103 protein-coding genes, 4 tRNA genes and 6 pseudogenes are annotated in these 108,451 nt (G+C 58.8%); 51 read left to right on the forward strand and 62 right to left on the reverse strand.

Annotated elements, in window-relative coordinates; genetic code table 11:
* Positions 1 to 821, reverse strand: an 821-nt coding sequence (mnmC2, locus tag L9059_RS18625) for a tRNA (5-methylaminomethyl-2-thiouridine)(34)-methyltransferase MnmC2 (protein ID WP_247292417.1), incomplete at its 3' end; no start/stop codon positions are given.
* A gap of 191 nt (positions 822 to 1,012) precedes the next feature.
* On the opposite strand from mnmC2, the gene pap reads away from it, so the two are divergent.
* Both pap and L9059_RS18635 read left to right on the forward strand, forming a co-directional pair.
* Positions 1,013 to 2,518: a polyphosphate:AMP phosphotransferase gene (pap, locus tag L9059_RS18630; protein WP_247292418.1), complete on the forward strand. Its 1,506-nt coding sequence runs from the start codon at positions 1,013 to 1,015 to the stop codon at positions 2,516 to 2,518.
* A 102-nt stretch (positions 2,519 to 2,620) separates the two neighbouring features.
* Positions 2,621 to 3,805, forward strand: coding sequence for a thiolase family protein (locus L9059_RS18635; RefSeq protein ID WP_247292419.1), 1,185 nt, complete (start codon positions 2,621 to 2,623; stop codon positions 3,803 to 3,805).
* 123 nt (positions 3,806 to 3,928) lie between these two features.
* On the opposite strand, the gene L9059_RS18640 is transcribed toward L9059_RS18635, so the two are convergent.
* The gene (locus L9059_RS18640) at positions 3,929 to 4,135 is read right to left on the reverse strand and encodes a DUF6316 family protein (protein WP_247292420.1); all 207 of its coding nucleotides are present in this window, start codon (positions 4,133 to 4,135) and stop codon (positions 3,929 to 3,931) included.
* A 196-nt stretch (positions 4,136 to 4,331) separates the two neighbouring features.
* On the opposite strand from L9059_RS18640, the gene L9059_RS18645 reads away from it, so the two are divergent.
* The gene (locus L9059_RS18645; protein WP_247292421.1) at positions 4,332 to 5,291 is read left to right on the forward strand and encodes a DMT family transporter; all 960 of its coding nucleotides are present in this window, start codon (positions 4,332 to 4,334) and stop codon (positions 5,289 to 5,291) included.
* Between the two features lie 61 nt (positions 5,292 to 5,352).
* Here the strand turns inward: L9059_RS18645 and L9059_RS18650 are convergent, their stop codons facing one another.
* A complete protein-coding gene (locus L9059_RS18650) occupies positions 5,353 to 6,747 on the reverse strand; it encodes a class II fumarate hydratase (RefSeq protein WP_247292422.1) in 1,395 nt (464 codons plus the stop codon).
* A gap of 192 nt (positions 6,748 to 6,939) precedes the next feature.
* Here L9059_RS18650 and L9059_RS18655 point away from each other — a divergent pair, with 192 nt between their 5' ends.
* The 5 genes from L9059_RS18655 to L9059_RS18675 all read left to right on the forward strand — a co-directional run bounded on the left by L9059_RS18655 (position 6,940) and on the right by L9059_RS18675 (position 11,351).
* Positions 6,940 to 7,461, forward strand: coding sequence for a DUF2059 domain-containing protein (locus L9059_RS18655; protein WP_247292423.1), 522 nt, complete (start codon positions 6,940 to 6,942; stop codon positions 7,459 to 7,461).
* Positions 7,462 to 7,473: 12 nt separating this feature from the next.
* Positions 7,474 to 7,773, forward strand: a complete 300-nt coding sequence (locus L9059_RS18660; protein ID WP_247292424.1) for a BolA family protein — start codon at positions 7,474 to 7,476, stop codon at positions 7,771 to 7,773.
* A 183-nt stretch (positions 7,774 to 7,956) separates the two neighbouring features.
* The gene (trhO, locus tag L9059_RS18665; protein ID WP_247292425.1) at positions 7,957 to 8,898 is read left to right on the forward strand and encodes an oxygen-dependent tRNA uridine(34) hydroxylase TrhO; all 942 of its coding nucleotides are present in this window, start codon (positions 7,957 to 7,959) and stop codon (positions 8,896 to 8,898) included.
* A gap of 40 nt (positions 8,899 to 8,938) precedes the next feature.
* Complete coding sequence (locus L9059_RS18670; protein WP_247292510.1) at positions 8,939 to 9,541, forward strand: DsbA family protein; 603 nt, start codon at positions 8,939 to 8,941, stop codon at positions 9,539 to 9,541.
* Positions 9,534 to 11,351 (forward strand): ABC transporter ATP-binding protein, encoded by a 1,818-nt coding sequence (locus tag L9059_RS18675; RefSeq protein ID WP_247292426.1) that lies wholly within the window; start codon positions 9,534 to 9,536, stop codon positions 11,349 to 11,351. The genes L9059_RS18670 and L9059_RS18675 overlap by 8 nt, the downstream gene beginning before the upstream one ends.
* A gap of 1 nt (position 11,352) precedes the next feature.
* Here the strand turns inward: L9059_RS18675 and L9059_RS18680 are convergent, their stop codons facing one another.
* A complete protein-coding gene (locus L9059_RS18680) occupies positions 11,353 to 15,516 on the reverse strand; it encodes a deaminase domain-containing protein (RefSeq protein ID WP_247292427.1) in 4,164 nt (1,387 codons plus the stop codon).
* 219 nt (positions 15,517 to 15,735) lie between these two features.
* Here L9059_RS18680 and L9059_RS18685 point away from each other — a divergent pair, with 219 nt between their 5' ends.
* A complete protein-coding gene (locus tag L9059_RS18685) occupies positions 15,736 to 18,195 on the forward strand; it encodes an EAL domain-containing protein (RefSeq protein ID WP_247292428.1) in 2,460 nt (819 codons plus the stop codon).
* A gap of 78 nt (positions 18,196 to 18,273) precedes the next feature.
* The gene (locus L9059_RS18690; RefSeq protein WP_282615539.1) at positions 18,274 to 19,035 is read left to right on the forward strand and encodes an iron-containing redox enzyme family protein; all 762 of its coding nucleotides are present in this window, start codon (positions 18,274 to 18,276) and stop codon (positions 19,033 to 19,035) included.
* 83 nt (positions 19,036 to 19,118) lie between these two features.
* On the opposite strand, the gene sugE is transcribed toward L9059_RS18690, so the two are convergent.
* Positions 19,119 to 19,433, reverse strand: coding sequence for a quaternary ammonium compound efflux SMR transporter SugE (sugE, locus tag L9059_RS18695; protein ID WP_045061667.1), 315 nt, complete (start codon positions 19,431 to 19,433; stop codon positions 19,119 to 19,121).
* A 119-nt stretch (positions 19,434 to 19,552) separates the two neighbouring features.
* Positions 19,553 to 19,756, reverse strand: a pseudogene (locus tag L9059_RS18700) (bile acid:sodium symporter family protein); the annotation flags it as partial.
* A gap of 21 nt (positions 19,757 to 19,777) precedes the next feature.
* On the opposite strand from L9059_RS18700, the pseudogene L9059_RS18705 reads away from it, so the two are divergent.
* Positions 19,778 to 19,944 (forward strand): annotated as a pseudogene (locus L9059_RS18705) (IS110 family transposase); the annotation flags it as partial.
* Positions 19,945 to 19,973: 29 nt separating this feature from the next.
* On the opposite strand, the gene rdgC reads toward L9059_RS18705, so the two are convergent.
* On the reverse strand, positions 19,974 to 20,894 hold the full coding sequence (rdgC, locus tag L9059_RS18710) for a recombination-associated protein RdgC (protein ID WP_247292430.1): 921 nt from the start codon (positions 20,892 to 20,894) through the stop codon (positions 19,974 to 19,976).
* A gap of 161 nt (positions 20,895 to 21,055) precedes the next feature.
* Between rdgC and L9059_RS18715 the strand changes: the two genes are divergently transcribed.
* The 9 genes from L9059_RS18715 (at position 21,056) to L9059_RS18755 (ending at position 24,608) form a co-directional block, all read left to right on the forward strand.
* A tRNA-Val gene (locus L9059_RS18715) sits at positions 21,056 to 21,131 on the forward strand.
* A gap of 19 nt (positions 21,132 to 21,150) precedes the next feature.
* Positions 21,151 to 21,227 (forward strand) — tRNA-Asp (locus L9059_RS18720).
* Positions 21,228 to 21,426: 199 nt separating this feature from the next.
* Positions 21,427 to 21,502 (forward strand) — tRNA-Val (locus L9059_RS18725).
* Between the two features lie 19 nt (positions 21,503 to 21,521).
* Positions 21,522 to 21,598 (forward strand) — tRNA-Asp (locus L9059_RS18730).
* Positions 21,599 to 21,895: 297 nt separating this feature from the next.
* Positions 21,896 to 22,612: a BamJ family beta-barrel-assembly machinery protein gene (gene bamJ / locus L9059_RS18735; protein ID WP_247292431.1), complete on the forward strand. Its 717-nt coding sequence runs from the start codon at positions 21,896 to 21,898 to the stop codon at positions 22,610 to 22,612.
* A 292-nt stretch (positions 22,613 to 22,904) separates the two neighbouring features.
* Positions 22,905 to 23,360, forward strand: coding sequence for a YkvA family protein (locus L9059_RS18740; RefSeq protein WP_247292432.1), 456 nt, complete (start codon positions 22,905 to 22,907; stop codon positions 23,358 to 23,360).
* A 127-nt stretch (positions 23,361 to 23,487) separates the two neighbouring features.
* Positions 23,488 to 23,829, forward strand: coding sequence for a helix-turn-helix domain-containing protein (locus L9059_RS18745; protein ID WP_247292433.1), 342 nt, complete (start codon positions 23,488 to 23,490; stop codon positions 23,827 to 23,829).
* Positions 23,826 to 24,197, forward strand: coding sequence for a hypothetical protein (locus L9059_RS18750; protein ID WP_007898892.1), 372 nt, complete (start codon positions 23,826 to 23,828; stop codon positions 24,195 to 24,197). The genes L9059_RS18745 and L9059_RS18750 overlap by 4 nt, the downstream gene beginning before the upstream one ends.
* Entirely contained in the window at positions 24,198 to 24,608 is a 411-nt protein-coding gene (locus L9059_RS18755; protein WP_247292434.1) for an SEL1-like repeat protein, read from the forward strand.
* A 43-nt stretch (positions 24,609 to 24,651) separates the two neighbouring features.
* Here L9059_RS18755 and L9059_RS18760 read toward each other — a convergent pair whose 3' ends face one another.
* Both L9059_RS18760 and L9059_RS18765 read right to left on the reverse strand, forming a co-directional pair.
* Complete coding sequence (locus L9059_RS18760) at positions 24,652 to 26,481, reverse strand: bifunctional diguanylate cyclase/phosphodiesterase (RefSeq protein ID WP_247292435.1); 1,830 nt, start codon at positions 26,479 to 26,481, stop codon at positions 24,652 to 24,654.
* 130 nt (positions 26,482 to 26,611) lie between these two features.
* On the reverse strand, positions 26,612 to 28,693 hold the full coding sequence (locus L9059_RS18765) for a carboxy terminal-processing peptidase (protein ID WP_247292511.1): 2,082 nt from the start codon (positions 28,691 to 28,693) through the stop codon (positions 26,612 to 26,614).
* 139 nt (positions 28,694 to 28,832) lie between these two features.
* Here L9059_RS18765 and L9059_RS18770 point away from each other — a divergent pair, with 139 nt between their 5' ends.
* The gene (locus tag L9059_RS18770; protein ID WP_247292436.1) at positions 28,833 to 29,795 is read left to right on the forward strand and encodes a zinc-binding dehydrogenase; all 963 of its coding nucleotides are present in this window, start codon (positions 28,833 to 28,835) and stop codon (positions 29,793 to 29,795) included.
* Positions 29,796 to 29,923: 128 nt separating this feature from the next.
* Here L9059_RS18770 and L9059_RS18775 read toward each other — a convergent pair whose 3' ends face one another.
* The 6 genes from L9059_RS18775 to L9059_RS18800 form a co-directional block, all read right to left on the reverse strand.
* Complete coding sequence (locus tag L9059_RS18775; protein WP_247292437.1) at positions 29,924 to 30,577, reverse strand: HAD family hydrolase; 654 nt, start codon at positions 30,575 to 30,577, stop codon at positions 29,924 to 29,926.
* A gap of 88 nt (positions 30,578 to 30,665) precedes the next feature.
* A complete protein-coding gene (locus L9059_RS18780; RefSeq protein WP_247292438.1) occupies positions 30,666 to 31,655 on the reverse strand; it encodes an ABC transporter ATP-binding protein in 990 nt (329 codons plus the stop codon).
* Positions 31,652 to 32,452, reverse strand: coding sequence for an ABC transporter permease (locus L9059_RS18785; protein WP_247292439.1), 801 nt, complete (start codon positions 32,450 to 32,452; stop codon positions 31,652 to 31,654). Before L9059_RS18785 ends, L9059_RS18780 begins: the two co-directional genes overlap by 4 nt.
* Complete coding sequence (locus L9059_RS18790) at positions 32,439 to 33,275, reverse strand: ABC transporter permease (protein WP_247292512.1); 837 nt, start codon at positions 33,273 to 33,275, stop codon at positions 32,439 to 32,441. The genes L9059_RS18785 and L9059_RS18790 overlap by 14 nt, the downstream gene beginning before the upstream one ends.
* A 5-nt stretch (positions 33,276 to 33,280) precedes the next feature.
* The gene (locus L9059_RS18795) at positions 33,281 to 34,087 is read right to left on the reverse strand and encodes an alkaline phosphatase family protein (RefSeq protein WP_247292440.1); all 807 of its coding nucleotides are present in this window, start codon (positions 34,085 to 34,087) and stop codon (positions 33,281 to 33,283) included.
* A 121-nt stretch (positions 34,088 to 34,208) separates the two neighbouring features.
* Complete coding sequence (locus L9059_RS18800; RefSeq protein ID WP_247292441.1) at positions 34,209 to 35,273, reverse strand: ABC transporter substrate-binding protein; 1,065 nt, start codon at positions 35,271 to 35,273, stop codon at positions 34,209 to 34,211.
* Positions 35,274 to 35,613: 340 nt separating this feature from the next.
* On the opposite strand from L9059_RS18800, the gene L9059_RS18805 reads away from it, so the two are divergent.
* Entirely contained in the window at positions 35,614 to 36,327 is a 714-nt protein-coding gene (locus tag L9059_RS18805; RefSeq protein ID WP_247292442.1) for a UTRA domain-containing protein, read from the forward strand.
* Between the two features lie 30 nt (positions 36,328 to 36,357).
* Here the strand turns inward: L9059_RS18805 and L9059_RS18810 are convergent, their stop codons facing one another.
* On the reverse strand, positions 36,358 to 37,125 hold the full coding sequence (locus L9059_RS18810; RefSeq protein ID WP_247292443.1) for a DODA-type extradiol aromatic ring-opening family dioxygenase: 768 nt from the start codon (positions 37,123 to 37,125) through the stop codon (positions 36,358 to 36,360).
* A gap of 103 nt (positions 37,126 to 37,228) precedes the next feature.
* Between L9059_RS18810 and L9059_RS18815 the strand changes: the two genes are divergently transcribed.
* A complete protein-coding gene (locus L9059_RS18815) occupies positions 37,229 to 37,885 on the forward strand; it encodes a thiopurine S-methyltransferase (protein WP_247292444.1) in 657 nt (218 codons plus the stop codon).
* A gap of 122 nt (positions 37,886 to 38,007) precedes the next feature.
* On the opposite strand, the gene htpX is transcribed toward L9059_RS18815, so the two are convergent.
* Entirely contained in the window at positions 38,008 to 38,895 is an 888-nt protein-coding gene (gene htpX / locus L9059_RS18820) for a protease HtpX (protein WP_247292445.1), read from the reverse strand.
* 317 nt (positions 38,896 to 39,212) lie between these two features.
* Positions 39,213 to 40,424: a pyridoxal phosphate-dependent aminotransferase gene (locus L9059_RS18825; protein WP_247292446.1), complete on the reverse strand. Its 1,212-nt coding sequence runs from the start codon at positions 40,422 to 40,424 to the stop codon at positions 39,213 to 39,215.
* A gap of 226 nt (positions 40,425 to 40,650) precedes the next feature.
* Between L9059_RS18825 and msrB the strand changes: the two genes are divergently transcribed.
* The 3 genes from msrB to L9059_RS18840 all read left to right on the forward strand — a co-directional run bounded on the left by msrB (position 40,651) and on the right by L9059_RS18840 (position 43,088).
* Positions 40,651 to 41,046: a peptide-methionine (R)-S-oxide reductase MsrB gene (gene msrB / locus L9059_RS18830; protein ID WP_247292447.1), complete on the forward strand. Its 396-nt coding sequence runs from the start codon at positions 40,651 to 40,653 to the stop codon at positions 41,044 to 41,046.
* Between the two features lie 1,101 nt (positions 41,047 to 42,147).
* Positions 42,148 to 42,633, forward strand: coding sequence for a glutathione peroxidase (locus L9059_RS18835; RefSeq protein ID WP_247292448.1), 486 nt, complete (start codon positions 42,148 to 42,150; stop codon positions 42,631 to 42,633).
* Entirely contained in the window at positions 42,630 to 43,088 is a 459-nt protein-coding gene (locus L9059_RS18840) for a MarR family winged helix-turn-helix transcriptional regulator (RefSeq protein ID WP_247292449.1), read from the forward strand. Before L9059_RS18835 ends, L9059_RS18840 begins: the two co-directional genes overlap by 4 nt.
* Here the strand turns inward: L9059_RS18840 and L9059_RS18845 are convergent.
* Complete coding sequence (locus L9059_RS18845) at positions 43,072 to 45,393, reverse strand: hybrid sensor histidine kinase/response regulator (protein WP_247292450.1); 2,322 nt, start codon at positions 45,391 to 45,393, stop codon at positions 43,072 to 43,074. The genes L9059_RS18840 and L9059_RS18845 overlap by 17 nt on opposite strands.
* A 166-nt stretch (positions 45,394 to 45,559) precedes the next feature.
* Here L9059_RS18845 and L9059_RS18850 point away from each other — a divergent pair, with 166 nt between their 5' ends.
* Together L9059_RS18850 and L9059_RS18855 are read left to right on the forward strand one after the other, a co-directional pair.
* Positions 45,560 to 46,450 carry an ATP-binding protein gene (locus L9059_RS18850; RefSeq protein WP_247292451.1) on the forward strand — a complete coding sequence of 297 codons (891 nt, stop codon included), beginning with the start codon at positions 45,560 to 45,562 and terminating at the stop codon, positions 46,448 to 46,450.
* Positions 46,447 to 46,929, forward strand: a complete 483-nt coding sequence (locus L9059_RS18855) for a GAF domain-containing protein (RefSeq protein ID WP_247292452.1) — start codon at positions 46,447 to 46,449, stop codon at positions 46,927 to 46,929. The genes L9059_RS18850 and L9059_RS18855 overlap by 4 nt, the downstream gene beginning before the upstream one ends.
* Here the strand turns inward: L9059_RS18855 and L9059_RS18860 are convergent, their stop codons facing one another.
* The 9 genes from L9059_RS18860 to L9059_RS18900 form a co-directional block, all read right to left on the reverse strand.
* Complete coding sequence (locus L9059_RS18860; RefSeq protein ID WP_247292453.1) at positions 46,930 to 49,878, reverse strand: HD domain-containing phosphohydrolase; 2,949 nt, start codon at positions 49,876 to 49,878, stop codon at positions 46,930 to 46,932. It lies immediately after the preceding gene.
* A 49-nt stretch (positions 49,879 to 49,927) separates the two neighbouring features.
* Positions 49,928 to 53,578 (reverse strand): transporter substrate-binding domain-containing protein, encoded by a 3,651-nt coding sequence (locus tag L9059_RS18865; RefSeq protein ID WP_247292454.1) that lies wholly within the window; start codon positions 53,576 to 53,578, stop codon positions 49,928 to 49,930.
* A gap of 8 nt (positions 53,579 to 53,586) precedes the next feature.
* Positions 53,587 to 54,213: a response regulator transcription factor gene (locus tag L9059_RS18870; RefSeq protein ID WP_247292455.1), complete on the reverse strand. Its 627-nt coding sequence runs from the start codon at positions 54,211 to 54,213 to the stop codon at positions 53,587 to 53,589.
* A gap of 253 nt (positions 54,214 to 54,466) precedes the next feature.
* A complete protein-coding gene (locus L9059_RS18875) occupies positions 54,467 to 54,856 on the reverse strand; it encodes a response regulator (protein ID WP_247292456.1) in 390 nt (129 codons plus the stop codon).
* Positions 54,857 to 55,037: 181 nt separating this feature from the next.
* Positions 55,038 to 56,366, reverse strand: coding sequence for a deoxyguanosinetriphosphate triphosphohydrolase (locus L9059_RS18880; RefSeq protein ID WP_247292457.1), 1,329 nt, complete (start codon positions 56,364 to 56,366; stop codon positions 55,038 to 55,040).
* Positions 56,367 to 56,435: 69 nt separating this feature from the next.
* Complete coding sequence (locus L9059_RS18885; protein WP_247292458.1) at positions 56,436 to 57,599, reverse strand: EAL domain-containing protein; 1,164 nt, start codon at positions 57,597 to 57,599, stop codon at positions 56,436 to 56,438.
* Positions 57,600 to 57,734: 135 nt separating this feature from the next.
* Positions 57,735 to 58,076, reverse strand: a complete 342-nt coding sequence (locus tag L9059_RS18890; RefSeq protein WP_247292459.1) for a hypothetical protein — start codon at positions 58,074 to 58,076, stop codon at positions 57,735 to 57,737.
* Complete coding sequence (locus L9059_RS18895; protein WP_247292460.1) at positions 58,073 to 58,462, reverse strand: phage holin family protein; 390 nt, start codon at positions 58,460 to 58,462, stop codon at positions 58,073 to 58,075. Before L9059_RS18895 ends, L9059_RS18890 begins: the two co-directional genes overlap by 4 nt.
* Before the next feature lies 1 nt (position 58,463).
* On the reverse strand, positions 58,464 to 58,778 hold the full coding sequence (locus L9059_RS18900; protein ID WP_247292461.1) for an ElaB/YgaM/YqjD family protein: 315 nt from the start codon (positions 58,776 to 58,778) through the stop codon (positions 58,464 to 58,466).
* A gap of 305 nt (positions 58,779 to 59,083) precedes the next feature.
* Between L9059_RS18900 and L9059_RS18905 the strand changes: the two genes are divergently transcribed.
* A complete protein-coding gene (locus tag L9059_RS18905; protein ID WP_247292462.1) occupies positions 59,084 to 60,292 on the forward strand; it encodes an ammonium transporter in 1,209 nt (402 codons plus the stop codon).
* A gap of 1 nt (position 60,293) precedes the next feature.
* On the opposite strand, the gene L9059_RS18910 is transcribed toward L9059_RS18905, so the two are convergent.
* Positions 60,294 to 62,006 carry a cation:proton antiporter gene (locus tag L9059_RS18910; RefSeq protein ID WP_247292463.1) on the reverse strand — a complete coding sequence of 571 codons (1,713 nt, stop codon included), beginning with the start codon at positions 62,004 to 62,006 and terminating at the stop codon, positions 60,294 to 60,296.
* 206 nt (positions 62,007 to 62,212) lie between these two features.
* Here L9059_RS18910 and L9059_RS18915 point away from each other — a divergent pair, with 206 nt between their 5' ends.
* The 3 genes from L9059_RS18915 to L9059_RS18925 all read left to right on the forward strand — a co-directional run bounded on the left by L9059_RS18915 (position 62,213) and on the right by L9059_RS18925 (position 63,857).
* The gene (locus L9059_RS18915) at positions 62,213 to 62,449 is read left to right on the forward strand and encodes a glutaredoxin family protein (RefSeq protein WP_247292464.1); all 237 of its coding nucleotides are present in this window, start codon (positions 62,213 to 62,215) and stop codon (positions 62,447 to 62,449) included.
* 128 nt (positions 62,450 to 62,577) lie between these two features.
* Positions 62,578 to 62,895: a transcriptional regulator gene (locus L9059_RS18920; RefSeq protein WP_247292465.1), complete on the forward strand. Its 318-nt coding sequence runs from the start codon at positions 62,578 to 62,580 to the stop codon at positions 62,893 to 62,895.
* Positions 62,896 to 62,966: 71 nt separating this feature from the next.
* Positions 62,967 to 63,857, forward strand: a complete 891-nt coding sequence (locus L9059_RS18925; protein ID WP_247292466.1) for a pseudouridine synthase — start codon at positions 62,967 to 62,969, stop codon at positions 63,855 to 63,857.
* A 68-nt stretch (positions 63,858 to 63,925) separates the two neighbouring features.
* Here the strand turns inward: L9059_RS18925 and L9059_RS18930 are convergent, their stop codons facing one another.
* Both L9059_RS18930 and mobA read right to left on the reverse strand, forming a co-directional pair.
* Positions 63,926 to 64,147: a YgdI/YgdR family lipoprotein gene (locus tag L9059_RS18930; RefSeq protein ID WP_247292467.1), complete on the reverse strand. Its 222-nt coding sequence runs from the start codon at positions 64,145 to 64,147 to the stop codon at positions 63,926 to 63,928.
* 71 nt (positions 64,148 to 64,218) lie between these two features.
* Positions 64,219 to 64,827: a molybdenum cofactor guanylyltransferase MobA gene (gene mobA / locus L9059_RS18935; RefSeq protein ID WP_247292468.1), complete on the reverse strand. Its 609-nt coding sequence runs from the start codon at positions 64,825 to 64,827 to the stop codon at positions 64,219 to 64,221.
* 80 nt (positions 64,828 to 64,907) lie between these two features.
* Here mobA and moaB point away from each other — a divergent pair, with 80 nt between their 5' ends.
* Both moaB and L9059_RS18945 read left to right on the forward strand, forming a co-directional pair.
* Positions 64,908 to 65,447 carry a molybdenum cofactor biosynthesis protein B gene (gene moaB, locus L9059_RS18940; protein ID WP_247292469.1) on the forward strand — a complete coding sequence of 180 codons (540 nt, stop codon included), beginning with the start codon at positions 64,908 to 64,910 and terminating at the stop codon, positions 65,445 to 65,447.
* Between the two features lie 22 nt (positions 65,448 to 65,469).
* Positions 65,470 to 66,657 carry a molybdopterin molybdotransferase MoeA gene (locus tag L9059_RS18945; protein ID WP_247292513.1) on the forward strand — a complete coding sequence of 396 codons (1,188 nt, stop codon included), beginning with the start codon at positions 65,470 to 65,472 and terminating at the stop codon, positions 66,655 to 66,657.
* Between the two features lie 80 nt (positions 66,658 to 66,737).
* On the opposite strand, the pseudogene L9059_RS18950 reads toward L9059_RS18945, so the two are convergent.
* Positions 66,738 to 66,950, reverse strand: a pseudogene (locus L9059_RS18950) (hypothetical protein); the annotation flags it as partial.
* A gap of 201 nt (positions 66,951 to 67,151) precedes the next feature.
* On the opposite strand from L9059_RS18950, the gene yegS reads away from it, so the two are divergent.
* On the forward strand, positions 67,152 to 68,069 hold the full coding sequence (yegS, locus tag L9059_RS18955; protein WP_247292470.1) for a lipid kinase YegS: 918 nt from the start codon (positions 67,152 to 67,154) through the stop codon (positions 68,067 to 68,069).
* Here yegS and L9059_RS18960 read toward each other — a convergent pair.
* The 3 genes from L9059_RS18960 to L9059_RS18970 form a co-directional block, all read right to left on the reverse strand.
* Complete coding sequence (locus tag L9059_RS18960) at positions 68,053 to 68,712, reverse strand: response regulator (RefSeq protein WP_247292471.1); 660 nt, start codon at positions 68,710 to 68,712, stop codon at positions 68,053 to 68,055. The two genes, yegS and L9059_RS18960, sit on opposite strands and share 17 nt — an antisense overlap.
* Positions 68,709 to 69,602 (reverse strand): sensor histidine kinase, encoded by an 894-nt coding sequence (locus tag L9059_RS18965; protein WP_247292514.1) that lies wholly within the window; start codon positions 69,600 to 69,602, stop codon positions 68,709 to 68,711. The genes L9059_RS18960 and L9059_RS18965 overlap by 4 nt, the downstream gene beginning before the upstream one ends.
* A 205-nt stretch (positions 69,603 to 69,807) precedes the next feature.
* Complete coding sequence (locus L9059_RS18970; RefSeq protein ID WP_247292472.1) at positions 69,808 to 70,275, reverse strand: hypothetical protein; 468 nt, start codon at positions 70,273 to 70,275, stop codon at positions 69,808 to 69,810.
* A 423-nt stretch (positions 70,276 to 70,698) separates the two neighbouring features.
* Here L9059_RS18970 and L9059_RS18975 point away from each other — a divergent pair, with 423 nt between their 5' ends.
* Both L9059_RS18975 and L9059_RS18980 read left to right on the forward strand, forming a co-directional pair.
* The gene (locus L9059_RS18975) at positions 70,699 to 71,634 is read left to right on the forward strand and encodes a chemotaxis protein CheV (RefSeq protein WP_247292473.1); all 936 of its coding nucleotides are present in this window, start codon (positions 70,699 to 70,701) and stop codon (positions 71,632 to 71,634) included.
* A 76-nt stretch (positions 71,635 to 71,710) separates the two neighbouring features.
* Positions 71,711 to 72,517: an MOSC domain-containing protein gene (locus tag L9059_RS18980; protein ID WP_247292474.1), complete on the forward strand. Its 807-nt coding sequence runs from the start codon at positions 71,711 to 71,713 to the stop codon at positions 72,515 to 72,517.
* A 69-nt stretch (positions 72,518 to 72,586) separates the two neighbouring features.
* Here L9059_RS18980 and ppnP read toward each other — a convergent pair whose 3' ends face one another.
* The 8 genes from ppnP to L9059_RS19020 all read right to left on the reverse strand — a co-directional run bounded on the left by ppnP (position 72,587) and on the right by L9059_RS19020 (position 81,914).
* Positions 72,587 to 72,871, reverse strand: coding sequence for a pyrimidine/purine nucleoside phosphorylase (gene ppnP / locus L9059_RS18985; RefSeq protein WP_045058110.1), 285 nt, complete (start codon positions 72,869 to 72,871; stop codon positions 72,587 to 72,589).
* A 69-nt stretch (positions 72,872 to 72,940) separates the two neighbouring features.
* Positions 72,941 to 73,483 (reverse strand): 3'-5' exonuclease, encoded by a 543-nt coding sequence (locus tag L9059_RS18990; protein WP_247292475.1) that lies wholly within the window; start codon positions 73,481 to 73,483, stop codon positions 72,941 to 72,943.
* A 71-nt stretch (positions 73,484 to 73,554) separates the two neighbouring features.
* Complete coding sequence (locus tag L9059_RS18995; protein WP_247292476.1) at positions 73,555 to 75,516, reverse strand: acetyl/propionyl/methylcrotonyl-CoA carboxylase subunit alpha; 1,962 nt, start codon at positions 75,514 to 75,516, stop codon at positions 73,555 to 73,557.
* 117 nt (positions 75,517 to 75,633) lie between these two features.
* Positions 75,634 to 76,431, reverse strand: a complete 798-nt coding sequence (locus tag L9059_RS19000; RefSeq protein WP_247292477.1) for an enoyl-CoA hydratase/isomerase family protein — start codon at positions 76,429 to 76,431, stop codon at positions 75,634 to 75,636.
* Complete coding sequence (gene atuD, locus L9059_RS19005; protein WP_247292478.1) at positions 76,428 to 77,585, reverse strand: citronellyl-CoA dehydrogenase; 1,158 nt, start codon at positions 77,583 to 77,585, stop codon at positions 76,428 to 76,430. The genes L9059_RS19000 and atuD overlap by 4 nt, the downstream gene beginning before the upstream one ends.
* Positions 77,586 to 77,609: 24 nt before the next feature.
* Complete coding sequence (locus L9059_RS19010) at positions 77,610 to 79,226, reverse strand: acyl-CoA carboxylase subunit beta (protein ID WP_247292479.1); 1,617 nt, start codon at positions 79,224 to 79,226, stop codon at positions 77,610 to 77,612.
* A gap of 3 nt (positions 79,227 to 79,229) precedes the next feature.
* Positions 79,230 to 80,099, reverse strand: a complete 870-nt coding sequence (locus L9059_RS19015; RefSeq protein ID WP_247292480.1) for an SDR family oxidoreductase — start codon at positions 80,097 to 80,099, stop codon at positions 79,230 to 79,232.
* Positions 80,100 to 80,111: 12 nt separating this feature from the next.
* Positions 80,112 to 81,914: an acyclic terpene utilization AtuA family protein gene (locus L9059_RS19020; protein ID WP_282615540.1), complete on the reverse strand. Its 1,803-nt coding sequence runs from the start codon at positions 81,912 to 81,914 to the stop codon at positions 80,112 to 80,114.
* A 215-nt stretch (positions 81,915 to 82,129) separates the two neighbouring features.
* On the opposite strand from L9059_RS19020, the gene L9059_RS19025 reads away from it, so the two are divergent.
* Positions 82,130 to 82,756 carry a TetR/AcrR family transcriptional regulator gene (locus tag L9059_RS19025; RefSeq protein ID WP_247292481.1) on the forward strand — a complete coding sequence of 209 codons (627 nt, stop codon included), beginning with the start codon at positions 82,130 to 82,132 and terminating at the stop codon, positions 82,754 to 82,756.
* A gap of 89 nt (positions 82,757 to 82,845) precedes the next feature.
* Positions 82,846 to 83,640 (forward strand): substrate-binding periplasmic protein, encoded by a 795-nt coding sequence (locus tag L9059_RS19030; protein WP_247292482.1) that lies wholly within the window; start codon positions 82,846 to 82,848, stop codon positions 83,638 to 83,640.
* A gap of 329 nt (positions 83,641 to 83,969) precedes the next feature.
* On the opposite strand, the gene L9059_RS19035 is transcribed toward L9059_RS19030, so the two are convergent.
* A complete protein-coding gene (locus L9059_RS19035; protein ID WP_247292483.1) occupies positions 83,970 to 84,518 on the reverse strand; it encodes an RNA polymerase factor sigma-70 in 549 nt (182 codons plus the stop codon).
* A gap of 260 nt (positions 84,519 to 84,778) precedes the next feature.
* Between L9059_RS19035 and L9059_RS31040 the strand changes: the two are divergent.
* Positions 84,779 to 84,897: pseudogene (locus L9059_RS31040) on the forward strand (alpha/beta fold hydrolase); the annotation flags it as partial.
* Between the two features lie 108 nt (positions 84,898 to 85,005).
* Here L9059_RS31040 and dsbG read toward each other — a convergent pair.
* The 3 genes from dsbG to dsbD are packed head-to-tail and all read right to left on the reverse strand — an operon-like array spanning position 85,006 to position 88,345.
* A complete protein-coding gene (gene dsbG, locus L9059_RS19045; protein ID WP_247292485.1) occupies positions 85,006 to 85,776 on the reverse strand; it encodes a thiol:disulfide interchange protein DsbG in 771 nt (256 codons plus the stop codon).
* Positions 85,752 to 86,609, reverse strand: coding sequence for a TlpA disulfide reductase family protein (locus L9059_RS19050; protein ID WP_247292486.1), 858 nt, complete (start codon positions 86,607 to 86,609; stop codon positions 85,752 to 85,754). Before L9059_RS19050 ends, dsbG begins: the two co-directional genes overlap by 25 nt.
* A complete protein-coding gene (gene dsbD / locus L9059_RS19055) occupies positions 86,609 to 88,345 on the reverse strand; it encodes a protein-disulfide reductase DsbD (protein WP_247292487.1) in 1,737 nt (578 codons plus the stop codon). Before dsbD ends, L9059_RS19050 begins: the two co-directional genes overlap by 1 nt.
* 151 nt (positions 88,346 to 88,496) lie before the next feature.
* On the opposite strand from dsbD, the gene L9059_RS19060 reads away from it, so the two are divergent.
* The 4 genes and pseudogenes from L9059_RS19060 to L9059_RS19075 form a co-directional block, all read left to right on the forward strand.
* Positions 88,497 to 89,177 (forward strand): response regulator, encoded by a 681-nt coding sequence (locus tag L9059_RS19060; RefSeq protein ID WP_247292488.1) that lies wholly within the window; start codon positions 88,497 to 88,499, stop codon positions 89,175 to 89,177.
* Positions 89,174 to 90,499, forward strand: a complete 1,326-nt coding sequence (locus tag L9059_RS19065; RefSeq protein ID WP_247292489.1) for an ATP-binding protein — start codon at positions 89,174 to 89,176, stop codon at positions 90,497 to 90,499. Before L9059_RS19060 ends, L9059_RS19065 begins: the two co-directional genes overlap by 4 nt.
* A gap of 106 nt (positions 90,500 to 90,605) precedes the next feature.
* Positions 90,606 to 91,157 carry a GNAT family N-acetyltransferase gene (locus L9059_RS19070; RefSeq protein ID WP_247292490.1) on the forward strand — a complete coding sequence of 184 codons (552 nt, stop codon included), beginning with the start codon at positions 90,606 to 90,608 and terminating at the stop codon, positions 91,155 to 91,157.
* A gap of 10 nt (positions 91,158 to 91,167) precedes the next feature.
* Positions 91,168 to 91,604: pseudogene (locus L9059_RS19075) on the forward strand (aminotransferase class III-fold pyridoxal phosphate-dependent enzyme); the annotation flags it as partial.
* Positions 91,605 to 91,744: 140 nt separating this feature from the next.
* Here the strand turns inward: L9059_RS19075 and L9059_RS19080 are convergent.
* The 9 genes from L9059_RS19080 to L9059_RS19120 form a co-directional block, all read right to left on the reverse strand.
* Positions 91,745 to 92,665, reverse strand: coding sequence for a metal ABC transporter substrate-binding protein (locus L9059_RS19080; protein WP_247292491.1), 921 nt, complete (start codon positions 92,663 to 92,665; stop codon positions 91,745 to 91,747).
* Positions 92,666 to 93,565: a metal ABC transporter permease gene (locus L9059_RS19085; RefSeq protein WP_247292492.1), complete on the reverse strand. Its 900-nt coding sequence runs from the start codon at positions 93,563 to 93,565 to the stop codon at positions 92,666 to 92,668.
* Positions 93,565 to 94,308, reverse strand: coding sequence for a metal ABC transporter ATP-binding protein (locus L9059_RS19090; RefSeq protein WP_247292493.1), 744 nt, complete (start codon positions 94,306 to 94,308; stop codon positions 93,565 to 93,567). Before L9059_RS19090 ends, L9059_RS19085 begins: the two co-directional genes overlap by 1 nt.
* The gene (locus L9059_RS19095; RefSeq protein ID WP_247292494.1) at positions 94,305 to 95,228 is read right to left on the reverse strand and encodes a metal ABC transporter substrate-binding protein; all 924 of its coding nucleotides are present in this window, start codon (positions 95,226 to 95,228) and stop codon (positions 94,305 to 94,307) included. The genes L9059_RS19090 and L9059_RS19095 overlap by 4 nt, the downstream gene beginning before the upstream one ends.
* Before the next feature lie 35 nt (positions 95,229 to 95,263).
* Positions 95,264 to 95,836 (reverse strand): DUF6162 family protein, encoded by a 573-nt coding sequence (locus L9059_RS19100; RefSeq protein ID WP_247292495.1) that lies wholly within the window; start codon positions 95,834 to 95,836, stop codon positions 95,264 to 95,266.
* Positions 95,833 to 96,156 (reverse strand): hypothetical protein, encoded by a 324-nt coding sequence (locus tag L9059_RS19105; RefSeq protein WP_247292496.1) that lies wholly within the window; start codon positions 96,154 to 96,156, stop codon positions 95,833 to 95,835. The genes L9059_RS19100 and L9059_RS19105 overlap by 4 nt, the downstream gene beginning before the upstream one ends.
* Positions 96,153 to 96,695 carry a thiamine pyrophosphate-binding protein gene (locus tag L9059_RS19110; protein WP_247292497.1) on the reverse strand — a complete coding sequence of 181 codons (543 nt, stop codon included), beginning with the start codon at positions 96,693 to 96,695 and terminating at the stop codon, positions 96,153 to 96,155. Before L9059_RS19110 ends, L9059_RS19105 begins: the two co-directional genes overlap by 4 nt.
* Positions 96,692 to 97,885, reverse strand: a complete 1,194-nt coding sequence (locus tag L9059_RS19115) for a PepSY-associated TM helix domain-containing protein (protein ID WP_247292498.1) — start codon at positions 97,883 to 97,885, stop codon at positions 96,692 to 96,694. The genes L9059_RS19110 and L9059_RS19115 overlap by 4 nt, the downstream gene beginning before the upstream one ends.
* Positions 97,886 to 98,102: 217 nt before the next feature.
* Complete coding sequence (locus L9059_RS19120; RefSeq protein ID WP_247292516.1) at positions 98,103 to 98,561, reverse strand: VOC family protein; 459 nt, start codon at positions 98,559 to 98,561, stop codon at positions 98,103 to 98,105.
* Between the two features lie 137 nt (positions 98,562 to 98,698).
* Between L9059_RS19120 and L9059_RS31045 the strand changes: the two genes are divergently transcribed.
* Positions 98,699 to 99,019: a DUF2515 family protein gene (locus L9059_RS31045; RefSeq protein WP_428480285.1), complete on the forward strand. Its 321-nt coding sequence runs from the start codon at positions 98,699 to 98,701 to the stop codon at positions 99,017 to 99,019.
* A 305-nt stretch (positions 99,020 to 99,324) separates the two neighbouring features.
* Here L9059_RS31045 and soxR read toward each other — a convergent pair whose 3' ends face one another.
* Positions 99,325 to 99,780 carry a redox-sensitive transcriptional activator SoxR gene (soxR, locus tag L9059_RS19125; protein ID WP_247292499.1) on the reverse strand — a complete coding sequence of 152 codons (456 nt, stop codon included), beginning with the start codon at positions 99,778 to 99,780 and terminating at the stop codon, positions 99,325 to 99,327.
* 94 nt (positions 99,781 to 99,874) lie between these two features.
* On the opposite strand from soxR, the gene L9059_RS19130 reads away from it, so the two are divergent.
* Positions 99,875 to 100,240 carry an antibiotic biosynthesis monooxygenase gene (locus L9059_RS19130; RefSeq protein ID WP_247292500.1) on the forward strand — a complete coding sequence of 122 codons (366 nt, stop codon included), beginning with the start codon at positions 99,875 to 99,877 and terminating at the stop codon, positions 100,238 to 100,240.
* A 75-nt stretch (positions 100,241 to 100,315) separates the two neighbouring features.
* On the opposite strand, the pseudogene L9059_RS19135 reads toward L9059_RS19130, so the two are convergent.
* Positions 100,316 to 100,466: pseudogene (locus L9059_RS19135) on the reverse strand (sigma 54-interacting transcriptional regulator); the annotation flags it as partial.
* 135 nt (positions 100,467 to 100,601) lie between these two features.
* On the opposite strand from L9059_RS19135, the gene L9059_RS19140 reads away from it, so the two are divergent.
* The 4 genes from L9059_RS19140 (at position 100,602) to L9059_RS19155 (ending at position 104,821) form a co-directional block, all read left to right on the forward strand.
* Positions 100,602 to 100,871, forward strand: coding sequence for a hypothetical protein (locus L9059_RS19140; protein WP_247292501.1), 270 nt, complete (start codon positions 100,602 to 100,604; stop codon positions 100,869 to 100,871).
* Between the two features lie 98 nt (positions 100,872 to 100,969).
* Positions 100,970 to 101,584, forward strand: a complete 615-nt coding sequence (locus tag L9059_RS19145) for a LysE family translocator (protein WP_247292502.1) — start codon at positions 100,970 to 100,972, stop codon at positions 101,582 to 101,584.
* 204 nt (positions 101,585 to 101,788) lie between these two features.
* Positions 101,789 to 102,946, forward strand: coding sequence for a cysteine desulfurase family protein (locus L9059_RS19150; protein WP_247292503.1), 1,158 nt, complete (start codon positions 101,789 to 101,791; stop codon positions 102,944 to 102,946).
* Between the two features lie 66 nt (positions 102,947 to 103,012).
* The gene (locus L9059_RS19155; protein ID WP_247292504.1) at positions 103,013 to 104,821 is read left to right on the forward strand and encodes an aminopeptidase P family protein; all 1,809 of its coding nucleotides are present in this window, start codon (positions 103,013 to 103,015) and stop codon (positions 104,819 to 104,821) included.
* Positions 104,822 to 104,858: 37 nt separating this feature from the next.
* Here L9059_RS19155 and L9059_RS19160 read toward each other — a convergent pair whose 3' ends face one another.
* Both L9059_RS19160 and L9059_RS19165 read right to left on the reverse strand, forming a co-directional pair.
* Complete coding sequence (locus tag L9059_RS19160) at positions 104,859 to 105,449, reverse strand: 2-hydroxychromene-2-carboxylate isomerase (RefSeq protein WP_247292505.1); 591 nt, start codon at positions 105,447 to 105,449, stop codon at positions 104,859 to 104,861.
* Between the two features lie 36 nt (positions 105,450 to 105,485).
* Positions 105,486 to 106,214 carry an SDR family oxidoreductase gene (locus tag L9059_RS19165; protein ID WP_247292506.1) on the reverse strand — a complete coding sequence of 243 codons (729 nt, stop codon included), beginning with the start codon at positions 106,212 to 106,214 and terminating at the stop codon, positions 105,486 to 105,488.
* A gap of 90 nt (positions 106,215 to 106,304) precedes the next feature.
* Here L9059_RS19165 and L9059_RS19170 point away from each other — a divergent pair, with 90 nt between their 5' ends.
* Positions 106,305 to 106,856, forward strand: a complete 552-nt coding sequence (locus L9059_RS19170; RefSeq protein WP_247292507.1) for a TetR/AcrR family transcriptional regulator — start codon at positions 106,305 to 106,307, stop codon at positions 106,854 to 106,856.
* Positions 106,857 to 106,863: 7 nt separating this feature from the next.
* On the opposite strand, the gene L9059_RS19175 is transcribed toward L9059_RS19170, so the two are convergent.
* Together L9059_RS19175 and rhtA are read right to left on the reverse strand one after the other, a co-directional pair.
* A complete protein-coding gene (locus L9059_RS19175; protein WP_247292508.1) occupies positions 106,864 to 107,145 on the reverse strand; it encodes a hypothetical protein in 282 nt (93 codons plus the stop codon).
* A 180-nt stretch (positions 107,146 to 107,325) separates the two neighbouring features.
* Positions 107,326 to 108,213: a threonine/homoserine exporter RhtA gene (rhtA, locus tag L9059_RS19180; protein WP_247292509.1), complete on the reverse strand. Its 888-nt coding sequence runs from the start codon at positions 108,211 to 108,213 to the stop codon at positions 107,326 to 107,328.
* Positions 108,214 to 108,451: the final 238 nt, after the last annotated feature.

Raw genomic sequence — 108,451 nt, forward strand, 5'->3', positions numbered from 1 at the left:
CAACCGGCCAACCCGGCGCCGATCACCACGGCATGCCGGTCCCCCGGCAGGGGCAGCGGACGCGCGAACCACGGTTTGATCACGGCCGGCGGGGCCGCCTCTTGCGGCCATCCGAGAAACACTCCCCGCAAGATTTCCCATTTGTGCCCGATGCCGGGTGTACGCTTCATCTTGAAGCCCGCCGCATTCAGCAGACGGCGTACCCAACCGGTACTGGTAAAGGTACTGATAGTCGAGCCGGGCGCTGCCAGGCGGGCCAGTTCGGCAAACAGCTCGGCGGTCCACATGTCGGGATTTTTTGCCGGGGCGAAGCCGTCGAGAAACCAGGCATCAATTTGCGCGTCCAGTTGCGGCAACTGTTCGAGCGCGTCGCCGATCAGCAACGTCAGCGTGACGCGGCCGTTATCCAGGACAAGTCGCTGGAAACCTTGATGGATTGCCACGTATTGCGCCAACAGTTGATCGGCGAACGGCTTGAGCTCCGGCCACAACGCCAATGCTCGCTGCAGGTCCGGCAGGCTCAGCGGGTATTTTTCGACGCTGACGAAATGTAACCGCACGCCCTGCGCTGCGTGTTGCTCGAACAACTGCCAGGCGCAGAGAAAGTTCAGGCCGGTGCCAAATCCAGTCTCGCCAATCACCAGCCGCTCACCGGCCTGCAGCGTGGCAAAACGCTCACGCAAAGCGTTTTGCTCAAGGAATACGTAGCGGGTTTCATCAAGGCCCGACAGATCGGAAAAATACACGTCGTCGAACACCCGCGAACGCGGGAGTCCCTGGTCGTCCCAGTCGAGCTGGGCGTGGGGTAATTCGGCTTTCATGGCAGGCTCGGCATCGGCAAGGCGGCCATTCTAGCTGATCGGAGTGGTAATGCCCGATCGCTGGTTTCATAGGTGCGCGGATTAACCTGTAGCAGTTGCTACCAAGAACGTTGTTGCTCCGCACAAGGGATTTCTTCCACGGTAAACGGGTCAATCCGCTAGTCTTGCTCAATCCGGGAAGGGAGCCATCCATGTTCGAATCTGCTGAAATCGGTCATTTCATCGATAAAGAAACCTACGATGCCGAAGTGCCGGCGCTGCGCGAAGCATTGCTTGAAGCGCAGTTTGAACTCCAGCAGCAGCAACGTTTTCCGGTCATCGTCCTGATCAACGGCATCGAAGGTGCCGGTAAGGGTGAGACGGTCAAGCTGCTCAATGAGTGGATGGACCCGCGACTGATCGAAGTGCGCACCTTTGATCAGCAAACCGACGAGGAGCTGGCCCGTCCACCAGCCTGGCGCTACTGGCGGATGCTGCCGGCCAAGGGCCGCATGGGGATTTTCTTTGGCAACTGGTACAGCCAGATGCTCCAGGGGCGAGTCCATGGGGAGTTCAAGAATCCGCGGCTCGACCAGGCCATCAATGCCGCCGAGCGTCTGGAAAAGATGCTGTGCGACGAAGGCGCGCTGATCTTCAAGTTCTGGTTTCACCTGTCCAAGAAACAGATGAAGGCTCGCCTCAAGGCGCTGGCGGACGACCCCTTGCACAGCTGGCGCATCAGCCCGCTGGACTGGCAGCAATCGCAGACCTACGACAAGTTCGTCAAATACGGGGAGCGGATCATGCGCCGGACCAGCCGTGACTATGCGCCCTGGCATGTGATCGAAGGCGTCGACCCGAACTATCGCAGCCTGGCGGTAGGGCGGATTCTGCTCGCTGGCCTGCAAGTTGCCCTCGAACGATCAACGCTTCACCCGGAAAAAGTCAACGCCGCGCCACTGCCCACCAGCGTCGATCAATTGAATCTGCTCGACAGCCTGGACTTGACTCTGCGCCTGGACAAGGATGACTACGAAGAACAATTGATCACCGAGCAGGCACGATTCTCTGGCCTGATGCGCGATAAACGCATGCGCCGCCACGCGCTTGTCGCAGTCTTTGAAGGTAATGATGCTGCGGGCAAGGGTGGGGCGATTCGCCGGGTGGCGGCGGCCCTGGATCCGCGTCAGTACAATATTGTGCCGATTGGCGCACCGACCGAAGAAGAGCGGGCTCAACCGTACTTGTGGCGGTTTTGGCGGCATATCCCGGCCAAGGGCAAGTTCACCGTGTTTGATCGCTCATGGTACGGGCGGGTGCTGGTGGAGCGAATTGAAGGCTTCTGCCCCCCGGGGGACTGGTTGCGGGCCTACAGCGAGATCAATGACTTCGAAGAGCAGATCGTCGATTCAGGAGTGATCGTGGTCAAGTTCTGGCTGGCCATCGACAAGCAGACTCAGTTGGAGCGTTTCCAGGCTCGTGAGGAGATTCCCTTCAAGCGCTTCAAGATCACCGAAGACGACTGGCGCAACCGCGACCAATGGGATGCCTATCGTGCGGCGGTGGGTGACATGGTGGATCGCACCAGCACCGATATCTCGCTGTGGACGTTGGTGGAAGCCAATGACAAGCGCTGGGCGCGGGTCAAGGTACTGCGCACTATTAACGGCGCGCTGGAGGCGGCGTTTGAAAAGTCCGACCGCAAGGACAAGAAGTGAACCGATGGTTGCGCATACGCGAGATGAATGATTGTCGCTGTCGGTTATGTGGTGGGCTTATGCTCAGCCCACTTTCTACCGACAACAATAATGAGGTATGCCATGCGTGAAGTGGTGATCGTCGACAGCGTACGGACCGGCCTGGCCAAATCCTTTCGCGGTAAATTCAACCAGACCCGTCCCGACGACATGGCGGCCCATTGCGTCAACGCCTTGCTGGCGCGCTCGGGCATTGATCCGGCCAGTGTCGAGGACTGTATCGTCGGCGCCGGTTCCAACGAAGGTGCCCAGGGCTACAACATCGGCCGCAATGTGGCAGTGTTGTCGCGCTTGGGCATCGGTACCGCGGGCATGACCCTCAACCGCTTCTGTTCGTCGGGCTTGCAGGCAATCGCCATCGCCGCCAACCAGATCGCTTCGGGCTGCAGCGACATCATCGTTGCGGGTGGCGTCGAGTCGATCAGCCTGACCATGAAGAGCGTCAACACCGACAACCTGATCAACCCGCTGCTCAAGGAGCAGGTGCCCGGCATCTATTTCCCCATGGGCCAGACCGCCGAGATCGTCGCACGTCGTTATAACGTCAGCCGCGAAGAACAGGATCTGTATGCGCTGCAGAGTCAGCAGCGTACGGCGCAGGCCCAGGCTGCCGGGCTTTTCGACGACGAAATCGCACCGATGGCGGTAAAATACCGGGTCGAGGACAAGACTACCGGTGAGGCGCAGATCCTCGACGGCATCGTCGATCGCGACGACTGCAATCGTCCGGACACCACGCTGGCAAGCCTGGCGGGTTTGAAACCAGTGTTTGCCGATGACGGTTCGGTAACGGCCGGCAACTCTTCGCAGCTGTCCGACGGTGCTTCGATGACCCTGGTCATGAGCCTGGAAAAAGCCCTGGAACTGGGATTGAAGCCCAAGGCGTTCTTCCGCGGCTTCACCGTGGCGGGTTGCGAGCCTGATGAGATGGGCATAGGCCCTGTGTTTTCGGTGCCGAAACTGCTCAAGGCCAAAGGGTTGAAAGTGGCCGATATTGACCTGTGGGAACTCAACGAAGCGTTCGCTTCGCAGTGCCTTTACAGCCGCAACCGGCTGGAGATCGATAACGAAAGGTACAACGTCAACGGCGGCTCGATTTCCATCGGTCACCCGTTCGGCATGACCGGTTCGCGGCAGGTCGGGCATCTGGTGCGTGAATTGCAGCGGCGCAATCTGCGGTATGGCGTGGTGACCATGTGCGTCGGCGGGGGAATGGGGGCTACGGGGTTGTTTGAAGCGGTACTTTAATGACCTGCCCCTGTAGGGGTAGTTAAATAGCCTTCGCAGGCCCGCTCTCCCAGCTTTTTGTGGTGTTCACATGTTTTGCGATCATCACCCCATGACTGCAGGAGCGGGCTCGCTCGCGAATGGCTACACCTCGGACTGATGCCGGGCACTCATCTTCTGCATCCGCTCGATATAATCCCGAACCCCCTGCGCTGCCACCTCAGCATTTCCATACGGCCCCTCCAGCGTGTTTTCCCGGGTACTGAAATACAATTCCCCGTTAACTCGACACAACCGGTCGCTGCGAAAATGCGTAGCGGGGGCGTTGTCCTGGGCGCGCATGCCGTACATGGGGTTCTCCTGGAAGGGCAGTCCTTTGGTGGATCCAATCAGCATATGTCTGAACCCCTTGCAGTGTCCAACCAACCGATCGACGGCATGCGGCCTGCACAGTTACGTGCGCGGCAAGCCGCAAACTGTGCCTGTGTACCTTCAGTGCATGCGCCTAGAATGACCGTTCTTGCCGTCTGGCCTTGTTGAGGTACGCATGCACATTTCATCCGGTCGCTGGGTCTACGGTCTGTTTCTGGCCTTGTTGACCGCGCTGTTGTGGGGAATCCTGCCGATCAAGCTCAAACAAGTACTGCTGGTGATGGACCCGGTGACGGTGACATGGTTTCGCCTGATGGTATCCGGGAGCTGTCTGTTCATCTACCTGGCGGCGACCAGGCGCTTGCCGAGTCGCAAAGTACTCGGCCCACGCGGTGGATGGCTGGTGCTGATGGCCGTGCTGGGCCTGGTCGGCAACTATGTGCTGTACCTGATGGGCCTGAACCTGCTGAGCCCCGGCACTGCCCAGTTGGTCGTGCAGATGGGCCCGATCATGTTGCTGATTGCCAGTCTGTTTGTGTTCAAGGAGCGTTTCAGCGTAGGGCAGGGGATCGGGCTGCTGGTGCTGCTGATCGGCTTCGTGCTGTTTTTCAACCAGCGCCTGGGTGAGTTGCTCACTTCCCTGAGCGATTACACCGCCGGCGTCTTGCTGGTACTGCTGGCATCTACGGTCTGGACCTTTTATGCCTTGGGGCAGAAGCAATTACTGACGGTATGGAATTCGCTGCAAGTGATGATGGTGATCTACCTGTTCTGCGGGTTGTTGCTGACACCCTGGGTGCAGCCGCTGGAAGTGCTGCAACTGAGCCCGCTGCAGGGTTGGTTGCTGCTGGCCTGCTGCATGAACACATTATTTGCCTACGGTGCGTTTGCAGAAGCGCTGGCGCATTGGGAGGCTTCGCGGGTGAGCGCGACGCTGGCGATCACGCCGTTGGTAACCTTCGCTGCAGTAGCCGTGGCCGCATGGCTCTGGCCGGAGTATGTGCATGCCGAGACGATCAATGGCCTGGGATATGGCGGAGCCGTGCTGGTGGTGTTGGGCTCGGCGCTGGTGGCGTTGGGGCCGTCGTTGATTGCCGGGCTTCGGGCGCGTCGGGCGCGGCTGGCAGCCAGCTAGACCGCCTGATCGTTCGTCGCGGGGCTTGCCCACGATGAACGACTTCCAGGCGCTACATCACTTAACCCTTGGCCCCTGCCTCCAGCATATTCTCCGGCCGCACCCAGGCATCAAACTCGTCACTTGTCAGATAGCCCAGTTGCAACGCCGCCTCACGCAAAGTCAGCCCTTCGCCATAAGCCTTCTTGGCAATCTCTGCAGACTTGTCATAACCGATATGCGGATTCAGCGCTGTTACCAGCATCAACCCACGCTCCAGATGTTCAGCCATTTTCTGTGCGTCCGGTTCAAGTCCCGCGATGCAATGCTGCTGGAAGTTGCTGCAGCCATCGCCCAGCAGGCGGATCGATTGCAGCAGGTTGTGGATGATCACCGGCTTGAACACGTTCAGCTGCAGGTGCCCCTGGCTCGCCGCAAAGCCGATCGCCACGTCATTGCCCATGACCTGGCAGGCCAGCATCGATAAGGCCTCGCACTGGGTTGGATTGACCTTGCCAGGCATGATCGAACTGCCCGGCTCGTTGGCGGGCAGCTTCACTTCGGCCAAACCGGCTCGCGGCCCCGAGGCCAGCAGGCGCAGGTCGTTGGCAATTTTCATCAGGGTTACGGCAAGCGTCTTCAACGCGCCAGACAAGGTGGTCAAAGGCTCATGCCCGGCCAGCGCGGCAAATTTGTTAGGCGCCGTGACAAATGGCAGGCCGGAGAGGGCAGCCAGTTCGGCAGCGATTGCTTCGCCAAAACCATGGGGCGAATTCAGGCCGGTGCCGACCGCAGTGCCGCCTTGAGCCAATTCACAGACTGCAGGCAACGCGCTGCGGATCGCTCGTTCGGCGTAATCCAATTGTGCGATAAATGCCGACAGTTCCTGGCCGAAGGTGATTGGCGTGGCATCCATCATGTGGGTACGCCCGGTCTTGACCAGTTTCATGTGCCGGGCGGACAGCTCGGCCAGTCCGCCGGACAGTTCGCTGATCGCCGGCAGTAGATGCTGTTGCACCGCTTGGGCCGCTGCAATGTGCATGGCTGTGGGGAAGCAGTCGTTGGAACTCTGGGAGCGGTTGACATGATCGTTGGGATGAACCGGCGACTTGCCACCGCGTGGGTTGCCGGCCAGTTCGTTAGCGCGACCGGCGATCACCTCATTGACGTTCATGTTGCTCTGGGTACCGCTGCCGGTCTGCCAGACCACCAGCGGGAATTGATCGTCGTGGCTGCCGTCGAGCACTTCGTCGGCCGCCTGTTCGATCAGGCGGGCAATGTCGGGCGGCACGTCACCGTTGCGGTCATTGACCCGTGCGGCGGCTTTTTTGATCAAGGCCAGCGCATGCAGCACCGCCATCGGCATGCGTTCGTTGCCAATCGCGAAGTTGACCAGCGAGCGTTGCGTTTGAGCGCCCCAGTAGGCCTCATCCGGGACTTCAACCTGGCCGAGGCTGTCGGTTTCGATACGGCTCATCGTGCACACTCCTGTAGGTCAGTTAGCGCAGTTTAGGCCGCGATCGCCTGCAGTGGTTCCATCAGTGTCGCATTTGGGGTCTGGCCCCCTCTAATTAATGGCTCACAAGGCGTGGGGTTGAGTGACACACTTTTTTAGGCGCAGAATGGACGCCCTTGGGGTTTTACCTCGCCTGCTAGAAAAGGAAACTCGATGACTCGTCTTCGCGCCATCTGTACCGCGGTTGCACTGGTTTGCGCCAGCGGCCCTGTTTTTGCCGATACCGCCAGCCACAACGCCAGTGCCGAGACTTTCCTGACCCTGGCGCACGCTGACAAACTGGGTACTCCGGTGTACATGCAAGTGCAGCAAATGTTTGCCCAGCGCTTTCAACAGACCAAAGCCCCTGAGTCGAAAAAAGCCCTGTTGGAAACCTACCAGGCCAAGGCCAATGCTGCTCTGGACCAAGCCATTGGCTGGAATAAGCTGAAGCCCGACATGGTTAAGCTCTACACCACGAATTTCAGTGAATCGGAGCTCAAGGATCTGGTTGCCTTCTACCAGTCGCCACTGGGCAAGAAAGTCTTGGAAAAAATGCCGCAGCTGACTCAGCAATCGGCTCAGATGACTCAGGCCAAGCTGGAAAGCGCTGTACCTGTCGTCAACAAGCTGCTGGCTGACATGACTGCGGAGCTCGAGCCTAAGGGCGCCGCTCCTGCCAAGAAAAAGCCTTAAGCGGAGGCGGGTATGACCATGCAACAACGCATTGAATCGACGCTAGGCCTGTTACAGCCCGAGCACCTGCAAGTGCTGGATGAGAGCCACATGCACAGTCGTGGGTTGCAGACTCACTTCAAGGCTGTGATCGTCAGCCAGCAGTTTGAAGGGCTCATGCGCGTCAAGCGTCACCAGAAAGTCTATGGCACGCTTGGCGAGCTGATGGGCGAGTTTCATGCGTTGGCGTTGCATACCTACACCCCTGAGGAATGGGCACAGATGGACGAGGCCCCGGCCTCGCCGACCTGTGCAGGCGGTGGCAAGCATTAGGATCAGAAGATCTTTCGAACGAGGCCCGAACCTGCGCCAGCTCCTGCAGGACATCGCATTCCAAGGTAGGAGCTGCCGCAGGCGGCGATCTTTTTGCTAGAATCCGCAACGCGCCGCCACCCGGCGCGTTTTTTTTGAATCCGGTTCACCCCTTACGAGGGTAGCCACCTGGAGAAACACCCGATGACACAACAGATTGTTGTGGCGGCACTGTACAAGTTCGTCACCCTGGAAGATTACGTCGCCCTGCGCGAGCCCCTGCTGCAGGCGATGGTCGACAACGCCATCAAGGGCACGCTGCTGATTGCCGAAGAAGGCATCAATGGCACCGTATCCGGCAGCCGCGAAGGTATTGACGGGCTGATGGCCTGGCTCAAGAACGACCCGCGCATGGACGATATCGATCACAAGGAATCATATTGCGACGAGCAGCCGTTCTACCGCACCAAGGTCAAGCTGAAGAAAGAAATCGTCACCCTCGGCGTCGAAGGCGTGGACCCGAACAAAAAAGTCGGTACCTACGTTGATCCAGAGAACTGGAACGCACTGATCAGCGACCCTGAAGTGCTGTTGATCGACACCCGCAACGACTACGAAGTGGCCATTGGCACCTTCGAAGGGGCCATCGACCCGAAGACCACCAGCTTTCGCGAATTCCCGGACTACATCAAGGAACACTTCGACCCGGCCGTGCACAAGAAGGTCGCGATGTTCTGCACCGGCGGCATTCGATGCGAAAAGGCTTCGAGCTACATGCTCAGCCAGGGCTTTGACGAGGTCTATCACCTTAAGGGTGGCATCCTGAAGTACCTCGAGGAGGTGCCGCAGGAAGAAACCAAATGGCAGGGCGACTGTTTCGTTTTCGACAACCGGGTCACGGTGCGCCACGACCTGAGCGAAGGCGACTACGATCAATGTCATGCCTGCCGCACCCCTGTGAGTGTGCAAGACCGTGTATCCGAGCATTACGTGCCAGGCATCAGTTGCCCGCATTGCTGGGATAAGCTGAGCGAGAAAACTCGCCGTAGCGCCATCGATCGGCAGAAGCAGATCGAACTGGCGAGGGCGCGCAACATGCCTCATCCGATCGGCTACAACTACAAGCAAACCCCTACAGAGGCTTGATCCCATGTCTGCGCGCCGCCTGCTCTACGTGATGGACCCGATGTGCTCCTGGTGCTGGGGTTTTGCTCCGGTGGCCAAAGCCCTGGTCGAGCAGGCACGAGCTGCGGGGGTCGAGGTGCATCTGGTCGTGGGCGGCTTGCGTACTGGCAGTGGCTCGGCGCTGGAACCGACCACCCGACGCTATATTCTCGAACACTGGCAGGCGGTGACTGATGCCACCGGCCAGCCGTTCAAGCTTGAAGGTGCATTGCCCGACGGCTTTGTCTACGACACCGAGCCCGCGTGCCGGGCACTCGTCACGGCGCGCAGCCTGGCAGCGGATTGTGCGTGGAAGTTGCTCGGATTGATTCAGCATGCGTTTTACGCCGAAGGTCGCGACGTCACCCAGGCCAGTGTTCTGGTCGAGTTGGCGGAGCAGGCCGGGGTACCGCGCATCGAGTTCGCGGCGGCATTTGATCGTGCCGATCAACACGCCGCGACTGCCGCCGATTTCACCTGGGTCCAGGATCTTGGCATTGCCGGCTTCCCCACCTTGCTGGCCGAGCGGGACGGGCAATTGGCGCTGTTGACCAATGGTTATCAACCGCTGAGCGAGCTGTCGCCGTTGCTTGGTCGTTGGCTGGAGCGCGCCGCCTGTGCATGACCTGCCCGACGAAGGCCCATCTCCCAAGCGTATTGATCGACTGAGCTGGGCCGAAATACGTCGTCTGGCCCTGCAGCATAAAAAAGCCTTATGGATCGCCAACGGGGTCGCAGTCCTGGCAACGTTGTGCAGTGTGCCAATTCCGTTGCTGCTGCCACTGCTGGTGGATGAAGTGCTGCTGGGGCACGGCGATTCGGCGCTGAAGATCATGAACCACGCACTGCCGGAACACTGGCAGAAAGCGGCAGGTTACATTGGCCTGATGCTGCTGGTGACCCTGAGCCTGCGATGCGCGGCCCTGTTGTTCAACGTGGTGCAGGCACGCTTGTTCGCAGCGTTGGCTAAGGACATCGTCTATCGCATTCGCTTGCGCTTGATCGAAAGGCTCAAGCGAATTTCCCTGGGGGAATACGAAAGCCTGGGTAGCGGTACGGTCACCACGCACCTGGTCACCGATCTCGACACCCTCGACAAATTCGTCGGCGAAACCCTCAGCCGTTTTCTGGTGGCCATGCTGACCTTGGTCGGCACGGCGAGCATCCTGGTGTGGATGCACTGGAAGCTGGCGCTGCTGATCATGCTGTTCAACCCGCTGGTGATCTACGCTACGGTGTTGCTGGGCAAACGGGTCAAGCACCTGAAGAAACTGGAGAACGACAGCACCTCGCGCTTCACCCAGGCACTCACCGAAACCCTCGACTCCATTCAAGAGGTCCGTGCCGGCAACCGCCAGGGCTTTTTCCTCGGTCGCCTCGGGCAGCGTGCCCGGGAAGTGCGAGACTACGCGGTTACCTCCCAGTGGAAGACCGATGCGTCGAACCGCGCCAGCGGCCTGCTGTTCCAGTTCGGTATCGATATCTTTCGCGCCGCTGCGATGCTGACGGTGTTGTTTTCAGACCTGTCCATCGGCCAGATGCTCGCGGTCTTCAGCTACCTGTGGTTCATGATCGGCCCGGTGGAGCAGCTGTTGAACCTGCAATATGCCTTTTATGCAGCCGGCGGCGCCCTGTCGCGGATCAACGAGCTCCTGGCCCGGGCGGACGAACCGCAATACGAGGGTGGCGTCGACCCGTTTCAGGGGCGCGAAACCGTGGGCATCGAAGTCCAGGGCCTGAGCTTCAGTTATGGCGATGACCTGGTCCTGAACAAGATGAACCTGTCGATCGCCCCGGGCGAAAAGGTCGCGATCGTCGGTGCCAGTGGTGGCGGCAAGAGCACACTGGTGCAACTGCTGCTTGGCCTGTACACACCGCTGGCTGGTACCATCCGCTTCGGCGGTTCGACCCAGGAAGAAATCGGCCTGGAGACCGTGCGCGAAAATGTCTCGGTGGTCCTGCAGCATCCCGCACTGTTCAACGACACCGTGCGTGCCAATTTGACCATGGGCCGCGAACGCAGCGACGAAGCCTGCTGGCAGGCCCTGGAAATTGCTCAGCTGGATCGTACGGTACGCGAATTGCCCAATGGCCTGGACAGTATTGTCGGCCGATCCGGCGTGCGTTTGTCCGGCGGCCAACGCCAGCGCCTGGCGATTGCCCGCATGGTGCTGGCCGAGCCCAAGGTGGTGATCCTCGACGAGGCGACTTCGGCGCTCGACGCAGCCACCGAGTACAACCTGCACCAGGCGTTGACGCGTTTCCTCAGCCATCGCACCACCCTGATCATCGCTCACCGGCTGTCTGCCGTGAAACAGGCGGATCGGGTGCTGGTGTTCGACGGCGGAAAGATCGCTGAGGATGGCGACCATCAGCAGTTGATTGCCGACGGTGGTTTATACGCCAAGCTGTACGGGCATTTGCAGCAGCACTAGGTCAGTGCCACAGGACGTTCAGCGCATTTTCGCCTCCGTCGAAACCGAATTCCTTGATCACAACCGAGCAGGATCCGCAGGGTGGCATGGTGGTGGCGACGTTAACCGTTTCGATCGATCTGGGGTCGGGGTATTTTTCGCGAATGACGCTGATCAACTTGCTTTCGCTGTCCAGGGACGTGGGTTTGCGAGTCAGTGTCGGGTTGTAGCTTTGAACATCTTTTATTGTCAACGGTACAGCGAACAACTTGTGTTCATCTGACACAAGGAGCGATGTGCTGGGGAAAGTTTTGTGCCTATCGACATTGAAGTAGGTGGTTGCGCCTACCTTGACCTCTTCTGCTTCAAGATTATGTCTAAACAGAGGCAAATGTCCGGTCGCACCCTGCGCTCCCGAAACACTTACATAGACCTCCCGCTTCCCGGTGGCGGTCACTACTTCGGCATAGGCGATGTTTCTGGGTTTGAACGAGCGCTGCTGACGAGGGATAAGGTTGTGAAGCTTTTTCATGGTGCTGTCGATCCTCAATGCGTTGTCGGCATTGTTCAGCACGATGCTCGGCTCAAGGAACAATGTATCGAAAACCTCCGCTGTTCTCTGACGGAAGTCTTCTGATGCGACCTTGCTGCGTGACCAGCTTGTCGCGCCTTTTGGGAGACTGGTGACAATCATTCGGGTCGAGTGATCGAACAGGACCGCTTCGCCTGGACTGGTATCGACCTTGAGCAGCTTGAGTGTATCGGGCGGGTTCACGTGGCCACCAATCGGAATGGCGATTTCTTCCATGGTTTTCAACGCCCGTTCCACCGTATCCGTGCCGTAAATCCTTGCCATATTGTTCGCATTCAACGACCCGGTGTAAACGGTGAGCAATTCTGCTTTTAGATCTTCTGGCAAAGTGGAAGCTTTCTTTAAATTCAGCGTGTCTCTAATGCTTTGGCCTTGTGCCAGCTCGGCGACGTAAAAAGCGCCAGCATCCAGTCGGGTGAACACATAGCGCTTCGAATCGTCTATCGCCGGGAGGATAACTGCACCGGCCTCGAAGGTATCAAATTGATTCTGGGTCCTGTAGGGAATACTCACCTTGATCCTCCCACAAAGCCCTTTTTGAAATTCCATCGTCGCCGGGAGCCGACTTTTTTTCTTCAAGGTTTTAAGCAACATCGCCCGATCCGCAGTGGCCGGCGTATACAGACTGTCTCCAAACCACGGCGCCCAGCCTTTGCTTTCGTCGAAACTTCCCATTGCCGGCGTCGGTGCCGGATTACGGGTGACGAATGTGGTTTTGCATACATCGGCACCCGGACTACGTCGTACCAGGCAGGGCACTGATTTGAACATCGCTGAATCATCAATCAAGTCGGCACGGCGCAGTTGGTTGCCATCCAGACGGTAAGGAATGTCATCAACGAACAGTGTGGTTTGACCATTGACCTCAAGGACTTCACGGATGTGGGTGTCTTCGGGGAGTTCTACCAGGACGTGGGATTCGGTAGGAGATAACGTTTTGAAAATTGAGCGGCCTTGTATGAGATTTTCGCTGGGATTGTGCAGGCGGGGCCCGTAGGGTAAGGACGTCACAGGGTCGACGGGGTGGAATCGAGTGTGGTCTGACGGGCTGGTGTTGCGCACGAGTACGTCATCCACACCGTTGACCGTTGCCAGCCGATCACTGCTTGTCAGCGGCATCCAGCGCCCCGGGTCGGTTGTCTGGGGCAGGTTGTGCACCAGTCGGTAGCTGTCGGCGTGCCCTGCCAGTTTCCTGAACCCGCTGGCACCAAGGCGTCCCGCCGTATGCAGCCCTTTCCACGCACCGCTTCCCATTGTCTTGAGTAACATTGGAATCCCGTCCAGCGGATTGAGGTTGCTTAGCGAAGCGGTCAGGAGTTTTCGGGTCAATGTTGAAAAGGAAGGCAGACTTGCTTGGACGGTCATTCGCGAGGCTGTGGCCCCGGCCCTGATCAACCGCACCGAACCCGACATGAATTTCCCGACTGGGGTGAGGAATGAAGCCAGGTCAAGCACGAGTCCGGCCGCGCCTATGAGTACCTTGTCGATTTTGCCTGAAAAAATGTCCTCAATACTGCCCCAGAAGGGTACAAACCCTTTGGCTACTTCTATGCCCGTACTGATCCGTTGTTCGCTTCGGGTCCTGATGGTGTCGAATGCCGTAATACCGCGGGCCTTGGTACGCAACAGCTGTTCATCGACGTACAGAAAATTCGTGGCAATGTAGTGTGCTACTGCATTCAATCGGGAGAATACCGGCGCCGCTTCTTCGGTATCGATTGGCGATACGGCTGCGGGCATTTCACCGACCAGGCCGAGGATCGCTATGCAGTACGCGCTGCTAGAAGGCGGCGTGCCATGTAAGTGAGCGGTCCAATCGAGAAGCAGCGTAGTGCTGATTTCAGCAGTATAAGTTTGTCCGGGGATCAAGGCGTGCAGCGCAAACGTAGTGCGAACACCATCGATTGTTGAAACCCTCAGGTGGGGGCGAGGGCGAATGACGCCAGCACTCGGGATCAGTTCGTAGTAGGTGATTTCATTATGGTGGGTCACCTGTAGAACGAAACCTTTTCTTGGCCGGATGTCTCCCTTCACCTTGATGAGTTTTTCTTCCAGGTGCAGGCTCAGCAAGCGGACTTCACCCCTTTCAAGGGCCTGGCGGTCGGCCAGTGGCAGTGACGTCAGTAGACTGGTGATAAGGGTCTGATAGGCCATCCTGATTTTTGATAGGTAGTTTATAAAGTCTGTTTCAAATCGCGTGTTGATATCCGGCAACGTCTTGCCTTCGTATTTGGCAAAAATACGTCTTTCGCTCCCCTCATGATCCTTTAGGAACGATTCCTCATGACGCAGGCTTCGCTTATCGTCAATCTTGATCCAGCGACCGGTCCGTGTTTTCCCATCGGACTGGGTTAAGAACCATTTATTTCCATCATCCAATTGGCCGTCGGCATAGACATCCAGAAATGCATGACCAGGCAGCTTCAATGAGGGCGTATCTCTGGGGCCACCGCTCGGTGGATCATCCCTTAGCAATTTGCGCCCGTCCGATTCGAACAGTGCTCCGCCGAACAGATCATCCATTACCTGTTTGGCCATCTTCAGTCTTTCCGGGGGCGCTAAATCCAGAGTCAAAACGGCGTTGTTCAGGCTCTCGCTGTGGCTTTGTAGAGCCGCCATCGCCCGTTTCATATCGTCCTCGTCGTAATCGGATTTTCTTCGCCACTGAACGATGCCGCAGCAGGCAGCCCACTCCAGTGCTGGTCCCATCCTCAATCGGGTAATCTTCTCAAGTTGTTCGGACGAGGCGTTGGCGCTCTGGGCCAAGGGCAAGTCGACGAGTTGTTGAAAGGACAGCACTTGCAATCGATCAAGGCCGAGTTCATTTGCCAGCAGCACGCCGTGCATGAAGTTCACCCACACCACCGAGCTCTTGTAAGGAAGGTCGGAGGGGATATTGTGCACAGCGAAGTCCTTCGAGAGGCGGGTCTCGAACACCCGCGCGAGGAGGGCCGCCTCTTTTGCATCCATGACTCGATGGGTGCTTAGCAAGTGCTGTTCGAATTCGCTGCGCAAGGTCTGATAGCTCTTGCCCCAGTGAGCCGTGTCTTGCCAGCGGAACCCGGCGATTTCCTGCGGTTCATCCGCTGACGGGGCGTGCAAGTAAGCACATATGGCTTTGCAAACCAGTTGATGGCGAACGGGCGCCGGAGTTTGTTCGCCAGGACCTGCGCCATACCACTTGAGGGCCTTGAGCAGCCTGTCGCCCAGGTCTTGCGTTTCAACCGTGTTTAACATTCGCTGGAGGAATACCGATGGCGTCGCGCGCAGTTGCTCCAAGGAGGTGGACGCGAGTGCAGACGCCCCGAGATGACCGATCAACGACCGCTTGCCATTCAGGAAAGCCTTCACGATGTCGCAGATTTGAGCATTCAGGCGTTTTCCCGTGTAAGTGTTGATGGTCATCTGTTGCGCGAGGTCGGGGGCCGCGCGCTGAACAGCCTTGAACCCTCTTCGATCCTTAGCAGTGGGACTCCGGTTAAAGTCTTCGATATCCGGGCCGTCGTCGAGTCCCAGAGCCAGTCTGGCACGCATTTCTTCGTCTGCCGGTGACAGGGAGGGGTGATCAGGTGAAGGTAAAGACGTCTGTGTCATGTCGCACTCCTTTGAAAGGGGACCCACAGCGGATTGCTGGAGCCCGAAGTGCCGAGTAAGCAGACTTCCAAACCGACTTTGGCTGTATATATCTATACGGGGATCACGCATAAGGCATTGAGGTCGATCCTCTGCTTGCCGAGAGCGGGAACGCCCCCTAGTCTGGGTGTAGCGATCACATTGGGATGATGATCTGGCAGTGCTAATACAAGGGACCTCATGAATCAAACGCGGACTCTCGGAACTCCACGGCTGCTGGGCATCGTCTGGCCTTTCATCGCCGTCGTGTTATTTCAGGCGCTGCTGGGCGGCGTCAGCCTCTACGTGCTGTCGGCGGTGCGCGGCTATGTGGCCGGTGAAAGCCTCTGGTCCAAGGGCCAGAAAGATGCCATCTACTACCTGAACCTTTACGCCGAAAATCGCGACGAGGCGATTTTTCTCAAGTACCAGAACGCGATAGCCGTGCCCCATGGCGGCCATGATCTGCGCCTGGCACTGGATCACCAGCCGCCCAACCTCGAGGCGGCCCGGCTAGCTATTCTCAAGGGGGGCAATCACCCTGACGATGTGCCCAGCCTGATCTGGCTCTACCTCAATTTTCGCCATTTCAGCTACCTGGAAAAAGCCATCGACCTGTGGACAGTGGGCGACTCTTATCTGGTGCAGCTCGATGAAGTTGCCAGCGACATGCGCCAGCGTATTACCGACGGCCAGGCGTCAAGTGCCGACGTTATTCGCTGGAAAGACCGCATTTTTGCGATTAATGACGGTGTGACGCCAGCGGCCAAGGCATTCAGTGATGCGTTGGGCGAGGGTTCGCGAATGATCCTTCGCCTGCTCCTGGTGATCAACCTTGCCACCACACTGGGCCTGATTGCGCTGGCGCTGATGCGCACCCACAAACTGCTCAAGCAGCGTCACGCGTTTGCCGACGCTTTGCAGCTGGAAAAGGATCGGGCGCAGATCACCCTGCAATCGATCGGCGATGCTGTCATCACTACCGACGTCGACGGCGCAATCGCCTACATGAACCCTGCGGCCGAGGCACTGACCCACTGGAAGGCAGAACAGGCCGCGGGATTGCCGTTGGCTGCGCTGTTCAACTTGCTGGATGAAAATGCCCAGGCGGAAGGTTTCACCCTGATCGAACATATCCTCAGCGGCCAACTCAGGGGCGGTAGCGAGCACTCCAAGCTGATCCAGCGCCTGGATGGCAGCACCGTATCGGTCACTTTGGTCGGCGCGCCGATCCGTAACGCCGGCAAGGTCAGTGGCACCGTGCTGGTACTGCACGACATGACCCAGGAGCGCCAGTACATTGCCAATCTGTCGTGGCAGGCCACGCACGACGCCCTGACCGGTCTCGCCAACCGCCGCGAGTTCGAGTTCCGCCTGGAGCAGGCCCTGCACAACCTGACGCGTCAGGCAGGGCGCCATTCGCTGATGTTTCTCGACCTGGATCAGTTCAAGCTGGTCAACGATACGTGTGGCCACGCGGCCGGCGATGAATTGTTGCGGCACATTTGCGCCCTGTTGCAATCAGGCTTGCGTGAGGGCGATACCCTGGCCCGGCTGGGAGGCGACGAATTCGGAGTTCTGCTGGAAAACTGCGCACCCGACGCTGCCGAGAAGATCGCCGACAGCTTGCGCCAGATCGTACAGAACCTGCACTTCGTATGGAAAGGCCGGCCGTTTGTGACCACTGTGAGCGTCGGACTGGTTCATGTCGCTCAGCATCCAACTACCCTGGAAGCCTCTTTGCGTGCGGCCGACATGGCCTGCTACATGGCCAAGGAGAAGGGCCGCAACCGGATTCAGGTCTATCACGCCGATGATTCGGAACTGTCCCTGCGCTTTGGCGAGATGGCCTGGGTGCAACGCCTGCATATGGCGTTGGAAGACAACCGGTTCTGCCTCTATGCCCAACAGATCGCACCGCTCGGCCATCTCGAACATAACGGCGGACATATTGAAATCCTGTTGCGCCTGCATGATGAAGCAGGGCGAATGATCCTGCCGGACAGTTTCATACCGGCAGCTGAACGTTATGGGCTAATGACATCCATTGATCGCTGGGTAGTGGAAAACGTTTTCAAAATTATTGCGCAGTGCATACAGGAAAAGCACAAAGGTCCTTTGGCCATGTGTGCGATTAATCTGTCAGGCACTACTATAGGAGATGACGCATTTCTGGACTTCCTGCGTAAACAGTTCATTGTTTACTCAATACCACCTGAAATGATTTGTTTTGAAATTACTGAAACCAGTGCGATATCAAATTTGGGTAGTGCGATTAGATTTATTAATGAACTCAAAGGGTTAGGCTGCCATTTTTCGCTTGATGACTTTTGTGCCGGAATGTCTTCGTTCGCGTACTTGAAACATTTACCTGTAGACTTCCTGAAGATCGACGGGAGTTTCGTGAAGGATATGCTGGACGACCCGATTAACCTCGCCATGGTCGAAGTGATTAATCACATCGGTCATGTAATGGGTAAGCGCACGATTGCCGAGTTTGTCGAAACACCACAGATCGAGCAGGCACTGCTGGAGATTGGGGTGGATTATGCTCAAGGGTATGTGATTGAACGCCCGCATCTGTTTACCTGCGAAAGTTTGCAGAGTCGTCCGGCGAGGTCTCAGCCTTTGTTATTCAAGGCTCCGGGTACCTTTCGCTGAAACATCTTGCCGATCCTTAAAATCACAATCAAAAGGAGCTCGACAGTGATCGACACATTCATCAGAACTGGACCTCTCATGGAAGCTGCAAGTTATCCGACCTGGGCCCAGCGCCTGATCCAGGACTGCAGCGAGAACAAGCGCCGGGTAGTTGAACATGAACTCTATCAACGGCTGCGTGACAACAAGCTCAGCGCGAAGACCATGCGCCACTACCTGATTGGTGGCTGGCCGGTCGTCGAACAGTTTGCGTTGTATATGGCGCAGAACCTGACCAAGACCCGTTTTGCCCGCCACCCTGGCGAAGACATGGCGCGCCGCTGGTTGATGCGCAATATTCGAGTGGAGCTCAATCATGCCGACTACTGGGTGCACTGGAGCCGCGCGCATGGCGTAACCCTTGAAGAACTGCAGGCACAAAATGTTGCCCCGGAACTTCATGCATTGAGCCACTGGTGCTGGCACACCAGTTCTTCCGACTCACTGATCGTGGCCATCGCCGCTACTAACTACGCCATTGAAGGGGCCACGGGGGAGTGGTCAGCCGTGGTCTGTTCCAATGGTGTGTATGCAGCATCCTTCCCTGAGGAGGAGCGCAAGCGAGCCATGAAGTGGCTGAAGATGCATGCCCAGTACGATGACGCCCATCCGTGGGAGGCGTTGGAAATCATTTGCACGCTGGCAGGCCTGAACCCGGGCCAGGCGCTGCAGGCAGAGTTGCGCCAGGCCATCTGCAAGAGCTATGACTACATGTACTTGTTCCTGGAGCGGTGCATGCAGCTTGAGCAGGCGGAACGGGCTCCGGTCACGCGTGAGCGCATGGCGCTGGCGGAAAGTTGATCGACTGAGACCTGGTGTAAAAAAGCCCGGCCCGCTGTCTTAATCAACAGCGGGGCGGGCTTTTTCTTTGCAGCGATGAATGCTTAGGCGCTGATCTTGAGTCCGACCAGTCCGGCAATGATCAGGGCGACACTGGCCAGCCTGAACAGCGCCATCGACTCGCCAAACAAGATGATCCCGGCGATCACTGTGCCGACAGCGCCCACGCCCGTCCAGATGGCATAGGCGGTGCCGAGCGGCAGCTCCTTCATGGCAAGGCCGAGCAAGCCAAGGCTGATGGCCATGGCCGCAATAGTCAGCGCCGTGGGAAGCGGACGACTGAAGCCATCGGTGTACTTCAGGCCGACTGCCCAGCCTACTTCGAACAGGCCGGCGAAGAACAGAATGATCCAGGACATAAGAGACCTCCATCAATTGACGGGGTCGTCCCCAGGTAAATGACTCGATCGAGCCGCAAGGTCGTCCTCGCGATGCGCAGTATAGTGCCCATTATTAACCTGGTGATCAACTTTTCGGCTCAGTCAGTGACCTGCCGGGCCGCTGTCTCACGATCCTGTTTTTCACTCATTGGCCGGAACCAGGTCGAGAGCTACGCCGCGGAAATGTTGTGCCACACACTGAACAAGGCGGCGGCACCGCTGCCAGGGGTGAGAAGTGCGCGCTGGCCAGAATTCTGCTTGCCCACCTCCAGCGCCAGGGATTTGCGCTGGGCCAGCGCAAGGTAGCCAGATCCGCGCCGGGGTCACCTGAATGGAAACCGTTTTACGAGTCGGACTTGGCTAGAGGCTTCTCGAAAACTCAGGCATTGGTGGCCCTTGCCAGGAAACTCTGTCGGGTGGCATTTGCACTGATTAAAAATCAGAGTGAATACCAACCCGCCTGAGATTGCAGGTTTGCCCTGCAACATAGAATCTCCCGCAGGGGCCAGCCATTGCTTTTTAGATTCCCTGAGGCGTCTCTTCGCCACCCAACGCTTCCACCAGCGCCGGCAAGAAGTCGCCGAAGGTCAGCATCATCAGGGTGAAGCTGGCGTCCAGCTGGCCGAGGGCCTCTTCGCCGCCGTCCTGTTCCGCTTGATCTTGCAGCAGATCTTCGAACTTCAGGCGCTTGACCACCATCTTGTCGTCGAGAACGAAAGACAGCTTGTCCTGCCATGCCAGCGACAGCTGGGTGACCACCTTGCCGGTGCTCAGGTGCAACTGGATTTCTTCGCTGGTCAGGTCCTGGCGCTTGCAACGCACGATGCCGCCATCTTCATGGGTGTCACGCAGCTCGCACTCGTCCAGCACGAAGAAGTCATCCGCAGCTTTCTGGGTGGTGACCCATTCGGTCATGGTAGCGGTCGGCGACATTTTTACGGTCAAGGGGCGCACTGGCAGCGAGCCGACGACTTCGCGCAAGGTGGAGAGCAGGTCTTCGGCACGTTTTGGGCTGGCGGAGTTGACCAGGATCAGCCCCTGTTTCGGCGCGATGGCAGCAAAGGTGGATGAACGACGGATAAATGCGCGCGGCAGGAAGGCCTGAATAATTTCATCCTTGATCTGGTCGCGTTCCTTTTTATAGACCTTGCGCATCTGCTCGGCTTCGATCTCTTCGACCTTTTCCTTGACCGCATCACGCACGACGCTGCCTGGCAGAATGCGCTCTTCCTTGCGGGCCGAGATCAGCAGGAAATCACCGCTGACATGTACCAGGGGCGCATCTTCGCCCTTGCCGAACGGCGCAACGAAGCCGTAAGTGGTCAACTCCTGGCTTGCACACGGACGCGCCTGTTTGGTGGCCAGTGCAGTTTCCAGCGCCTCGGCATCAAAAGGCAGATCTTGGGTCAGGCGATAGATAAGCAGGTTTTTGAACCACATGGGGTGAGTCTCTCCTTATATGCAAAGGGGGGCATTATTCTCTTCGCGGTGCCATAGGCCAACCCTTCTCTAAGCCTTTGGAAGGCCTCGGAAAATTATTTAAAAAAGTACTTGCCAGAGATGGGGGTGCTCCGTAGAATGCGCGCCACACCGAACGTGAAGGGTGATTAGCTCAGCTGGGAGAGCGTCTGCCTTACAAGCAGAATGTCGGCGGTTCGATCCCGTCATCACCCACCATTCGCATTCAGTGTTACGCGCAGCGGTAGTTCAGTCGGTTAGAATACCGGCCTGTCACGCCGGGGGTCGCGGGTTCGAGTCCCGTCCGCTGCGCCATATTCGGTAATCTGGAACGCTGAACGCCAGGTGACCACCGAAAAGCCCGCTTAGGCGGGTTTTTTTCTGCCTCAAGTTTGTACGTTGTTCCTGCAGGGCGTGTCGTTTCACAGGTTTTTTGATTTATTTGAAAAAATATTCAACTAAATCAACACATTATAAAAACTTGTGGCATAATGCGTCCCGTAACGAAGGTAAAGGGTGATTAGCTCAGCTGGGAGAGCGTCTGCCTTACAAGCAGAATGTCGGCGGTTCGATCCCGTCATCACCCACCACTTACTTTCAATGCTACGCGCAGCGGTAGTTCAGTCGGTTAGAATACCGGCCTGTCACGCCGGGGGTCGCGGGTTCGAGTCCCGTCCGCTGCGCCATATTAGGTAACTTGGAGCGCTGAACGCCAGGTCACCACGGAAAAGCCCGCTTATTGCGGGCTTTTTTTCGTCTGCGATTTGGTTTTTGTCGTGTCAGCGTCATTGCACTCGCGCAGAGCAATCGTCGTCGTGGGAAGAAGATGACAGAAGCTTCACCTGCCGAATGCCGAAATGCGTTACAACACCGGAACTTATCAGATGTTTCCTGCTCTCATGCCGGTAGCCATTGGTCGTGGCCGCCTGATAAGCTCGCGGCTTTATTCGATTGCCCTTTAGGCGCATGAACAAGGAAATAGCATGAAACAGCATCGGTTGGCGGCGGCGGTGGCCCTGGTTGGCCTGGTACTTGCGGGTTGTGATTCGCAGACCAGCGTAGAGCTGAAAACCCCGGCGCAAAAAGCTTCCTACGGGATTGGCCTGAACATGGGCAAGAGTCTGGCTCAGGAAGGCATGGATGATCTGGACTCCAAAGCCGTTGCCCAGGGCATCGAAGATGCCGTTGGCAAGAAAGAACAGAAGCTGAAGGATGAGGAACTGGTCGAAGCCTTCGCTGCGCTGCAGAAGCGTGCTGAAGAGCGCATGGCCAAAATGAGCGAAGAGTCAGCAGCCGCTGGCAAAAAATTCCTCGAAGACAATGCCAAGAAAGCGGGTGTCACCACCACTGCTTCGGGCCTGCAGTATGAAGTAGTCAAGAAAGCCGACGGCGCCCAGCCCAAGCCGACCGACGTAGTGACTGTGCACTACACCGGTACCCTGACCAACGGCACCGTGTTCGACAGTTCCGTCGAGCGTGGCAGCCCGATTGATCTGCCGGTCAGCGGTGTGATCCCGGGTTGGGTCGAAGGCCTGCAATTGATGCACGTAGGCGAGAAGTACAAGCTCTACATTCCTAGCGAACTGGCTTACGGCGCGCAAAGCCCAAGCCCGGCAATCCCGGCCAACTCGGTGCTGGTATTCGACCTGGAACTGCTGGCGATCAAGGATCCGGCAAAACAGGAAGACGCAGCCAAGTAATTTGCGTCTGCTGTGAATCAACGCCTCGCTCATGCGGGGCGTTGTTGCATTCGGGATTCGAAGATCGCAAACAAAACGAACGGACAGGGCAGGTTGCAGTCATAGCCATTGAAGACGGCTGTGCTATCCGCGCCGGGGCGCCAAGTCAATGAAATATTGGGTTTTTTTATGTGAGTAAAAAACGCCCGATCTGAGTTCAGCCCTTATAAAACGGGGGCTTCAGCGGCAAAATGCAGCTCTGTTCACAAGGTTATCCACAATTTGTGTGGATAACATTTCAGCGGGAGGAAATATGAAAGCACCCTGGAACTTTGCCCGTTTCCTGCCACTGGCCGGACGACTGCTTGCTCGCGGCCGTCTGCCAACCTTGCTGTTCGCTGTCGCCAGCAAAGGTGCCAGCCAGGGCAACCGCCTGGGCAAACTCAAGGAAGACCTGCGCCTGCTGCAGGCATTGTGCCTGGCCTATTGGCGAGGAGAGTACCGTGCCATCAGCCCCCAAGCGTTGATTTCGGTGGTGGCCGGCTTGATGTATTTCCTGAGTCCGGTAGACGCGATTCCGGATTTTATTCCGGTGTTCGGCATGCTCGACGACATCGCCGTGCTGGCTTGGTTGATGAAAGTGCTGGATGACGAACTGTCTGCCTTCCGTGCCTGGCGCAAGCGCCAGTTGCCGGAGAAGCTGGCAGTGGTTGAGCGGCTGCCCGATACACCTGAGCAACTTCAGCTGCAAAACCCGGAAAAACCATGATCTGATAGAGGATTGTGCCTATATTCATGCACCTCGTGACCTTGGTCCGCGACCGTGGTCGCTGTTAGGATTACACTTCAAGGGAAAAGTGCCGACTCGCAAAGTGTCGTTGTCCTACGGGGAAGTCATGGATATTCAGATAATCACACGCGAAGGCGAGCCCGAATATGCGGTTTTGCCGTGGGCTCAGTACCAGGCTTTACTAAAAGCAGCAGGTATCGACCAACCACCGCCGCGGGTCGCACCACAACCTCCCGTGGCAAACCCAGACCAGATTCTTCCAGGTCTGGATCAACTACGCAGTTTGCGCGAAGCAAAGGGCATCGCCATTGAGGCGCTCGCCCGCACGGTAGGCATCAGCCCGTCTTATCTGGCCTTGATTGAAAGTGGCGAGCGTCTACCCGACGCTGCGATTCGCCGCAGTCTGGCCTGGGAATTGACTGTGCCAGGGTGGAGGGACGAATCGTGAGCGTACGCATCAGTCGTCAACATTGGGACGGGTTGCTGGGGGAGCTGGATCAGGCGCGACGCCAGCGCCATCTGCTGACTTATCGTGCATTGCTGGAGCGATTGCAGCTGCCGACCCCTGCCATGCAAACCCTGACCGCTGCACTTGAGCACCTGGCCGCTCTGGACGCCAGGGCGGAACAGCCATTGCGCAGTTCGCTGGTGATCAGCCAGGGTGCCAGCCGCTTGCCACGTACCGGTTTTTTCGAATGTGTTGAACGCCTTGGGCGTTTTTCCGGGCCGTCGGATGGTGTTGCCGCCGCCTCCTGGCACGCTTCGGAGGTGGTTCGGGTGTTTGAGTACGAATACCCCGAATCGGCAGAGGCCTGAGTGTTCCTCAAGCTCAAGGCTCGGGCCGGCTACTGGCTGGCCCGCCGGCTGTTTCACTGGTCGTGGTTCGTGCGCCAGCCCCGGGGGTGGGGCTGGCTCGAAGGTCAGTTCGCACGCATGGCCAACCTGGGTGATGTAGGGGCGCAAAGCTTCTATGGGCACATCCTGGCCTTTCGTGGTGTCGGCCTCGGCGCTCGTGAGGAAGGCGTGCGATTGTTGCGTCTGGCTGCGTTGGCGGGGGATGGCAAGGCTGCGTATCAGGTAGGCGTGTTCAGCCTGGCGGGGACAGCGAGCAAGGCGCCGGATCCGGTGGAGGCGGCGCGGTTCTGGGGGATTGCAGCGAAGGCAGGGCATCCGTTGGCTGAGACCAAATTGCAGGATTTGGCGTCTCGCGGTCCTTTGGGTAATTAGTGGCTGGTCTGACGCCATCGCGGGCAAGCCCGCTCCCACAGGTTTATGTGTCGTTTGCAAAACCCTTTACCAATACAGATCCCTGTGGGAGCGGGCTTGCCCGCGAAGGCGCCCGCCCGGACACCATCAGACTATCAATCAAATAAACGCTATACCCCGGCACATCCTTCGCGTGGTGCTTGGCCTGGGATGCCATCTCCGCCAATTGGCTCGCATCGAGTTGTTCGCACGCCTGTGGATGCAGGTGCACCACGCCAATTGACAATGACAGGAGGGCAAACTCCTGGCGCACACCTTGGCGGTTCGGGGCGATAAAGCAGCCCGCCTCCAGGTGTTCGCTGCGGTAGAAGCGCCGGCATTGGCGCTGGAAATCATCCAGCAGCTGGTTCAAGCGGTTGCGCCAGTCTTCCGGTCCGAGTACCAGCAGGAAGTCATCGCCGCCGATATGTCCGACAAAGTCGCGGGAGGGGTCCACGCGGTCATTCAGGCATTGCGCCAGGCACAACAGCACTTCATCCCCACGACCGTAGCCATAGATGTCGTTGAAGGGCTTGAAGCTGTCGATGTCTACGTAGCAGATCACCGATTCACGTTGTTGCTGGAGCAAACGCGTGAGGCACTGCTGGATCGGCACATTACCGGGTAGCAAGGTCAAAGGGTTGGCGTAACGGGCTTGCTGGATCTTCAGTTCGGTGATCAGCTTCAGTACGTCGATCACCCGGCCCAGTCCCACATACGCGCCTTCGTGGGTAATGATGAAATCTTCTTCGATGCGCTGCCTCGCCCGGCTGGTGATCAGCCGGCTGACCTGCTGCAGCGATTGGGTGATCTCCACGGCAAGAAAGTCATCGCTCATCAGGCGGCTGATTGGCTTGCGGGCGAACAGGTCGGTGGCGAAAGGTTTGAGCAGTACGTCCGAGAGGGAGTGCCTGTGGACGATGCCACAGGGATGGCCCCGGGCGTCCAGCACTGCCAGGGAGTTGAGGTTGGCCTGGCGCCTGAAGGCTTCCAGCACGCTGGCTGTCGGCGTGTCGCGGGCCACTGCCGGTTGTTCATTGAGCAGGGCACTGAGGTCGCAGCCTTCGTCGTTAAGCGCTACGGCATTGCTGTCATGCTTGGGCAGCATTTTGCGGGCATCCCGCGGCGGTTGTTCCTGAGGGCGGCACAGCAGGTAACCCTGAACCAGGTCGACACCCATCTCCGTCAACACCGCGAGTTCTTCCACCAACTCGATGCCTTCGGCGATCACCTGCGCACGGGAGGCCTTGGCGATTTGCAGGATCGAGCCGACGAATTCCCGTTTGAGCGCATCCTGATGAATGCCGTCGATGAAGTGCCGATCGATCTTCACATAGTCAGGGCGCAATTCGGACCACAGTCGCAAGCTGGAATACCCTGCGCCCAAGTCATCCAGGGCAATTGAAAAACCCATGGCCCGATAATGATGCAAGGCGGTTTGTAACAGCTGGAAGTCATCAGTCGGGGTCTGCTCGGTCAGTTCGATCACCACCTGGCTCGGCGGAATCCCGAAATCCTGCAGCAGTTGCAACGTACGCCCGGGTTGATGTGCGGCCTCCAGCAGGGATTCTGGCGAGACGTTAAGGAACAGCTTGCCCGGTAGCTGCTGGTCGTTAAAGCGTCGGCAGGCGCTCTCGCGACAGGCGATCTCCAGCTCGCTCAGGCGGCCTGCCTGGCGGGCCACAGCGAACAATGCGAGAGGGGAGTGCAGGGGGCTGTTGGACGGGCCGCGACTGAGGGCTTCATAGCCGATCACGCGTTTTTCCGAGAGGCAGACAATCGGCTGGAACAGGCTGTGCAATCCACCCTGAGTCAGTATAGAACCCAGTGCGCTCAGCTGTTCGGTCGTGGTCATGGCAATCTCTGGCGAAAAAAAAGGACCGGACGAGCGCTTGGTCAAGCGCGTGTCCGATCCCGTATTTCACGACAGAATGATGACTGTTTGATGACGCTCCGCAGAGCGTCGCCCTTATATCGCCATCATCTTAGTGCTTGGCCACTGCAGTATTGAGCTTCAGGTAGTCCAGCAGGATGCGACCCGTCTCGCTCAGATAAGCGTCGTCTTCAGGTTTGGTCTTGTCCGGCTCCGCCGCGATGGCGTCTTCGTCTTCCTTCTTCAGCTCTTTGAGCGGCTCTTCGCCCTTGGCCTTGCGACGGATGTTTTCCATGACCAGTTGCTTGTTTTCAATATCGGCGTGTTGAGTGCGACGCTCGGCTTCATTGAGGCTGACGGTTTTTTCTTCCATCAGCTTCTGGGCCAATGCCAGCTTGTCACGAATGAACACGAACTCCGCGTCCTTGCCGGTACGCAGGTCGTGCTCGGATTTGAGCTGCGCCAGATATGGCTTGAACGGGTCGGGTGCCGGCTTGATGGCGGCCTTGATGGTGTCCCATGGCATTGCTTCCGGCAGCGCGCTTTCGCCGATCTCCTTGGTGTCGATGATCGACGGGTAGTCGATGTCCGGCAGGACGCCCTGATGCTGGGTGCTCTGGCCAGATACCCGGTAGAACTTGGCCAGGGTCAGTTTCAGTTCGCCATGGTTCAGTGGCTGAATGGTCTGCACGGTGCCTTTGCCAAAGGTCTGGCCGCCAATAATCAGCGCACGGTGGTAATCCTGCATGGCGCCGGCGAAGATCTCCGAAGCCGATGCCGACAAGCGGTTGACCAACAACGCCATCGGGCCCTTGTAGAACGCGCCCGGGTTCTCGTCTTCCAGGACATCGACCCGGCCATCGGCATTACGCACCAGTACGGTTGGCCCTTTGTCGATGAACAGGCTGGTCAACTCGGTGGCTTCCTGCAGGGAACCACCGCCGTTGTTGCGCAAGTCGATGACTACACCATCCACTTTTTCTTTCTGCAACTCGGTCAGCAGTTTCTTGACGTCGCGAGTGGTGCTCTTGTAATCCGGATCGCCTGCACGGAACGCCTTGAAGTCCAGGTAGAACGCAGGAATCTCGATGACGCCCAGCTTGTAATCCTTGCCATCCTGCTTGAGGTTGAGGACGGATTTCTTCACCGCTTGATCTTCGAGTTTCACCGCTTCGCGGGTAATCGGCACGATCCGGGTGGTCTGGTCGTTCGGCGCATTGCTGGCCGGGATCACTTCCAGGCGCACCACGGTGCCTTTTGGGCCGCGGATCAGCTTGACCACTTCGTCCAGGCGCCAGCCGACCACGTCGACCATTTCCTTGTTGCCCTGGGCTACGCCGATGATCTTGTCGGCGGGAGCCACCAGCTTGGTCTTGTCGGCCGGGCCAGCGGGTACCAGGCGCACAACTTTCACCTGGTCGTTGTCACTCTGCAACACGGCGCCGATGCCCTCGAGGGACAGGCTCATGTTGATGTCGAAGTTCTCCGCGTTATCCGGCGACAGATAATTGGTGTGCGGATCGTAGGACATGGCAAAGGTGTTGATGTAGGCCTGGAAGATATCTTCCGCACGAGTCTGGTCCAGGCGCGCCAATTGATTCTTGTAGCGCTTGGTCAGGGTTTCCTGGATTTGCTTGGAGTCCTTGCCCGCGATCTTCTGGCGCAGCACTTCGTCCTTGACGCGTTTGCGCCACAGGTCGTCGAGTTCGGCAGTGGACTTGAGCCAAGGCGCGTCCTTACGATCAATCAGCAAGGTTTCCTTGGTCGTGAAGTCGATCTTGTCGACGCCCTTGTTCAGCTCGGCAAGGGCAAAGTCCAGACGCGCCTTGACGCGGTCCAGGTAGCGCTTGTAGATGGTGAACCCGGCGTTGAGGTCGCCGCTTTTCAGGAAGTCGTCGAACTGAGTCTTCCACTTGTTGAATTCGTTGATGTCGCTGGCCATGAAATAGCTGCGCGAGGGATCCAGCAGCTTCAGGTAGCTGTCGTAGATGATCACCGAGCGCGCGTCATCGAGCGGCGGCTTGCTGTAGTGATGGCGCTTGAGCAACTCGACGACGTTCAGGCTGGCGATCACTTCGTCACGATCAGGCTGAAGCTTGTCCCAGCTATTGGCTGCAAACGAATTGGTCGACATCGGCAACAGCCCGATACCAATGAATAGAGCTAGGGCGGTGCTGGGGAAAAAATGCTTCATGCTGATTCGACGCGGGGACAATTGATCACGCATATTAGGCCGTCTTTGAAGTCGCCGGTTCCACGAGGGCCGGTCGCATAATGCAAGAAAGCCCGAGGCTATAGCTACGGGCTCAGTCCAGACTCACTATGGAGGCACTGTGAAAGCATTGCAAGGCGTGGAAGGTCAAGTGGTATGGGGGCAAGTGCCCAGTCCTACCTGTGATGTAGGACAAGTTCGCATCCAGGTGTCGGCTGCGGGACTCAATCGGGCGGATTTACTACAGAAAGCGGGGCTGTATCCGCCCCCACCGGGCGCCAGTCATGTGCTCGGGCTAGAGTGTTCCGGGATCATCAGCGAGGTGGGCCCGGGGTCTTCGTGGCAGGTGGGTGATCGCGTCTGCGCTTTGCTGGCCGGGGGGGGGATGGCTGAAGAGGTGGTTGTCGACGGCCGGCACGTTTTGCCGGTTCCGGACGGATTGTCCCTGGCCGAAGCGGCAGTGCTTCCTGAGGTTTATGCCACTGTCTGGCTGAATTTGTTTCAACTTGCGGCGCTCAAACCCGGTGAGAAAGTTCTGCTGCATGCCGGAGCAAGTGGAATCGGTTCAGCTGCCATTCAGCTGTGCAAGGCATTTGGCAACCCGTGCTGGGTCAGCGTCGGGTCTTCCGAGCGTTTGGCCTACTGCGAGGCTCTGGGAGCCCAGGGTGGGGTGATCCGCGGCGGTGATCTGGACGGCTTGAGCGACCTGGGGCCGTTTGATGTAATCCTCGATCCCGTTGGCGGCAATTACGCCGAGCTGAATCTCAAGCTGCTGGCGAGTGACGGCCGCTGGGTGCTAATCGGTTTGATGGGGGGGCGCGAGGCGAAGCTGGACCTGGCGCAGGTGCTGGCCAAGCGCGTGCAGCTGCTGGGTTCGACCTTGCGCGCCAGGGATGATCAGTTCAAGGCTGACCTGTTCAGCGACTTGAATCAGCATGTCTGGCCGCTGTTTGCCGAAGGACGGTTGAGTCCGCAGTTGGCAAAGAGTTTTGCGATCAAGGATGCGGAAGCGGCGTTTGCCGAGTTGGCGAGTAACAGGGTGGCGGGGAAGCTGGTGCTGGTCATTGACGAGAGCCTGACCTGACCCCGGAGTGAACACGCTCCCGCAGGTACGGCGTAATTCTTGTGCCCGGCGCTGCCCCCTGTGGGAGCAACTGTCTTAACCATGCCATTCGTCACCGCCATTTTGTGCCGGCTCCCACCGTGGGGGCGTTACTTCCAGATATGGATCGGCCAGCCGGCTTTTTCGGCATGCTCAAGCAACACCGGATCCGGGTTCACTACGTGCGGGAAATCCACCTTGAGCAGCAACGGCAGGTCGTTGCGTGAGTCCGAATAGAAACTCGCGCCTTCCAGGTTCTCTTCTTCGGCATCCAGCCATTCCAGCAATCGGGTGATCTTGCCTTCGCGGTAGGTCAAGGTGCCGATGGTATTGCCACTGTACGCGCCGTGCGCCACTTCCAACTCGATCCCCAGAATCTCGTCGATGCCCAGGCGATCGGCAATCGGTCTGACCAGGTGGGTGCCCGAGGCAGAGATCACCAGGATCCGGTCGCCCGCCTTGCGGTGGGCCGCGATTGCCTTGGTGGCGTCGCTGAAGATGATCGGCTCGATATAGTCCTCCACCCACGGCCCCACCAGATGATCGACTTCTTCAGGGGTGCGGCCGATCATAGGCTCCAGGCTGAAGGTCATGTAGTCCTCCATCTGCAGCTTGCCGTGGCTGTAGGCATCCATCAGTTCGTTGTTCTGCCGCATGAACGACTCTGGATCGACCCAGCCCAGCCGGCCCATCTGTTCGCTCCAGAGGGTGGCGCAATCGCCGTGAATCAAGGTTTCGTCCAGATCAAAAATTGCCAGGGCCATCAGTGGGGTTATCTCCGAGAACAGCTTTACGCTGCAAGAAGTGGATTCAGGTGGTCAGCAGTCTACAACTTGCAGCTTGCAGCTGCCTTCATGCGACCACACACAGCGCCGTCGGATCAATGGAAAGCGCCAGGCGCTGGCCATCGGGGTGTAGATCGGCGGCCGAGCGGTTAAGCACATCCACCACCAATTCCACGCCCCGGGCTTCGACCTTGTAGCGAATCACATTGCCCAGCAGGCTGTGGCTGCGTACCTGGGCATCCAGTTCGCCATTGAGCCTGAGCTCGATGGCTTCTGGACGAATGGCGATGCGTCCGGTGACCGTTCTTTGTAGCAGTTTCGACGCGCTGTCGGCATCCAGCAGGTTATAGTTGCCGATGAAACCGGCGGCAAACACATCGACAGGCGCGGTGTACAAGGTTTCGGCATCGCCGCTTTGTATGATCTTTCCCTGATTCATTAGGAAAATTCTGTCAGACATCGTCAAAGCTTCTTCCTGATCGTGTGTGACAAAGATCGTGGTCAGGCCAAGTTCGCGCTGGATCTGACGGATCTGTTCGCGCAAATGCTTGCGAATCCGCGCATCGAGCGCCGACAGCGGTTCATCCAGCAGTAATAACCGTGGGCGCGTTACCAGGGAGCGGGCCAGGGCAACGCGCTGGCATTGGCCTCCTGACAGTTGGTGGGGATAACGAGCCGCAAAATCGTTCAACTCCACCAGCCCCAGCACTTCGGTGACACGTTTGTGGCTGTCGTCGGCATTGACTTTCTGCATGCGCAGGCCGAAAGCCACGTTTTGTTCCACGGTCATGTTCGGGAACAGCGCGTAGCTCTGGAACACCATGCCAATCCCGCGCTTCTGTGGGCTCATGGGGACCAGGTCAACCCCGTCCAGTAGGATTTGTCCACCATCCACCGGGGTCAGCCCGGCGATACACCGCAACAAGGTGGATTTGCCGCAGCCGGAGGGGCCCAGCAGAGTGACAAACTCGCCTTTGTGAATTTCGCAGTTGATGTCGCTGAACACCGTGGTGCCTGCGTAATTTTTCTCCAGATGTTGGACGCTGACGTAGCTCATTCGCTTTTGTCCTTGTTCAAAATAGTGGCCACCCAGGTCAGTACCAGCACAAAAAAGAAGTATGAAATGACCAGCGCACTGGTGAAGTGGCCGCTGGTGTTGCGCATATTGTTGAGATAGACCTGAAGGGTTTCGTAGCGGGTGCCCACCAGGATATTGGCAAATACGAACTCCCCGAACAGGAACGAGAACGACAGCAACAGTGCCACCATCAGGCCTTTGCGCAAGTTCGGCAGGACTACCAGAAATGCCGCCTGCCAGGTGCTGGCACCCAGCAGTTGGGCGGCGTCCATCAGGTCGCGCAAGTTGATCGCTTGCAGATTGTTGGTGATCGCCCGGTACATGAAAGGCAGCGCCACGGTGAAGTAGCAGCCGATCAGAATCCACGGTGTCCCCACCATCGCGAATGGACCGGAGCCGTAGAGCTGTAACAGCCCCACTGACGACACCACCGGCGGTACCGCGAAGGGCAGCAGGATCAGGATGTTCATCAGCGCGTCGAGTTTCGGGAAGTGGTAATGCACCACGAACAACAGCGGCAAGATCAGCACCACTGACAGAATCAGCGCGCCGACACACACCAGCAGCGACTGGCCGAATGCATGGAGGAAGCGTGGATCACTCCACAATTGCACATACCATTTGAACGTAAAGCCGCTGGGCAAAATGGTCGCCGACCAACTGCTGGCGATCGAATAGATCAGGGTGCCAGCCAGGGGCAGCAATAGAATGGCAAATAGCAGGTACACAACAACCCGGTGGTAGATGCCGACGGGACTCAGTTCAGCGCGAGACATGGTAGCTCCTCTTCAACAGCAACTGATGCACGATGGTCACCAGGGTCATCAACGCCACGAGTACCACGGCCAGGGCGCTGGCGAGGTTCGGGTCCAGCGAAATGTCTCCGGAGACCATGGCGGCGATGCGGATCGGCAGCACGTTGAAGTTGCCGGTGGTCAGGGCGTACACCGTGGCGTAGGCCCCCAGTGCGTTGGCCAGCAGGATCACGAAAGTGCCCAGCAGCGCTGGGGTCAGCACCGGCAGACCGATGTGACGCCAGAACTGCCAGCCGCTGGCGCCGAGCAAAGCGGCGGACTCGCGCCAATCTTCACGCAACGCATCGAATGCCGGGTACAGCAGCAGCACGCCAAGGGGAATCTGGAAGTAGGTGTAGAGGATGATCAGTCCGGTCTTCGAGTACAGGTTGAAATCCTGGATGATCCCGGCCTGCTTGAGCAGGATGGTGAAGCTGCCGTTGAAACCCAGCAGGATGATGAACGCAAAGGCCAGCGGCACGCCGGCAAAGTTGCTGGTCATGTTGGCGAAGGCATTGACGAAGTTCCGCAGCCTGGAGTCGACCCGGCCCAGGGAGTAGGCGCCGAGCACTGCGATGATAATGCCGAATACGCTCGACCAGAAACTGATCTCCAGGCTGTACTGGATCGCCTGTCGATAGAACTTCGAATTGAAGATTTTCGTGAAATTGGCCAGGCCCCAGCCAAATTCCTGTGACTCCAGGCTGTTGATCATGACCCACGTCAGCGGGGCAATCTGAAACACGATAAAGAACAGGGCAAATGGCACCAGGCACAGGGCCGCCAACCATTTGCCGCGAGTCATGGTATTCACTTGAGCAACTCCCGGCACACAGGTTTGTCGTGGGCTACGCCCAGCAGTTCGCAGACCGTGCCGCAAATCTCGGTCTGTTTCGGCAACGCATTGGCGTCGAGACTGAAGGCATCGCCGAGGACGAACAACGGCACTTCGCGTTCTTCGGCCAGCAGGCCATTGTGCGATCGGTCATTGTTCATGCCATGGTCGGCGGTCACCAGCACCTGATAGCCAGCGTCAAGCCAGCCTTGCAGGTAATCGGCGAGGATGATGTCGGCGGAACGGGCGCTGTTGCGGTATTGCGCGGAGTCGAGGCCGTGCTTGTGCCCGGCGTCGTCGATGTTCATCGGGTGGACCAGCAGGAAGTTCGGCGAGTGGCCCAGGCGCAGGTGTTCGGCGTCGGCAAACAGGTGTGAATCGGGGTAGTGGTCATTCCAGTAGAAGTGCGCGTGCTGGATCGGCAGATCGGGGTCGTCGGTGTGGCGGTCCCGGGCGGCCACGAACGGTGATCGGTTGTACAACTCGCTTACCCAGTGATACGCCGCCGCTGCAGTCTTTAGCCCCGCGTCGCGGGCGTAGTGATAGATGCTGCGCTGGTTGGACAGGCGCGAGACATTGTTATGAACGATGCCGCTGTCGATCGGCGTGACGCCGGTCAGGATGCATTCGTAAAGCGGACGGGACAACGCCGGCAATTCGCACTCCAGCTTGTAGAGCGCCGCGCGTCCTGCGCCGACATACGCCTGCAGGTGCCCCATGGCTTGGCGAGCGACCTCATGGTTGAGGCCGTCGAGCACGACAAGGATGACGTTGTGGTTCATAGGGGCGTTGACTCCAAAGTCATTGCTGAACGGTGTAGGAGCTGCCGCAGGCTGCGATCTTTTGTTTTTTTCAAACAACCTCAAAAGATCGCAGCCTGCGGCAGCTCCTACGGATGCAGCATTACTGCATATTGATAATCACTTCTTCCTGCCACTTCTGCGGCAGCGATTTCGAGGTTTTTTCCCACGCATCTGCGTCCTTGATCGGCGTCACGCCTTTGTACTGTTCGTTCGGCAGCAGCTTGGCCTTGACGTCATCCGGCAGCTTCACGTGTTCGGCGCGGATCGGGCGTGCGTTGCCGCGCGCCAGGTTGGTCTGGCCGGCATCGCTGAAGATGTATTCGCGAGTCAGTTTGGCGGCGTTAGGGTTTTTTGCGTATTTGTTGATGATGGTGGTGTAGCCGGAAATGACCGAGCCATCGGAAGGGATCAACACGGTGTAATCATCCGGGTTCGCCATCTTGGCCTTGTAGCTCAGGCCGTTGAAATCCCAGACCACGCCGACTTCGATCTCGCCCTTTTCCATGGTGGCAATAGTCGGGTTGGCCATCGACAGGCGACCTTGCTTGGCAATGTCGGCAAACATCAGCAGGGCTGGCTGGATGTTCTTCTCGTCACCGCCGTTGGCCAGTGCGGCAGCCAGGACACCGTTGGCCGCCTGGGCCGCAGTGCTGACGTCGCCAATGGAGACCTTGTACTTGCCATTCTTGAGATCAGCCCATTTGGTCGGAGCTTCGGAACCGTGCAGCAGCTTCTTGTTGATGATGAAGGCGATGGTGCCGGTGTAGGCCAGCGCCCAGTTGCCGTCCTTGTCTTTCGCCCAATCCGGCACCTGGTCCCAGGTGGTCGGTTTATAGGGTTGCACCACGCCTTGCTTGACCGCGATCGGTCCGAAAGCTGCACCGACGTCACCAATGTCCGCGCTGGCGTTGTCTTTCTCGGCGGCGAACTTGGCGATTTCCTGCGCGGAGCTCATGTCGGTATCGATGTGTTTCAGGCCATAGGTCTTGGCGAGGTCATCCCAGGTGCCTTTCCAGTTGGCCCAGTCATCGGGCATGCCGACGCTGTTGACTGCGCCTTCCGCCTTCGCTGCGGCCTCTAGGGTTTTCAACTCATCAGCCGCCATGGCGGCGGTGCACATGGCAATGGTCGAGCCTAACAGTGATGCCAGGAAAAGCTGTTTCATCCGAAGCTCCTTTTGGGCGTTTTCAACGCTGCGATTGCGGTTGTGTTGGTCTAGGTCAGCAATACCTGAGCCAATTTAGGCGGTCTGGATGACATTTTGATGTCGATTGTCGGCCTGCCCGTATTTCCTGCAGGGGAAACCTCTGGCTGCGAAGTAAGCGTAGACCATGGCTAAGAGGCTGATATGAAAGGACATGGCCGTGATATTGCAGGCAAAAATCAGCGCCGTTCGGCATCTTTGTCATCCGCCAGTCACATGCTGTGCCTAGGCTGCATTGAAGCAAGACCCATGCGGAGCTCGCCCCGGAACAGTGCTGGTCTAGTCCAGATAGGTAACGTTGATGCGCATCGAGACAACCAAAGCGGTTACAGCCATCGGGCAGGTGCTGCAAGAACAGCTCAATCACGGCCTGTTGGCGCCCGGAAGCAAACTGCCAGCGGAGCGCAAGCTCAGTGAGTTGTTCGGTACCACCCGAATTACCGTGCGTGAGGCGTTGTTGCAACTTGAGGCGCAGGGGCAGATTTATCGCGAAGAGCGCCGGGGCTGGTTCGTCTCGCCGCCCCGCCTGGCTTATAACCTGATGCAGCGCAGCCACTTTCACGCAATGGTCAGCGCCCAGGGCCGGGTGCCGTCGACTGAGGTGATTAGCGCACGCCTGCAGCCGGCGTCATCGGCGGTCTGTGCCTGGTTGCAATTGCCGGCACTGTCCAGTGTGATCCAGATTTGCCGGGCGCGACGCATTGACCAGCGGCTGGTGTTGTACGTCGAGCACTATCTCAATCCGCGGTTCTTCCCGGGGATTCTCGACTTCGACCTGAATCAGTCCATCACCGAGCTGTACGCCCGGCATTACGACCTGCATTACGGCAGGGTACGCTTCGAGATCGTACCGACGGCGCTCTCGGTGGACGCTTCAGCAGCGCTGCGAGTGTCGGTGGGAAGTCCGGGATTGCGTATAGCCCGGGTCAACTACGACCAGCACGAGCGACTGATCGACTGCGATCTGGAATTCTGGCGACACGATGCCATTCATGTGGGTGTCGATGTCATCTAAACCAAGTCCCAGCCGGTTTCACCAGCCTGCTTAGCCGAATCGATAGATGTCCATGCCCAGGGCACCCATGGTGAAGCCTTTGTGGCTGATGCTGAACGCTCCTCCGGTGCCGCGAGCGAAGTACAACGGCAGCAGGTGCTCATCGCTGGGATGATTGCGCGCGGCATGCGGCGCTTGCGAGCGGTAATCGTGCAGCGCGGCTTGATCGTTGGCAGCGAGTTTCTCGATCATCCATTCACGGAACGCTTCGGCCCAGGGTTCCACGCTTTCCGGGCCGGCGTGCCAATCCAGTTCACCGAGGTTATGGGTGATGCTGCCGGATCCGATCAACAGCACCCCCTGTTCACGCAGGCTTGAGAGGGCCTGTCCGACGCGAGTCTGCAACGCGGGGCCGCCTCGGGTGGGCAGCGAGACCTGCACCACCGGGATGTCCGCCTGCGGGTACATCAGCGACAGTGGTACCCAGGTACCGTGGTCAAATGGCCTTTTGGTATCGATGCGAGCGGGTAAGTCGGCAGACTTGAGCAGTTCGACAACCTCCACCGCCAGTTGCGGATTACCGGGCGCGGGATATTGCACCTCGAACAGCGCCTTGGGGAAACCACCAAAGTCGTGCCAGGTGTCCGGATGTGGATTACCGTTGACCAACAGTTCGTTGCTCTCCCAATGCGCCGAGACAATCACGATCGCCTTGGGTTGCGCTAATTCGGCGGCAAGCCGCGCCAGCGCTGGGCCGCTCGCGCCGGGTTCCAGCGCCAGCATGGGCGAACCGTGGGATATATACAGGCTGGGGAACATGAAAGAGCTCCTGAGAGTTAAGATGGGCTCATCTTCAGTCAGATCATTGATCTAAATCTAATATAAGTTTTAGGGTGTTTTGATCGAATTTTCGGGGTTATTTATGCAGCCGGAGTTTTGGCACAAGCGTTGGCAGTCGAATCAGATCGGCTTCCATCTGCGGGAAGTGAATCCTTATCTGCAACGGTTCTGGCCACAATTGAACCTGGAAGAGGGCGCTCGCGTGTTGGTGCCGTTGTGTGGGAAAAGTCTGGATCTGCTGTGGCTCGCTCATCAGGGCCATGAAGTACTGGGGATTGAACTGTCGGAAAGGGCCGTTGAGGACTTCTTCAGTGAGCATCAATTTGACCCTGATGTCAGCGAACAGGGGCCGTTCAAGGTTTATCGTGCCGGTTCGATCGAGCTGTGGTGCGGGGATTTCTTCGAGTTGACCGCAGGGGATGTGGCCGATTGCGCCGCTTTGTATGACCGTGCTGCGCTGATTGCGCTGCCACCGAAAATGCGCGAGGAATACGCTGCGCACCTGAACCGGATTCTGCCAAAGGAAACTTTGGGGTTGTTGGTTACGCTCGATTACGACCAGGCGCAGAAAGACGGACCGCCGTTTGCCGTGCTCGATGATGAGGTGCGACGCTTGTTCGGTAATTTCTGGGCGCTGAAGATCCTGGAGGACCAGGATGTGCTGGGTGAGAGCTGGAAATTTGCCGAGGCCGGCGTGACGCGGCTTGAGGAGAGGGTTTATCGGGTTTCTGCCCGCTAATTTTTGTTCTCTGTACCGGCGCATCGCGAGCAGGCTCGCTCCCATATGGGGTCAACAGCACAAATCCAGACAGACAAAAAAGGCCCGCATCTCTGCGGGCCTATCTGTCTTGGCAGAACCTGTCAGCCGCGACGACGCAGCGCGTCGATACGCTCTTCCAGCGGCGGGTGGCTCATGAACATGCGAGCAAACCCCTGCTTGATGCCGCCGTTGATGCCGAATGCATTCAGCGTGTCCGGCATGTGCACGGGCAATCCCTGTTCCGCCCGCAAGCGTTGCAAGGCACCGATCATCGCACTGGTACCTGCCAGGCGGGCACCGGCTTCGTCGGCACGGAATTCGCGTTTACGCGAGAACCACATGACGATCGAACTTGCCAGAATGCCCAGCACCAGCTCGGCAAAAATGGTCGCGATGTAATAAGCGATTCCCTGGCCTTCTTCGTTCTTGAAGATCACTTTGTCGACGAAGTTACCGATAATTCGCGCAAAGAACATCACGAAGGTGTTCACCACGCCCTGGATCAGCGCCAGGGTAACCATGTCGCCATTGGCAACGTGACCGATTTCGTGGGCCAGAACGGCTTTCACCTCATCCGGCGAAAAGCGTTCCAACAGGCCCTGGCTGACCGCAACCAGTGCGTCGTTCTTGTTCCAGCCAGTGGCAAAGGCGTTTGCCTCATAGGCTGGAAAAATGCCGACCTCCGGCATCTTGATCCCGGCTTCCCGGGACAGTTGCTCCACCGTTTGCATCAGCCATTGCTCGTGACGTGTGCGCGGTTGGGTGATGATCTGGGTGCTGGTGCTCATCTTCGCCATCCACTTGGAGATGAACAGCGAGAACAGGGAGCCGGCAAAACCAAAGACCGCACAGAAAATCAGCAGCTGATTGAGGTTGAGATCAACCCCGTTGGCCGCCATGAACCCGTTGAAGCCGAAAAGGCTCAGGGTGATGCTGGCAATCAGCACGACCGCCAGGTTAGTGGCCAAAAACAGCAGGATGCGCATCATGGTTGTAGAAATCTCCTCAAGCTAAAGATGTAGCGTACTGCGGGGTATATAAGGTGCTGCAACGGGCTATTCAACCGGGTGACTATTTCAAACTGTGTCCTACGGCAAAAGACTAGCTGTTCGAAGGACGCTTCCGACGTGGTCCGAGGAAATTCATGTCAGGTATTTCCGAGGTTTGGCCCCCGTCGTTGTTAGACCGCTGCCTGAAACTGGGTCTTGGGCTGTGAGCACCATGTCGGTGCAGGGTAGGGGGGAATATGTATTGCTGAATTAGTCAGCGTGCGACGGGGATCAAAGTCGCACGGTGACCGATGGTGTTACTGGCGGTAGGACTTGAGGAAGTTGCCGATGCGGCCTATGGCCATGTCCAGGTCATCCAATCGTGGCAGCGTCACGACCCGAAAGTGATCTGGCCATGGCCAGTTGAACGCCGTGCCTTGCACCACCAGCAGCTTTTCTGACAGTAGCAAGTCGAGCACGAATTTCTCGTCGTTATGGATCGGGCAGACTTTCGGATCGATCCGTGGGAAAGCATACAGAGCGCCCATGGGTTTAACGCAACTTACGCCGGGAATATCGTTGAGCAGTTCCCAGGTACGGTTGCGCTGCTCCAGCAGGCGGCCTTGGGGCAGCACCAGGTCATTGATGCTCTGGTAGCCGCCAAGAGCGGTCTGAATTGCATGCTGGCTCGGCACGTTGGCGCACAGGCGCATATTGGCCAGCATGTCGATGCCTTCGATATAGCTCTGGGCGTGGTGTTTTGGACCGGAGATGGCGATCCAGCCGGAACGGAAACCCGCCACGCGGTAGGACTTGGAGAGGCCGTTGAAGGTCAGGCACAGCAGGTCCGGCGCCAGGGATGCGGTGCAAATGTGGACGGCATCGTCGTACAGTATCTTGTCGTAAATCTCGTCGGAGAACACTACCAGGTTGTGCTGGCGGGCCAGTTCCAACATGCCCAGCAGGACTTCTTTCGAATACACCGCACCGGTCGGATTGTTCGGGTTGATGATCACCAGTGCCTTGGTGTTTGGCGTGATCTTGGCCTTGATGTCGGCCAGATCCGGCCACCAGTTGGCCTGCTCGTCGCACAGGTAATGCACCGGGTTGCCGCCCGACAGGCTTACCGCCGCGGTCCACAGAGGGTAGTCCGGGGCCGGCACCAGCACTTCGTCGCCGTTGTTGAGCAAGGCCTGCATCGACATCACGATGAGCTCGGAAACGCCGTTGCCCAGGTAGATGTCTTCAATGCCGACGCCTTCCACCTGCTTTTGCTGGTAGTACTGCATGACGGCCTTGCGTGCGCTGAACAGCCCTTTCGAGTCACTGTAACCTTGGGCGGTTGGCAGGTTGCGTATCACGTCCTGGAGAATTTCGTCCGGCGCTTCGAAACCAAAGGGCGCAGGATTGCCGATGTTCAGCTTGAGGATGCGGTGGCCTTCCTCTTCCAGGCGTTTGGCGTGCTTGAGCACTGGGCCGCGAATGTCGTAGCAGACGTTGGCGAGCTTGTTCGATTTGCTGACCTGCATGGCGATGTGTTCCCGAAAATGAACGATCCAGGCGGCGTATGAACTACCGTACTGGGATTCCTGCGTATTCACACAGGCCTGGTGCCTTGAGATGCGGCACCCGTAAATCCGTTTGAATGCGCGTGGTCTGGCTGCCAGACTGGCGTTTGACGAGGCGCAATCATACGTGCCACCCGATCCGTGGAAAAGGTACAGATCGGGCTTTTTCAGCTGCTGAGGTGTGACGATGGAAAAGTTGGAAAAAACCCTTGAAGAATGGAAGGCCATGCTCGATCCGGAGCAGTACAACGTTTGCCGTCTCAAGGGCACGGAGCGCCCGTTTTCCGGCAAATACAATGACACTAAAACCGACGGCGTTTACCACTGCATCTGTTGCAAAGAGCCGCTTTTTGATTCGAAGACCAAATTTGACTCAGGCTGCGGCTGGCCGAGCTTTTATGCGCCGATCGGTGACAGTGCGATGGTTGAGATTCGTGATGTCAGCCACGGGATGATTCGCATCGAGGTGGTGTGTGCCAAGTGCGATGCGCATCTGGGGCATGTGTTTCCGGATGGGCCGCCGCCGACTGGGTTGCGGTATTGCATCAATTCGGTGTGTCTGGAGCTTGTACCTCGGGAATGACCGGGGTTTATCCGGTTTGGTCGTGTGTATATCCATTTCTGGGGTAATGGCTTCTATTGGTTCCGCCCTTACGGCGGGTCACTTTTGATAGAGCGCAAAAGTAACCAAAACGCTCTTGCCCCACCACTCGGCACCTCGCCTAGGCTCGGTGTGCCCGAACGCAGGCATTGCTCCGCGGGTCGCCGCGATGGGCCATCCCTGGCCCAGCGCGGCTAAACCGGCATCCTTGCCGGTTTCCCCGCTACGCAATGCCTGCGTTCGGCCAGCGTGGTTAACGGGGCGTCCGCGATCAAGAACCGGGCCGTGGCGGCCTTCGGGCCGACCAAGGCATCAAGCCGGCGCGCTGCGCTTCTCTGATGTGCACTGCTTCCGGGCTGGTGTTGTACCTGTGGGAGCGAAGCTTGACTGCCTTCGGGCTGATGTTGTTCCTGTGGGAGCAAAGCTTGCCTGCCGGGCTGATGTTGTTTCTGTGGGAGCAAAGCTTGCTCGCGATAGCGGGGTGCCAGTCAGCATCAATGTTGGATGCGAAACCGTCATCGCGAGCAAGCTTTGCTCCTACAGGTATCAATCCCTCCACAGAGATGACTTTCCAGAGGGATCACTTTCCATAAAGTCCACTTTCCACAAATACCACCTCACAGCGCTCATTTCATATCCATAAAAGGTGCACGACCCAACAAGCGAAGCGCGCCGGCGTGATGCCCTGGTCGGCCCGAAGGCCGCCACGGCGAGCTGTAGATTGCAGGCGCCCCGTTAACCACGCCGGCCGAACGCAGGCATTGCGTAGCGGGTAAACCGGCAAGGATGCCGGTTTAGCCGCGCTGGGCCAGGGATGGCCCATCGCGGCGACCCGCGGAGCAATGCCGGAGTGAGGGCACACCGAGCCTAGGCGAGGTGCCAAGTGGTGGGGCAAGAGCGTTTGGTTACTTTGCGCTTTTCAAAGTAACCCGCTGTAAGAGCGGAACCGATAGCTGCCACCACCAAAGAAACGGATATGCCCCCGTCCCAAAGAAACCAACCAACCAACCCAAAATTGAATTGCACGCAATTCAATTGCGAACTATTTTAAACGGGCCACCCCTAGACCCCCAGAGCCAAACGATGACCGACCCCCTGCTGACCATCCCCTGCACCACCATCACCGGCGAACAGAAAACCCTGGCCGACTACGCCGGCAAAGCCGTACTGGTCGTCAACACCGCCAGCAAATGCGGCTTCACCCCACAATACAAAGGACTCGAAGCGCTCTGGCAGACCTACAAGGATCAGGGCCTGGTAGTCCTGGGTTTCCCCTGCAACCAATTCGGCAAACAGGAACCCGGTAACGAAGGAGCGATTTCCGAATTCTGCGAGCTGAATTTCGGCGTCAGCTTCCCGCTGTTCAAGAAAATCGAAGTCAACGGAGCCGGCGCCCATCCACTGTTCGTCCAGCTGAAAAAACTTGCCCCCGGGTTATTGGGTTCCCAGGGCATTAAATGGAACTTCACCAAGTTTCTGATCGGCAAGGACGGACAACTGGTCAAGCGTTTCGCGCCGGCGACCAAACCGCAGGACCTGAGCCGCGAGATCGAAGCCCTGCTCAAATGAATCCGCCGTTCGATTCCCTGCAGCTCGACAGCCAGCTCTGTTTCAAGCTGTACGCCGCGTCCCGGGGGGTGATCCGGGCCTACAAGCCGATGCTGGACCAACTCGGACTGACCTACCCGCAGTATCTGGCGATGCTGGTGCTGTGGGAGTGGCAGGAAAATGCCCCGGAGCAGCCTACGGTCAAGGCCTTGGGCGAACGCCTGGCGCTTGATTCCGGGACCCTGACGCCGTTACTCAAACGACTTGAACAGCTGCAACTGGTCCTGCGTCAGCGTTCATCCCGAGATGAACGCGAAGTGCACCTGAGCCTTTCGGCCGCAGGCCAGGTGTTGCGAGATCGGGTCGGTCCGCTCAAGGCGCGGCTCTTGTGCGACAGCGGCGTCGATCTGGATCGGCTGCATGATTTGCGTGATGGGCTCGATCATTTGCTGGTGCAGATCAAGGCGTTGTCGTAGCCGGCATCCATGACTCCAGTAGTGCCGCCAGCTCGTCGCGACTGAAGGGTTTGGCCAGGTAATCACTCATGCCCGCGGCGCGGCAGCGTTCGCGCTCCTCGGACATGGCATTGGCGGTCAAGGCCACTATCGGCAATTGCGGCCAGCGCCCGCTGCGACGGATTTGTCGACTGGCCTCATAGCCGTCCATCACCGGCATGTTGCAGTCCATCAGCACCAGGTCGAACTCGTGTTGCTCCAGTTGATCCAGGGCCTCGGCGCCATGTGCGGCGACTACCACCTCGCACCCCAGCTTACCCAGCATGCCCTTGGCGACCAATTGATTGACCGGATTGTCCTCCACCAGCAGCACCCGGCCGCGGCGCTGAGGTGACAGCGTTTGCAGTCGAGCATCGTTTATCGTGTTGATTTCCGGTTGCAGCACCCGACGCAACGTCTGGAACAGTGCGTTACGCGCCAACGGCCGCGCCTGCTGTTGCAAAGGCGCGAGGGCGCTGGCTTGTTCGCTGGGCATGAAGCTGCCGTAGGCGGTCACCAGCAGAATCGGCGCGGTGCAGGCGGCGCGCAGGACAAACAGGCATTCAGGACAATCGGTGATGACCACGTCGGGGTCCAGGCCGATCATCGAGTCATCGATCGAGCGCTGTTGATACTCTATCCCCCACACCGGCAACACAGTCTTGAGCAGCTCCGCCAAACCGCTGCTCGCGGCAGTGATGGCGATAACCTTGCCCTGCAATGCCGCAGGAGCCAGGGCGCGGGTGTGGCAGGGCAGCGGCAGGTCAGCACAGAACTGGCTGCCGAAACCCGCCTCCGAGCTGATGGACAGTCGTCCCTGCATGGCTTCGCACAGGTTGTAGGTCAAGGCCAGGCCCAGTCCGGTACCGCCGAATTGTCGGGTAATGCCAGCTCCCGCTTGGGTAAACGGCTGGAAAATCTTCACTTGGGCGTCCTCGGGAATACCGATTCCGGTGTCGCAGACTTCGATTCTGACGCCGTCCTTGAAGGTGGACAGGCGCACGTCGACGCGGCCGAAACGTGTGAACTTGAGCGCGTTGGACAGCAGGTTGCTGACGATTTGCCTAACGCGGGTCGGATCACCCAGCACCAGCGCCGGAAACTGCGGATCGATCAGGCAGGTCAATTCGACACTGGGCGCGGCGTTCTGGGACAGCAGGTTGGCGGTGTCTTCGACCAGCGCACCGAGGTCGAATGGAATGTGCTCAAGCTCAAGCTGGCCAGCGTCGAATTTCGACAGGTCAAGAATGTCGTTGAGCAACTCCACCAGCACCTTGCCTGAGTCATGGGCGATGGCCAGTTGTTGCTGCTGTTCAGCATTGAGCGGACCGTCCAGGGACAATGCGATCATCCCCAGCAGGCCGTTGAGCGGGGTGCGGATTTCGTGGCTCATGTTGGCGAGAAACACCGAGCGCGCTTCCGCCATGTCCAGGGCGGTGCTGCGGGCGATTTCCAGCTCCTGGTTGGACTGGCTGAGCCGGCTGTTGATCGCCTTGAGCTCCGCGGTCCGGGCGGAGACGATATTCTCCAATTGCGCCAGATAGTCGGTCAGGCGGTTTTCGGCATTGCGCCGTTGCTGGATTTCCGTGGCGATGTTCTCGAATTGCTGGTTGGCAACCTTGACCAGCACGCCGATTTCATCGTTCTGATGCCCCGCCGGGTATTCCAGCCAGGTCGGTTCGACGCTGCGTGGATCGCGGCCGCTCAGTTCGCGGATAACGCGTACCAGGGGTTTAGTCAGCATCACGTAGAACAGCGCGAGCAGGATGCCGCTCAGCAACAGGCTACGGGCGAAGCCATTGAACAACGTCACTTCAGCTCGGCGCAGAAATCGGCTGCCGAACGCGTAGGTATCGACGTCCAGGCGTAGGGTGCCGAGAGACTCAGCTGGCAAGTGGTCCAGGTACAGGCGGTCTTCAAACTGACGGTGGGCGCCAAACAGGAAGTCGCTGATCATCCGGTAACTGCTTTGCTGCTCAGGTCGCTTGACGTTCGCCAGTACCGTGCTGTTGTTGTCGATCAATTGCGCGCCGATAATGGCCGGCGAACGCAACAGCCCCAGGGTCAACTCCTGGGCGAGTTCTGCGTCGATGTTATAGGCGATGCGCGAAGCCGGGTTGTGGCTGATTTCCAGCAAAGACTGGATTTCCCGGTTGATGGAGGCATCTTCGCTGGCATAATCGATGCCTATTTGCAGCAGGCTGAGCAGCGTGCCGAGAATAAAACCTACGAGCACGGTCAACCTGGCTTGTTTGTAAGACAGCCGGTTGGTGAATTTGATATCCATAGGGTATTGAACCACTTCCGTTTCCCTTCGCTGCTCAAGCATAGCCGATGATGCATGGATACCGCTGTTGTCGCGAGCCCTGAAACATGGGTTTAACCAGGCACCCGGTCGCCGTGGATTGTCGCTGCAGCGCAATCATTAGTGTGAACGTGCCCGAGGAGAAGACGTGGATTCCCGATTGAATGCTTTTCTAGAGCGCGCCGATGCCGTTCTGGCCCGTATCGAACCGCTGCTGCCCGCGCCTCGGCAGGCCATCGACTGGACCACATGCCTGGCTGCGCGCTGGCAGCGCGAGGGGCGAAGCGGATTTTTGCTGCCCTTGGAGGTCAGCCTCGACACGCGCCTGACCGACCTGATCGGCGTCGACCGGCAGTTGGAACAGTTGGGCCGCAACACCCGACAATTCCTGGATGGCATGCCCGCCAATCACGTGCTGCTGTGGGGTTCCCGGGGGACAGGTAAGTCCTCGCTGGTCCGGGCGCTGCTGGCCGAGCATGCCCAGGCAGGCTTACGGCTGATCGAGATCGAGCGCGATCACCTGGCGGACTTGCCTCGCGTGGTAGAACAGATCGCCAGGTTGCCCCAGCGGTTTGTGCTGTTTTGCGACGACCTGTCGTTCGAGTCGGGCGAGGGCGATTACCGGGTGCTCAAGAGCGTACTCGACGGCTCCCTCGAACAGGCCCCGGACAACGTATTGCTTTACGCCACTTCCAATCGCCGGCACCTGGTGCCGGAAAAGGAAAGTGATAACGAAAACTGGAAACGCGTCGACGGCGAACTGCACCCCAGCGAAGCCGTGGAAGACAAGATCGCGTTGTCGGACCGCTTCGGCTTGTGGTTGTCGTTTTATCCGTTCACTCAGGAACACTTCCTGAACGTGGTCGAACACTGGGTCGGGCAACTGGCTGACAAGGCAGGCCTCAAATGGCAGCGTGACGAAGAGTTGGATATCCTCGCCGTGCGCTGGGCCACCGGGCGCGGCAATCGCAATGGCCGTTGCGCCTATCAATTTGCCCGTTATTGGGTCGGGTTAAAGCTGTTGGAGCATAAGGCATGATCGATTTACAACAGAGCGGCCAAGGCCTCGAAGGCTACGGCATGTTGCAGGCGCAGTTGGAGTCACTGCTGGCGCACGAGCGGGATTTCATTGCCAACGCAGCGCAGTTTTCCGCGTTCCTGTTCAACCAGCTCGATGATTTGAACTGGGCCGGCTTCTATCTCAACCGTAACGAAGAGTTGGTGTTGGGACCGTTCCAGGGGCAGATCGCCTGCGTACGGATCCCTTTCGGGCGGGGTGTCTGCGGGGCTGCTGCGGCGACCTTGCAGACGCAGCGGGTCGAGGATGTTCATGCGTTTGCCGGGCACATTGCCTGCGACAGTGCCTCCAATAGCGAGTTGGTGGTGCCCTTGGTCAAGGAAGGCCGGCTGATCGGCGTGCTCGATCTCGACAGTCCGAAGTTGGCGCGTTTTACCGCCCTGGACCAAGCGGGCATTGAGCAGTTGGCAGCGATCTTCCTGCATCTGACCGATTGCTGATCACCCCTGCAAGCCTGCCTTGACCAGCAGGCTTGCAGTGTCCACCGCATCAATCTGCTGTGGATCGAGGAACTGCTCGGCGTATTGTCGGTAGATTCCAGCGTCGATGAACAGCTCGAACAACTCGGGATCGATGTGCGCGTCCCGGCACATCGTCGCCATGATGCCCAAAGCCTCGCTCAAAGACTTGGCCTTCTTGTAGGGGCGGTCGGCGGCGGTCAGCGCTTCAAAGATGTCGGCAATCGCCATCATCCGCGCCGGCAGGCTCATGTCTTCTCGCTTCAACTGCTTGGGGTAGCCGGTGCCGTCCATTTTTTCGTGATGGCCGCCAGCGATCTCCGCAACGTTGTTGAGGTGACCGGGAAAGGGCAGGTGGCTGAGCATCAGGATCGTCTGCACCATGTGGTGATTGATGATGTAGCGCTCCTCACGTGTCAGCGTGCCACGGGCAATGCTCAGGTTGTACAGCTCGCCCCGATTGTACTTGTAGCGAGGAACATCGAGCTTGAAGCCCCAGGGATTTTCCGCAGGAATCAGTTCACTCTCCGCTCGCTCGAACAGATGCTCGGGTTTATCCGCCAGCAATGGTTCACTGACCGGCAGGGTCGGCGCCGGGGTGCGCACCTGACGGCGGTTCTCTTCCCAGGAAACCCCCAGGCGATCGTCCAGGGTACGAGTCCAGGTGCGTTGCGCCAGGCTGCGCAGGCGATGCAGATCATCTTCAGCCATGGCCTCGCTGCCCAGGTTGCAGTGGGCGACGAACGCGAAATCATCATCCAGCGCTGCCAGGCTGGCATCGCGCAGGTCAGCCATTTGTTGCTCGTCTGAGCCCAGAGCCACGGCTTGCCAGTAGTCGATCCAGGCGTCGCGCTTGAGCACTTCGAAACGGGTGCGGATTTCGTGGATACGGTCGTTCAGGGTTTCCAGTTTCGTGGCTTTATCGACCACGTATTCGGGGGTCGTGACCTTGCCGCAATCATGCAGCCAGGCAGCGATGTGCAGGGCTTCCCATTCGTCTTCGGTCGGCTGGTAGCCCCGAAACGCCGGCACCTGGCTGGCGGCAGCGGCTTGCGCAAGCATCAGGGTCAATGCCGGAACCCGCTGGCAGTGACCGCCGGTATAGGGGCTTTTCGCATCGATCGCACCGGCCAGCAGTTGAATGAACGAATCCAGCAACTGTTTCTGTTTGGTTTGCAGGCGCTGGCTTTCGATGCTCACCGCCGCCGCTCCAGAAACCGCCTGGAGAAAGGCGATGCGATCCGGGCGCAGTTTTTCCAGGTCGCTCAGGTGGCCACTGTCGGTCAGCAACAGCACCAGCAGGCCCACCGTCTCGTTATGCCGGTTGTGCAGGCGAATGCCGATCAGGTGAACCCGCGGACACTCCATCGCCAGCAGCACTTTGCGCAAATCCTCGGCCTCGTCGAACCCCAGGTTGGTCACGTTGGTGTCGACGTCGGCCAGTTGCCGCAGCCATTCGGGACTCTCCGGGGACTGCAACTCGTGCCCCTGAATGTCGAACGCGGGCACATCCCGAGACGCGCCGTCGATCACCAGGCCCAGGGGAACGTAGCGCTCGGCGTCATTTTCCCGAAGGTAGATCAGGCCGGCCTGGGCTTGACCGATCTTCACCGTTTCAAATAAGACCCGCTCCAGCAGCGGCCCAAAACGGGTCTCGGCGCTGAGGCTGTCAGTGATCTGAAAAAAACTCGCCAGGGTTTCTTTCATGCGCGCCATAGACACCCCCAGTTGGTCGACCTCGAGTACCGGTGAACGCTTGGTGGCGGGAAAGTTAAAGTCGAAACTGCGGATGGCGTCAGCTTCATGCACAAGCGCGCGCAGGGGTTTGACCAGGATTCGGGAGGTCAGCCACCCCAGAGGCAGGCACAACAGCAGCGTGGCCAATGTCACCAATGCACCTTGCCAACGCAGGCGATACGCATCGACGAGCAGTTCGTCCTCGGGCACCAGCAAGGCAAGGTGCAATCCCTGGGGCCCGCCTTCCTGCATACTGCTTTGGGCAACGATCCATCGACGCCCACCTGCCTCCAGCCGATTGCCCGTCGCTTGATTGTTCAGCAGGGCGCCGAGGGCAGGGCTCAAATCGGCCGCCTTGATCAGACGTGCGGTCTGGTCGTCAACGATGAGCCTGCTGCTGTCGGGATAGGCGATGGCATTGCCCTGGGCGTCGAACAGTACGATTTGGGTCGCTGGGGTCACGACGTGTTTGGCCAGGGTGGCGGAGAGTTCGGCCAATGTGAGGTCGGCGCCTATGACCGCGTGCTCGCCACTGCGCCGGGCCAGGGTGGTACCCACGTTGTGGGTGGAGAAGAAAACGTAAGGCTGCGTGGTTATCTGTTCCTGCCCGGTGCGCGCGCTGGAAAACCAGGCTCGAGCCCGCGGGTCGTAGACCTCGTCGGGATGGTCCAGGCGGCCGATGAGCATCAGGTCTCGGTCAAAAAACAGTGACTGGGACCTCACTTGGGTATCGCTACCGTCGCGTTCAATGCTCCAGACCTGAAATGCGGCGGCGTCCGGCGCCTTGGTGCGCGCTTTCAAGTCGGCTGTGCGCAAGGGCCGGACCATGAAAAAATCACCGTTGCCATAGCCCAGATACAGCGAAGCCAGGTCTGGATTGTCGGTAAGCGATTGGCTGAAAGGCTTGAGCAATGCCAGTCGCTGCTCAAGGTCTGGCGCCTGGGTGGCCGGGTTATCCGCCAGCAGGCTCAACATATGACGAATGGGTTGGTAGGTTGTGTGCAGGTCCAGCCGGACGTCCTGCTCGATCCTGTCGAAGAGCTTTTCGCTGCTCGACAATATGATCTGGGTGGTCTGGCGATAGTTGAAGATTCCCAGTACTACGCCTGTCAGCAACAACAGCAAGGTGAACATCACGCTGATATGGATATGCAACGGAAATCGCCGTGGGTCCGGGCGCAGTAGGTTGGACATTGCAGTGCTCTCCATGGGGTTTAACTCACTGCTCAGCGCCCAAGCATAGTTAAGGCTCCACCATCGTGCTGCGCTCGTGCTCGTATATTTGCTGCTCAAGAGCCAGTTCAAGTTGCAGCATGGCGCGCTCCATTGCCAGGATGCAGTCGGATACTGCGTCCGGATCGAATGCACCCTGGCAGGCAGTTTCAAGTGATTCGCAACTGTCGATGAGGCGCGAGGCCTGGATAATCCGCGCTGCACCCTTGATTTTGTGGGCAATGTCCAAAAAAGCCTGTGGGTTAGCGGTGCTGGGCACTGCCAGTAACTCCCGGCGGTCCAGACGATTGCTTTTAAGCAGCTCTTTGAGCAATCGCAGGTCGAGCGCCGGATTTCCACCTGTCAGTTGCTGCAGCCCCTCAAGACTGAATGCCGGACACTGCGCCTTGGGGCTGAGGTTTTCGATCCAGTGGCTCAAGGCTGTCAGGGTGAGCGGCTTGAACAGGCAGTCATCCATGCCGGCTTCTTTGCAGCGGGCGATTTCTTCCGGCTGGGCATTGGCAGTGAAACCCAGGATGACCATGGGCGGGCGCTGCTGGCGTTGCTCCTCGCAGCGAATGGTGCGAACCAGTTCATACCCGCTCATGACAGGCATGTTGCAGTCGGCAATCAGCAGATCGAACGCCTCGGTCTTCCACAGGCTGAGCGCCGCTGCGCCATCCTCTGCAACCTGGGACGCATGCCCGAGAAATTCCAGCTGCTGGCACATGAGCAGGCGATTGGCCGGGTGGTCATCGACCACCAGGACTTTCAAGGCGGTCCTGGTGGTGTGGGGCGCCTGTTCAATGGTCAATGCAGCCTGTTGCTGTTTCTGTGGCAGTGCTGGCAGGTGCAGGGAAACCCGTACTTGAGTGCCAGCTCCAGGGCGACTGCTCAATTGCAGGCTGCCGCCCATCATCTTGCACAGGCTGCGACTGATCATAAGCCCCAGGCCTGCTCCGCCACGGCCTGCTTTGGCACAATTGTCTGCCTGGGCGAAAGGGGCGAAAAGCCGTTGCTGATCCTCCTCACTGATACCAATGCCGCTGTCCTCCACCTTCAGATGCATCCGCACCTCGTCGGGCCCGGTGGCTCTCAAGTCAACGATGATCCTGACGTGGCCTTGAGACGTGAACTTGATGGCGTTACTGATCAGATTGGACAGCACCTGCTTGAACCGCATAGGGTCCAGCAGCACATCGATGTTTGGGGTGGCAGAGTGAAACTCCAGCAGAAGCTCGAGTTTTTTCTGCCGCGCGAGGCCCTCGAAGATGTTCACCACTGACGCTACCACTTTACGAAGGTTGACCCGTTCCGGGTTCAATTCCAGACGCCCGGATTCGATCCGCGCAATGTCGAGAATGTCACCAATCAGCTCCAGCAGGTCCTTGGCCGAGTTGTAGGCCACGTCGATGGCGGACCGATCCGGGTGATCCTGCTCGATCCGCTTGAGCGTCAATTCCAGCATGCCGATCACGGCGTTCATCGGGGTGCGGATTTCATGGCTCATGGTCGCCAGAAAGGTACTTTTGGCTCGGTTGGCCTCATCGGCGCGCTCTTTGGCAAGCCGCAGGTCTTCGAACAATTGGCGTCGATCACTGATGTCGATCCAACCGCCGATGATGCCCTGGACCTTGCCGCGCGAATCACGATAGGGCAGTACCCAGTGATAAATGGTTAGCCGGCGTCCACCGATGTGCAGTGCGCGGTCGACGACCAGCGGGATGCCTTCGGCAACTACGCGCAGATAGTCGGCCTGATATTGCCGGGCCTCGAATGCGTTGCTCATGTTGCCCTGCATCACGCTCTTGCCGATGACGTCTTCGCGTTTGGCGTTGAATGCTTCGAGATAGCTGTCGTTACAGCTTTGCAGCAACCCCTGGCGGTCGCGGACATAGATGGGATGAGGCGTGCCGTTGACCAGCGATCGCATGAATTCGTATTGATCACTCAGCGCCCGCTCGGCGGCCTGGCGCTGCTTGATCTGCCGACGCATGTACGCGTTCCAGGCGACTGAAATCAGCAGCAGGACGCCGGCACTGATGACGATCTGGTAAAAGATCCGGTGGTAATTTTGCCAAGAGTCATGCGCGGATGCCGAGTAGCCGCGCCAGCGACTGTTGATAACCCCCAGTTCGTCCGGGGCAATGCTCAGCAGTGCCTTGTCCAGAATCGAGTTCAGCTCCTTGGAGTCGCGCCCGGTAGCGAGGGAAAATGCAGCTTGCTGAGTGCCGATAGTGGTGCTGATCTGCAGATCGTGTTCGAAAATCCGCGCGGATATGAAATAGTTGGCAATTACCAGTGAGTTGACTGCAGCGTCTGCTCGACCGTTGGACAACATTTCCACGGCGCTGAAGGTGTCGGGAGTCTCGATCAGTTTGATTTCCGGGAATTCTCGCCGCAGATAATCCACCATCGGATTACCCTGGGCGATGGTCAGGCGCCTTCCCCGCATCTGTTCGAGATTGTTCGGGCTATCCGCGAGTTTTCGCGTAAGCAGGACAAACGAGTTCTGCAGGTAGGGGCGCGTGAAACTCAGTGTGGCTTCACGTTGGGTGCTGGGCAGCAGGGCCGTGATCATGTCAGCCTGCTTATCAGCGACGCGCTTGATCATCTCGCTATCGTTGCGGCTGCGCTGGATATCGAAACGCAAGCCGGTGCGCAGTCTGATCAACTCCAGCAGATCGGCAGTGACTCCGCGAAAGTTGCCATCGTGATCGAAAAACGTCAGCGGTGCATAAGCTTCGTTCACGACTACGCGCACCACCGGGTGGGCTGCCATCCAGCGCTTTTCGCGATCGGTGAACTGCAGGTTTTGATCGCTCAGAAGTATGTCACTGCCGGCACTCCAGCGCTTGCCGATATTGTCTCGTTCACTGGTCGGCAGGGCGTCCAGCATCGAGTTGATGATGCTGAGCAGTTGCTGATTGTCTTTATGCACCGCAAAACTGAAACCGTGCGCTTCGTGCTTGCCGAAGCTCGCCATGCGGATGTTGTTCAGATAACCCTTGTTGATCATGTAGTGGGTTGAAATCGTATCGCCGAGGAAAACATCCGCCTGATCGAATGCCACTGCATTGATCGCATTCTGGTAGGAGGGATAGGGCGTGATGATCGCGTTGGGACACAGCTTCTTTACTTCCTCCAGCGGCAAATAGTGATAGACCATGCTCATTCGTAAACCCCTGAGGCCATCGGTCAGGGATCGGGTTTCTTCCTCCCGCGTGACCAGGACCGGTTGATCAACGGCGTAGGGTGCAGACAGTAGAATGTCCGAATGTTCAGCCTCAAAGCCGTTCGATGTACCCAGCAGGTCGACTTCGCCATTCTCCAGTGCCTCGATGGCATCTTCCCGGGAGGCGAACCGCCTGACCTTGATGGGCAAACCGGTGGTCGCGCCGAGAAGACCTGCATAGTCGGCGGTCATCCCTTCGTAATCCTGGCTACTGTCGATGGTCATGTCGAACGGCGGATAATCGGGGGCCGAGGTGCCCAGAATCAGCTCGGATCTGGTCCGCACCCAGAGTCGTTGTGATCGATCCAGTTGAGCCTCCAGTTGTCCGACCGTGGACCGACTGAGTAACGCATAGCTTTGACTTTCGATCTGCGCGGCGTGCACCGAATTGCTCGGGAAAATAGCCACGATCATCAGCATCAGGTATTCCTTGGCGCGACTGGGCATTCTGTCTCTCACACGAGTGCGTTGCGTTTTGCCATTTCAATCAGTTCTACCAGTGATCTGGCCTTCAGTTTTTGCATAAGTCTTTTTTTATAGGTGCTGACGGTCTTGTTGCTCAGGAACATGCCTTTGGCGATTTCCTTGTTACTGCGACCCTGGGCGAAAAGTTGCAGCACCATCAGTTCTCGATCATTGACTGATTTGAATAGTTCGAGTTCGGCGTAGCGAATGTCATCCCCACGGATCGGATTTAACGCTGCACTGGGGAAATAGTTGTATCCTGATAATACGGCTCTTATGGCGCTGACCAGTTCACTCAAATCTTCCTGTTTGCACACATATCCCGAGGCGCCCGACTGCATGCAACGTATGCCAAATAGTGTCGGGCATTGCGCCGTCAATACCAGTGTGCGGGTGCGGGTACTCATGGCATTAAGTCGGGTGAGAATCTCCAGTCCGTCAAGTTTGGGAATGCTGATGTCGAGAATCACCAGGTCGGGCATGCATTCGCGAATCATCTGCATCGCGTCTACTCCGTTATCCGTTTCACCGACGACTTTAAAGTTTTCGTGCTCCAGCAACATTCTTACGGCAAGACGGATAACTGGGTGGTCGTCGACGATAAAAACGGAGTTCATAATCAAATCCCATGCGAACATAAATAAAGCGCGCACCTTAGCTCAGATGGTTCCGCTATCGCATGAACAGGCGTACCTCTATCCGTAATATCAGACTATTCCTACAACAGAACAAGAAATGTACTACGTCCAAATTACTGTTTTTATCAGACTTGTTAAAGTTTCAAGCATTTTATGGAGTAGGTAAAAGTTGAGTAAGTGATGTTTTCAGGCGATTTTTTACTGGGTTTCAATTGGCAGTTTTCATTGTTGGCTATTTAGCTGAAGTCAATAGTGTTATAAGTTCCAAGTGTTTCGGCGGCTTTATCAAATAACCTAACAAGGGTAATCCCTGTCTGGTTGCCAACTTTACAAGTCTGTCCAGTTCTACTGATGTCAGGCTACTGAGCAATACCGCGTGCTTGATCATTCCCAGGTTCGTCGCCGCTTCGATCAGTTGTAGTCCGCACAAATCGGGCAAACATTGATCGCACAGCAGCACATCGTAGGGTTGGGCGGTCTCGCGCATTTTCTGCAAGGCGACCTCGGCGCTGTCGGCCGTGGTGATCTGGCCGAAGCCGTAGCGTTCGAGCAGGATTTGAGTTGCTCTAAGTTGAAAGCAGTGATCTTCAACTAACAGGATGCGCAAGTCTGCTTCGTTCATCGGGATACTCACACTTGAGCCGTCGAGTGGACGGAGGGCGATTATTTCGCAGCAGGTGGGAGCAATCGATCAGTCAGCGCGACATGAGCTGTAGGGCGATTCGGCAGGCCTTGAGTGTTTCAGGGTTATTAAGGGCTGATCGGCCATCACGGGGGCGTAATGGCCGATCAGCAGGTGCCGGTCAGTGACTGGAACGGCCGGTCATTTCCAGGGCCATTTCGCTGGCGTAGCTGTCGGTCATGCCGGCGATGAAGTCGATCATGCGCAGGAATGACGTATGCAGCGGGCCTCGGGGGTCGGGCGCATTGTTGCCGAGCAAATCAAGAATCCGCCGGCTCTTGAAGGACGGCGTTCGACCGTCGTGCTGTTCCAGTGCAGCGCCGCAGAACGCGTTGAGCAGGATCTCCAGGGTCGTGTAGGCCCCGATTTCATGCAGGGTCTTGCGTTTGTCCTGGAAGATTTTTTTACGCGCCATGTCCTTGGCATTCAACACGCAGCGTTTTGCCGGACCGTGCATGTGCTCCACCAGATCTCCGGGCAGCGTGCCGGCCAGCAGTGCGTCCTGTTGCTCGACAAATGCCCGAGCGGCGGCGTTGGTTAGGTGCTCGATGGCTTTGCCGCGCAGGATTGCCAGTTTGCGCCGGCGCGAATCCGCTGGGCCGAGCTGGCGGTAGGTTTCAGGGAGGTCGTCGCCGACCAGGTCCAACAACAGCGCCTCGACTTCGGCGTATTCGAGCAGCTCCATTTCCAGGCCGTCTTCCAGATCGATCAGCGCGTAGCAAATGTCATCGGCAGCTTCCATCAGGTAGACCAGCGGATGGCGCGCCCACCGCTGGTCTTCAAGCTGCGGCAGGCCGAGTTTGTGGGCAATCTGCTCCAGTAACGGTAGTTCGCTCTGGTAGCAGCCGAACTTGTGCTTTTTGTAACCCAGGGAGTCAGCGTGTTTCGCGGTCCATGGGTATTTAAGATAAGTCCCCAGAGTGGCGTAGGTCAGGCGGGTACCGCCATCGAACTGGTGATACTCCAGTTGCGTTAGCACACGGAAGCCCTGGGCGTTACCTTCGAAATTGAGGAAGTCATTGCGCTCGACTTCGCTCATCGCGTCCAGCCAGCCCCGCCCGGCGGCCTGCTGAAACCAATGGCGGATGGCGTCTTCGCCGGAATGCCCGAAGGGCGGATTGCCAATGTCGTGAGCCAGGCAAGCCGATTGCACCACCATGCCCAGGTCACTGGGCTCACACCAGTCGGGCAGGGCACTGCGGATGGTCTCGCCAACCCGCATACCCAGTGAACGCCCCACGCAACTGACTTCCAGCGAGTGCGTCAGGCGCGTGTGGATGTGGTCGTTGCTGGTGACCGGGTGGACCTGGGTCTTGCGCCCGAGGCGACGGAACGCTCCGGAGAAGATAATGCGGTCGTGGTCTTTGTGAAACGGACTGCGCCCGAGCTCTTCGGGGCTATGCAGAGGTTTTCCCAAGCGTTCGCGAGTAAGCAGGGTTTGCCAATCCAAGGCTGATTCTCTCCGTCAGGTGACTGATGGCCTAAGCTTCCGGGTTCAGATCGTGACGTGCAAGCAGTACTAAAGCCCGACAGCGTCGATGTCGATGAGCAGCAGCCTTTCACCATTGGCGAAAAATTGTCCGGCGGTCAGGCAATATTGGTTGCTGGTGGCATCGCGGTAGGTATTGGATAGCGTCAAGCGGCGCTCGTCCCAACCTTCGGCCAGCAGATGATAGAAATACGGGCGCCATGACCAATTGTGGCCCAGGTAGCGATTATCGGCTTTCCAGCCGTTCTGGCTCCATTCCAGGTTCGGCGTCAGTTGCGTGCCGTGGCGGTCGCATTGGTAAAAGCGCAGCAACCAGGGGAACGCATCGAGCCGGGGAAGGGCGCTGAGTGGCGCGCAAGCTTGGGCCCAGTCCTGCAGTATGCCCATCAGCTCACCGAGTTGCTGGCGCATGACCATCAGGCGACCACGCTCGAGCAGTTTTTGCTGGACGTAGCGCTGGCGCAATTGGGCAAAATGGTCGACGAATGCGTCGGTGGCGAAAAAGTCCTCCTGGGCCCTGGCGAACAGGAAACCCTGGACATAGCGCGAACCGCACTCCAGGGCAAAGTTGAGCTGGGCATCGGTTTCCACCCCTTCGGCGATGATCCAGCAACCGGTCTTTTCCGCCATTTGCGCCAGGGCCTTCACCACATCGCAACTCGGTCCGCCCAGCGCCGCAGCCTGAAACAGGCGCATGTCGAGTTTGAGAATGTCAGGTTGCAGGGCCAGTACCCGATCGAGCTGGGAATATCCGGCACCAAAATCATCGATGGCTATCCTCGCGCCTGCCCGGCGGTACCGTGCGACCACATCTGCCAGGCGCTGGATATCGCCACCCAGCTCGGTGATCTCGTAGACGATGCGTTTCGGGTCGACACCGTGCCTGCTCATCTGCTTGATACTTGGCAGGTCCTGATCCGGGCGCAGGCGATTGACCCATCGCGGCGACATGTTCAGGCTCAGGAACCAGTCTGCCGGGGCATCATGCAGGCGGCTCAAGGCATGGTCACGGATCTGCCGATCAAGGCGACGCAGGGCGACTGCGGGAGTTCTGGAATCGGCAAACAGGGGGCCGACCGAGGTCAGCTGGCCGTCCGCATGACGCAGTCGACCCAAGGCCTCGACGCCCGCGATGCGACCGGTGGCGGTATCGATGAACGGTTGGAAACAGGCGAGCGGTTGCCCGTCGATCACGAGGCCTCCTTGCTAAATTCTTGTTCTGGAATGATCCGGGTACCCATCAGGCACGCAGAGCTAGGCACGCGGGGTTTGACCTCCTGCCAAAGAGATCCAGCCCCGCATGACGCTGCAAGAATACAGCCAGTTTGCTCAGTGTTTGCGTGCTGAGCCCTGCATCACCAGTTTGATCAAAGGGCCCAAGGTCGTACTCAGGCGAATAAGCCGAGTAATGCTGCTGACGCCGCCGCTCTTGGCGCCTTTGCCTGTCAGGAACCCCAGCAGTGTCACTGCGGCAACGCCCCAGAGCGGCGCATGCTTGATGCCGAATCCGCCCTGGATGCTTTGTGTCATCCCGCGCACTCGCTGCAATGGCTGCAGCAACTGTGCGGATTCGTGGCGAATTTCCTGGCGATGCATTTCCATGCGCAGGCGGATCAGCGCCTTGCGCATCTCAGTGCGCGAAGTGTTGTGGGGCAGTTCGGGAAAATTCATGGCAACAGGCGCTCCCGGTCATTGGCCAGCTCTTCCAGTGTGCCGTGGAATGGCGAGGACTCATCGAAAATCGCTGCCTTCAGGCGCACAGCGCAGAAGATCGCTGCCAGCGTGTAGAACACACAGAGCCCGATGATGGCTGGCAGTCGGTAGGTATCCCAGAACAGGATCATAACCAAGGTCGACAGGCCCACCAGCAATAACAGGGCAAACACCAACGCCAGGCCCGCAAACAGCAACAGGCTTACGGTGCGAGCTTTCTGTTCCTGCAACTCGATGCCGAAGAGCTCCACATGACTGTGCAGCAATCCAAGAAAAGCGGCACCCAGGCGCCGCGGTGAGGAGCTTTGGCCCGTCGCGGACGAGCTGGATTCGCCGATCGCCATATCAGCGCCTGGTGGCCAAAAGGCCGATCAGGAAACCCACGCCCGCAGCAATCCCGACCGACTGCCATGGGTTGGCTTGGACGTAATCTTCCGTCGCGGTGACCGCAGCCAGCCCGCGTTCGCGCAGGGAGTCTTCCGTCAGTTTCAGGGTTTCCCGGGCGCGCAGGAGGCTGTCATGGATCTGCTCGCGCAATTCATCGGCCTGATCACCAGCGATGGTCTTGGTGTGTTCCAGCAACCGTTCAGTGTCGCTGACCAATGTTTGAAAATCATTCATCAGTATTTCTTGAGCAGTCTTTGCCTTGATGCTAGCCATTGGTGATCTCCGTAATTGGCGTCTGTTGCTTTCGAGTGTGAGCGGTGGGCGAAGGTTCAGTACAAATGACTGGTACAGCTTTTGCTTTGCCATGGTGCGCCAGCCTGCGCCGTTGCGCTGTTGCTGGGCATGATTTGAGCAAAACCTTAACTCAAATAATCGAATCGCGCGCAAAGGTCATGACCTTGCGCACCAAAACAGCTCGTCGGGTTTCAATTGCGGATCCTGGCAGGTTGCAACTTGGTGCACGAATAGTCTGCGCGAACTGATTTGGTGCTTTTTTAGCCTTCAGGTCTGCCAACCCTATGGAAAATCTGCAAAGCGCTGTGGACAGTCTGGTCCATAGCTCTAATACCTTGTTCATTTTGATCGGCGCCGTGATGGTACTCGCCATGCATGCCGGTTTCGCCTTTCTCGAGGTCGGCACGGTTCGCCAGAAGAATCAGGTCAACGCGCTGTCGAAAATCCTCAGTGACTTCGCCATTTCGACCCTTGCCTATTTCTTTATAGGCTACTGGATTTCCTATGGGGTCACGTTCATGCAACCGGCGGCGGTGCTGACCGCAGACCATGGCTATGGACTGGTGAAGTTTTTCTTCCTGCTGACCTTCGCCGCAGCAATCCCGGCCATTATTTCCGGGGGCATCGCCGAGCGCGCAAGGTTTGTGCCGCAGTTGTGCGCGACAGCCTTGATCGTGGCGTTCATCTACCCGTTTTTCGAGGGCATGATGTGGAATGGCAACTACGGCCTGCAGGCCTGGCTGCTGGAGCGCTTCGGCGCCAGCTTCCATGATTTTGCCGGGTCGGTCGTGGTCCATGCCATGGGGGGCTGGCTGGCGCTCGCAGCGGTGTTGCTGCTGGGGCCACGGCAGGGTCGATATCGAGAAGGTCGCCTGGTCGCGTTCGCGCCGTCGAGTATCCCATTCCTGGCATTGGGTTCCTGGATCCTGATCGTTGGCTGGTTCGGCTTCAACGTCATGAGCGCGCAGACCCTTGGCAATGTAAGCGGCCTGGTGGCAGTGAATTCGCTGATGGCCATGGTCGGCGGTACCGTGGCTGCGCTGATTGTCGGGCGCAATGACCCGGGCTTCCTGCATAACGGTCCGTTGGCCGGGCTGGTTGCGATTTGCGCCGGTTCCGATTTGATGCACCCGGTGGGCGCGCTGGCCACCGGCGCGATCGCCGGGGCGTTGTTTGTCTGGTGTTTTACCGCTGCGCAAGTCAAATGGCGCATCGACGATGTACTGGGCGTGTGGCCGTTGCATGGCCTGTGCGGCGTCTGGGGCGGTATCGCCTGCGGGATTTTCGGCCAGGTCGCGCTGGGCGGCTTGGGCGGCGTCAGCCTGATCAGCCAGTTGATCGGCACTTCGCTGGGAGTGATCGTGGCGCTGCTCGGTGGCTTTGCGATTTATGGCGGTATCAAGGCGCTGCATGGCTTGCGTTTGAGCCAGGAGGAGGAGTATCACGGTGCGGACCTGGCGATCCACAAGATCGGCGCCGTGAGCCTGGACTGATTCAACGTTCATCGTCGTCCGAACCTGGGTAGAACCCGTGCAGCAGGTGATAGCGATCGCTGCGGACCTGATCCATCCGGTCCTTCACCTGTTGTGCGGGCAGGCCAAGCATGATCAGCGCGTGCGAGGCGAGCATCAGGCTCGATTCCAGTAGCTCCGGCACCACCTCGCTGGCCCCTGCTGCATTCAACTCGGTGAGCTGGCTGTCATCGCGAGTGCGCACCAGGATCGGCACGTTCGGGTTGAGCAGGCGGGCTTGCCTGAGGATCAGCATGGCGATATCGGTCCGGTCCACGGCAATCACCAGCAAACGGGCGCGGTCCAGCCCTACTGCAACCAGCAGTTCGCTGCGGCGGGAATCGCCGTAGTGCACACAACGTTCACTGGCGGCGGCTTCCTGAACGCGCACCGGGTCGCTGTCCAGCGCAATGTAGGGTTGGTGTTCGTGGCGCAGGAAGCGGCCGATGGACTGGCCGACCCGGCCGTACCCGCAGATCACCACGTGACCGTCCAGGCTGGCATTGAGTGCGCTGATTTCTTCCAGTTGCGCTTCTTCGTTGGGTTTGCGATGTAAATGCGCAGCGATACGCGGGGCCGCGCGCAAGAGCAGCGGAGTGACCAGCATTGAGCAAAAGGTGGCGGCCAGCAGCATTCCGGCGAAGTCTGCGGGGAGCATTTTGCTCATTTGCATTTGCGCCATCAGCGCAAAGCAGAATTCTCCGCCCTGAGCCAGTGCCAGCCCGCTCCGCCAGGCTGTTTCGGTGTCACTGCCACGCCATCTGACCAGCAGAGCGACAACGCTGCCCTTGATCAGCAGCAATGCTAGCGTCAGGCCCAGGATCAGCAGGCCGTGACTGGCAAATAGCTGCAAATCGATCAACATGCCGATGCTGACGAAGAACAATCCCAGGAGGATGTCGCGGAAGGGGCGAATGTCAGCCTCGATCTGATGCCGGTAGTGGCTTTCCCCCAGCAACATGCCAGCGAGAAAAGCCCCCAGCGCAGGCGACAGGCCGAGCAGGTGGGTCAGCCACGCGGTAAGCAGGACAATCACCAGTGCCAGCAACACAAACAGCTCTGCGGAGCGAGCCGCCGCCACCTCATGGAACAACCGCGGCAATAGCCAGCGACTGGCCATCAGTAGGCCGACAAACAACACCACGGTTTTGCCCAGCGTCAGGGGTAGCGCCCAGTACCAGGGCTGCTCGCTACTGCCGGCAAAAACCGGGACGAGCGTCAGCAGCAACACTGCGACTACATCCTGGAACAACAGCACGGCAATGGCGTTCTGGCCGTGGCTGCTGAATATTTCCCCCAGGCTGCCAAGCTCCTTGCTGACGATGGCAGTGGAAGACAGGGCCAGCCCCGCACCCAGTAACAGCGCGGGTATGCCCGGCATGCCGAACAGCTTCAGCAAGCCTCCCAGAAGCACCGTGCATGCCAGCACCTGCAGGCTGCCAAGGCCGAACACCACTTGACGCAGGGCCAACATCTTCGACAGGGAAAACTCCAACCCCAGTGAAAACAGCAGAAACACCACGCCCAACTCGGCGAGATCCGGCAGTTCTTCGCTTTCATTGACCCAGTTGAACGCAGTGGGTCCGATCATCAGCCCCACGCACAGGTAACCTAGGACCGGCGGTAAGCGCAGTCGCTGGAACAGTGCAATCACCACCAGGGAGGAGGCGAGGATGATCAGTAGATTGGTGAACACGGATTCTCCGACTTTGACGTGGGCTACTGAAGCGTAGAAGCAAAAAAAAGGCGAGCATCACTCATCGGGTATTTGCCGGGAATGATTTGAGTCAGGGGATTGCCAGATCCATTGAAAATTTCGCTGCTCAGGCACTGCAGCCTTCGCCTCGACGGAGTGTGATCGTGGGCCTAGAATGAACCCCTACTTTGCTTGGACCTGTGGTCATGCCTCCTGAATGCCAGCTGTTCGGTACCCTTGGTTGCCATCTCTGTGAACTTGCCGAAGAAGAGCTGATGCCCCTGGTCGAGCACGGTTTGCTGGTCGAGCTGATCGACATTGCCCAGAACGAAGACTGGTTCGAGGACTACGGCTTACGGATTCCAGTGCTGCGCCGTGTGGATACGGGGGCGGAGTTGGATTGGCCATTTGATGCCCAGCAGGTAGTGGATTTTTTGCTTTAAATAGCGCTCCACTTATCGCTCTCCCGATTGATCCGTTGGCGAAAGCTCGCTGATTCGGTTACTGTATGTCTATACAGTTATCCGGGTGGCCTGTCTTGCGGGCGATCCTGCGAGTCAGAGGATGAGTCATGGTCAATGTCGAACAGTTGAAGAACAGCGTGAACCGCATGTCGGCGGACGTGGTGCGAGAGGCGGTTGTCGAATTGCGTCTGGAGGGCTTGGTTACCGAAGGAAAAACCCCGTTCAACAAACTGCATTTCAATACCTGTTTCGCCGAAATCGAAGCCTTGTTCCAGCGCGCGGGGTATCACCGGCAGCTGGATGTGGTCGGTTACCAGGGCTTGTTGTATGCATTGTATGACCCGGGCCGCTGGGAGGCGGTCGACGTGTTGCGCTGGCTCAAGGAATTTACCGAGGCCGCAGCGCGAGACCGGATACCAGCGTGAGTAATCTCTTCTAGGATCGTTCTGGCCACTGCAGGATAATGCTTACCTGCATTAGGGGTTCGAGCGTTCTTATGTCCACTTCATCTTTTTCTGCTGCGCGCAATCAAGCCAGTACTCTGTATCTGCCCCCGGGTGCCTGGCATACCGTGCTTGATTGCCTGTGCGAACACTTCAGTGCCATCGGTCGCGATCAGTGGCTCGACCGAATTGCCCGTGGTCGCGTTTTGGACGGCTTTGGGCAGCCTATTCCCCTCGACCTGCCGTACAAGGAAGGTCTGCGCATACACTATTTTCGGGAAGTCCGGGATGAAAAGCCGATCCCCGTGATCGAGTCGATCCTGTATGCAGATGAGCATCTGGTGGTGGCGGACAAGCCGCACTTCCTGCCGGTGACGCCTGCGGGCGAATATGTCGAGCAAACCTTGTTGCGCAGGTTGATCCGCCGCCTGGACAACCCGCACCTGGTGCCGCTGCATCGCATCGATCGCCACACTGCGGGGCTCGTGTTGTTTTCAGCCAACCCTGACAGCCGCTCAGCCTATCAATCCCTGTTCCCGACCCGGCAGATCGAAAAACGCTACGAAGCTATCGCCCCTGCATTGCCCGGCCTGTCTTTCCCGCAGGTGCACAAGAGTCGGCTGGTGGAGGGCGAACCGTTTTTTCGCATGCAGGAAGGTCCGGGTGTGAGTAATACCGAGACAGCTGTGGAGGTGAAAGAAAAGAACGGCAATCTCTGGCGTTATGGTCTTTATCCGGTCACGGGCAAGAAGCATCAGTTGCGGGTGCACATGTCCGCCCTGGGCGCGGGTATCTGCAATGACCCGTTCTATCCCCAAGTACTCAAGGACGTTGTCGACGACTATGCCAATCCCTTGAAGCTGCTGGCCCAGGCCTTGCGCTTCACGGATCCGGTTACCGGCCGAGAGCGTGAATTTGAAAGCTCGCTGGTGCTGGATTGGTGATCACGGCCCTCCAGACATGAAAAAGCCCGCCAAAGCGGGCTTTTCTGTATCGGGTGTCGCCGTGAAGATTACAGCTCTTTAACGGTACGAACCTGATCCTTGTTGATGCGGGTTTCTTTACCGTCGAGTTGCTGGAATTCGTAGAACCCGGAATCTTCATCGTATTTTGGCGAGTCGACAGCCTGGATTTCGCGACCATCATTCAAGGTAATCACGGTAGGCGAAGAGCAACCAGCAAGGGTCGCAAGGCCCAGTGCGAGCATGAAAGTGGCGAGGGTCCGTTGAGTCATGAGTGTGTCTCCGATATGAATTCTTTGGTTACTGAGCTTGTAGACGTATACAACGCGCGCAAGTTCCTTGGCTAGTGTGAGTCTGTCACAGTGCCCGCGATGCTTAACAGCTCCGGGGTGTTCAGGTTGGCCAGCCGCGGGTCGTTTTCGGGGCATTGCAACGCGATCGAACCCAGGGTGCGCATGATTCGGCCCGGGCTGCGTTCACCCTGGTTCCAGGCGTCATCGAATGCCTCGCGAAGGGCGACGGGGATAATGCACAGCAGCGGCTCCCAATGTTCGCCATGACGCAGCATCAGTGGCTTGTCAGGATGCCGGCTGGCCGTTTCACGCATGTTCCGCAGCAGCGCAGCATCGATGCGTGGCACATCACAGGGCAAGACCATCATTAAAGGGTGGCGCGCGGCGTGCAGGCCTGCGCGAATTCCTGCCAAGGGCCCTGGAAAATCCCCTTCATCGTCATGCACCAGGCGGTCGGCGTAAGGTGCGTATTTGTCCAGATTGCGGTTGCAGGAAATAATCAGATCATCGCTCAGATGACGAGTCTTGCGGTGCAGATGAGCAATCAGCGGCTCGCCATGCCAGTCCAGTAACCCTTTGTCCTGCCCCCCCATACGTTGGCCTCGCCCGCCGGCCAGGAGAAGAATGGAGCAGGGCGGCAATCGGGTTTCGAGGGTCATGGCGGGTCTCCATGGGGCGGCGAAAAAAGTGGGGGCTGTGATATAACACCGGCCTGTTTTTCCTACAACTGGACGAGCCTATGACAGCCAAGGCTGATGTACCTTTCGCGCCGCTCAACATCGCGGTGCTCACGGTCAGCGACACCCGCACCCTGGAAACCGACACTTCTGGCCAGGTCTTCGTCGACCGCCTGAGCGCTGCCGGGCATAATCTGGCCGAGCGGGTATTGCTCAAAGATGATCTTTACAAAATTCGAGCGCAAGTCGCCCACTGGATTGCTGAAGACGTAGTGCAGGTCGTACTGATCACTGGCGGCACCGGTTTCACCGGGCGCGACAGCACGCCGGAGGCGGTGAGCTGCCTGCTGGACAAACAGGTCGACGGATTTGGCGAGCTGTTCCGGCAGATATCAGTCGCCGACATCGGCACCTCCACCGTGCAGTCACGTGCGCTGGCCGGCCTGGCCAATGGCACGCTGGTCTGCTGCCTGCCAGGCTCGACCAATGCAGTGCGCACCGGGTGGGATGGCATCCTCGCCGAGCAGTTGGATTCGCGGCACCGCCCCTGCAACTTCGTGGCTCACCTGAAACAGGCGGCACCCTGTGAATCCCGTGGGTAAGCCAGGCAAGACCGGCACTCTGATGCCTGTCGAAGTGGCACTGGCACGCCTGCTGGAAATGGCTGCTGCCACGCCGATTCTGCAGCGTGAACGCTTGCCGCTGGCCCAGTTGCAGGGCCGGATACTGGCCGAGGATTTGCTCTCGACCCTGGATTTGCCGCCCTGGCCGAACAGCGCCATGGACGGCTATGCGTTGCGCCTGTCCGACTGGACCGGCGAACCGTTGGTGGTCAGCCAGAAGATTTTCGCCGGCACCGCACCGCCGCCGCTGCAGCCTGGTACTTGTGCGCGGATTTTCACCGGTGCACCGGTGCCGGCGGGCGCCGATTGCGTCGAGATGCAGGAGAACGCCGAGGTCCAGCCGGACGATCGGGTAAGGTTCATCCAAGCCATGGGCGTCGGGCAAAATATTCGTCCTCAGGGCCAGGAAACCACTGTCGGAGAACAGGTGCTGGCTGCCGGTACTCGTCTGGGCCCGATTGAACAGGGCCTGGCGGCTTCACTGGGCTGTGCGGAGCTGGAGGTCATTCGCAAGGTTCGCGTTGCGGTGCTGTCCACAGGCGATGAACTGATCGAGCCCGGCCAGGTCCTCGGCCCTGGGCAAATCTACAACAGCAACCGGGTGCTGCTCTGCAGTTGGTTGCAACGCCTGGGTTGCGAGGTGATTGACGCCGGTATTCTCCCCGACGATCTGCCCACTACCCGCGCTCGCCTCGGCCAGTTCAATGACGTCGACCTGATCCTTTCCACCGGAGGCGTCTCGGTGGGTGAGGCTGATTTTCTCGGCATTGCCTTGCGCGAAGAGGGTGAGTTGACCCTCTGGAAGCTCGCGATCAAGCCTGGAAAGCCGCTGACCTTCGGGCATTTTCGCGGGGTGCCGGTCATCGGCCTGCCAGGTAATCCAGCCTCGACGCTGGTGACCTTCGCCTTATTGACCCGGCCTTATCTCTTGCGCCGTCAGGGCGTGCGGGATGTAGAGCCCCTGAAATTCCAGGTGCCGGCGGGTTTCGACTGGCCGATGGCAGGCAATCGCCGCGAGTACTTGCGAGGGCGTTTGGAGAACGGCCGGGCGATTATCTACAAGAACCAGAGCTCGGGTGTGCTGCGCAGTGCAGCGTGGGCCGAGGGGCTGGTGGAAGTGCGGGAAGATCGCACGCTGGCCGAAGGTGAGTCTGTTGGGTTTATACCGCTGAGTGAAGTACTGGGCTGACGCGTGCTGCATGCCTGTCACGCAGACCGGGTCAATAGAGCTGCGGATCTGCGCCGACAGGATGCGTGTCTGGCGCCCGTTCATCGAGCCAGCAAAGTCACCACCTGATCGAAACGGCTGTTGGCGATCCACCCCAGTACACCCAGGACCACAACTGTAGCACCAGCCGAATAGGCAAGGCGGTGCTTGATGATCCTGACGGTTCTGCGCAGTTCATCCATTTCTCGGTGGATGTGCGTGAGGTGGGCCTTCAGTTCAACGACGCGAGATTCCATATCCACTTCTCTTCCGGGCGGCTGGTAACAGAAGTCGCCAAATTGGACCAATCAATGCAGATGGTCAATTGAGCCGATTCCTGTCCTTTTGTAAGAAAAAATACCGTGCTGTAGGACGCCCCTCTTACTTCGCTTAAATAATTAGTTTGTTTACGGCTTTTTTGGCCGTGGGCGAGGTCAACATCTGCCATACGTAATCCAATCCTGGGAGTGAGTGCCATGAGCGAACGCAAGGCGCTGTTGATTCTGCACGGCAAACAAGCGCTCAACGAAGCGGTGCGTACCGCAGTTGAAAAGAAACGGCAGCAAGGCTGGGACCTGGCCGTACGAGTGACCTGGGAGGCTGGCGATGCCCAGCGACTGGTCGATGAGGCACTGGCCGCAGGTTATTCGCAGATCATCGCCGGGGGGGGGGATGGCACCCTGCGCGATATCGCCGAAGCAATCGCAAGCCACTCCGCAGAGGCCAGCCTGGTACTGATGCCCCTGGGCACCGCCAATGATTTTGCGCGCGCCGCCGGGGTGCCGCTGGAACCTGGACCCGCGTTGGAGCTGTTGGATGCTCCGGCAAGCGCCATTGACCTGGGGGAAGTAGGTGGGCAGGTGTTCCTGAACATGGCCACGGGCGGATTCGGAAGCCAGGTCACCGCCAATACCTCGGAAGATCTGAAAAAAGTTTTGGGCGGCGCAGCTTACCTATTTACTGGATTGTCGCGCTTCAGCGAGTTACACGCCGCCTACGGCGAGTTGCAGGGGCCTGATTTTCACTGGAGTGGCGAACTACTGGCGTTGGGGATCGGCAATGGTCGACAGGCCGGAGGCGGGCAGGTCCTGTGCCCTGACGCGCTGGCTGACGATGGTTTGCTTGATATCAGCATTCTGCCTGCGCCCCAAGAGCTGATGGGTACCTTTAAGGACCTGCTGGCTGATGGCTTCGGTCTTGACAATATGTTTGTGCGTGCCCGCTTGCCTTGGGTCGAAATCAAGGTTTCGGAGGGCCTCTTCATCAACCTTGATGGCGAGCCACTGGAAGGTGAAAGCCTGCGCTTTGCTGCTCGCCCGGCAGCCCTTCGAGTGCATCTGCCGCAAGACTCACCCTTGTTGAGTGGTTCGACGATCGCTAATCATCCAGACTGATGATCCGCTCACGCACTGCAAACAGAACCAGTCCGGCCACGTCGTAGATCTGCAAGCGTTTCATGATCTGCGAGCGATGGGTTTCCACAGTCTTGATGCTCAATCCAAGGCCGCTGGCGATTTCCCGGGTGGATGTTCCGCGAACGATCAGGCGCAGGATTTCCAATTGGCGCGCCGTCAGGTTATGGGCATTGCTGGTTTGCGCCTGGCTTGTGCGGTTGCGCACCAACGCCTGGTTGATCACGGTGTGGGCGATGCCCGGGCTCAGATAGCGTTCGTTGTTACGCAGGGCGTCCAGCGCTTGTTCGAGCTCTGTGGCGGTAGTGTCCTTGAGCAGATAGCCGTGTGCACCGGACTCCAGCGCCTGCATGATCAGGGCGGGATCTGTGTGCATGGACAGGATCAAGACCTTGCACTGGGGGCACGCGCGCTTGAGTCGATGCAGAGCCTCCAGACCACCGGTTCCTTTCATGGAAATATCCAGCAGGACGATGTCCGGCACCAGATGCTCGACCATCTCGACCAGGTGTGAGCCGTCGCTGGCTTCCCCGACCACCGAGTAACCAGGAATATCCAACACCAGGGCGCGCACGCCAGCCCTTATCAGCGAGTGGTCATCCACCAGAATCAAGTTATAAGTCAATGCAGAACCTTATTCGTACAGGCCCGTTCAAGCGCGCGAGGCGCCCAGGGGAAAAGTGCTTCGATACGTGTGCCTTTATTGGGCTCGCTGGTGACCGACAATGTGCCGCCCAGTAGTTGGACCCGCTCGGCCATGCCGGCCATGCCGCGCTGTCCTTCAAGACCCGGGTCTTTCGCAGGGGTGAATCCCTGGCCATCGTCGCTGATCGACAGTGATAAACCCTGGGGCAGGCGCTGCAGACGCACCAGCAGGTTTGTCGCCCTGGCATGGCGCAGCACGTTGGTCACCGCTTCCTGGGTGAGTCGAAAGGCCGCGACGGCCGTTTCCTCGGGAATGCCGATCAGGCGCTGCTGGCACTCAAGGCTCCAGTGCACTGCTGTATTGGCCAAAGCCTTGAGCAGATGCGCGCGCAAGCTGGCTTCCAGGCCAAGACTGGCCAACTGCCGGGGATTGAGAATCGCCGACACATCGCGAACCTTCAACAGGGTTTCCTCGATCGTGTCGCAAAGCATTGTGCAATGGCCTTGCAGCTCCTCGGGCATGCGGCGTTTGAGCCAGTCACTTTGTAGCTTGGCCGCCGTCAGCAATTGGCCGATATCGTCGTGCAACTCGCGACTGAGGCGATGACGTTCGTTTTCCTGAACCTGTAGCATCCGATCGGCCAGCTCCTGCGGCTGAAACTTGATCATTGAGCTGGAAAGATGATGTTGCAGCCACAGGGTCAACAGCGTCGCTAAGTTTAGCGCCAGCAGGCCAGGCGGCAACTGCAGCGACATGCAGTAGACCAGCAGGTTGCCCAGGACCGAGCTGGTACACAGCAACAGTGTCAGCCGTCGCGCATTCACGGGGGAGGGTGGCCACGGGATGATCGACTTCAGGCTGGCGTACATAACGGATGGAGCCAATGAATGTTCGCTGCGGGAAGATAGCCAGTGCAATGGCGTATCCGGGTGTGGGATCAATGCGCCATTCATTGACGTCAATTAACGGTCGGTATGATAACACCGAAGATACCGTTGGTCGTGCGGGCATCAGAGGCTAAACCGTCAGCCCACACGCTTACACGACTCGCCCTACAGCCGTGGTCGCGCGGTGTCAGGCGTGAGCCGCCAAACCCACCAGGGTAAAAGGTTTTGCGTTCATGGGCGGCTGGAACTGGCGCTGGCCGACCTGAAACGCGAATGCTTCAATCAGCTCCGTCTGCTCGCTGTCATCGAGGAAGAGCTGCCCGGTATTCTGATCGATCAGCTCAAGTTGCCAGGCGATCAGCGTCAGGCAGTCTTTCAGCGCGCCGAGCGCCTCGTCGTGCAATGGCATGTGATGGTGGGCATGGCTGAGCACGCTGTGAATATGCAGTGAAAAGCCCGACACCGCTGCAAGTGCGAGTGCGTCAGCCTTGCTCGCCAGCTTGAGCAGAGTACTGAGAATGCAGTCGATCGCATCGTTGTCATTGCTGATCAACTGCAAATGAGTCAGGCATTCCTCTGTTTTGGCCAAAAGCAGTTCCGCCTCGACTTGAAACTCGGTGAACCGCTGGGCCCACACTTTATGGTCGATTCGCATGCTAACTCCACAACATCATGTCAAATGAGCAATTGTCGTGTGTGGCGACGTGGGCGGTTGCGCTCCTGCTGTTCTGGACGAGTGCCCGCGTATTCGGTCGGGCACAAGACCACTTGCCTTCGATCGCACACAAAAGCCGACTCCGTTCATGCAATGAGAATGGCGTCACAATAGTGTCTATCGGAGAGGACGAACATCAGGTCGGGCCTGATTGCGTGTAGGGGAAACCCTTAGGCAAGGGAACCTTGCGAGCAAAAGATTGTCGCGCTCGGAGGTGCAGGGCTCGGAAATCCATGCCAGTAGAGCATGATGTCAATGTGGCATCAATGCTTGATCATGGCATCTTCATGAGGGGTCAAGATCTGCGTTCAGCAGCCGATAACCCTCTTTAATGAATTCACCCGAACAAGACCAGGAGTCATGATGGCCGGCATTCTCGACACGGTAGACCAACGCACGCAACTGGTGGGTGAGAATCGCCTGGAAATTCTCATGTTCCGCCTGGCAGGTCGGCAACTGTTCGCGATCAACGTGTTCAAGGTCCAGGAAGTGTTGCAGATGCCAAAGCTGACCCTGATGCCTCAGCGCCATCCATTCGTTTGCGGCGTGGTCAACTTGCGGGGGCAGACCCTGCCGGTGATCGACTTGTCTCAGGCTATCGGCATGCGGCCATTGGTTCCGGGACCGACCAGCACGATCATCGTCACCGAATACAATCGCTCGGTGCAGGCGTTCCTGGTCAGTGGCGTTGACCGGATTGTCAACATGAACTGGGAAGCCATCCTGCCTCCGCCGACCAGCGCCGGCCGCCAGCATTACCTGACCGCAATCAGCAAGGTTGATGAGCAGTTGGTAGAAATCATCGATGTCGAGAAAGTCCTGGCGGAGATTGTTCCGTACAACGCCAAGGTTTCCCGCGAGAAACTTGAGGACCCGGTGCTCGAACGCGCGCGGGGCCGAGAAGTGCTGCTGGTGGATGACTCGAATGTGGCCTTGGCGCAATTGCGCGACACCCTGGGTCAGTTGGGTGTGAAGATGCATATCGCCAGCGATGGCCTCAAGGCCTTGCGGATGCTGAAGGCCTGGGCAGACACGGGGGAGAACATGACCGACAAGCTGCTGATGGTGTTCACCGACGCAGAGATGCCGGAAATGGATGGCTATCGCCTGACCACCGAGATCCGTAACGATCCACGTCTGCGCGGGCTTTACGTGGTGCTGCATACGTCGTTGTCCGGCAGTTTCAACGAGTCGATGGTGAAAAAGGTCGGCTGTGACAATTTCCTGTCCAAGTTCCAGCCGGACAAGCTGGTTGATGTGGTGCGCCAGCGCTTGATGCTGGATGAAGTGCCGGTTTGATCAACGCCAAAAACCGGACCTTTGATTCAAACCCCAAGCTCGTATAGGGTGGCGTTTTTCCCCCAGGAAGCTAGCCATGCTGCATCTGAGCGCACTCTACCGTTATCCCCTTAAGTCCGGCAAAGGCGAGACCCTGCAACAGGCCGGCCTGGACAAATTGGGCCTGGACGGCGATCGACGCTGGATGCTCGTGGACGAAGCCAGCGGCCGCTTCCTCACCCAGCGTGCGGTGGCCACAATGAGCCAGTTGTGCGCATTGTGGAATGCCCAGGGCGGCCTGACGCTCAGCGCTCCCGGGCATCCGACCCTGGATATCGCCTTGCCTGGCAGCGACGCCGAACTGCGCGGAGTCACCATCTTTCGCGACAGCCTGCGCGTGCCTGATGCCGGAGATGAGGCGGGTGCCTGGGTCAGTCAATTCATCGGCAAACCGACTCGCCTGGTGCAGATCCCCCTCGATCGTGCGCGCACCACCCAGGCCGGCTACGGCAAAGACGACGATCAAGTGGCGTTCGCCGACGGTTTTCCGCTGTTGCTGATCGGCCAGGCGTCCCTGGAAGACCTGTCGCAACGGGTCGGGCGTCCGTTGGAAATGCTGCGTTTTCGACCCAACCTGGTGATCGAAGGCAGCGACGCATTCGCCGAGGATAGCTGGAAGCGCATTCGCATCGGTGAAGTTGAATTCCGCGTGGTCAAGTCGTGTTCGCGCTGCATCCTGACCACGATCGATCCACAGACCGGCCAACGCAGCGAAGACCGTGAACCCTTGGCCACTTTGCAGAAATACCGGGCCCAGGCGGACGGCGCCATGTTCGGTCAGAATCTGGTGAACGACGGCAACGGCCGACTGGAAGTTGGCATGCCAGTCACTGTGCTCGAGTAACCGGGTCGGAAATGAAAATGCCCGGGTCAAAAGAACCGGGCATTTTTTGTGCTGTGAAAAACCGCAGGTTTAGCCGCGGTATTCGCACAGGTAGGCCGTATCGACGGCCACTTTCAGCTGGAATTTGCTGTTGGCTGGCACATTGAACTGGCTGCCCGCGGCAAAGGTTTCCCAGTCGGTGCTGTCCGGCAGTTTGACGGTCAGTGCACCGCTCACGACATGCATGATTTCACGCTGGCTGGTGCCGAATTCATATTCGCCCGGTGCCATGACGCCAATAGTCGCCGGACCTTCTGCGGTGCCGAAGGCGATGGACTTGACGGTGCCGTCGAAGTACTCGTTGACTTTAAACATGGGCGATTCCTCGAAAAGGGCTTAAAAGGGCCGGCCAGTATGCACAAGCCCCTGGGCGCCGTCACCACTCTAGGCGGGGAGAATCAGCGGCAACAGGCGTGCTGTGTTACGCGCATCCTCGAGTGCCCGATGTTGCTGCCCGGTGAATTGCATGCCCGCCAGCTGCAGGGCAGCGTTGAGGCCTAGCGGGCGTTCCAGTCTGCGCACTTTGGCGAAGCGTTGCTTGAGATTGATGTGCAGCACCCGGCTGAGCAGGCTGTCGAGTTGCAAGCGCTGCCACTCCTGGACCAGTTGCTGGCGATCGTAGTCGCCCCAACTGACCCAGCCCTCCAGGCCCGATTGGTGCTGGCCGAGCCAGCGCTCGAATGCACCCCAGACTTCGTCCAAGGGCTGCGCAGCCTCGATGTTGGCCTGGGTAATGTGCGTCAGTTCGCGGCAGAACGGCGTCAGCAAGGGACGGCGTAGCGGCCGCACGAAACGCTGGAAATGGTCGACTTCTCGACCTTTGCGATCCACCAGGGTGGCGCCGATTTCGATGATTTCCATTTCCGTTACTGGCCAACCACCCTCATCGGTGGTGGCTTCAAGATCAATGACCAGCCAATTGGGCATCGCAGGTTTCCTGGTATCCGCGTCCTGATAGGCTTTGAGCGTAGCCAAACCCTGCGGTTGCGCCTAGCGGCTTATTCGACCTCGAGCAAAATCTGCCGATTTTTCACCTGGTCGCCGACGCTGACCTGCAATCGCTTGAGCACACCATCGATCCCCGACTTTAGCGGATGCTCCATTTTCATGGCCTCCAGCACCACAAGCAGCTGACCTTTGCGCACGGGACTGCCTTCGCTGACCAGCACGTCGACAATAGCGCCATCCATCGGCGCCTTGAGGGTGCCGGAACTGATGCTGGCCCGCGTGCTGACCGGCGCTTGCGTGCGGTCTTCCAGGCACAGGCTGCCGGGGCGGGTGAACAGCCACAGGTGTCCGGCCTCGAGACGGTAGGCATGCCGTTGGCGGATGCCGTCGAGTTCCAGGGTCGACCAACAGCCGTCGCAGTCAATGATGTTCAGGGTCAGGGCCTGACCGGCGATTTGGATCCGGTAGGGTTGTCCGGCCTCGGCATTGAGTTCAACGGCCCAGTCCTGTTCATCCAACCCCAGGCGATAGTGCAGCGCAACGCTGGCGTTGTTGCGCCAGCTGGCCAGCGGTGCGGCATGTTCCCGGGCCGAATGGTGATGGAGCAATGCGGCAGCGATCGCCAGGTCTGCAGCGCTCGCAACCCTGGGGTGCAAACAGTCGTGATCGGCGAAATGGGTCGCGATGAACCCGGTGCTGAATTCGCCGCTTACGAATTGCGGATGTTCCAGCAACTGCGCGAGCAACACCTGATTGGTCTGTACGCCCAGTAGCACGCTGTCCTGCACGGCGCGCAGCAACTTGCGCCGGGCTTCCTCGCGGGTGGCACCGTGAGCGATGATTTTGCCGAGCATCGGATCATAGAACGGGCTGATACGCTGGCCGGCAAGCAGGCCATGGTCGATGCGAACATCACCGAGCAAGGCCGGTTCCCACGCCTCGACGAGTCCGGTTTGCGGTAAAAAGCCCTGGGTGGGGTCTTCGGCATACAAGCGCACTTCGATGGCATGGCCGCTGAGCTGCACTTGTTCCTGGCGCAACGGCAGCGCCAATCCTTGCGCCACCAGAAGCTGCCACGCCACCAAATCGAGGCCGGTGATCATTTCAGTCACCGGGTGCTCGACTTGCAGGCGGGTGTTCATTTCCAGGAAGTAAAACCTGCCTTGGCTGTCCAGCAGGAATTCCACGGTACCGGCGCCGACGTAATTCACCGCGCGGCCAGCCTTGAGCGCCGCTTCACCCATGGCCTGGCGCAAGGCATCGGTCATGACCGGGCAGGGCGCTTCCTCGATGACTTTCTGATGGCGACGCTGAATCGAACAGTCGCGCTCGCCGAGGTAAATCAAGTTGCCGTGCTGGTCGCCGAACAGTTGCACCTCGACATGCCGTGGATCGATCAACGCCTGTTCGAGGATCAGTTCATCGCTGCCAAACCCGTTCAGCGCTTCGGAACGTGCGGTGTGGATCTGTTGCAGCAAATCGCTGGCATCGTGCACCAGGCGCATGCCGCGACCGCCGCCTCCGGCACTGGCCTTGATCATCAGCGGATAACCAATGCGCGCTGCTTCGCGGGCAAGGCTGGCGTCATCTTGTTCGGCACCTTGATAGCCGTTGATACAGGGCACGTCGGCGGCCAGCATGGCGATTTTCGACAGGCGTTTGCTGCCCATCAGTTCGATGGCTTCGGGGCTCGGGCCGATGAAGGTCAGGCCGGCGTCCCGGCAGGCGAGGGCGAAGCCGGCGTTTTCCGAGAGGAAACCGTAGCCCGGGTGAATGGCGTCGGCACCGGTGCGGCGGGCGGCGTCGATGATTGCAGCAATGTTCAGGTAAGACTGTTGCACTGGGGCCGGGCCGATGTTCACCGCCTCATCGGCCATGTGCACGTGCAGGGCTTGGGCGTCGGCTTCGCTGAACACGGCGACGGTGCGATAGCCAAGGGCTTGGGCGGTGCGCTGGATGCGACAGGCGATTTCACCGCGGTTGGCGACCAATATTTTTTTGAAGGAGGGCATGAGGTCTTCGCTCTGGTTACTCGGTGAATTTGAGGGCCTCTTCGCGGGCAAGCCCGCTCCCACAGGCGATTTGTGGCGTTGACGAACCCTGTGGGAGCTGGCTTGCCTGTGATGCTTTCAGGGAGCCCACCCTGGTTTGCGTTTTTGCACGAAAGCCATTGTTCCCTCGACCCCTTCAGACCCGGACACTGCGTCGCTGAACCATTGCGCCGCTTCATCCAGCAAGGCATCAGTCGGCTGCCCGGCACTCGCCAGCAACAGCTTTTTAGTCGTGGCATTCGCCCCTGGCGCGCAACACAGCACATGGGCCAGTACTTCATCGAGACGCTCGGCCAAGGCCTGGGCGTCATGCTCAACGAAATGCACCAGGCCGATTCGTCGCGCCTGGGTGCCATCAAATCGCGCGGCCGTCAGCGCCAGGCGCCGTGCCTGGGTCAGGCCAATGCGCTGCACCACGAACGGGGCAATCTGCGCGGGCAATACGCCGAGGCTGGTCTCCGGCAGACCGAACTGCGCCTGGTGATCCGCCAACGCGACGTCGCTCACGCATGCCAGGCCCAGGCCACCGCCCAGCACTGCACCTTGCAGCACGGTGATCACCACTTGCGGCGCGTGCTGCACTTCCTGCAGCAGCGCACCGAACGCACGGTTCAGTTCGCGAAAACCGTCCGGACCTTGAGCTCGGGCGTTGGCCATGTCCTTGATGTCGCCACCGGCGCAAAAATGCCCACCGGCGCCTCCAATCACCATTGCACGAATTGCCTGGTCCTCGCGCACGCTCGCCAGCAGGGCACGCAGTTCGGCGACCATTTGCAAGCTCATGGCGTTGCGACTTTCCGGGCGATTGAGGGTGACGTGCAACACGCCGTTATGCAGTTCGAGCAGCAACGTCTGGCACACCGGCAAGTGGGTCATTTTTTCTTCCCCGGCAGGATGCCCATGAGTTTGCAGATGATCCCCAGCATGATTTCGTCGGCGCCCCCGCCGATCGATACCAGGCGCACATCGCGATAGGCCCGTGCCACCGGGTTGTCCCACATGAAGCCCATGCCGCCCCAGTATTGCAGGCAGCTGTCGCTGACCTCACGTCCCAGGCGCCCGGCCTTGAGCTTGGCCATCGATGCCAGGCGGGTGACGTCCTGGCCCTTGATGTATTGCTCGGTGGCCTGATAGACCAGCGCCCGCAGGCACTCGATTTCGGTTTGCAGTTCGGCCAGGCGAAAGTGAATAACCTGGTTGTCGATCAGCGCATTGCCAAAAGTCTTGCGCTCCTTGCAGTACTCGATGGTGCTGTCGACGCAGTACTCCAGGCCCTTGAGCATGTTGGCCGCACCGAACAGGCGTTCTTCCTGGAACTGCAGCATCTGCATCATGAAGCCCGCCCCTTCGTGGCCGATGCGGTTGCGCTGCGGCACGCGCACGTTGTCAAAAAACACCTGGGCGGTTTCCGAGCTGCGCATGCCGAGCTTGTCCAGGTGTGAGCTGAGGCTGATGCCTGCAGTCTTCATCGGCACCATGATCAGCGACTTGTTGATGTGCGGTTTGTCGTCCGAAGTGTTAGCCAGCAAGCAGATGAAATCGGCACTCGGCGAGTTGGTGATCCACATTTTGCTGCCGTTGATCACGTAGTCGTCGCCGTCCTTGCGTGCGCTGGTTTTCAAGCCGGCGACGTCCGAGCCGGCTCCGACCTCCGAGACTCCGATGCAACCGACCTGCTCGCCAGTGATCGCCGGGCGCAGGAACTCATCGCGCAATTCATCAGAACCGAAGCGTGCCAGTGCCGGCGTGCACATGTCGGTCTGCACACCGATGGACATCGGAATGCCGCCGCAATGAATAGTGCCGAACTCCTCGGCGGCGACGATCGAATAGCTGTAGTCCAGCCCCATGCCGCCAAATTTTTCCGGCTTGGAAATGCCCAGCAGGCCCAGCTCGCCGGCCTTGCGAAAGATCTCGTGGATGGGGAAGCGCCCGGCCTTTTCCCACGCGTCGACGTGAGGGTTGATTTCGTGATCGACAAATTGGCGAACCGTGCGGCGCAGTGCTTCGTGTTCCTGGGTGAAGATCATTGTTATTGTTCTCCTGATCGCCGCTTAGAAGCGGGCTACACCAAAACTGTTGGCGTGCAATGGCCGCACTTCGGCCTCGTGGCATATGTCCAGCAGGTAACCGAGCAAGGTCCGGGTGTCGCGCGGATCGATCAAACCGTCGTCCCACACGTTGGCGCTGCCATACAGCGCAGTGGATTGGCCGTCGAGTTTCTGCGCGGTGACCTGTTCCAGCATGTCGAGCATTTTCGGGTCGGGCACCAGGCCGTCCTTGAGTTGTTTGGCCTCGGTAACGATGCGCAGTACCTTGCCCGCCTGGGCACCACCCATGACCGCCGTGCGGCTGTTGGGCCAGGCGAAGATGAACCGCGGGTCGAGGCCGCGACCGCACATTGCGTAGTTGCCGGCACCATAAGAACCGCCGACGACAATCGTCAGTTTGGCTACGCGGGCGTTGGCGACCGCCTGGATCATCTTTGCGCCATGTTTGATCACGCCTTGCTGTTCCGATTCGGTGCCGACCATGAACCCGGTGGTGTTGTGAAAGAACAGCAGCGGCGTCTGGCTCTGGTCACACAGCTGAATGAATTGCGCCGCCTTGCTCGCCCCTCGGGGGGTGATCGGGCCGTTGTTGCCGATGAAGCCGCAGGCACGGCCCTGAATGTGCAAATGCCCACAGATTGTCTGCTGATCGTACTCGCCCTTGAACTCGAGGAAGTTCGAACCGTCGGCGATCCGTGCAATGATTTCGCGCGCGTCATAGGGCTTTTTCGGGTCAGAGGGAATCAGCCCAAGCAACTCGTCGATGGGGTAGAGCGGTTCTTCGAAGGGGGGCAGAGGGGGAACGACAAGTCGCGCGTTCCATGGCAGCAAGCGCAGAATCTCGCGCACCTGGCGCACGCCATCGGCATCGTTTTCTGCCAGGTAATCCGCTGTGCCTGCCACTTGTGCGTGCATCTCGGCGCCGCCGAGCTCCTCATCGGTGGCGATCTCGCCGGTAGCAGCCTTGAGCAGTGGAGGTCCGGCGAGAAACAGCTTGGCCTTGCCGCGTACCACCACCACATAATCCGACAGGCCCGGCTGATAAGCACCGCCCGCCGTGGCCGAGCCGTGCACCACAGTGATCTGCGGCAAGCCCATGGCCGACATCCGCGCCTGATTGGCAAAGCTGCGTGCACCTTCGACAAAAATCTGCGCCGCATAATTGAGATTGGCGCCACCGCTCTCGGCCAGGGTAATGATCGGCAGTTTGTTTTCCATGGCGATTTGCTGCAGTCGCAGGGATTTCTTCAAGCCGCTGGGGGAAATGGTCCCGCCCTTGATCGCGCTGTTATTTGCCACCACCAGCACCCGCACACCCGACACGTAACCGATGCCTGCGATCAGGCCGCCACCGGCCGAATTGCCATCCTTGTCATCGTGCAGCTTGTAGCCGGCCAGACCCGCCAATTCGAGAAAAGGTGCGCCGGGATCCAGCAACAGGTTGAGACGTTCTCTGGGCAGCAATTGCCCGCGCTGGTCGAACCGGGATTTGGCCTCGGCAGCCTTGTTCAGAAGATTCTGTTCGAGCTGACGAATTTGCTCGACACCCGCCAGCATCGCGGCGCGGTTTTGCGCGAACTGTTTGCTGAAGGGGTCGACCTGGGACTGTATGACCGGCATGGCTTAGTCCTTGTCCTGAAGTACTTCGGGTAAGTACGCACGGTGAAAGCCGTTGTATGACTCGCTGTTGTGCGCCCTTTGCATCGGCCACGCCCGCCCGCCGAGACTCGCCGCGCCATCGATGCGCAGGGTACTGCCACTGATAAATGCTGCCGCGGGGCTGAGCAGGAAAACGATCGCCGCGCTGACTTCCGATTCGGTGCCGATACGCTTGAGCGGCACATACTCGCGCAGGGTGGGAATCACCGCTTTGAACGCACCCTCGTAAGTGTCCATGCCACTTGAGGCGATCCAGCCGGGCGCCACCGCGTTGACCCGCACGCCGGCATACCCCCACTCGAATGCTGCGGTTTTCGTCAGATTGTCCATGCCCGAGCGCGAGGCGCCGGAATGTCCCATGCCCGGCATGCCGCCCCACATGTCGGCGAGCATGTTGACGATCGCGCCGCCGTGCTTGCTCATGGATTGATTGAACACTTCCCGAGCCATCAGGAAACCGCCCACCAGGTTGGTGCGCATCACGGTTTCGAAACCCTTCTGGTTGATCGAGGCCAGCGCCGAGGGGAATTGCCCGCCGGCATTATTGACCAGACCATGGATGGGGCCGTGCTGGCGGATCAATTCGCTGACAATGTGCCGGACCGTTTCTTCCTCACGGATATCGCACACGATCCAATCGGCCTGGCCGCCATCTTCGGTAATCTCGCTGGCGACGTTCTTCAGCTTTGCCGCGTTGCGTCCCACCAGCAGCACATGAGCGCCCAGTGCTGCCAGTTCATGGGCGGTGCAACGGCCGATCCCGCTGCCGCCACCGGTCACTATGATATTTTGCCCGACAAACAGACCGGCTTTGAAGTTCGAATCGTAGGCCACGGTGGCAGTCCTCTAGTTGACCTGGTCGGCGATGCTCTGGGGCACCGGTATCTGGATTTCCAGTAACTGCTGGGCGAACGCCTTGCCTTGCGGGTCGATGCGCAGGCTGGCCACACCACCGCCGCCGAGGGCGTTCTCCAGCAGGAAGTTCAGGCTGTGGGTGGCCGGCAGGTACCAGCGCTCGACTCGCCCGTGAACCGGGTCGAGGACATGGCTCATCCAGTCGACCAGTACTTGCGGGGTCAGGGCTTCGGCGATCCATGGCAGGTACTGCGCTTCGCGGGCCATGATGCCGATGTTGCTGTGGTTGCCCTTGTCCCCGGAGCGCGCTACCGCCAGCTTGACCAGCTTGACGCTGGCGTCGGCCAGGCCGACAGGCTTGGGCGGATCGAGCGGCACGGGCAAGTCCAGGGTGTCGAGCACCGCGATGGGGGGCAGGGGACAGGGGTGAAGCTGGCCTTCAAAGTGAATGCCAAGGGTGCACGCGGATTTGTCGATCAGGAAAGAGAACAGGCGGATCAGCGGGTAAACCGTCGGCCGCCCACCGACGATCCCGGTCAACCCCGGCGCCATGCCAGTTGCCGCCTGGGCTATTTCCCGGGAGAACAGGATCAGCGCCTGTTTGTCCGGATGCCGCACGGCCAGTTTGATCACCACCTCGCGGCTGTCCTGGCGCTGGCCGTGGGCCCCGTAGGTGGCTTCGCTGCCGAGCAGTTCGACGTTCACTTCACTGTAGGGCGCCCAGCCGCGCTGGCTGAAAATTTCCGAGGTTTTGTTGATGATCGCGGCGCTGACGCGTCGGGCTTTGCCGACCGCATCGATCCCTGCGATCAGGCAACTGGCGGTGCAGCGAAAGCCGTCGAGTAAGGTAGCGCTGACCTTGTATTGGTCGGTGGGCGGCAAGCCCTTGGCGCCATGCACCCGAACCCTGTTTTTGCCCTGTTGCACGAGCCTGACCTGAGTGAAATCACACACCACATCAGGCAAGAGGTAGGCCTGCGGGTCACCGATTTCATAGAGCATCTGCTCACCCACGGTCAGCGGTGTCACCAAGCCGCCGGAGCCTTCAGGTTTACTGATGATAAACTGGCTGTCGCGGCTGACGTCGACGATGGGGAAACCGATGTGCTCGTAGTCCGGCACCTCACGCCAGTCGGTGAAGTTACCGCCGGTGCATTGGGCTCCACACTCTATGATATGGCCGGCGAGGGCGGCCTGGGCGAGTTTGTTGTAGTCCTGCCACGACCAGCCGAACTCATGCACCAGGGCTGCGCTGACCACGGCACTGTCGACCACTCGCCCGGTGATCACGATATCTGCGCCCAGGCGCAAGGCTTCGACAATGCCCGGTGCGCCGAGGTAGGCATTGGTCGAGACGCACGCCGATGGCAAAGGCGCGCCGCTGAACATCTCCTGGATACCGAGGGTTTTGAGCTGCTTGAACTGCGGTTGCAAGTCGTCTCCCAGCAGTACGGCGATCTTCAACGCCACTCCTGCCTTGTCGCAAGCGGCTTGCAAGGCCGCAGCACAAGCTTGCGGGTTGACCCCGCCAGCGTTACTGATAACCCGGATGCCTTGATCGGCGAGTTGCGTGAGCAGCGGACTAAGGATTTCGACAAAATCGCTGGCATAACCAGCCTGGGGATCTTTCATCCGAGTCCCGGCCATGATCGACATCGTGATTTCTGCCAGGTAGTCGAACACCAGGTAGTCCAGGTGTCCTCCATTCACCAACTGCGCCGCCGCCGTCGATGTGTCGCCCCAGAACGCGCTGGCGCAACCGATGCGAATGCTTTCAGGCACAGTTGGCTTCATGTTCACCTCCGTCGACAGTATTGGGAGACTACCGCTGCGAGACTACTGATTCGCGATTGGAGACTACCAAGCAAGCGCTTGGTTTGTAAATGCCTTGAAATATCTTCTTCCCAAGCGCTTGCTTGGTTGCTGCCACCAGCTTAAATTGCCCGCGCAAGCCCGCTGTTTTAGCGGTCGGCGGCGTATTTGGATTGATCGACTGTAGGAGAGAATGGGTGGACGAGCAAAAAGCCCTGGGCGTGATGCGCGAACTGGTCGAAAACGGAGAGTTGACCGACCCGGACAGCGCCCGCGGCAAACTGCTGCAAGTGGCGGCCCACCTGTTTCGCAACAAAGGCTACGAGCGCACCACCGTACGCGACCTGGCCGGCGCCGTGGGCATACAGTCGGGCAGTATTTTCCATCACTTCAAAAGCAAGGACGACATCCTGCGCGCCGTGATGGAGGAAACTATCCGCTACAACACGGCGCTGATGCGTGCAGCCCTGGCCGAGGCCGGGAGCGTGCGCGAGCGGGTGCTGGCGCTGATTCGTTGCGAGTTGCAATCGATCATGGGTGGCAGCGGCGAGGCCATGGCCGTGCTGGTCTACGAGTGGCGTTCGTTGTCCGAGGATGGCCAGGCGCAGGTTCTGGCCCTGCGCGATATCTACGAAGAACTGTGGCTGCAGGTTCTGGGAGAGGCCAAAGACGCCGCAATGATTGGCGGCGATGTATTCATCACGCGTCGTTTTCTGACGGGTGCGCTGTCCTGGACCACCACTTGGTTTCGCTCCGGCGGCAGCATGAGTCTGGATCAACTGGCGGATGAAGCCCTGATCATGGTATTGAAAGAGACACGATAGTGGTGATTTGCCAGCAGGAAACTGGCTAATCGGGCGAAACCGCCTAGCTTGAATGCATAGAGCGTAATTTTCGGGAGTAGCTTGTTTTGATGTCCTCGCCAACACGGACGGCCTTCCGGTTTTTACTGGCGGCACTTCCCGCATTATGGGTACTGCCTTCCCAGGCCGCACAGTTGGTTCGAGTTGGAGCCGCGCATTTCCCTCCCTATACAGTGCGCCCGGAAATGGGGGCTGACACTGGCTTGCTGCCACAACTCGTCGAAGCGTTGAATGATGCGCAGCATGACTACGAGTTTGTCCTGGTGCCGACTTCGATTCCCCGCCGCTTTGGTGACTTCAAGCAGGGCCGGGTGGACATGGCGATCTTCGAGAATCCTGACTGGGGCTGGAAGAGCATTCCCCATACCACGGTCGATATGGGCCTGGAAGATGCCGAGATATTCGTCGCCCAACAACTGCCGGATCGGCGGCAGGACTATTTTGCCGATCTCTCCGGTAAACGTTTGGCATTATTCAGTGGTTATCACTACGAATTCGCCAATTTCGATGCCGACCCCAAATTTCTTGCGCAACGCTACAACGCCTCGCTGACCTATTCCCATGACAGTAATTTGCTCATGGTGCTGCGTGGCCGTGCGGACATCGCGTTGGTCACACGTTCGTACCTGAGCGACTACCTGCTGCGCAACGCGAAAGTGACCAATCAATTGCTGGTATCGCAGCGGGTGGACCAGGTCTATCACCATTACGCAATCCTTCGTCCCGAGGCACCCATCAGCGGTGAAGCCTTTGGCAAGTTGCTGCAAGGGTTGCGGGAGAACGGCCAGATGCTGAGGATTTTTGCGCCGTACCGAATCGCCGTGGTGCCTGTTCCAAGGGATTGATGAGAATCGCGGGTCGGGTATTTCTGTATTTGGTTAACTTTCTCTGATCGGCTCACGTCACCTCGTTTAACAGTGTAAGACTAACGAGAGCCTTACCCATGCCGGGTCTGAAAGCTCTGACTGCCCTGGCGTTGCCCGGTGGCAGCTGCCTTTTTGCGGATGAAACCACCAACCGGTTGAGCCTCGGCATCGGCGGGCAGCCATTGAGCAACGCTTCGTACGCCCGAACAGCGAGCTCTTGCACCTGGCCTTTTACGGGTTCTGCGCTCGCGATCTCGCCGGCCAGCATTTGACCTGGCACCTGGACGCAATGCTCACCGAAGCACTTCTCAGCGCCGCGCAAGAGTGTCCGCCCGACTCCCCGACACCTTGCGGCAATGCACCAGTGCATCACGAATCATGAAGTTCACCAGAGTCGGCGACACGCCCATTTCCTTGGCGATGTCCTTTTGCGGTACGCCATGCAGGCGGTACATCTCGAACGCATAACGGGTGCGGCTGGGCAGTTGCGTCAGTGCGTCGGCGATGTTTTCCAGGGTCGAGAAATTGATGTGCGAGGCTTCTGGCGAAGCGCCCTGGATCACCACATTCAGGCCTTCCTCTTCAGGGCCGGAATACTTCTGTTCCAGCGCCTGCTTGCGGTAGTAATCGATCGCCAGGTTGCGCACGATCTGGAACAGATAGCTGAGCTGCGCCTTGAAGGATGAGGTGATCTGCGGCGCGGAATGCAAGCGGAAGAACGCATCCTGTACCACGTCTTCAGCGCGCGACCGGCACCCGGTGATGCGTGCTGCAATCTTGACCAGTATCAGTCGATTGTCGACGAATGCCTGAAGTAGTGGTGTGTCGCACCTGCTTGTGGATACTTGTTCCGTCATGGAAAACACCCTGCTGCAAATAGGTTAGTGGGGCGGCACGAAGACCCGCGCTGTCCACACATCAAGCGACAAACTAGGGTTAATGATAATTATTGTCAATTGAGAAATAGAATTAATTCTCTTTGGTGTTTTTTGCGAACTAAAACACGTTGACGCATTCCAGCCTTGTTGTGGTTCGACGACTAACTCTTGCCCCACCTCATCCGTTCTCCTTGATAAATGGCACGCACGCAGCCCAAGTTTTGCGGGAAGCCTGGGGAATGGCCGAGTTGATTGATTGCGCCTACGTGTTGGCGCCAGAAGCGGGGCACATCTCCAACCTGGAAATCCCGCTTTCGTTACTGCGAAGCTGCAGGGTTTTCTGCGCAAATCCAGCTAACAGTCATACTGATAAAAAGGGGCTTGCGAGCATGGCTGGTAGTGAGTTTGTTCGAGAGAAGTCGATCCCGGCGCACTGAACCTTAGTGCTCAGCGCGCCAAAGGGTTCTTACTTGGGCCCTAGAATTTTCACCAACTTATCTGGCGACGGTGCGCCCTGCTGCTGTTGCAATTCGCCCTTGTCGTCCATGTAGAAAATCGCCGGAGTGGCGGACAATTCCAGCTCTTCCATCAACTGCATGTTCGCCGCCAGCTTGGCCTGGATCGCCGGCGGAACATCTTTCAAGGCCTTGAGCGAACTGGCCTTGCCGGCTTTTTCGTGGTCTGCCAGGGCCTTTTGCGGGTCCTTGGCGGCCAGCAGTGCTGCGGATTTGCCCGGACTGTCCTCGCGGATGATGCCGACCATGATGTGCCGAAGCTGCACTTTGCCGGCTTTCACCCAAGGCCGCGCCTGTTCCCAGAACATATTGCAGTAAGGGCAATTTGGATCGCTGAACAGGTACACCACGCGTGGTGCGTCCTTGTTGCCGTCGGCTATCCAGTTGCTCGCTTCCATCTTGCCCCAGACTTCCTTGGACATCGGCGCGTATACCAGCTTTTGCAGGGGCGCGGTGCTGAGGTCATTGCCGTCGGCGTCATACAGGTTGCCCAGCAGCACGTGTTTGCCATCCGGGGTCAGGTACAGCGCCATGCCACGGTTCTGGTACTGGGCGGCGTAACCGCGCAGACCGTCTGGTGCATCGAACTGGCCGACGATTTTTGCGCCCTTGGCTTCGATCTTCTTGATAGCTTCAGGCAGTTCTTCGGCCGCCTGCGCAAATGGCAGGTGCAACAGGGCAGTGCCCAGGGTCAACGTCAGCAGGTGGCGGAGTTGGGGCATGGCAGTTTCCTTGGAGAAGTGGCGGAATTGGGGCTGTCGAAGTTTTCCAGGGCGCGGGCCAGGCTAGCTTCCGACAGTTCGCCCAGATGGCTGCCCAGCAGGCGACCTTCGTTGTTGTAGAACAGCGTAGTCGGCAAGGCCATTGAGCCCACCGCCTGACCCAGGCGGCCACTGCCATCGAACAATACGTTCGACAGGCTCAGGCCCTGGGTTTCCAGGTAAGTACTGACGCTTTGCATGCTTTCGGCCTGATTGACGAACAGGAAGGTCAGGTCTGGACGCTGCTGCTGGGCGTTTTCCAGCACCGGCATTTCCCGGCGACATGGCGGGCACCAGGTGGCCCAGAGATTGATGACCAGCGGGCCACCCTTGTAGTCCGTCAGTTGCACGGTTTCCCCTGCCGCATTGCGCAGCGTAATGTCCGGCAGGCGTGTGCCCTGTTCGTAGATGGACAGAGAAAAAGTAGCGAGTAGCCAGAACGCCAGGCCGCTGCCAACGCCAAAACCCAAGGGGCGGCGCAGGCCCGGGCGGCGCCATCCCCGGTAGACGGCGGCCAACAGCAGCGCGATCACTCCGGGCCAGGCGAGAAAGCCGCCGTCGCGAAGGTCGATGACTTGCCAGGGATCGTTACGATAATGCGTCCAGTAGAGCGCCACGAAACTGATCCGGGCTGCCAGCATGCCGATCAGGAACAGGCTGAACAGCACCGACTCGGGGTTCTCGCCACCGCGTTTGGCTGCTCGCCAACCGACAAAGGTCGCCAAGGCCAAGGCACCGATCAGCAGCAGGTGATTGAGCGCGATGGCAAAAGTACCCAGCGTGAAAGTCAGCATTAAGGGGCCTCTCGCGTGAGGGTCCAGCGTTGCAGGAAAGTGGCGGCATCGACTTCGCCGGTAATGCGCTGGCTGCGCCGCTCCTCGCCGTCGGTGCCGATCCACAGCAGGCTCGGTGGTCCTGGCACTTTGTATCGGCCGAGGAGTTCGCGACTGGCTGCGTTATCGGCGGTTACGTCCAGACGCAGCAAACGTACGTCACTGAGCGCCGTGAGCACTTCTGGCTGGCCGAACACGCGTTTTTCCATGACCTTGCAGGACACGCACCAGTCGGCGTAATAGTCGAGTAACACCCATTGACCTTGAGTCTTTGCAGCATCCAGTTCCCGTTGCAGTGAGGCTGGGTCCTTGATGGTGGTGAAGGCGTCGTGGCCAACCTGGCGTGCAACGCTGGTCGAATTCGCCGCGCTATAGACCTGCAAGGGCTTGAACAGGTCATCACCGCCGCCAGCGGCACCGATCATCAGCAGGCTGCCCCACAAACCCATCAGCATGGAACTTGCGCCGAACAGCTGCGCAGCACGGCCGAAGCCTTCCGATTGCTTCCAGGCGCTGTAGGCTGCGATCAACAGCAATGCTCCACACAGCCCGACCCACAGGGATTCATCCAGTACCGGGCGCAGCATCAGCAGCGCAGTGGCGAGGAACAGGAAGCCGAACACGCCTTTGAGCAGGTTCATCCAGGCGCCTGGCTTGGGCAGGAAGCGATTGCCGACCGTTACCAGCAACAGCAGCGGCACTCCGATGCCGATGCCCATGGCGAACAGAATCAGCCCGCCGTGTAGCGCATTGCCGCTCTGCGCGATATAGAGCAGGGCGCCCGCCAGGGGGGCGGTCATGCATGGCCCCACCAGCAGGCCGGACACCGCCCCCAGCACGCCGGCGCCAATGAGACTGCCGCCGCGCTGGTTGCGCGAGACATTCTCCAGGCGGTCACGAATGGCCACTGGCAGTTGCAATTCGAAGAAGCCGAACATAGGCAACGCCAGCAGGACAAACACGCCAGCAAAGGTACCCAGCAGCCAGGGGTTTTGCAGCAAGGCCTGTAGATTGGCGCCCAGCATCGCTGCCAATACGCCCATAGCCGAATAGATCAGGGCCATGCTGACCACGTAACTGCTAGCCAGGGCGAAGCCGCGTCGAGGCGAGGCGCCGCTGCCGACGATCAGTCCGGCGAGTATTGGCAGCATCGGCAAGGTGCAGGGGGTGAACGCCAACAGCAGGCCGAGGCCGAAGAACACCAGCAGGCTCCAGCCCAGCGCCCGTTGTTGCAGGCCGCTGGCCAGGGCCTGGTCTGGCGCTTCGGCGGTGGCAGGTGCAACGGCTTTGCCACCCAAGTCGACGACCTGGGTTTGCGGCGGATAACACAGGCCTGCATCGGCACAGCCCTGGAATCCTACTTTGACCTGCCCTGTGGCGCCGGCCGGTATTTTCAGCTCCAGGCCCTGGCGGTACACCTGCTGTTCGCCGAAAAACTCATCGCTGTGAGATTCGCCAGGAGGCAAAGCAGGTTTGTGCTCTACGGGCAGGCCATCAAATTTGAGGCGCTGCTGGTACAAATAATAGCCATCAGCGATCTGCCAATAGAGCTGGGTTTCACCGGTTTCCAGGCGTTCGGAAGTGAAGATGAACGCCTTGCCTACCGGAAGGAAATCCGGTTTGGTCGCGAACGGATCGTTGGCGGCCTGGGCCATGCCCGAGATCAGGAGAACGAAAAGCAGAAAAATTCGACGCATTGGTAAGCCTTATCCCTGTGCAGGTGGTGGGCAGGATGAGAGACGGCGATTAACCGATGATTAACCGCTACGGCCTTGTCGCGACTGCGCATGCGGCATAATGTCCGCTTAATCGGCCACAGGCCTAATTGGTTCTTTTCAGGTACTCACTATGCACGTACTGGTTTGTGAAGACGATGCGCTGATCGCCAGCGGCATAGTCGCCGGCCTCACCGCTCAGGGCCTGACGGTCGAGCACGTGGCTACCGCATCCTCTGCCCGGGCGATGCTAAAGGTCGCCGAGTTCGACGTCATGGTGCTCGATCTCGGTCTGCCCGATGAAGACGGCTTGAAGCTGTTGCAGCAGTTGCGTCACAGTGGCCTGGAGATTCCGGTGCTGATCCTGACCGCCCGGGATTCGGTCACTGATCGGGTCGATGGCCTGCAAGCGGGCGCCGACGATTACCTGCTCAAGCCGTTCGACCTGCGTGAACTGGCCGCGCGCTTGCATACCTTGTTGCGGCGAGTGGCGGGGCGCAGCGTCAACCTGATCGAGCATGGCGCGCTGACCTACGATCCGAGTAGCCGCGAAACCACCCTGGGCGGTCAGCCGGTAGACTTGTCACGGCGTGAACAGTCGCTGTTACAGGCTCTGCTGCACAACCGTGGCCGGGTCCTGTCTACCGAACAGCTCAAAGACAGTGTCTATGGGTTTAACGATGAGCTGGAAAGCAACGCCCTGAACGTGCACATCCATCACCTGCGGCGCAAACTCGGTAACGGCATCGTCGAGACTGTGCGGGGCCTTGGTTATCGCCTGGGGCCTGCGGACAGTGGAGATCGATCGAAGTGATGAGCCTGCGTTTGCGCCTGACTCTGACCCTGGGCGCCGCGTTCGCGCTGATCTGGGCTCTGGCGGCAGCCTGGATGCTCAGCGATCTGCGCAACCAGATGATGTTTTCCCTCGACCAGCGCCTGGTGGCTTCCGCGCGTATGGTCGCCGGGTTGATGGAACAACTGCCGGCGTTGCCGAGCAAGGGGGAGGGCACCCATTTCAGTGCGCAGGAGCTGAGCATCCCGGGCGGCATGGCCTGCCAGGTCAGTTCTTTGCGCGGCGAGATCCTGGCCCGCAGTCACACCGATCCGCAACAGACCCTGGAAGCCGAGAAGCTGGGTTTTCATGACCAGATGATCGATGGCGCGCCTTGGCGCAGTTTCACCCTGGTTCGGGATGATCTGCGTATCACCACGGCTGACCGGCAGATCGAGCGTGAAGCCTTGAACATGTCGATCCTGCTGGCTGCATCGGTACCGGTCGGCGTGGCGTTGCTCGGTTGCCTGTGCTTGCTGTGGCTGGGGATCGGCCAGGGCCTGGCGCCGCTCAATCGTATGCGTGATGCCCTGATGCGGCGCAGCGCCGACTCCCTGGAGCCGTTGCAGATCCAGCCGCTGCCCAGCGAATTGCAACCGCTGCTCGACACCCAGAATCAGTTGCTGCAACGGATCGGCAATACCATCGAGCGCGAGCGGCGCCTGACCGGTGACGCCGCCCACGAGTTACGTAGCCCGCTGACGGCAATCAAGACGCACCTGCAGGTAGCGCGCATGACCGAGGGCGCCGCCCGTGACCAGTCCCTCGCCCGGGCGGAGGAGGGCGCTGATCGTCTGCACCGCACTCTCGAACAGTTGCTGCTGCTGGCGCGGGTCGAAGGCAGTCTGTCTTTCGATGACGGTGTGCAATGCAATGCCGAGCAGGTGGCCACACTGGCCATTCAGGACGCCGCCAGTGGCGATCGCCAGCGCATCAGGTTCAAGGTCCCGGCAAGGCTTTCCGCTGCGCCGGTGCAAATGCCGGCAATGCTGTCGATTGCCGCACTGCGTAATCTGCTGGACAACGCACTGCGCCATACTCCTGGCAATGGTCCCGTAGAGCTGAGCGTGGAAACCGTCGATAATCGAGTTCAGTTCGTGGTTCGCGATCACGGCCCGGGTATCGCCGAGGATGACCTGCAACATCTGACCCAGCGCTTCTGGCGCAATGGCCAAAGCACCGGCTGCGGCCTGGGGTTGGCGATTGTCCAGGCGATTGTCCAGCGCTGCGGTTGCACGCTGAAGTTCGACAGCAAGCCGGACGGCTTGCGGGTTGAATTGACGATGCCATTGCAGCCGGCCTGAGGGGGCCTGGTTCACATCAAAAGTAACGTCTATCCGATAGGCATCCAGCCCCCATAGCGCTATCGTCCTCGCCGGCTTTGACTCAATGGATTGAGGTACTGGCGCCATGGAAGCATCTCTGCATGTCTGCAAGGCAACCCCCGCCGACGCCGGCATTATCTGCCGGATAGTCGAACGCTCCATCCGCGTTGGCTGTGCCATCGATCACCGCAACGATCCACGAACAGTTGCTACCTGGACCCACAGCAAAACCGCCAGGCACGTGATGGCCTGGCTCACTGACCCGCGGTTATACCTCAACATTGCCCTGTTACAGGACAAACCGGTGGGGGTCGCCATGGCTGCGATCAGCGGCAAGCTGGCGTTTTGCTACGTGCAGCCGGAATGGTTTCGGCGCGGGGCGGGACAGGCGCTGGTGAAAGATCTGGAAAGCTGGTTGATCGGCCATGGCCTCTGCCACGTGCGGCTCAACAGCACCCTCACCGGCGAAGGGTTCTACCGGCATCTGGGATACCAGCCCTGCGCCCCGACATTCAAGGTCGCCGGTCTGCAGGCCATTCCCATGCACAAAGGTCTGTCGTCGCCTGCAATAAAAGCTGACAAGGGGTCTACATCCTCGGATGCCTGGAGCGTTTCCACAGCAGGAAAACCTTTTTGAGGGTCGAGAGATGTCTGGCGCTACCAGCCTTGCGCAAGATCAGTCGGCGCAAGTCGCTCCGGCGCCGGCTGAAAAGCTTTATCAGTTCAGCGAGTCGTCGTTCCTGGCGCGACAGACCCGGCAGGAGTCCAACGCCCGTAGCTAGCCTCGGCGCATCCTTTTGGCGCTCAAACGTGTCAACGGTATCTATGTCGAAGATATTGCAGGCCGCAGCTTCATCGACTGCCTGGCCGTGATCGTCGAAGCGGTGCCGGGCGAGGGAGGGGTGATTCCGGCTGGCCTCGACGGGTAGCGTGGCCAGCGTCGCATTAGCGAAAAGGCCCGCGAGGCGCTGATTGTCGACGAGATCCAGAGCGGGTTTGGGCGTACGGCAAGATGTTTGCCTTTGAGCTCGCCGGGACTATTGCGGGCGTGGTGGTGATGTCCAGCGTCAGCGGCGGCAGCCTGCGCAAGAAGATGTATGAGCAGGCGGTTGTGGTTCACTGAGTTTGCCTGTAACAAAAAGCCCGCTGGACCGGCGACAGTCAGCGGGCTTTTTGGTGGTTGGGCTGTAGAAATAATCGCCGTCTCGTTGCACTCGACAGCTCCTACAGAGGAGAGCGTGCCCCCTCGTCACCCAACCCCTTGATCACCAAGTCCACATTTTCCTCCAGTTCCGCCACCGGATCCACCCCATCGACATTTAACACCACCAACCGGCTCCCAGCCTCGGCAATCACCGATTTCAGCACATCCGACGGTTGGCGGTGATGCAACACCACTGCCACATCATGGTCCTTGAGGGTAACCCCCAGTTGCTTGAGCGCCTCCGGGGTCCATTCGGTATCCGGTCGGGCGTCGAGGCTGATCAGTTCCAGGTTGAGGCCGCCAATCAAGTAATCGAAATGATCGCTCAGGCTCATCACGCTGAGGTTGTCGGCGCGGGCCAGGCGCGCTTCGCTGTCGGCGCTGAACTTTAGCAGACGCTGTTTGAGCATCGCCAGATTGGCCTCGATCAACGGTTTGGCGGTGGGTGCCAGGCGCACCAGATCTGCGGCAATCACATCCGCCATGCGCCCCATGTTGTTGCTGGAAAACCACGGTTGGCTGTTGAGGCCGTCAACCTTGTTGCCCGGCCGTACGGCGATGCCGGGCAGTGCACCGTCCACCGGGCGGGCGGCGTCGACTTCGACCACGCGAATGTTGCTGCGCCGGGACATGGGATAGAGCGGATCGTCGGCCCATAACGAACGCAGGCCAATCACTGCATCGGCGTCGGTCGCCAGCTTGGCCAGAGCAGGCGCACCTCGCCCGGTGAAGTACGCGGTCTGCCGGCTGCCGGGCAAAGTTACGGGCGCTGCACGTTCCAGCTGGACGTTGGTGCCCTTGAGTAAGACTTCGCCCAAGCCGTAGGTGATCGGCAATGAGGCCAGGACCCGCAACGGTTTTGCGCTGTCAGTCGCCAATGCAGGGTTGGCCAGGGCGCACAGAGCAACGGCCAGGATCAGTTGACGCAAATTAAAATTCATTTATCCGATATTCCCTTTCAGGCTAGGAACGATGCCACGGGCAGTGGCTGCCAGGGCAAAGGCGATACCAGCCACCAGGATGATCGCGGCTCCGGACGGAATAGGCAGATCAAAGACGATCGGCCCGAGAATGCCGCACAGGGTACTGACCGTGGCGATCAACACCGAGCACCAGAAAAAGCCTTTGAGCGATTGGCTGAGCAAGCGTGCAGCCGCTGCCGGGATGACCAGCAGGGCCCCGACGAGAATGGCGCCGATGACTTTCACTGCGGCCACGGTGATCAGGGTTACCAGAATCACGAACAGGTAATCGAGGGTCTTCACAGCCACTCCGCGCACGGCGGCCAGTTGCGGGTTGAAACTGGCGAGCATGATGCGGTTATACAGCGGCAAGGCCAGCGCCATGACCAGTGAACCCACGATGGCCAGCACCAGAAGATCATTCCCGTTGACTGTCAGAACCGAACCGAACAGCACGTTTTCAAGGATATGCACGTTGATCTTGCCGGCCAGAATCAACAGCAGGCTGGCACCCAGGGCTAACGAAACGGACAGGAACACGCCGATCAGCGTATCCGGTGACAGCCCGGTGCGGTTGCGCAAATAGTTGAGCAGGATACCGAACAGCAGGCAGTAGCCGAACAGGCTGCCATACGGCCCTGTGTAAGGTTCACCCAGCAGAATGCCGACAGCCACACCTGTCAGTGCCGCGTGGCCGACCGCTTCGGAGAAAAACGCAAAGCGCTTGACCACGACCAGGGTGCCCAAGCCGCCCAGCACTGGTCCGATCAGCAAACCGGCCAGCAGCGCGTTGATCACGAACCCGTAGGCCAGCGCTTCCGGCAGATAACCCGAAGACGCCCAGCCTTGAACCATCAGACGAAAGGCTTCATAACTCATCAGGCAGCGCTCCGTGGATGAGTGGAAAACAGCGTCAGCAAGCGTTCCGGTGTCAGGGCCTGCTTGGGCGTTGCATCGAACAGCACTCGGCGGTTGAGCCCGGTGACACGGTCCGCCAGGCGACCCACCGCCTCCAGGTCGTGCTCGATCCACAGTACGGTGATGCCGCTTTGGCGCCAGTCCCCGAGAAGTCGCTCGAACACTTGGATGCCGGCCTCATCAAGTGCCGACATGGGCTCATCGAGTACTAGTAGTTGCGGCGCCGGAATCAGCCCCTGGGCCAGCAATACACGCTGGCGTTCGCCTCCGGATAAGGCGCCCATGCGCCGTTTGCGTTTGTCCTGCATGCCGACCCGCTCCAGTGCGTCACCGATGGCTGCGGCGTAATGCTTGCTCACCCCCAGAAATGCCGGACGGCGCTGGCACATCGCAGCCATGAAGTCGTCTACGGTCATCGGTAGTCCGCGATCAAACTCCAGCGCTTGCGGGACGTACCCGATCGTCCCCGGGGTACCGGGCCATTGCAGGCTCAGGCGGCCCTGGTGGGGCATTTGACCGAGCAGGGTCTTGATCAGCGAGCTCTTGCCGCCACCGTTGGGGCCGACCAGTGCATGGACACTGCCGGGCTGAACCTGGAAGGTCACCTGGTCCAGGATCATGGTACGGCCGAGGGTCAGGTCGACGCCGGCGAAGTCCAGGGTCGGGCCAATGCTTTGGGCAATCAGGGTCTCCTGGACAGTCATGCGCCGCTCTCCTGGATGGCCCGGACCACGGTATTGAGGTTGCCGGTCATTTCCTTTTCGTACTTGTCGGCCGTGTATTCACCATATGAAATGTGCGACAGCGGGTACAGTTTTACCCCGGACTCACGCTGGATGGTGTCGACATAGCTCGATGGGAAATCCATCTCGGAGAAAATCACTTTCACGTCCAGTTCACGCAATTGGTCGATGGTCTTTTTCAACTGACTCGGGCTGGGCTCGATACCATGGGCAGGCTCGACCACGGCTGTGACTTCCAGGCCAAATTCGCGCAGCAGGTAGTCATAGGCGGCATGCACGGTGGCTACGCGCAACTCGGCATTGGGCGCTTCGGTCAATTTCGCCAGGGCTGCAGCACGCATCTGCCGCAGGCGTTTGCCGTAGGCGCGGGCGTTCTGGGTGTAGGTCTTGGCGTTGGCCGGATCAAGTTTGCCGAGCTCCCGGGCAATGTTGTTAACCTGGGCAATCGAGGCGCTGATCGACAGGAAGGTATGTGGATTGACGACCTTGCCGGCGCCGCGGGCAGCCACGCCAGTCGCAGCCAGCAGCGGCACGTTTTCATTGGCTTCGATCACCGGCACATTTGGGGTTTCGCTGGCGGCGATCATGCGGTCGGCGAAATCGTCATGCCCGACCCCATTGAGTACGACCACGTCCAACCCGCTGATGCGCTTGATGTCTTCAGCGCGTGGCTCGTAGGCATGCGGGTTGAAGCCTGCGGGAATCAATGGCACCACTTCGGCCTTGTCGCCGACGATATTCGCCACGTAGCTGTAGTACGGATGCAGGGTGATGCCGATGCGCAGGCGCTTGGCCTCGTCAGCACTGGCCATTGGGGCCAGCAGGCAGGCAAGCAGGCCAGCCAGCAACACGCGGATGAAACGTTGAGATGAAATAGGCATGGGAAAGCGGTCTTCTCTCGGGTAAAGGCGAGGGGTCAGTGCCGATGCTGGCGAGTGACGCCGGCATCGAATTGCGCGACGATCTGCCGCCAGCCAGCGCTTTCCAGCGCGGTGTTGGCAAGATCGGCTGGCGCCTTGAGGGCTTTGCCGCGGTGGAGCCAGATGTCCGGCTCATCGTCGCCGGCGGTGAGGCGCATCAGGAAAGAACCGGCGACTTCGGGGGACTGGCTCTGGCCGAAATAGGCCCGGTCCTGCAGCAACTCCCAGGCATGGCTGCCACGACTGACCGAGCTGGCGTCCTGGGCGAATGGCGCGAAACCTTCGTCAGCCAGCAGCGCTGGGGTCGGTAGCGCCTGCCGCTCCTGACGCAACAGGTGAATTTCGTCTAGCGTGACTCGCAGGTCGGCGTAGATGCCCTGTTCGGAAGCGCTCAGGTCGCGGCGCGCATCCAGTTGGTGACTGGTCACGGTGCTGACTTCCTGGGATTCATGTCGCCAGGCTACGACCGAGCCGGCCACGGCCAGAATCATCAGGCACAGGAGCAATACATATAGCGTTTCGTGACCGGCTCCGGCCGGGCGGACTATTTGATGGGTGGGGGTGCTCATGGGGTTTCGATGTCCGCCTGGTCTATTTCCACGACATGGCCGGGACCTGCATCGAACAGCACATAGAACTCGGCAGTGGGTTTCTTGAACGTCATTTTCGAGTCAGCGCCGAGCTTACCGGGCACCAGAATGGTTTCGTCGTAGCCGATCACATCCAGGGTCACACCCGGGGCGCCGCTGCCATCGGAAAAACCCCCAGTGCATTCGATTTGTTCGGCGTCGAGGGCCTTGCACTCGCACATCGGGTTGTGGGCCAGGACGCTGGCGCTGAATCCGGTGCAGAGCACTAGCACCAGGTTGCGTAGAGGACGGAAAGTCATGGTTTGCCTCCTTGTTTGGTCAGCCACTCGATGGTGGCGGGGGATGCCTGGCTAAGAGGCATGGAAGCTTGGTGCATCGCACCGTCCCAGCCCTCCATGGTGATCCACAGTTCAGCGTCGGCCTTGGTTTTCTCCGGGATCGGCAACATGGCGCCCATGCGGTAAGGCGTGCCGAAGAAAATCACCCCGGCGGCGCGCAGGCTGCGGGGCTTGCCGATGCGTAAGTAAGTGGCCTTGACCTGGTCACCGCAGCTGTCGCACAACGCGGCGTTGAAGCTTTTCATATAGCCGGCGGGCCCATCGAGTCGCGGCGCTTCGTTGCGCAGTTCAGCCAGGCGCAGGCTCCAGGGGCCGACCTGCACTTCTCCGGCCTCCCTTTCACCCAAACCGGTATCGCCCCGGAAGAGCGCGGCATCCGCGAAGTACTTGGGCATGAAGCCCAGCGGTACCAGTAACAGCAGGACATTGATGTGGAAACGCCATTTGTGCCAGAAACGGCTCAGTTTCGAAGAGGGTTTATCCGCAACGAGCAGGCTCATTGGCAAACCTCCGTGGTTTCGTGGCGAGGGGCAGGTTGCGCTCGTGCGCGCTTGTTTTCCCGCTTCAGCGCGTTGGCCGTGGCCAAGGCGGTGCGTTTGGTCCAGATCAGCAGGCCACTGAGGACCATCATGCTCAGGAGCAAGCCGAAGAAGAACCAGATCAGCTTGATCCACAGGCCACCGAAGTCACCGGTGTGCAGCGGACGCATGGATTCAGTCACCAGCTCCAGCCCGGAGCGGTCCGAGAGCAGGCGAGTGGAGGCGATTTCACCGGTGTAGGGGTTGATATCGGCGGTCTGGAACATCAGCGGGTACCAGCTGCGTCCGCCTACCGTCAGGTAGCTGTAAGCGTTGGCGGGCATACTGACAAAACTGTCCTCAAGCCCGGGAATGCGCTCCTTGGCCTCGGTGATCGCGTTCTGCAGGCTGATCATCGGCGCAGGCGAACCATCGGCACTCACCGGCACGCTCTCTCGAGCCACTACCAGGGCCACCGGGGCAGTGGAAATCGTCACCTGGTTATCGAACATGAATGCTTCGATCAGGAACCAGGTGCTGGTCACGGAAATCACCGCGATAAACCAGATTGACCAGATGCCGCTGAGACGGTGAAAGTCGCCCCAGAAAATCCGCACGCCATGACGAATGCGCAGGGTTGGCTTGAGGAAACCTTTCCAGAATTTCTTGTACACCACCAGCCCGGTGACCAGGGACGCCAGCATCGGCAGGCTCAGGAACGACACCAGGTACCAGCCCCAGCTATAGCCGTTGGTGAACGGCACCAGCCACCAGCCATGCAGTGCGCGGGTGAAGGCCTGGAAATTGAATTGCGGTGCAGCGCCCTGTACGACCCCGGTGTACGGGTTGACGTAGACCGTCACCGAACGTCCATCCGGGTAGCTGACCTCGACGTCGAGGGCAAAGTGCGACTCATCGGGACGGCTGATGCTTTCGACCAGGGTGTTCGGCTCGGCCTTTTTGATCGCGGCGACGATCTGGTCGTAGTTCAGCATCGGGGCATCATCGGAGGGCTGGCTGGCGCGCATTTGCGGGTTGGCCAGCCAGACGATCTCCTGGCTGACCACGGCAAGCGTGCCGGTCACGCATACGATCAGTACCAAAAACCAGATCGGTAGCGCCAGCCAGCTGTGGACCAGAAACCAGATTTTGGAACGGGATTTCTTCGACATGATGTAAGTCTTATAGCGATGGGAGGGCCTTGGCTGCAGGCTTCCCAGCGTTGGATCGATGAAAAGTCGCTCGTGGTTTTTGCCTACGCGAGCAGACTGCATCTATATAAGACGAATGAGAATCAAGAATCCGGAAGCAGCATATGAAAGAAAATGTTTCGAGCGCCTGGATGTTCCGACCCCCACAGTGAGGTACCTGCGGGAGCGGACCGGTATGTCATCCCTGCTGGAACATTTCCTGCGCGCGCTGCTCAATTTGCTCCTGGGTCAGGTCTTCCTTGCGCGTGGCCAGAAACCACATGTGTCCGAAGGGATCCTTCAACGTTCCGGATCGATCACCATAAAACTGATCCTTGACCTCGGAAACGACAATGCCCCCTGCAGCAATCGCCTGTTTATACGAAGCGTCCACATCATTGACATACAGGTGCAGCCCTACCGAAGGGGACTGCTCAGGATTACTCAGCGGCCCTTGATCACAAGGGGTGCCCAGCATGATCGGGCAATCGCCGATGCGCAATTCGGCATGACCAATGCCACCATCGGGCATCGCCAGGCGCATGACTTCGATGGCCCCAAAGGCTTTTTTGTAGAACTCGATGGCTTCGGCAGCTTTTTGAATACCCAGATACGGCGTAATGCTGTGATAGCCCTCGGGGATGGGTTTGACGCTCATGGCGGTTCTCCCTGGTTTTGTTTTCAGATAAGGATATTGCGAACCCATGAATATAGTATGAGCTGCCGCAGGCTGCGATCTTTTGACCTGTTTTACCGTCATCCAACAAATACAGAAGATTGCCGGGTTCCGACGAGGTGTTATCGCTGGCGCAGAAGCAACTTATATTTGTTCACGACATGCTTGCGCTGGGAAACACCACGCTTTTTCTTGATGTGTATCCGTTGCATACATTCTATGCCGAGCGAGGGTCTCACGCGCTAGAGGCTTGCCTGCCGTCACGGAAGAGCATTTACGGGAATACCCAACATCCGGTGTTATGGCTTATTAGAGAACAAAAACTACAGTTTGGAATTAACCATGGGGAGATCCTGCAAGCGTTCGAGGCAATCGAAGCTGGCGACACAGAGAAAAGTGTTGAATGCTTGGCATGGCACGAACAGAAAAACATCCTGTAACCGTGATGGAGGCGGCAACCCAGTTTGATGGCTTGCTCCGGCGCTCTGATCGCCACCTGATCGAACAAGCCATTCGAGACTTTGCAGCGGGTAGTGGCGTCCGATGAACCCCTTAAGACGCTGTAGCATGCAGCGCGGGATCGTGGCAACGATAGTCATGGCTCTACTGGGCAGGCTGGCGACAAGTATCAAGTCAAGTTGGAGGTCGATCGTTGCTGGGACCACAGGCGCCCGAAAGATGAACGCTATTTCATCACACTGTCATTGGGCAAGCCCGAGGTGAGTCCTAACTCGTAATTTTACGACTAGTCCTCCTCCAGCAAATGCGCCCCAGGCCCGCGGTCGCCCAAAACATCACCAAAATTGCGCAACGGGCATGCCTCCATCGACAGGCATCCACAACCAATACATCCATTCAACCGGTCGCGCAGCAACGCAAGCTGGTTGATCCGCTCATCCAGATCCCGGCTCCACTGGGCCGACAACACCTTCCAGTCGGCCGCCGTCGGTGCGCGGTTATCGGGCAGCGATTGCAGCGCCTTACCAATCTCTGCCAAAGGAATGCCCAGGCGTTGTGCCACCTTGATCAACGCCACTCGGCGCAACACTTCCCGCGGGTAGCGGCGCTGGTTGCCCTGGTTGCGGTTGCTCTTGATCAGGCCCTTGGTTTCGTAGAAGTGCAGCGCGGTGACTGCCACGCCGCTGCGGGCGGCAACCTGGCCGACAGTGAGTTCCCGGTGCAGGTGTTCCGAGGTCATCATTTGAAAAATCCCTCTTGACCTTGACTTAACTGGAGGTTTTACCCTGCAGGCCTTCGGATAGCAACGTCCGGCATACGCAGAGGGGGACTTTTTCATGCAGGCGCCAGAGAAAAATCGCAGCTTCACCCAACTTATCGAGTTCGAGATCGAACCCCATCAGCAACCGGCACTGGTGTCGGCGCTATCGATGCAAACCGAACGGCTGGCTCGGGACTACGCGGGATTCCTCAGTGCTAGCATCCAGGCCAGCGACGATGGCCGGCGGGTGCTCAACTATCTGCAATGGCAGACGCGTGAAGCAGGAGAAGCGGCGTTCCGGCAGTTTGAAAGTGGCGAGCAGGATTTCTGGCATTTGATTCGTGCTCACCAGGCGAAGACTGTGACCTTTGGCTCGTTCCAAGTCTTGCACAGTCTGGAGCGTAGCCATGACAACGCGCTGCACTGCCATCTGGTGGGTTAGATGGAGAGCGGCTTAAAGCGCTCACCCTGGGGGGGCGCAGGCCGGCGTTTTTCACGGCCAGTTCACTGATCGTGGCCAGCCGGCCTCGGCACTGACCGCATAGGTGCATACAACTTTCTCATTCCCCGCACAGTGCCGCCTCTCCCAGGGTTTCAGAGAAGGCGCCGCAGTTCACGGCGACAAGAGGGCGATTACGTGCGCGCAGGTTATAAATGTGCCGCGCCACCCGCTTCCATTCGGGTGTATGGCGTACCGCGCTGAAAGGTTGATACCCACTATCGAGCGCGTTGATTTCTGCCCGGCGGGGGGCGCGAGTAGCCTGTGTTCATTGCCCCGAACCCAGATGCCAGGACGCCACGCCATGAAATCTCCAATCGCCATTTTGCTGTTGCTCGCATTTTCCGTACTTGCTGGATGTGCGAGCCACGTTTCCCCGGAGTTACGCCCTTACACCCCGGAAGAAAGCCGCCAATTGGCCCTGGAAGATCTGAATCGTCGCAGCCTGTCGTTTGACGAGTACCACGCGAAAAAAGCCGAATTGCTCGGCCAGCCACAGAAAGCCTTCAGCTTTGACAAGCATGGTGAAATGAACGCCGAACACGCTGTCCAACTGCACGGTCGTCCAAGCTGAACGACTGTACCGCTCGAAGTTCTACTCAACTGTCCATGGGCTTCAGGCGAGACGTGCGATAGGGTCAGTACCTGACTGACCCTGATGGACTGCCACCGATGACGCTCTCTCCCGATCTGCTGCTGGGCTTTGCACTGTTTGCCCTGGTCACCTCGATCACTCCTGGCCCGAACAACACCATGTTGCTGGCATCTGGTGTGAACTTCGGCTTCAACCGCACCATCCCGCATATGCTCGGTATCACCTGCGGCTTTTTTGTGCTGGTGGTAGCGGTGGGTTTCGGCCTGGGCGCGGTGTTTCAAACCTATCCATTGCTTTACGCAGTGTTGCGTTACGTCGGCGCCGCCTACCTGCTGTACTTGGCGTGGAAAATCGCCCATTCCGGACCGGTTTCCGACAGCGCGGACGGCAAGGGCCAGCCGATCAGCTACCTGGGTGCGGCGGCGTTTCAGTGGGTGAATCCCAAGGCCTGGATTATGGCCATTGGCGCCATCAGCACCTACACGCCGATGCAGGGATATTTCACCAATGTCATCGTGATCGCTGCGGTCTTTGCCGTAATCAACCTGCCCAGCGTAGGCGTCTGGGCGGCCTGCGGCACGCTGTTGCGCAACGTGCTGAAAGATCGGCGCTGGTTGCGCGTATTCAACTGGGGGATGGCCGCACTGCTTGTGATATCGCTTTATCCGCTGCTGCTGGAGAGCATTGCCTGATGCATTGCTTCAACCGGTTGTCCGATGCCTGTTAAGCTCGACTTCATGAGCGTTCCGACGCACTTTTAAATGAAGTTGTACTTCTTTAACGGCCTCCGATCAGGTATTTCTAACGTTCTGGAATATCGGCGCAGCTCACGAGGCTGCGCTTTGCCGTTCCAGTAACGAGCTTCCTGATCCCGGAACCCGCTCTGCGAGACTTTTATGAATAAACGCCCTTTGTATTTCGACTACGCCGCCACCACTCCGGTGGATGAGCGAGTCATCAAGGTCATGGTCGAGTGCCTGGGTTTCACCGGTAACTTTGGTAACCCCGCGTCCAGCTCCCATGCGTTCGGTCAACAGGCCCGGCAAACCGTAGAGCATGCCCGCAAGCAAGTCGCCGATCTGGTCGGTGCCCAGGCCAATCAGATTGTCTGGACTTCAGGCGCCACCGAATCGAATAACCTTGCGCTTAAGGGCGTGGCTCAGGCCCGAGGCGTCGTTGGCGGCCATGTCATTACCAGTCAGATCGAGCACAAGGCGATACTCGACACTGCCAGGCAATTGCAGGACGCCGGGGTCGCTGTCACTTATCTGGTGCCTGATGCCGATGGCCTGATCACCCCTCAGGCGGTCAGCGAAGCCATGCGCGAGGAGACCTTCCTGGTCTCGCTGATGCTGGTCAATAACGAACTGGGCACGGTCAACGATATCGCCGCAATCGGCGAGATCGTGCGTGCGCGTGATGTCTTGTTTCATGTCGACGCTGCACAGGGTGCCGGCAAGGTCGTCATCGACCTGGCGCAGTTGCCGGTGGACTTGATGTCGTTTTCCGCCCACAAAATCTACGGCCCTAAAGGTATTGGTGCGCTGTACGTCGGCCCCCGTGCGCAACAACGCCTGCACGCGCAGATTCACGGTGGCGGGCACGAGGGAGGCTTGCGCTCGGGTACCCTGGCAACTCATCAGATCGCGGCGATGGGTGTGGCTTTCGAGTTGGCGGCGCAGTTGTTCGAGGATGAAAAAACCACCATCGCCGGTCTGCGGCAACGCTTGCTCGAACAACTCTTTAGCATTGCGGGTATTCGTCTCAATGGCAGTCCCTTGCAGCGTATTCCCCACACCCTGAGCCTGACGTTTGCCGAGGGTGAATTCAATACCGCGACGTTGCGCCACTCGATTGCGTTTTCCGCAACGTCGGCGTGCAATTCCGCCAGTAACACCCCCTCACATGTGCTGCTGGCCCTGGGGCATGACGCTCACTCGGCAAGTCGCACCATCCGCTTGAGTCTTGGACGGTTCACCACCGAGCAGGATATCGACCAGGCGGTAGACCTTATAAAAGCAGCCTGCGCCAGTGCTCCAGCATTCTGGCAATAGGGTCTTAAAGCGTCGATGCAAATCAGCGCTTCAACAATAATGATTACGTGATTAGCAGGAGACATGATGAGTACGCAGCCTTTGAACAATGGGTCAGTACCCCAGCGCCTGGCGCAAACCCGCGAGCTGATGAGCCGGGAGGGCATTCATGCACTGCTGGTGCCGTCAGCAGACCCGCATCTCTCGGAATACCTGCCGGGTTACTGGCAAGGGCGGCAGTGGCTGTCGGGGTTTCATGGTTCCGTAGGCACGCTGATCGTTACGCCGGACTTCGCCGGAGTCTGGGCCGACAGCCGTTATTGGGAGCAGGCGACCAAGGAACTCGAAGGCAGCGGTATCGAGCTGGTCAAGTTGCAACCGGGCCAGCCTGGACCATTGGACTGGCTGGCCGAGCAAACCCCAGAAGGTGGTGTGGTGGCGGTGGACGGTGCGGTGATGGCAGTGGCTTCGGCGCGAACCCTGGGCGGCAAGCTTGAGGGCCGCGGTGCACGTTTACGTACGGACATTGACCTGTTGAGCGAAGTCTGGAGCGATCGTCCGACCCTGCCGGACGAGCCGATCTATCAACATTTGCCGCCCCAGGCGACCGTCAGTCGCACAGAAAAGCTGGGAAAATTGCGCGAGGTGATGAAGGGCCGCAAAGCTGACTGGCATTTCATTGCCACTCTCGATGACATCGCCTGGTTGTTCAATCTGCGTGGCGGCGACGTGTCATTCAACCCAGTGTTTGTCTCCTTCGCCCTGATCGGTCAGAAACAGGCCACCTTGTTCGTGGCATTGAGCAAGGTCAGCGCCGAGTTGCGCGCAATCCTCGAACAGAGCGGTGTGACGCTGCGTGATTACAACGAAGTGGCTGACGCGTTGCATGCGGTACCTGCGGGCACCAGCCTGCTGATCGATCCTGCGCGGGTCACCGCTGGGCTGTTGGATAGCCTGGATAGCGGCGTAAAACTGGTCGAAGGCCTTAACCCGACCACCCTGGCGAAATCGCAAAAAAGCCTGGCTGATGCCGAGCACATCCGCCAGGCCATGGAGCAGGACGGCGCCGCACTGTGCGAGTTCTTCGCCTGGCTGGAGTCGGCTTGGGGTCGTGAGCGCATTACCGAGCTGACTATCGACGAACACCTGACGGCAGCGCGTATGCGTCGTCCGGGGTATGTGTCGCTGAGCTTCAACACCATCGCCGCATTCAACGCCAACGGCGCAATGCCGCACTACCACGCCACCGAAGAAGAGCACGCGGTGATCGAGGGCGACGGCCTGTTGTTGATCGACTCCGGCGGCCAGTATCTGGGTGGCACCACCGACATTACGCGCATGGTTCCGGTCGGTACCCCAACCGAGGAGCAGAAGCGAGACTGCACACGGGTGCTCAAAGGTGTCATCGCATTGTCCCGGGCGCAGTTCCCCAAAGGTATTCTTTCACCGCTACTGGACGCCATCGCACGCGCGCCGATCTGGGCCGAAAGCGTCGATTACGGGCACGGGACCGGCCATGGCGTTGGTTACTTCCTGAACGTGCATGAAGGTCCGCAGGTGATTGCCTATCAAGCCGCTGCCGCACCGCACACTGCCATGCAGCCGGGCATGATTACCTCCATCGAACCTGGTACCTACCGTCCTGGCCGTTGGGGTGTACGAATAGAGAACCTGGTATTGAATCGCGAGGCGGGCAAGAGCGAGTTCGGCGAGTTCCTTAAATTCGAAACGCTGACTCTGTGCCCGATAGATACCCGCTGCCTGGTGCCAGTGCTGCTGACGGAAGATGAAAAATTGTGGTTCAACGGCTATCACGCTGAAGTGCGTGAGCGCCTTGCCCCGCTGCTCGATGGGGCTGCGCTTGAGTGGTTGAACACCCGGACGGCTGCCATCTGATTATCGGAAGATCAGGCGCCGATTGCGGCGCCTGTATTCAGCTCAGGGCTTCAACCACGAAGTCCAGTCGATCCTGGCCGAAGAACAGCTGATCACCAACAAACATACTCGGTGCACCAAACACTCCTCTTTGAACCGCTCGCTCGGTGTTGTTCTTGAGCGCAGCCTTCACATCCTCGTCTGCGGTGAGTGCCAGGATTTCAGCCGGATCAAACCCGTGTTCGCTCAGCACTGCGGCGACGGTCGCCGGATCACCCAGGCTGCGACCTTCAACCCAAAGTGCCCGGAACAGGCAGTCAATAAACGCCTCAAAGCGCTCGGGGCGGCGTAGTTGCATGCCGGTCACTGCGCGCATCAACATCAGGGTATTGATAGGGAAGTGCGGATTGAATTTGAGTGGCACACCGTACCGTTTCGCGTACCGATCCAGGTCCTGGAACATGTAGCGACCCTTGGCGGCAATGGTTGCCGGTGAAGCGTTACCCGTCGCTTTGAATACACCCCCCAGCAGCATCGGCACGTAGATCAACTGGCTGTCGGTCTGCTGGCAGATCTGCGGCAGCTGGGTATAGGCCAGGTAGGTGGCCGGGCTGCCGAGGTCGAAAAAGAACTCCACGGTTTTACTCATGATCGATGTGCTCTGCTTATTATTGTCGGGAGGGGCTTACCAGCGTTCGTTCCAAGGTCGCAGGTCGAGCTCGAAGGTCCAGGCATCGCGCGGCTGACTGTGCAGGTACCAGTAATTCTCGGCGATGTGCTCGGGGTCGAGGATGCCGTCCTGGTCCTTGGTTGCGTATTTCTCGGGGAAGTTGTCGCGAATGAAATCGGTATCGATGGCGCCGTCGACCACTACGTGAGCCACGTGGATATTCATCGGCCCCAATTCCCGGGCCATGCTCTGGGCCAGGGCACGGATCCCGTGTTTGGCCCCAGCAAAAGCTGCAAAGCCTGCCGCGCCGCGCAGTCCAGCTGTAGCACCGGTGAACAGAATCGTTCCTCGCTGCCGTTGGGCCATGCGCTTGGCCACTTCGCGACCGTTGAGAAATCCTGAGAAACAGGCCATCTCCCAGATCTTGAAATATTTACGCGCAGTCTCCTCAAGGATGCTGCACGGGACGTTGGCGCCAATATTGAAGATGAACGCTTCGATGGGGCCAATCTGGCTTTCAATTTGTTCGACCAGTGCCACTACCTCCTCTTCCTTGCGGGCGTCGCAGGAAAAACCATGGGCTTCTGCACCAGTGGCCTGGATGGCATCTACCAGGGGCTGGAGTTTATCGGCGTTGCGTCGGGTTACGCAGGCGACGAACCCTTCCTGGGCAAAACGTTTGGCAATGGCGCCACCGGTAGCATCCCCGGCACCGACAACGAGTACGACCTTCTTGTTATTCATCGCAGATCCTTTAGTAAACGATCGTTAACTAAACGAACGTTATGCTACGATTCGACAGGCGTCAAGGTGATCACTACTGAGGGCAAGGCGATGCGTTACTCGGCCAACCACAAGCTGGAAACCAGAGAAAGGCTCTTGCGGAGCAGTGCTGTATCGGCGAAGAAGTCCGGGTTTTCTGCCGTCGGGGTGGATGGCCTGATGAAGGCGATCGGTTTGAGCGGAGGTGCTTTCTACAGCCACTTTTCGTCCAAGGACGAATTGTTTGCTTCGATTGTCGAGCGTGAGCTAGGGCAGAGCATGGCCCGGCTGGGTGAGGATCAGGATCTGGACCGCTGTCTGCGGCAATACCTGAGCATGGCGCATGTCGAGAGTGTTGATACGGGTTGCGCTTTGCCTGCTTTGGGCGCCGAGATCGCCCGCTCGGAGGATGCTGTTCGGCAGCAGGCGGAAAACTGGATCTGTCGGCTTCAGCAAAGCTGGGCGCAGACGCTAGGCAGCGACAGCCTTGCCTGGGCAATCCTGTCGCAGTGTATCGGGGCCTTGGTAGTCGCGCGGATGCTGGCGACACCGGATATCCAGCGCACGGTGCTGAAGTCCAGCTACGACGAGATCCGCAAGCAGATCGCAGATCTGCGAACCTGACGACCGCTTACTTGCAGATGACGATCATGCTGCGGCTGGTGTAACCGGCAGGATTGATGCCGAACGGGTAATCGCCTGGCTCCTCCACCGAATCTCCTGACTTGGCGATGACCTTGTAACCTTTGGGCACGCACGAGTTGGCAGCCTTGGTGTAGCACTTGTCCCAAGAGGACGACAGGCCGGAACAGTTGATGTGCAGCCCTTTCTTGCCGTGCTTGACCTGTGTCTTGGCGGTCGCCGCACAACCCGCAACTGCGAGTACCGCGATCAGTATCAAAATTCGTTTCATTACTATCCTTATAGCGTCCCCGGATCTGATGCCCGGGTCTGACTGCATTCGCTTTCGCTTGAAGCGTTTTGATATCCAGATCTTGAAATTCCCTGCCTGACGACCAGGTCGTCGGGCCCGGCAGGGCGTTAAACATGGCCTAATTGGCCGTCAAATACCAGACCCTCGTCAAATCCTTTATCAATCCACCGCGACCGCAGGCTTGGCATTACTGCCCATGGTCAGGGTGGCGCCGACGGATGCCAAGATAATGCACATGATGGCCATCCACTGTGACAACGAAAGGTATTCATGCAGAAAAAGTAAACCAGACAGCGCACCGAACGCGGGTTCTATACTCATCAGCGTACCGAAAGTGCGGGCAGGCATGCGTGTAAGGGCGACCATTTCCAGGGTGTAGGGCAGGGCGGTGGACAGAATGGCGACACCGATGGCCACGGGAATCAGTGATGGGGTGAGCAGGGCTGCACCTGCATGCACGATTCCTATGGGGGCGACGAACAGCGCCGCGATCATCACGCCCAATGCGGCTGTCTGTACGCCGTTGTCTGCACCGGCTTTCTGTCCGAACAGAATGTATAGCGCCCAGCACGCACCAGCCCCCAGTGCATAACCGGCACCCACGAGGTCGATGCCGCTACTGGTTGCTCCGATAGGAATCAGCAGGAGCAGGCCTATTGCAGCGAGAGCAATCCACAGGAAGTCGATGGCTCGACGGGAGGCGTAGATTGCGACGGCCAAGGGACCAGTAAACTCCAGGGCGACCGCTATCCCCAAGGGAACCGTTTGCAGGGACATATAGAAGAGGAAGTTCATGCCGCCCAGTGCCATGCCGTAGATGATGACGGTGCGCAGAGACTTGGCGGTGAGCTTGGCACGCCAAGGTCGCAGGATTAGCAGCATTATCACGCTGGCGAAGATCAGGCGCAGGGTTGTGGTCCCTTGTGCGCCTATTAATGGAAACATGCTTTTGGCCAGGGACGCGCCAGACTGGATCGATGCCATGGCTATTAATAGCAGGCCAACCGAGAACAGGGTTGAAGAGAGGGGGCGGGGCTGGTTGTTCATTTCGCGGCATCGTCCAAGGTAGGAAGCGAGAGTAATTCCATATCTGGGCAATATACTGCGCATTCGACGTTGTTACGTCTATCTCTATGCGGCAAATTCGGCTTTCTGATAGAAAAGCAGAAACAGTGCTTGACGGCAGATTTCAGATGTCTATAATTCGCCCCACTTCCGGCGCAGTCGAAACGGAAAACTCCTTGGTAAACAATGAGTTATGAAGTTTTCGACAGCGAGTTGCTTC

This window comes from Pseudomonas violetae, assembly GCF_023072615.1.
In the GTDB taxonomy this organism is placed as follows: domain Bacteria; phylum Pseudomonadota; class Gammaproteobacteria; order Pseudomonadales; family Pseudomonadaceae; genus Aquipseudomonas; species Aquipseudomonas violetae.

What these genes read in the sequence shown, in the direction of transcription:
- L9059_RS18995 (WP_247292476.1), bottom strand. Translation starts at nt 75,516, where the DNA reads ATGCCCTCCTTCAAAAAAATATTGGTCGCCAACCGCGGTGAAATCGCC.
- rhtA (WP_247292509.1), bottom strand. Translation starts at nt 108,213, where the DNA reads ATGAACAACCAGCCCCGCCCCCTCTCTTCAACCCTGTTCTCGGTTGGC.
- L9059_RS19000 (WP_247292477.1), bottom strand. Translation starts at nt 76,431, where the DNA reads ATGACCCACTTGCCGGTGTGCCAGACGTTGCTGCTCGAACTGCATAAC.
- L9059_RS18660 (WP_247292424.1), top strand. Translation starts at nt 7,474, where the DNA reads ATGACCATGCAACAACGCATTGAATCGACGCTAGGCCTGTTACAGCCC.
- soxR (WP_247292499.1), bottom strand. Translation starts at nt 99,780, where the DNA reads ATGATGACCTCGGAACACCTGCACCGGGAACTCACTGTCGGCCAGGTT.
- L9059_RS19010 (WP_247292479.1), bottom strand. Translation starts at nt 79,226, where the DNA reads ATGCCGGTCATACAGTCCCAGGTCGACCCCTTCAGCAAACAGTTCGCG.
- L9059_RS18845 (WP_247292450.1), bottom strand. Translation starts at nt 45,393, where the DNA reads ATGGATATCAAATTCACCAACCGGCTGTCTTACAAACAAGCCAGGTTG.
- moaB (WP_247292469.1), top strand. Translation starts at nt 64,908, where the DNA reads ATGACAGCCAAGGCTGATGTACCTTTCGCGCCGCTCAACATCGCGGTG.
- L9059_RS19155 (WP_247292504.1), top strand. Translation starts at nt 103,013, where the DNA reads ATGAGTACGCAGCCTTTGAACAATGGGTCAGTACCCCAGCGCCTGGCG.
- L9059_RS18970 (WP_247292472.1), bottom strand. Translation starts at nt 70,275, where the DNA reads ATGCGAATCGACCATAAAGTGTGGGCCCAGCGGTTCACCGAGTTTCAA.
- L9059_RS19050 (WP_247292486.1), bottom strand. Translation starts at nt 86,609, where the DNA reads ATGCTGACTTTCACGCTGGGTACTTTTGCCATCGCGCTCAATCACCTG.
- L9059_RS19060 (WP_247292488.1), top strand. Translation starts at nt 88,497, where the DNA reads ATGCACGTACTGGTTTGTGAAGACGATGCGCTGATCGCCAGCGGCATA.
- L9059_RS18790 (WP_247292512.1), bottom strand. Translation starts at nt 33,275, where the DNA reads ATGACTCGCGGCAAATGGTTGGCGGCCCTGTGCCTGGTGCCATTTGCC.
- L9059_RS18905 (WP_247292462.1), top strand. Translation starts at nt 59,084, where the DNA reads ATGGAAAATCTGCAAAGCGCTGTGGACAGTCTGGTCCATAGCTCTAAT.
- L9059_RS18980 (WP_247292474.1), top strand. Translation starts at nt 71,711, where the DNA reads ATGCTGCATCTGAGCGCACTCTACCGTTATCCCCTTAAGTCCGGCAAA.
- L9059_RS18945 (WP_247292513.1), top strand. Translation starts at nt 65,470, where the DNA reads ATGCCTGTCGAAGTGGCACTGGCACGCCTGCTGGAAATGGCTGCTGCC.
- L9059_RS19020 (WP_282615540.1), bottom strand. Translation starts at nt 81,914, where the DNA reads ATGAAGCCAACTGTGCCTGAAAGCATTCGCATCGGTTGCGCCAGCGCG.
- L9059_RS19070 (WP_247292490.1), top strand. Translation starts at nt 90,606, where the DNA reads ATGGAAGCATCTCTGCATGTCTGCAAGGCAACCCCCGCCGACGCCGGC.
- L9059_RS18840 (WP_247292449.1), top strand. Translation starts at nt 42,630, where the DNA reads ATGAATCCGCCGTTCGATTCCCTGCAGCTCGACAGCCAGCTCTGTTTC.
- L9059_RS18920 (WP_247292465.1), top strand. Translation starts at nt 62,578, where the DNA reads ATGGTCAATGTCGAACAGTTGAAGAACAGCGTGAACCGCATGTCGGCG.
- L9059_RS18930 (WP_247292467.1), bottom strand. Translation starts at nt 64,147, where the DNA reads ATGACTCAACGGACCCTCGCCACTTTCATGCTCGCACTGGGCCTTGCG.
- L9059_RS18745 (WP_247292433.1), top strand. Translation starts at nt 23,488, where the DNA reads ATGGATATTCAGATAATCACACGCGAAGGCGAGCCCGAATATGCGGTT.
- L9059_RS18865 (WP_247292454.1), bottom strand. Translation starts at nt 53,578, where the DNA reads ATGCCCAGTCGCGCCAAGGAATACCTGATGCTGATGATCGTGGCTATT.
- rdgC (WP_247292430.1), bottom strand. Translation starts at nt 20,894, where the DNA reads ATGTGGTTCAAAAACCTGCTTATCTATCGCCTGACCCAAGATCTGCCT.
- L9059_RS18825 (WP_247292446.1), bottom strand. Translation starts at nt 40,424, where the DNA reads ATGCAGGTCAGCAAATCGAACAAGCTCGCCAACGTCTGCTACGACATT.
- dsbG (WP_247292485.1), bottom strand. Translation starts at nt 85,776, where the DNA reads ATGCCCCAACTCCGCCACCTGCTGACGTTGACCCTGGGCACTGCCCTG.
- L9059_RS19080 (WP_247292491.1), bottom strand. Translation starts at nt 92,665, where the DNA reads ATGAATTTTAATTTGCGTCAACTGATCCTGGCCGTTGCTCTGTGCGCC.
- L9059_RS18640 (WP_247292420.1), bottom strand. Translation starts at nt 4,135, where the DNA reads ATGTACGGCATGCGCGCCCAGGACAACGCCCCCGCTACGCATTTTCGC.
- sugE (WP_045061667.1), bottom strand. Translation starts at nt 19,433, where the DNA reads ATGTCCTGGATCATTCTGTTCTTCGCCGGCCTGTTCGAAGTAGGCTGG.
- L9059_RS18810 (WP_247292443.1), bottom strand. Translation starts at nt 37,125, where the DNA reads ATGTTCCCCAGCCTGTATATATCCCACGGTTCGCCCATGCTGGCGCTG.
- L9059_RS18635 (WP_247292419.1), top strand. Translation starts at nt 2,621, where the DNA reads ATGCGTGAAGTGGTGATCGTCGACAGCGTACGGACCGGCCTGGCCAAA.
- L9059_RS18925 (WP_247292466.1), top strand. Translation starts at nt 62,967, where the DNA reads ATGTCCACTTCATCTTTTTCTGCTGCGCGCAATCAAGCCAGTACTCTG.
- L9059_RS18760 (WP_247292435.1), bottom strand. Translation starts at nt 26,481, where the DNA reads ATGACCACGACCGAACAGCTGAGCGCACTGGGTTCTATACTGACTCAG.
- L9059_RS19165 (WP_247292506.1), bottom strand. Translation starts at nt 106,214, where the DNA reads ATGAATAACAAGAAGGTCGTACTCGTTGTCGGTGCCGGGGATGCTACC.
- L9059_RS19150 (WP_247292503.1), top strand. Translation starts at nt 101,789, where the DNA reads ATGAATAAACGCCCTTTGTATTTCGACTACGCCGCCACCACTCCGGTG.
- L9059_RS19145 (WP_247292502.1), top strand. Translation starts at nt 100,970, where the DNA reads ATGACGCTCTCTCCCGATCTGCTGCTGGGCTTTGCACTGTTTGCCCTG.
- L9059_RS18780 (WP_247292438.1), bottom strand. Translation starts at nt 31,655, where the DNA reads ATGAGCTACGTCAGCGTCCAACATCTGGAGAAAAATTACGCAGGCACC.
- L9059_RS18990 (WP_247292475.1), bottom strand. Translation starts at nt 73,483, where the DNA reads ATGCCCAATTGGCTGGTCATTGATCTTGAAGCCACCACCGATGAGGGT.
- L9059_RS18805 (WP_247292442.1), top strand. Translation starts at nt 35,614, where the DNA reads ATGCGCATCGAGACAACCAAAGCGGTTACAGCCATCGGGCAGGTGCTG.
- L9059_RS18740 (WP_247292432.1), top strand. Translation starts at nt 22,905, where the DNA reads ATGAAAGCACCCTGGAACTTTGCCCGTTTCCTGCCACTGGCCGGACGA.
- L9059_RS18915 (WP_247292464.1), top strand. Translation starts at nt 62,213, where the DNA reads ATGCCTCCTGAATGCCAGCTGTTCGGTACCCTTGGTTGCCATCTCTGT.
- dsbD (WP_247292487.1), bottom strand. Translation starts at nt 88,345, where the DNA reads ATGCGTCGAATTTTTCTGCTTTTCGTTCTCCTGATCTCGGGCATGGCC.
- L9059_RS18655 (WP_247292423.1), top strand. Translation starts at nt 6,940, where the DNA reads ATGACTCGTCTTCGCGCCATCTGTACCGCGGTTGCACTGGTTTGCGCC.
- L9059_RS18765 (WP_247292511.1), bottom strand. Translation starts at nt 28,693, where the DNA reads ATGAAGCATTTTTTCCCCAGCACCGCCCTAGCTCTATTCATTGGTATC.
- L9059_RS19100 (WP_247292495.1), bottom strand. Translation starts at nt 95,836, where the DNA reads ATGAGCACCCCCACCCATCAAATAGTCCGCCCGGCCGGAGCCGGTCAC.
- L9059_RS18875 (WP_247292456.1), bottom strand. Translation starts at nt 54,856, where the DNA reads ATGAACGAAGCAGACTTGCGCATCCTGTTAGTTGAAGATCACTGCTTT.
- L9059_RS18785 (WP_247292439.1), bottom strand. Translation starts at nt 32,452, where the DNA reads ATGTCTCGCGCTGAACTGAGTCCCGTCGGCATCTACCACCGGGTTGTT.
- L9059_RS18680 (WP_247292427.1), bottom strand. Translation starts at nt 15,516, where the DNA reads ATGACACAGACGTCTTTACCTTCACCTGATCACCCCTCCCTGTCACCG.
- L9059_RS19160 (WP_247292505.1), bottom strand. Translation starts at nt 105,449, where the DNA reads ATGAGTAAAACCGTGGAGTTCTTTTTCGACCTCGGCAGCCCGGCCACC.
- L9059_RS18685 (WP_247292428.1), top strand. Translation starts at nt 15,736, where the DNA reads ATGAATCAAACGCGGACTCTCGGAACTCCACGGCTGCTGGGCATCGTC.
- L9059_RS18690 (WP_282615539.1), top strand. Translation starts at nt 18,274, where the DNA reads ATGGAAGCTGCAAGTTATCCGACCTGGGCCCAGCGCCTGATCCAGGAC.
- L9059_RS18975 (WP_247292473.1), top strand. Translation starts at nt 70,699, where the DNA reads ATGGCCGGCATTCTCGACACGGTAGACCAACGCACGCAACTGGTGGGT.
- L9059_RS19095 (WP_247292494.1), bottom strand. Translation starts at nt 95,228, where the DNA reads ATGCCTATTTCATCTCAACGTTTCATCCGCGTGTTGCTGGCTGGCCTG.
- L9059_RS18870 (WP_247292455.1), bottom strand. Translation starts at nt 54,213, where the DNA reads ATGAACTCCGTTTTTATCGTCGACGACCACCCAGTTATCCGTCTTGCC.
- L9059_RS18895 (WP_247292460.1), bottom strand. Translation starts at nt 58,462, where the DNA reads ATGGCGATCGGCGAATCCAGCTCGTCCGCGACGGGCCAAAGCTCCTCA.
- L9059_RS18815 (WP_247292444.1), top strand. Translation starts at nt 37,229, where the DNA reads ATGCAGCCGGAGTTTTGGCACAAGCGTTGGCAGTCGAATCAGATCGGC.
- L9059_RS18645 (WP_247292421.1), top strand. Translation starts at nt 4,332, where the DNA reads ATGCACATTTCATCCGGTCGCTGGGTCTACGGTCTGTTTCTGGCCTTG.
- L9059_RS19110 (WP_247292497.1), bottom strand. Translation starts at nt 96,695, where the DNA reads ATGAGCCTGCTCGTTGCGGATAAACCCTCTTCGAAACTGAGCCGTTTC.
- msrB (WP_247292447.1), top strand. Translation starts at nt 40,651, where the DNA reads ATGGAAAAGTTGGAAAAAACCCTTGAAGAATGGAAGGCCATGCTCGAT.
- L9059_RS18965 (WP_247292514.1), bottom strand. Translation starts at nt 69,602, where the DNA reads ATGTACGCCAGCCTGAAGTCGATCATCCCGTGGCCACCCTCCCCCGTG.
- L9059_RS19085 (WP_247292492.1), bottom strand. Translation starts at nt 93,565, where the DNA reads ATGAGTTATGAAGCCTTTCGTCTGATGGTTCAAGGCTGGGCGTCTTCG.
- L9059_RS19035 (WP_247292483.1), bottom strand. Translation starts at nt 84,518, where the DNA reads ATGACGGAACAAGTATCCACAAGCAGGTGCGACACACCACTACTTCAG.
- L9059_RS19115 (WP_247292498.1), bottom strand. Translation starts at nt 97,885, where the DNA reads ATGTCGAAGAAATCCCGTTCCAAAATCTGGTTTCTGGTCCACAGCTGG.
- L9059_RS19175 (WP_247292508.1), bottom strand. Translation starts at nt 107,145, where the DNA reads ATGAAACGAATTTTGATACTGATCGCGGTACTCGCAGTTGCGGGTTGT.
- atuD (WP_247292478.1), bottom strand. Translation starts at nt 77,585, where the DNA reads ATGATCTTCACCCAGGAACACGAAGCACTGCGCCGCACGGTTCGCCAA.
- L9059_RS19140 (WP_247292501.1), top strand. Translation starts at nt 100,602, where the DNA reads ATGAAATCTCCAATCGCCATTTTGCTGTTGCTCGCATTTTCCGTACTT.
- L9059_RS18835 (WP_247292448.1), top strand. Translation starts at nt 42,148, where the DNA reads ATGACCGACCCCCTGCTGACCATCCCCTGCACCACCATCACCGGCGAA.
- L9059_RS19170 (WP_247292507.1), top strand. Translation starts at nt 106,305, where the DNA reads ATGCGTTACTCGGCCAACCACAAGCTGGAAACCAGAGAAAGGCTCTTG.
- L9059_RS18670 (WP_247292510.1), top strand. Translation starts at nt 8,939, where the DNA reads ATGTGCTCCTGGTGCTGGGGTTTTGCTCCGGTGGCCAAAGCCCTGGTC.
- trhO (WP_247292425.1), top strand. Translation starts at nt 7,957, where the DNA reads ATGACACAACAGATTGTTGTGGCGGCACTGTACAAGTTCGTCACCCTG.
- L9059_RS18900 (WP_247292461.1), bottom strand. Translation starts at nt 58,778, where the DNA reads ATGGCTAGCATCAAGGCAAAGACTGCTCAAGAAATACTGATGAATGAT.
- L9059_RS19120 (WP_247292516.1), bottom strand. Translation starts at nt 98,561, where the DNA reads ATGAGCGTCAAACCCATCCCCGAGGGCTATCACAGCATTACGCCGTAT.
- L9059_RS19090 (WP_247292493.1), bottom strand. Translation starts at nt 94,308, where the DNA reads ATGACTGTCCAGGAGACCCTGATTGCCCAAAGCATTGGCCCGACCCTG.
- htpX (WP_247292445.1), bottom strand. Translation starts at nt 38,895, where the DNA reads ATGATGCGCATCCTGCTGTTTTTGGCCACTAACCTGGCGGTCGTGCTG.
- pap (WP_247292418.1), top strand. Translation starts at nt 1,013, where the DNA reads ATGTTCGAATCTGCTGAAATCGGTCATTTCATCGATAAAGAAACCTAC.
- mobA (WP_247292468.1), bottom strand. Translation starts at nt 64,827, where the DNA reads ATGACCCTCGAAACCCGATTGCCGCCCTGCTCCATTCTTCTCCTGGCC.
- L9059_RS18860 (WP_247292453.1), bottom strand. Translation starts at nt 49,878, where the DNA reads ATGTCCAACCTACTGCGCCCGGACCCACGGCGATTTCCGTTGCATATC.
- L9059_RS18650 (WP_247292422.1), bottom strand. Translation starts at nt 6,747, where the DNA reads ATGAGCCGTATCGAAACCGACAGCCTCGGCCAGGTTGAAGTCCCGGAT.
- L9059_RS18775 (WP_247292437.1), bottom strand. Translation starts at nt 30,577, where the DNA reads ATGGCCCTGGCAATTTTTGATCTGGACGAAACCTTGATTCACGGCGAT.
- ppnP (WP_045058110.1), bottom strand. Translation starts at nt 72,871, where the DNA reads ATGTTTAAAGTCAACGAGTACTTCGACGGCACCGTCAAGTCCATCGCC.
- L9059_RS18800 (WP_247292441.1), bottom strand. Translation starts at nt 35,273, where the DNA reads ATGAAACAGCTTTTCCTGGCATCACTGTTAGGCTCGACCATTGCCATG.
- L9059_RS18795 (WP_247292440.1), bottom strand. Translation starts at nt 34,087, where the DNA reads ATGAACCACAACGTCATCCTTGTCGTGCTCGACGGCCTCAACCATGAG.
- L9059_RS18890 (WP_247292459.1), bottom strand. Translation starts at nt 58,076, where the DNA reads ATGAATTTTCCCGAACTGCCCCACAACACTTCGCGCACTGAGATGCGC.
- bamJ (WP_247292431.1), top strand. Translation starts at nt 21,896, where the DNA reads ATGAAACAGCATCGGTTGGCGGCGGCGGTGGCCCTGGTTGGCCTGGTA.
- L9059_RS19130 (WP_247292500.1), top strand. Translation starts at nt 99,875, where the DNA reads ATGCAGGCGCCAGAGAAAAATCGCAGCTTCACCCAACTTATCGAGTTC.
- yegS (WP_247292470.1), top strand. Translation starts at nt 67,152, where the DNA reads ATGAGCGAACGCAAGGCGCTGTTGATTCTGCACGGCAAACAAGCGCTC.
- L9059_RS19105 (WP_247292496.1), bottom strand. Translation starts at nt 96,156, where the DNA reads ATGACTTTCCGTCCTCTACGCAACCTGGTGCTAGTGCTCTGCACCGGA.
- L9059_RS18855 (WP_247292452.1), top strand. Translation starts at nt 46,447, where the DNA reads ATGATCGATTTACAACAGAGCGGCCAAGGCCTCGAAGGCTACGGCATG.
- L9059_RS19030 (WP_247292482.1), top strand. Translation starts at nt 82,846, where the DNA reads ATGTCCTCGCCAACACGGACGGCCTTCCGGTTTTTACTGGCGGCACTT.